Origin of the sequence: Pseudomonas sp. AA-38, assembly GCF_029457475.1 — a bacterium.
GTDB lineage: Bacteria > Pseudomonadota > Gammaproteobacteria > Pseudomonadales > Pseudomonadaceae > Aquipseudomonas.
Genome location: NZ_CP120359.1, coordinates 4,840,616 through 4,954,657, shown reverse-complemented (window position 1 = coordinate 4,954,657; position 114,042 = coordinate 4,840,616). Strand labels below are relative to the sequence as shown.

The window sequence follows — 114,042 nt, the reverse complement described above, 5'->3', positions numbered from 1 at the left end:
CGATGCGGTGCAGGCCGCCAAGTCCCGTGGCATTGACGTGCTGATCGCCGACACCGCCGGGCGCCTGCACACCAAGGACAACCTGATGGAAGAGCTGAAGAAGGTGCGTCGGGTGATCGGCAAGCTGGACGACACGGCGCCGCACGAGGTGCTGCTGGTGCTCGACGCCGGCACCGGGCAGAACGCCATCAACCAGGCCAAGCAGTTCAACCAGACGGTGAACCTCAGCGGCCTGGCGTTGACCAAGCTCGATGGCACCGCCAAGGGCGGCGTCATCTTCGCCCTGGCCAAGCAGTTCGGCTTGCCGATTCGCTACATCGGCGTGGGCGAGGGCATCGATGACCTGCGCCCGTTCCAGGCGCAGGCCTTCGTTCAGGCACTCTTCGAGGAGCGCGAGCGGGCATGATCCGATTCGAGCAGGTCGCCAAGCGTTACCCCAATGGCCATGTCGGGCTGCACGAACTGACCTTCCGCGTTCGCCCCGGCGAGTTCCTCTTCGTCACCGGCCACTCCGGCGCTGGCAAGAGCACCCTGTTGCGCCTGCTGCTGGCGATGGAGCGGCCCACCAGCGGCAAGTTGCTGCTGGCCGGGCAGGATCTGTCCACCATCACCAACGCGCAGATTCCCTTCCTGCGCCGGCAGATCGGCGTGGTGTTCCAGAATCACCAGTTGCTGTTCGATCGCACGGTCTATGACAACGTTGCCCTGCCGCTGCAGATTCTCGGCCTGTCCAAGCCTGAAATCGCCAAGCGGGTCGGCGCCGCGCTGGAGCGGGTCAGCCTCAGCGACAAGGCCGAGCAGGCACCCGGTGACCTGTCCACCGGCCAGCAACAGCGCGTCGGCATCGCCCGCGCCATCGTCCATCGCCCGGCTCTGCTGCTGGCGGACGAGCCCACCGGCAACCTCGACCCGCGCCTGGCTGCCGAGATCATGGGCGTGTTCGAGGACATCAACCAACTGGGCACCACGGTGCTGATCGCCAGCCACGACCTGGCGCTGATCGCGCGCATGCGCCAGCGCATGCTCACCCTGCAACGCGGTCGCCTGATCGGTGACGGGGAGGCGGCCTGATGAGCGCGTCGAAGATGCCCAAGCCGCAGCCGGCCGAACGGGTCGGCGCCGCGCCGCGCAACAAGGTGGTGGATGGCCCGGCGGACGAGCCGGATTTTCGTACCCTGCTCAACGCCTGGCTGGAAAGCCACCGCGCCAGCCTGGTGGACAGCCTGCGCCGCCTGGCGCGCCAGCCCATCGGCAGCTTCTTCACCTGCTGGGTGATGGCCGTGGCGCTGAGCCTGCCCATGGGCCTGTCGCTGCTGCTGGACAACGTCGAGAAACTCGGCGGCTCCTGGCAGCGCGCCGCGCAGATTTCCCTGTTCCTCGACATGTCCGCCAGCGAGCGCGAAGGCCAGGCGCTGCGCGAGCAGATTGCGGCGATGGACGATGTTGCCGAGGCGGAATGGATCAGTCGCGAACAGGCGTTGGAAGAGTTCCAGCAGCTCTCCGGCCTGGGCCAGGCGCTCAAGGAGCTGCCGGAAAACCCGCTGCCCGGCGTGGTGCTGGTGACGCCCAAGGAAGTGGACAAGGCCAAGCTCGAAGCCCTGCGCCAGCGTCTGGCGGAACTGCCCAAGGTGGAGCAGGCACAGCTCGATCTGGTCTGGGTCGAGCGCCTGACCGCCATCCTCAAGCTGGGTGATCGCTTCGTCTTCGGCCTCAGCGTGCTGCTGGTGCTGGCCCTGCTGCTGGTGATCGGCAACACCATCCGCCTGCACATCGAGAACCGCCGCGCCGAAATCGAGGTGATCAAGCTGGTGGGCGGCACCGATGGCTACGTGCGCCGACCCTTCCTCTACATGGGCGCGCTGTATGGCCTCGGTGCCGGACTGTTCGCCTGGCTGCTGCTGGCCTTCGGGCTGGATTGGCTGAACGATGCTGTAGTACGTTTGTCTGGTCTTTACGGTAGCGATTTCGCCCTGGGTGGCGTACCTTCTTCCGACGGTTTTTCCCTGCTGCTCGGCGCCGTGCTGTTGGGCTATATTGGCGCCTGGCTGGCGGTCGCTCGACACCTGAACGAGCTGGCGCCGCGTTGAGGCGCCTGCCGGCAAGGCTGAACGCAAGCTGACAAGTCATTGTTTTGGTTGATATTGACTATCTGAACAGGAACTTATCCACAGGCTCTGCATCAGATAGCGCAGTGCTACACTGCACGAGTTCGTGAATCGGAGGATTCCAATGTCCACTTCCTTGCAACCTGTTCATGCTCTGGTTCCAGGCGCCAACCTGGAGGCTTACGTGCATGCGGTCAACAGCATTCCGCTGCTGACGCCCGAGCAGGAGCGTGAGTTGGCCGAGAGTCTCTATTACAAGCAGGATCTCGAGGCCGCCCGGCAGATGGTGCTGGCCCACCTGCGTTTCGTGGTGCACATCGCCCGCAGCTACTCCGGTTATGGTCTGGCCCAGGCCGACCTGATCCAGGAGGGCAACGTCGGCCTGATGAAGGCGGTCAAGCGTTTCAACCCGGAAATGGGCGTACGCCTGGTGTCCTTTGCCGTGCACTGGATCCGCGCGGAAATCCACGAGTTCATCCTGAAGAACTGGCGCATCGTCAAAGTGGCCACCACCAAGGCCCAGCGCAAGCTGTTCTTCAACCTGCGCAGCCAGAAGAAGCGTCTGGCCTGGCTGAACAACGACGAGGTCGAGGCCGTGGCCGAGAGCCTGGGCGTCGAGCCGCACGAAGTACGCGAGATGGAAAGCCGCCTGACCGGCCAGGACATGGCCTTCGACCCGGCCAACGATGCCGACGACGACAGCGCCTTCCAGTCGCCCGCGCAGTATCTGGAAGACCACCGCTACGACCCGGCCCGTCAGCTCGAGGACGCCGACTGGAGCGACAGTTCCAGCAGCAACCTGCACGAGGCGCTGGAAAGCCTGGACGAGCGCAGCCGCGACATTCTTTACCAGCGCTGGCTGGCGGAAGAGAAGGCGACGTTGCACGACCTGGCCGCCAAATACAACGTATCGGCCGAGCGTATCCGACAGCTCGAGAAGAACGCCATGAACAAGCTCAAGGGCTGTATCGCCGCCTGAGCCCGCTTTACCCGAAAAGCCGCACCCAGGTGCGGCTTTTTTCTGTCTAGAGAAATAGCGTGAACAAGCCACCCCTGAAAGCGCAGCACTGGCTCCTGTTCATCGTCGTAGCCGTGGCGTTCTTCGCCTGGGGTGCCTGGTTGATGCGCAGTGGCGAGGTGCACCCGCTGGCCAGTCTGCAACAATGGCGCGATGCCCTGCTGCAACCTCTGGCGGATGACGAGCTAGCGTTACGCGACGTGCAAGCGCTGGCGCCTGGTGAGCTGTGGCTGCAGCCGCGCCTGGATGGCGCGCGCCTGCTCTATCGCGCCCAGCTTCAAGACGAGGAGGGCGACTGGTCGCTGCAGGCCGAGGTGGCCTTGAGTGGCAAGCAGCGTGACAGCCTGATGGCCGCGCAGGGGCTGCAAGCCGGCGATGCCGAGGTTGAACTGAGTGAAGCACTGCTCGGGCAGATGGCGGATTTTGCCATTGCCGAGGTCAATCTCGGCGCACCGCCCTCTCTGCCCAGCGAACGCCTGGCAGCCAGCCTGGGGCAGCCGCGCCTGACCCTGGAACTGGCCGAGGGGCAGGCCTGGGTCTATCCGCAGTGGGGGCTGACCGTGCATCTGCGAGGCGATGATGTCGCGCTGTTGCATGCCGTGCCTAAACGGGTATTCGCTCCACGCCCATAGGTCGCTGTGTGGTTTTTTGGTGCGCACAGCGCACCCTACATCGGTGGCGATCCGTAGGGTGCGCCGCGCGCACCGACTAAAGCGCTTCACCGGCGGGCGCTATAGCCATTGCGGCCACCAACTCGGCCTGACCGGCTCGAGCTGATCGAGGTAGTGGCTACCGCCCAGTTGTCGCATCTGCTGGCGAATCCAGGCCGCACGACGGGCGATATAGCCATCCGGGCGACCGGCGCTCCAGCGCAGCGGGTTGGGCAGCACTGCCGCCAGTTGGCTGGCCTGCTGACGATTGAGATAGGGCGCGCCGACACCGAAGTGGTGGCGCGCGGCAGCCTCAGCGCCGAAGATGCCGTCGCCCCACTCGACGCTGTTGAGGTAGACCTCGAGGATGCGCTCCTTCGACCAAAGCAGCTCGATCAGCGCGGTGAACCAGGCTTCCAGGCCCTTGCGCAGCCAACTGCGGCCAGACCAGAGGAACAGATTCTTCGCCACCTGCTGGCTGAGGGTGCTGGCGCCACGCAGCGAGCCGCCGCTCTGATTGTGCACTAATGCCGCCTGGATGGCGCCAAGGTCGAAGCCCCAGTGTTCGGCGAACTTCTGGTCTTCGCCGGCGATCACCGCCATCTTCAGATCGTCCGGCAGCTCCTTCCAGGGGCGCCACTGGCGTTTCAGCTCCAGGCTCTGGCCGTTGCCCCAGGCTTCGAGCTTGCGCTCGACCATCAGCGCCGTGCCGGGCGGCGGCACCCAGCGCAGCACGAGCACCAGCAATGCGCTGGCGAGCATCAGCCAGAGCAGCAGTTTGAGTAGGCGGCGGGTCAGGGAACGAAGCATGGCGGCTATTAAACCAGATGGTTAGCCCAGCCGTGGACGCTACACGCGAATTTCTTCATGGCCTGAGGCGCGTATCAGGGTGCGGTGTGACAACGCAGCTTACTTTTTCTGACGCGGCAAGGGGTTACACTGCACGGCATAGCCGTTCATTTCATTCATGGGAGGTTGCATGGCTCGTCTCTGGCTGCTGTTGTCCGCCTTCGCCGGCTTTACCGGCGTCGCCCTCGGGGCCTTTGCCGCCCATGGCCTGAAGAATCGGCTGAGCTCCGATTACCTGGCGGTCTTCCAGACCGGCACCCATTACCAACTGATCCACGCCCTGGCGCTGTTCGGCGTCGGCCTGTTGGCATTGCATGCCCCTGGACGCCTGGTCAACCTGGCCGGCGGCGCCTTCGCCTTCGGGATCTTGCTGTTTTCCGGCAGTCTCTACCTGTTGACGCTCAGCGGCATCGGCAAGCTGGGCATCATCACCCCCTTCGGTGGCGTGGCCTTTCTCGTCGGCTGGCTATGCCTGGGGCTGGCTGCCTGGAGGCTGGTGTGAGCGGGCCTCGTGCCCGGTGACCGTTGACGTCTTTTGACCTTGGTCGTGGCCCGCTCTCGGGCTAGAATGCCGCCCCTCTCCACAGTTGTGAGCCAGCCGCCATGCATATTCGCTTGAATGGTGAAGCCTTCGAGCTGCCCGACAACCAGAGCGTCGCCGACCTGCTGGAGCGTCTCGATCTGGTCGGGCGTCGGGTGGCGGTGGAGCTCAATCTGGACATCGTTCCACGCAGCCAGCATGCCAGCACCCTGCTCGCCGAAGGCGATCAGGTGGAAGTGGTGCATGCCATCGGCGGCGGTTGACCTCACGAGGAGTTTTCCATGAGCCCAGTTCGCAACGACAAGCCCTTTACCCTGGCTGGCCGTACCTATCAGTCGCGCCTGCTGGTGGGCACCGGCAAGTACAAGGATATGGACGAAACCCGTGATGCCATCGCCGCCTCCGGCGCTGAGATCGTCACAGTGGCCGTGCGCCGTACCAATATTGGCCAGAACCCTGGCGAGCCGAACCTGCTCGACGTGATCAGCCCCCAGCAGTACACCATCCTGCCCAACACCGCCGGCTGCTACGACGCGGTCGAGGCCGTGCGCACCTGCCGCCTGGCCCGTGAGCTGCTCGACGGTCACAAGCTGGTCAAGCTGGAAGTGCTGGCCGACCAGAAGACCCTGTTCCCCAACGTCATCGAGACCATCAAGGCCGCCGAGATTCTGGTCAAGGACGGTTTCGACGTGATGGTGTACACCAGCGACGACCCGATCATCGCCCGCCAACTGGCCGAGATCGGCTGCATCGCGGTGATGCCGCTGGCCGGCCTGATCGGCTCGGGCCTGGGCATCTGCAACCCCTACAACCTGCGCATCATCCTCGAAGAGGCCAAGGTGCCGGTGCTGGTGGATGCCGGCGTGGGCACCGCCTCCGATGCCACCATCGCCATGGAGCTGGGCTGCGAAGCGGTGCTGCTCAACAGCGCCATCGCCCATGCCCAGGACCCGATCCTGATGGCCCGTGCCATGAAGCATGCAGTGGAGGCCGGTCGCCTGGCCTACCTGGCCGGGCGGATGCCGAAGAAACTTTATGCCAGTGCCTCCTCCCCCTTGGATGGCCTGATCAAGTAAGAATGACGATTTGCTACGGGCCGCTTCGCCGGCCCGTCATGTCGCAAAGCACTCTACAAGAGCCCAGCATGACCGATACCCAACAGCCCGAACTGACCGAAGACGGTCGCCAGCGCCGTACCATCAAGAGCTTCGTGATGCGTGCCGGGCGCATGACCGAGGGCCAGCAGCGCGGCCTCGACAAAGGCTGGCCGCTGTTCGGCCTGGAACTGGAAGAGGGCCTGCGTGACTTCGATCAGGTGTTCGGCCGTAGCGCGCCGCGCACCTTCGAGATCGGCTTCGGCATGGGCCATTCCACCCTGGAGATGGCCGCCGCCGCGCCGGAGCAGGACTTCATCGGCGTCGAGGTGCACAAGCCCGGCGTGGGCGCGTTGCTCAACGGTGTGATGGCGCAGAACCTGAGCAACGTGCGCGTCTATAGCTGCGATGCTCTGGAGGTGCTGCGCGACTGCGTGGCCGATGCCAGCCTCGATCGCGTGCTGCTGTTCTTCCCCGATCCCTGGCACAAGGCGCGTCACCACAAGCGCCGTATCGTCCAGCCGGCCTTCGCCGAGCTGGTGCGCAGCAAGCTGAAGATCGGTGGCGTGCTGCACATGGCCACCGACTGGGAAAACTACGCCGAGCACATGCTCGAGGTGATGAACGCCGCACCGGGCTACCGCAACCTGGCCGCCGACGGCACCTATGTGCCGCGCCCCGAGGAGCGCCCGGTGACCAAGTTCGAGCGTCGTGGCGAGCGCCTTGGTCACGGTGTCTGGGATCTCAAGTTCCAGCGCCAGGCATGACGACTGCCCGTCTCCATCAGTAGCAGAACCGGCAGGATGCACCATCAGATCGGGCCCACCCGACAGCCAGGACGGCTCCTCACCGCACACAACAATAAAGCCCACCCCCAAGGGTGGTCATACGACAGCCGCGCGATCATTTTCGGCGCAGCGAGGAGAGCATTGTGTTGAGATCGGTTTCCATTGTGTTGCTGAGCGCCTTGGCGCTACAGGCTCAGGCCAAGGTCGATGCGGCGCAGGCCGAGCGTCTGGGCCGCGACCTGACGCCGCTGGGTGGGGAAATGGCCGGCAACGCGGTCGGCAGCATCCCGGCCTGGAGCGGCGGTGTGAGTGCGCCTCCGGCCGGTTATCAGGTGGGTATGCACCACCCGGATCCCTTCGCCAGTGACAAACCTCTGTACCGGGTCGACAGCCAGAACCTGGCGCAATACGAGGCTTTGCTGCCGCCTGGCATGCACAGCCTGCTGCAGCAGAACCCCGGTTTCTACCTGCGGGTGTTCCCCACTCGGCGCAGCGCGGCCGCACCGCAGCGCATCTACGACGCCACCCGCTTCAATGCGCTGAATGCCGAGCTGATTTCCGGCGGCAATGGCGTGCAGGGCGTGGCCTCCGGGATTCCCTTCCCTCTGCCGCAGAATGGCCAGGAGGCGATCTGGAACCACATCATGCGTTACCGTGGCGAGCAGATCAGCATGATTACCAACCAGGCGGCCGTGCTGGCCAACGGCAGCTACAATCTGCTCAAACTGGAGCGCAACGTCTACTTCCTCTATGGGCGCGAGGGCGTCACCCCCAAGGATCTGGACAACACCCTGTTCTATTACAAGTACCGGGTAGCGGCGCCGGCCAAGCTGGCCGGCTCGGCCCTGGTGGTACAAGAAACCCTCGATCAGGTTCTGGCCATCCGCAAGGCCTGGCGCTTCAACCGTGGCGAACGCCGTGTCAGGCGCTTGCCGATGCTGGCCTATGACAGCCTGCAACCGGACACCAATGGCATGGCCACTGCCGACCAGGTGGATGCCTACAACGGCGCGCCGGATCGCTACGAATGGCAACTGCTGGGCAAGCGCGAAATGCTCATGCCCTACAACAGCTATGCGGTGCACCAGCAGGGCATTGCCTATGGCGACATCCTGCAGAGCAAGCACGTCAATCCCGAGCTGCTGCGTTACGAGCTGCACCGTGTCTGGGTGGTCGAGGCGACGTTGCGCAAGGGGTTCAGCCATCCTTACGGCAAGCGTCGTTTCTACCTGGACGAGGATAGCTGGCAGATCCTCGCTGTCGATCTGTACGACAGCAGCGGCGCGCTGATCGGCCTGCAGGAGGCGCATCCGATCAGCTATTACGAGGTGCCGATGTTCGGCTCGACGCTGGAAACCCTCTACGACCTCAAGGGCGGTCGCTACTTCGTCGATGGCCTGGACAACAACGAGCCGATGTACGACTTCAACGCCAAGCTGACGCCACGCGACTTCACCCCACAGGCGCTGCGTCGCGCAGGCAACTGAGTCGGCATCATGGGCCTGGCCAGCGCATCGTCAGTTGCGCCTGGCCGGTGTGCGGGTCAGGCCCTTCATCGAGCACTCGGAAGCCGCCTGCCTGGTAGAAATTCACGGCTCGGGCATTGGCCCGGTAGACGTCGAGCTCCAGGGTTGTGCGGCATTGCTTGGCGGCGTCGAGCAGGGCTCGACCCAGGCCGCGCCCCTGCGCGGCGGGGCTGATGAACAGCGCTGCCAGGCGTTGCTCGTGCAATGAGAGAAAGCCGAGAATCTGCCCCTCGACATCCAGTACCAGGGTTTCGGCATTGGGCAGGTAGTGCTCGCGCATGGCCGGCAACTGCTCCCGCCAGAAGGCTGGCGGAACGAAGTCGTGGGCCTGGATCGAGGCAGCCAGCCAGAGGTCGAGAACGGCGTCACTGTCGTTTGGCTGGAAAGTGCGAATCATGATGAAGTCCAGTTCGGGGGAGGGAAGTCCATGGCGGTCAGGTTACATATCTTCGGCGCATCCGGCGCTGGTACCACCACCCTGGCGCGCACGCTGGCCGAGCACTGCGGCTGGCTGCACCTGGACACCGACGCTTTCTACTGGTTGCCCAGCGAGCCGCCTTATCTGCACAAGCGTCCACCCGAGGAGCGTGTTGCCTTGATCCGTGAGCAGGCTGCGCAGGCTTGCTCCTGGGTGCTCAGTGGTTCGCTGTGCAGTTGGGGCGAGGCCTTGATCCCTTCGTTCAGCCATGCACTGTTCCTGCGCCTGGATGATGCCGAACGCATGCAGCGCCTGCAGCAGCGCGAGGTACAGCGCTACGGCGAGCGCATTCAGCCAGGGGGCGATATGCATGAACAGAGCCTGGCCTTTCTCCATTGGGCGGCGGGCTATGAACAGGGCGATCTGCAGACCCGCAGCCTGCGCATGCATGAGGCCTGGATCGCCCAGCGCTTGAGCTGCCCGCTGTTGCGCCTGGACTCGACTCACGAGACGCCGGAACAACTTGCCGCTCGCGTGCTGGACTGGTTGCAGACCTGACCCATGGCAGGCTAGTTGCGGTCAGCCAGAATGCCGATCACTGCGAAGATCAGGATCAGCACCGGCGCCAGGGTGTAGTTGTTGAATTGCGCCAGGCCCTTGGCCAGCCAGGGTGTGAGAAAGATCATGGCCAGGCCATAGCCCACCGCGCAGAACACCACGAACAGCAGGGTGCGCAACACGAAGTTGAGGTTGCCGATGGTGCGTTGCACCCAGGCGTTGATGGCCGGGCCGAACAGCACCAGCAGGGTGGCCATGATGGCCAGAGAGATGTCGCCGAGGTGGCTGCGGCTCCAGCGCGAAAGCGTGACGATCAGATCCAGTAGCAGATCCATGCGGGCTCCTTGAGTGCGGTATGAGCGATGACCGTGCGAATCGAGCGCGGTAGCCTACCGGATTCCTTTCTCTCCGTGGGTGAACTAGGCCAGGAACAACTGCAGCAGGTCGTTTAGAAACAACTGCCCCTTGTCCGTCGCCACCAGCCGCGCGCTGTCGGCTTGCAGCAGCCCCAGGCGTTCGGCCTCGCGGCGTGCCATCTCGAGCTGGGCGAGCGGCAGGCCGGTGCGCTGGGTGAACAGCTCGATCGGCACGCCATCGCTCAGGCGCAGCACATTCATCAGGAACTCGAAGGGCAGCTCGTCGGCCTCGAGCAGGCGCTCGCCAGCCTGGAAGGCCTTGGCCGGGTCGAGGTAGTCCTTGGGCAGGCGCGTCTTCCAGGTGCGCTGGATGCGTCCGTCCGCTGCACTCAGCTTGGCGTGGGCACCGGCGCCGATGCCGAGAAAGTCGCCGAAGGTCCAGTAATTGAGATTGTGACGGGCCTGCTTGCCGGGGCGGGCATAGGCCGACACTTCGTACTGCGCGTAGCCTTCGGCGGCCAGCAGGGCCTGGCCGGCTTCCTGGATGTCCCACAGCAGATCGTCCTCGGGCAGCACGGGCGGCTGGCTCCAGAACACCGTGTTCGGCTCCATGGTCAACTGATACCAGGACAGGTGTGTCGGGCCCTGGCTGATGGCGGTGCGCAGGTCGAACAGGGCGTCCTCGAGGCTCTGCTCGGGCAGGCCGTGCATCAGGTCGAGGTTGAAGTTGTCGAAGCCGGCGGCGCGGGCCATGTCGGCAGCGCGAATGGCTTCTTCACCGTCGTGGATGCGCCCCAGCGCCTTGAGCTTGGTCTGCTGGAAACTCTGCACGCCGATGGACAGGCGATTAATGCCCAGACTGCGATAGCCCTTGAACTTGGCCTGCTCGAAGGTGCCGGGGTTGGCTTCCAGGGTGATCTCGATATCCGCCACGAAGGCGATGCGCCGCTCGATGCTCTCCAACAGGCGCCCCAGCGCACGGTCGGAGAACAGGCTTGGCGTGCCGCCGCCGAAGAAGATCGAACTCAGCGGCCGGCCGTGGACGTGCTGCAGGTCGCTATCGAGATCGGCCAGCAGCGCGTCGACGTATTCCTCTTCCGGCAGCGTCGGCCCTGCGGCATGGGAGTTGAAGTCGCAATAGGGACACTTGCGCACGCACCAGGGGATATGGATGTAGGCCGCCAGAGGCGGCAGCTCGAAGCCGCACGCCGCAAGCTGCAAGCCGCTTTCACTTGAAACTTGAGGCTTGTCGCTTGCAGCTTTCATAGCCCCAAGCGCTGCTTGAGCAGGGCCATGGCGCGGGCGCGGTGGCTGAGGCGGTTCTTCTGCTCGGCGGGCAGTTCGGCGCTGGAGCAGCCGGTTTCCGGCACCCAGAACAGTGGGTCGTAGCCGAAACCGTGCTCGCCACGCGCCTCGTGCAGGATGCTGCCGTGCCACAGGCCTTCGCAGAGGATCGGCAGCGGGTCGTCGGCATGCCGCACCAGGGCCAGGGCGCAGACGAACTGGGCACCGCGCTCGGCATCCGCTACGTCTTTCAGTGCGGCGAGCAGCTTGGCGTTGTTCGCCGCGTCGCCCTGGCCATCGGCATATCGCGCCGAGTAGATGCCCGGCGCACCGCCGAGGGCGTCCACCGCCAGGCCGGAGTCGTCGGCCAGCGCTGGCAGGCCGGAGATACGCGCGGCGTTGCGCGCCTTGAGGATGGCGTTCTCGACGAAGGACAGGCCGGTTTCTTCCGGTTCGACCTGGCTGAACTCGCCGATCGAGCGCACGCGCACGGCATCGCCGAGCATGGCCTGCAGTTCCTTGAGTTTGCCGGCGTTGTGGCTGGCCAGTACCAGTTCGGTGAAGGGCATCATTCGTCCGGGAACATCTCTTGATTGAAGGTGATGCGGTGTGACTCGTCACCCTGGCGTACGTTCAGGGTGAAGCTCAGCACTTCGCGGGTCTTGAATGGAAACTGCGCCAGGTAATAGATGGCGTCACCCTTGGTGACCTGGCGGAAGCTCAAGGCGGTGCTCTTGCCCAGCAGATCCTTCATCTCACCGGCGACCACGGCAGTGCTGGGTTTGCCGGCCTTGAGCACGGCCACGTTGACCACGCCCTGGGTCTTGCTGCGCACCAGGCCGGCGGCGCTGGCGATCTCTGGCTGCAGGAAGCTGGAGTTGAACACGCTGTAGTGCACGTCCAGATCGCCGAAGCTTTGCTTGCGCTCGGCGGCGGCCGGCAGGGCCAGGCACAGGGCGATGAGGAAGGGAATGATGCGACGCATGATGGGCTCCTCGTTGTCAGACCGCGACGGGGTGGCCGGCCAGGCCTGCCGCACTGATGCGGTAGATGCCGATCTCGCCCAGCAGGTTGGGCCAGATGCGGCTGGCAATGCCGTGGCGGTGGTCGCGATCCACCGCCAGGCGTTCTTCCACGCGGGCACCTTGAGCATGGCACAGGCGCTCGAAGTCCTCGAAGGTGCAGAAATGGATGTTCGGCGTGTTGTACCAGGTGTAGGGCAAAAAGTCCGACACCGGCATGCGACCTTTTGTCGTCAGGTACCAGCGGCAGCGCCAGTGGCCGAAGTTGGGGAAGGTGATGATGCAGGTCTTGCCGACGCGCAGCATCTCGGCCAGCACTTTGTCCGGGTAGTGCAGCGCCTGCAGCGACTGGGTCATGACCACCACGTCGAAGCTGTCACTGGCGAAGTTGCCCAGGCCCAGGTCGAGGTTCTGCTCGATGACGTTGACGCCGCGCTCGATGCACAGGGCGATCTTGTCCGGGTCGATCTCCAGGCCGTAGCCGGAGACCTGTTTATTGTCGCGTAGCCAGGCCAGCAGCTCGCCGTCGCCACAACCCAGGTCGAGCACACGGCTGCCCGGGGCGATCCACTCCTGAATGATGTCCAGATCCGCTCGCATGCTCATACCTCGATCCGTTTCATATAGCTGCCGAAGGCCTGCAGGTAGCGCGGGATCGGCATGAGGAAGGCATCGTGGCCTTGCGGCGCGTCGATCTCCAGGTAGCAGACGTTCTTCTTCGCCGCCGTCAGCGCATCGACGATCTCCCGCGAGCGGGCGGGGGAGAAGCGCCAGTCGGTGGTAAAGGACATCAGGCAGAAATCCGCCTTGGCCACGGCCAGGGTCTTGGCCAGGTCACCGTCGTGGGTAGCGGCCGGGTCGAAGTAGTCCAGCGCCTTGGTCATCAGCAGGTAGGTGTTGGCGTCGAAGCGCCCGGAGAACTCCTCGCCCTGGTAGCGCAGGTAGCTTTCCACCTGGAACTCGACGCTGTGGAAGTCGTAGTTGAGCTTCTCGCTCTTCAGGCCACGGCCGAATTTCTCGCCCATGGCGTCATCGGACAGGTAGGTAATGTGCCCGACCATGCGCGCCAGCATCAGGCCGCGCTTGGGGATCACGCCCTGCTCGATGAAGTGCCCGCCGTGGAATTCCGGATCGGTGAGGATGGCCTGGCGCGCCACCTCGTTGAAGGCGATGTTCTGCGCCGACAGCTTGGGTGCCGAGGCGATGGCCAGGCAGTGACGCACGCGCTCCGGGTAGCTGATGGTCCATTGCAGGGCCTGCATACCGCCGAGGCTGCCGCCGATTACTGCGGCCCACTGGGCGATGCCGAGCTGATCGGCCAGGCGCGCCTGGCTGTGCACCCAGTCCTCCACCGTCATCACCGGGAAATCCGCTCCATACGGCTTGCCGGTAGCCGGGTTGGCACTGCCGGGGCCGGTGGAACCATTGCAGCCACCCAGGTTGTTGAGGCTGACGACGAAGAATTTGTTGGTGTCGATGGGCTTGCCGGGGCCGATGCAGCTATCCCACCAGCCGGGTTTGCGATCATCCGGGCTGTGGTAGCCGGCGGCGTGGTGATGGCCAGACAGGGCGTGGCAGATCAGCACGGCATTGGAGCGCTTGGCGTTGAGCTCGCCATAGGTCTCGACGACCAGTTCGTACTCGGCCAGGCTGCGCCCGCAGGCCAGTGCCAGCGGCTCGGTGAACTTGAATACCTGGGGGCTGACCAGGCCGACGGAATCTTCGGGAAAGGCAGTGGGCATGGGAGCGTGGCTAACGAATCGGGGGAGGGCGCCAGTCTAAAGAGCACCGCCCCCAGCGGCAAGTTCGCAGACCATGCCGCCCGAATGCTGCTCACGCCGGCTATCGCGGCACGGCGCCTATTACGTGAACGAGGTCATGCTATCGCCCCGCCAGCATTGAACCTTCATCCAGTGTCCGGCACTCTCCGACCTTGCCCAACTCATGGATGGAGAACACAGCATGCTGGATGCCAACCAGGCGCATATCACCCTGACCATTCCCGCCGTCGACAGCGACCTGCAAGTGCTGTCCTTCATTGGCCGGGAGATGCTCAACAAGCCCTACCGCTTCGAGATCGACCTGGTCAGCCCGCGTGCCGACCTCGACCTCCATGCCCTGATCAACCAGCCCGCCTACCTGGCCTTCGGCCCCAGCGGCAAGGGCGTGCACGGCATCATCTATGGCGTCGAGCAGGGCGACTCCGGCAAGCGCCTGACCCGCTACCACATCGACCTGCGCCCCACCCTGGCCTACCTCGGCCACAGCTTCGACCAGCGCATCTTCCAGCACATGACCGCGCCGCAGATCATCGCCGCCGTGCTCGAAGAACACGGCCTGCTCGAAGGCACCGACTACCGCATGCAGTTCGGCCCCTACGTCTACCCCGAGCGCATCTACTGCACCCAGTACGACGAAAACGACCTGTATTTCATCCAGCGTTTGTGCGAAGAGGAAGGCATCAGCTTCCATTTCCAGCACAGCGAAGACGGCCACGTCCTGGTCTTCGGCGACGACGCCACCGTCTTCCCCCGGCTCGACCCGCTCAACTACCAGCAGGACAGCGGCCTGGCCGCCAGCCACGAAGTGGTGCGCGCCTTCGGCGTGCGCCTGGAAACTCGCACCACCCAGGTTACCTGGCGCGACTACGACTTCGAGCAGCCCAAGCTGCAGATGGAAGCCGGCTACAGCAGCGAATTCTTTCCCGCCCTGGAAATGTACGACTACCCCGGGCGCTTCACCGACCGCACGCGCGGCAAGCACCTGGCCAAGCGCAGCCTGGAACGCCTGCGCAGCGACTACGAGCTGGCCGAAGGCAAGAGCGACGCCTACCTGTGCTGCGGCCACTTCCTTGCCCTGACCGGCCATCCGCGCCAGCCGTGGAACGACCTCTGGCTGCTCACCGAAGTGATCCACGAAGGCAAGCAACCGCAGGTGCTGGAAGAGTCGGTGCTTGACCTCCCCTCTCCCATTTATGGGAGAGGGGCCGGGGGAGAGGGTAAAAACGCTGACGGCTTCCAGCAGGGCTACCGCAACCGCTTCACCGCCACCCCCTGGGATATCCCCTTCCGCCCCGGCTTGGAACACCCCAAACCCAAGGTACTGGGTAGCCAGACCGCCGTGGTCACCGGCCCGGCTGGCGAAGAGATTCATTGCGACCAATATGGCCGAGTGAAGGTGCAGTTCTTCTGGGATCGCGACGGCCAGGGCAACGACAAGACCAGTTGCTGGCTGCGTGTGGCCTCCAACTGGGCCGGCAAGGCCTACGGCGGCGTGGCCATCCCTCGCGTCGGCATGGAAGTGCTGGTCACCTTCCTCGAAGGCGACCCTGACCAGCCGCTGGTCACGGGTTGCCTGTACCACGCCGAACACGTCGTGCCCTACGACCTGCCGGCGAACAAGACCAGAAGCGTATTCAAGACCCTGAGCAGCCCCGGTGGCGGGGGCTACAACGAATTTCGCATCGAAGACCGCAAGGGCGCCGAACAGATCTATATCCACGCCCAGCGCGACTGGGACGAAAACATCGAACACGACCAGAAGATCCGCGTCGGCAACGAGCGCCACGATACGGTGGAAGCCAACAGTTACACCGAACTCAAGGCCGAAGAACACCGCACCACCGACCTCGACCGCAAGGTGGAAGTGCGCGCCAACGACCACCTGACCGTCGCTACTACCCAGCACAACAAGATCGGTACCGGCCTGTTTATCGAGGCTGGCAACGAGCTGCACTATAACGCTGGTAGCAAGGTCGTCATCGACGCTGGTATGGAGCTGACTGCCGCAGGCGGCGGCAGCTTCGTCAAGCTCGACCCCAGCGGCGTAACCATCAGCGGCGCGACCATCAAGATGAACACCGGTGGGGCGCCGGGCAGTGGTTCGGGCGCCAAGCCGATACTGCCAGGGCTGGTGAAACCGGCAGATGCCGACAAAGCCGGCGACCTGCTGATCCAGGCCCAGAAACAAGCGCTGCAACGCGCCGCCAGCCAGGCCCAACCCTTCTGCGCCATCTGTCAGCAAATGGAGCAGAAAGCATGAGCGAACAATCCCGGCAATACCTGCTGCTCGACGGCGCACAGATCGACGACCTGCTGGCTCAGCTCTATCGACTGGAGGACGACCCAAGCCCCCATCGGCTCTATATGGGCACGCTATACGAGGCCTTGGCCGATACCGGCCCGATACTGATCGAGCTTGCGTCAACCAGCAGGCTGGAAGCCCACTTCAGCGAGCACTGGCAGGCCACGGCGGGTGTGAGGCTGCAAAGTGATGCCAGTACACAGGAACTGGTCGAGCACCTGCGCAGCCTGGTGCATGCCAGCGTACAGGGCGTGACGGTGCTACTGCGCTACTACGACCCAAGGGTGATGCGCCATTGGCTGGCCGAATTGCCCCACGAAGAGCGCGACCACCTGCTGGGGCCTATTCAGCGCATACGCCTGGCACCTCGAAATCTGGGCGACGAGCTAATCGAGCTGCAGCGGCAAACAGCATCGGCTGCCGCTCGTTATGACGATACGCCCTGGCTGAACCTGAGCGACGATACGGTCGAACGCCTGAACCAGGCCCGCCTGGAAGCCTTCGACGAACAGGTGCTGGCTCATGTCGACCGCTATTTCCCCGATTGCCTGGCAGGCCAGGATGCTACCGCCCGCCAGGCCTGGTCACAGAACTGCCGGCTGAGTGCCAACGCCCACGGCTACGGTAGCGCCGATCAAGTGGTGCAGTGGGCCAACCTCTGCGCCGTGCTGGGCCTGGACTTCCCGCAAGCACCTGCACACCAGGCCTACCGGCAGATACTCGACACACCACAGTTGCGCCCCGAACAGCGGCTGGAACGCCTGGCCCTGGAACTGCAACGGCAACTGCTGACCGACAAGGAAGTCACCGCATGACCACCCCGAACCAAAATCAGGCTCTCAACTTGGCAGCGGCCAACCAGGCCGCCAAGCAGAATTTTCCTGCGGAAGACCTGGGCAGCTCGGTAAGCGCCTGCCCGGCCAGGCAAGCGGAAGTCTTCGTGGTGCCGGTGCGTTATGCCTTGAGTGAGGAAAAGGCCGAGCACCCCTCGGTGCAGCCGATTCGCCAGACCTTCAGCCACCCGATGGCGTTGCGCCGCTTGCGGCCCGGTTACTTGTATTTGTGGCAGGCTGAGGGCCCCTTGCAACGCTTCGCCGTAGCCGAAGATGGTCGCCTGTTGGAGCAAGCGCTTGAGGATGGTCACAGCGAAGTTGCGCAAGGCGCATTGACGGGCCTAAAACTGAACAAGGCACGGGGCGCCTGGATGATGCATGCCGAGCGGCCCTTGTCGGCACAGCATTGTGACGCGTTGAAAAGCCCGAGCTCTCGCCGCCGGCATATGCGTCAGCTCGATCTGCCAGGCGTCGCCCGCGAACTGACGGCAGAGCACTGCCCGCCGTTAAGCGAGGCCAAGCAACTGATCGCCGAGTTGCTGCCGGAAAGTTACGACAAGGCCCTGGCCGCCGAGCATGTCGAAAACGGCGAACAGCAGCAACAAAGGCTCGATCAGGTCTACTCCACCATCGGTACTTTCGACACGGCGGAGCAAAATGCGGCGGCAGCCGACGCCTGGTTACGGCTCAAAGCCGAGCAGGACAAATGCAGTGCCGCGGCCGAGAGGCATCCCGATGCTGCCGATCACAAGCCGGGTGAGTGGAGCATAGTGGCCTGGGATGCCTTTGCCTGCGAGGCGTGGCTCGATCTGGCGCGCAGTCAGGCCGGCGCATTGCACGCCGTACTGGCATGCCTGGATGACGACCTGGGCGCCCTGCGCGATCTCAACAATGAGCAGGGGTTGATCAACATTCGTCATGAGCAATGGAACCAGCAGAACGCCCACAAGGGCATGATTGCCGGTTTCATCAACAGCCTGATTAACGAAGATGGTGAGGAACTGAGCAACCTCATCAACTACCGCTACAGGTCCGGCGAAGAGCTACAACTGACACCCGAAGAGAGTGACCAGTTGCTCAACGCGCACAACGATCTCAAGCCGTTGCTCGACGAGGAGACCCGCATCAATCGCGAGCGCGGTCGGCAATACAGCCACGCCCAAGCCGATGAATTGCTGCGCCAGGTGCACTACGAAGAGCAACAGGTGCTGCTGCCGACCCGCCGCTTCATACCGCCGCACCTGCACAATGAAATCCGCTCAGTGGTGATGGGCTACACCGCCGATAAAGCGCGCAATATGACCGATAGCAGAAGCGGCGCACAGGTGGCCGAGCGGGTACGCCTGGACGCCATGCAAAGCTGGATGAACGACGAAGCCGCGCCGCACCACCGCTGGCTGGCCGAACGGCGCGACAGTCTGCTGCAAGACAGCGAAACCTTCCTGGCTGTGCACGGCGATAGTCTCTGGTACGCGAACTACGACGACGCCGAGCATTGTGATTGGCTAAGCCACCTCAGCCTGGCGAGCCTGAGCGAGCTGTGCAGCAGCGGGCCGGGCATACAGGTGGCCGTCAACCTGCTGCGCTCGCCCTCGCTGGAGCGCCCCTTCAGCCTGCTGAGCAATGGCTTCAGCCCTGAATTGCTGGACTTGTCCGAACGCTCGGACGAGATCACGGCGGCGCTGACCAGCCAGAACCAGGCCGCCATCGGGCAACTGCTTGGCTCCCTGGTCAGCCAGGGCAAGCTTGCCTGGCTCAGTGAACTGGGCGGCGCCGATGGCCACGACTGGAGTCGGGCCATGTCCCGCCTGGCGGCTGCATTCGGCTCTCTGGAACTGGAGCACCTGAACGGCACGGCCAGCACGCCGAACCTGATCGCGCGCTTCCCCTTGCCATTGCAAGGCCTGCTGCTGGTCATGCGCTGGAGTTCCGGTGTGGTGATCAAAAGCGGCCAGCTCGGTTTCAGCCTCAGTGGCGCCGTGGGCCAACGCCTGTGGGACTGGAGCCTGGAGGCGGGGCGACAACTGCAAAGAGGCCTGGCACCGAACGTTGCCGCCATTCGCAACCTCAACACCCTGGGCGGCGTGCTGCCGCTGACCGCCCTGCTGCTGCATATGAACAACCTGGCGCAGCTTGAACAACGCGACCAGGGGCGGGAGTTGGATGCTGTTCGTGATTGGGAGCACACAGCGGAAAATTTAAAAGTCGGAGCTGCGCTATCAGCCGTGATTGGAGCAAGTTGGGAGGCTACCGGCCAGAAAGCCGTTAGCGTGACATTGTTCAATCAAGCCTTACAGGCTCCTATTGTTACTCTGTTTGCGTTCACTACAGGCGCACTGGCTGCTGTTGCAGCATTCGCTGACCTCGCCAAACTCACGGCTGAAATGAATAAAGAGGATGCTTACTGGAGCGGCGATCACTGGGCGCGTCTGGGGCACGACGGTGCCGTGCTGGGCCTGATGGCAACCCAGACCGGCCTCGGCGGTTATGCCACCTATATGGCTCTGAGCAATCGCTGGACCATTGGCGAAGCGATCAAATGGTTCAGCCTGCGCATCGTGCCAGTGAACTGGCTGATCCTGATTGTCGAAGGCCTGTACCTGGTCTGGAACTACTTCAAGGACAGCGAGCTGCAGCAGTTCCTCGCACAATGCTGCTGGGGCAATGCACGCCGCTGGGACGACAGCCCCGAACAGGCCAGCGCCGAGCTGCAAACCCTGATCGATCTGCTGTTCAAACCTCGGCTGCAAGCCACAGGGCTGTTGACCAGCCGCCACTCGGGCGGCAGCGACCACAGTATCGTCATCGGCAGCAAGACTGACAGTCTGCAACTCTACCTGCCCGGCGCCGACCCAGATCACACCCAGCTACACCTGCGTCTGGCAGCCATCAGCGCCGCTGGCACGCCCACCGACTGCACCCGCCAATGGCTGGCCACTGTGCAAAGCCAGTGGCTGCCCATCCACCAGGGCATGGGCCTGTGCCTGAGCGGCAAGCTGCCGGCCGCCCAGCCGGAGGGCGGCCACTGGCAGTTGCAGGTGATCTACCACAGCCCCCTTGCCATGCTGGTTGGCACTCTCAACCCCCGTCGCTTGGTAGTCGGTGGCAATCAGGGCATGCGCTATATCATCCGTGGCACCAGCATTACCGAGCATGGCAGCAACGACGGCCCGCTGGCCAGCGACCACCTTCCCGCCGTTGAGGTCGAACGGACAGTCTTGACCCCCGAGGATCAGTGATGAACGCACAGGCCGGCGATATCGAACGCGGCTTTCTCGGCCATCAGCAGCATCTGGCCCCTTTGCCCATCCCAACCGGGCAACCTCCCCAGGATTTGATGAATATCATCTGGCGCAAGAATCCGGTCTATTTGGATATCGGTAGCTTTGCTATGGGGGGGGGGTTTATGACCCTTCATTTAGGAACTCTCCTATTCGTTTCAGTTGGTATCTGGTTCGCTTCAAAAGGGCAAATTTGGGTAACACTCGCATTTGTTGCCTTTTTCTCGGCCCTGATGGGCACACTCTGGTATCTGTTTATCAAGCAATGGCGCAAACCACTGACGCCCCCACTGCGCTTCAATCGTCAGCGCCGCGAGGTCTGCGTGACCGAGCCGGATGGCAACTACTGGTTCGTACCCTGGGAGCGTGTGCATGCCGTCTCCCCCAGCGCCCTAAGCCTCAATACCGGCGGTGCCAGCAAGCAGGGTGCATTGATCCTCTGGCTGCCCCTCGAAGGTCAGGAGCATGAGGCCTATGCGGAGAACAAACCGGGTTGGGTGATGATGCTCAATACCGGGGGCGGTACTGGCTCCATGGCGCAATGGGAATGTATTCGCAGCTTTATGGAAATCGGCCCGGAGGCGGTGCCTGATACCACCCGTGAAGACGCATATGAGAAAGTTCAGCGCGGCGGCTACCTGGGGGCATGGATCGAGGCATTCAAGCAGTTGTTCCGCGAGCTGAAGCAAGGCCGGTTCGGCGCCGCCTGCATGACCTTCCTCGGCCTGACCATTTTCGGTTTGCCCTGGATCGCGGTACTGATGATCCGAAAACTCGCCAATATCCCTGACCTGACCGCCCCCGAAGCCGTGGAATGGTCAAAACCTCTGCCACCCGAACAGTGGGCCAAGCGCTCCCCGGAACTGGAGCGTGCTATTGCTGAGCGGGAGGCTGAGCTGGCCGCGTCATCGGCAACATGACTGGCAAACGCCCCCCTATCGACTGTACCCACCTGTGGCCACCCATCCATCAGGGCATGGGCCTACGCCTGAGCGGCAAGCTGCCGGCCCAGCCGGAGGGCGGCCACTGGCAGTTGCAGGTGATCTACCACAGCCCCCTGGCCATGCTGGTTGGCACCCTCAACCCCCGCCGGTTGGTAGTCGGTGGCAATCAGGGCATACGCTATATCATCCGTGGCACCAGCATTACCGAGCATGGCAGCAGCGACGGCCCACTGCTCAGCGACCGCCTCCCCGCCGTTGAGGTAGAACGGACAGTATTAACCCCCGAGGATCAGCAATGAACGCACAGGCCGGCGATATCGAACGCGGCTTTCTCCGCCAGCAGGAGCATCTAGCCCCTTTGCCGATACCAACCGGGCAGGCCCCTCGAGACCTGATGAATATCATCTGGCGCAAAAACTCGGTTTATCTGGATATCGGTAGTTTTGCCATGGGGGGGGTGGATGACGCTGCATGCAATGTCGTTAATATTCGTTTCGGTCACTCTGTGGACTACTTGGATAGGCGACTATTGGCTGAGTCTGGCATTTCTAGCTTTTTCTTCTGTTCTGATGGGTACGCTTTGGTATCTATTTTTCAAGCAATGGCACAAACCACTGACACCACCCCTGCGCTTCAACCGACAGCGCCGCGAGGTCTGCGTGACCGAACCTGACGGCAACTACTGGTTCGTACCCTGGGAACGTGTGCATGCTGTATCCCCCAGTGCCCTAAGCCTCAATACCGGCGGCGCCAGCAAGCAAGGTGCATTGATCCTCTGGTTGCCCCTCGAAGGGCAGGAGCATGAGGCCTATTCGGAGAACAAACCGGGCTGGGTGATGATGCTCAATACCGGGGGTGGCATGGGTTCCATGGCGCAATGGGAATGTATTCGCAGCTTTATGGAAATCGGCCCGGAGGCGGTGCCTGACGGTTCTGCCATTCGTAACGAAGGCATGAACGTCTGGGAAAGTTACCTGCATGACATTCGCCAGGCGGCAAAGAGCCGGGGCTGGTTACTTGCCATCCTGTGGGAAGGCTTTTTTGGACTGCTGTTCAACACCATCTTGTTAGAACATCTACAGAGAAAGAAGCTTGCCCAACTCCCCGACCTGACCGCCCCGGAAGCGGTGGAATGGTCAAAACCCCTTCCACCCGAACAATGGGCCCAGCGCTCACCGGAACTGGAGCGCGCCATTGCTGAGCGGGAGGCTGAGCTGGCGCGCATCACTTCTCCTGAGTAGCAAGGGGGGAGTGATCTAGAACGAGGCACCAACAGCAATACCTCTGGCCCCAAAACTCCTACAACCGCGCCGCCACCGGCAAGCTGACCACCTTGCCCTGGCGCTGCACCGGTGCCGGGCGGCGTAGGGTGCGGAGCATGTCGGCGGCCTGGGCCAGTTGTTGTTGCAGTTCTTCCTGGTATTGCGCCAGTTGCTCGCTGCGTTTTCGGGTTTGCTGGGTTTCCTGGGCCAGGGCCTTGAGGCGCAGCATGTGGCTTTCCAGCATCTGCTTGTGTTCCAGGGTGTGCTGCATCAGCGGCATCAGGGCGTCGGCTGCCCATTGTTCGGCGTCGTGGCGCAGGCGCTGGTGTAGGCCGATGGCCTCCTGCGCCAGAGTGGCGAAGAAGCGGCGGGTGAGGCTGCGCTGTTCGGTGAGCAGGGTTTTCAGGTGCAGGCGGAACTGGTCACCCTTGGCCTGTAGCTGACGCAGTTCGCGCCAGTAGCGCTTGATCTGCAACTGCGGGGCGTCGACGCCGTGCAGTGGGCTTGCTTCGTTGTGCCGCTGGTAGATGGCGGCGACCATCTTGTTGGCCAGGTCGGCTTCGTGCTGCAGGTTGTGCAGATCCTGCTCCACGGCCTGGAAGAACCTGACGATGGCCTGGTTGATGCCCAGGGTAGTCCAGCTACCGCTGAGGTTGCGACGAACCTTTTCCAGGTGCTCCTGCAGGCGTTCGGCGCGTACCGCATGGCGCAGCAACTGGCCCTGGCGTTGCAGCAGGCGCTGGTTGGTCTTCAGCCCCAGCAGGCGTTTGTGGTGCAGGTTGTGATCGTCCTTGGTCTTGGCGGTCAGTTCCAGCAGTAGCTGGCCGTTGTCCTGCTGGTGGTTGCCGAGCAGGGCCAGTTGTTCGTTGACCTTTTCCAGGCGCAGGCCGAGTACGTGCTGGCTGTTGTTGAGCAGTGCTAGTACCTGACGCACCACCTGTTCTTCGATCAGGCGCTCCTTCTGCGCGACGATGCGTTCGCACAGCAGGTTCTCCAGTTCGCTCATCTGGCTGCGCGCCAGCAGCGCTTCATCTTGGCGCACCTTGGCCAGCAGCGCCTGCTTGGCCGACAACGGCAGCACGTCGGCCTGGTCGAGGCCGAGTTGTTTGGCCGTGGCGCTCTGCATCTGGGCGATGGCGTTGTGCACGAAGGCTTCGCCGGCCAGGTCGTCCCACAGCACGTCGATCTTGTTCAGCACGGCGAACAGGCTGGTAGGCGTGTCTTCATCGAGCTGGCGGATGTGCTGCTGCCAGATCTGCATGTCGCTGGCGGTGACGCCGGTATCGGCGGCCAGCAGGAAGATAATGGCCTGGGCATTGGGCAGCATCGACAGGGTCAGTTCCGGCTCGCTGCCCAGGGCGTTGAGGCCAGGCGTGTCGAGGATGCGCAGGCCCTGGCGCAGCAGCGGGTGGTCGAAGTTGACCAAGGCGTGGCGCCAGGCCGGCACCAGTACATGACCGCGCTTGTCGGCACTTTCCAGCATGTCCGGGTGGAAGCCGAGCTGGATCGCCTGTTCCACGGGCATGACCTTGGTCTTGGCCACCTGGCTGAAGGCCTGGGCCATGTTGTCCGGGTCGCTGCTGTCCAGCGGGATGCTCACCCAATGGCGGGGAATGCGTTTGAACTGGGCCACGCTGGCAGAGGTGCTGCGCGTCTCGATGGGCAGCAGGTGAATGTAGGAGCGTTCCGAGCGCGGGTCGAAGAACAGCTCGGTGGGGCACATGGTGGTGCGCCCGGCCTGGGACGGCAGCATGCGCTGGCCATATTCGGAGAAGAACAGGCTGTTGATCAGTTCGGTCTTGCCGCGCGAGAACTCGCCGACGAAGGCCAGGGTGATGTGGTCGGTACGCAGCAGCTTGAGGGCGCGCTCGAGTTTGCTGGTGACGGCGTCGGAGCTGAGGCGGTTGTGTTCGAGCCAGCCACGATAGCGGGTGATCTCGCGGATCAGCTCGCGCTTCCAGCCAACGTAGGCATCCACCTGCTGACTGAGACGTTCCATGCTCATCCTGGCTCTCCTCTTGGGCGATACGTACAGCAGCAGTTCGGTTAAGGGCGTTCGATAGCTGCAGCGCTTGGTACTGGCCTGGCACGGGGCATTTGGCCGCCAGGTAGCATGGCGTGTGCGGATAGCCTGCATTATGCGAGGTAGGAGGTGAGCGTCAATCGCCGCTGCGACAGTCCCGCCTTATGGTCGGCTGGGGTGGCCGAGCGGTCGTCAGGGGCGCTGCAGGCCAGGCAGGGAGGGCAGGCAGCGGGGCGCATGGATGCGCAGGCGTTTCTGTCGGTTGAGCTCGCCGCTTTCCAGGCTCACCTGGCTCTTGGCGACGCCGAAGGCCTTGGCCAGAAAGGCCTGCAGGTGGGCGTTGGCCTTGCCGTCCACGGGCGGGGTGGTGAGGCGGATCTTCAGCCGCTCACCATGCAGCCCGGCGAACTCGTCCTTGCTCGCCTTGGGCTGCAGGTGGCAGTCGAGGATCAGATCCTCGCCGTCCCAGCGGTAGAAACTCATCCTCAGAGGAAGGGGCTGAGCATGGGCGGCAGGCCGGTATAGGCCGCCAGGCCGCCGATGATGAAGCGATCCGCCAGGTTGATGGCGATGAAGGCGAAGATCGGCGAAATGTCCAGGCCGCCCAGGTTAGGCAGCAGGCGACGGAAGGGTGCCAGCAGCGGTTCGCAGATCTGGTTGACCAGTTGTGCGCCGGGGTTGTAGCTGCCGGGCGCGACCCAGGAGAGGATCACGCTGATGATCAGGGCGAAGAAGAACACCTTGAGGAACAGCGAGGTCACGCCGATCATCGACCACACCAGCAGTTGCAGGATGAAGCCGCCGACGTTGTAGCCCATCAGGGTCAGGGTGACCATCATCAGCAGCAACTGCACCACGATGGCCAGAACCAGCGAGGCCAGATCCAGCCCGGCGACTCCCGGGATGATGCGGCGTAGCGGCGTCAGCAGCGGCTGCGTGGCCTTGACGATGAACTGGCTGAGCGGGTTGTAGAAGTCGGCGCGCACCAGTTGCAGGATGAAGCGCAGCAGCACGATCAGCAGGTACAGGCTGCCGAGGGTCTGGATGATGTAGATGAGGGCTTCGATGAGTCCGGACATGCTGTCTCCTTATTAAGGGCACTTGATACTTCGGCGTGGTCGTCGTCGACAGACCCTAGCCCAGTTGCTCGGCCAGTTCGGCCGAGCGGTTGGCGGCGGCATCGAGTGCCTGTTGTACCAGCGCCTCGAAGCCGCCGGCCTGGAAGGTTTTGATCGCCGCCTCGGTGGTTCCGTTCGGCGAGGTGACGCGGCGGCGCAGCTCGCCGGCGTCCACGTCGCTTTCACTAGCCATACGTGCAGCGCCCAGGGCGGTGTGGATGCTCAGGCGCGCGGCGGTTTCATGTGGCAGGCCGAGTCGTTCGCCGGCTGCGGTCATGGCTTCGATCAGCAGGAAGAAGTAGGCCGGGCCGCTGCCGGAGACGGCGGTGACGGCATCGAGCTGGCTTTCCTCGTCCAGCCACAGGGCCAGGCCGACGGCGCTCAGCACCTGTTCGGCCTGCGCCTTCTGCTCGGTGCTGACGCGCGGGTTGGCGAACAGGCCGGATACGCCTTGGCGCAGCAGCGCCGGTGTGTTGGGCATGCAGCGCACCACTGGGCGCTCGCCCAGCCATTTCTCCAGGCTGGCGCAACTGATGCCGGCGGCGATGGAGACTATTACCTGGTTCGGTGCGAGGTGTGCGGCCAGATCCAGGCAGACCGCCTTCATGATCTGCGGCTTGACTGCCAGCACGATCAGGTCGGCGCCTTTGATGGCTTCGGCGTTGTCGGCGAAGGTGGCGATGCCCTGTTCCTGCTGCAGTCGTGCGCGTTGTTCGCTGCCAGGCTCGCTGGCGCGGATGGCGCTGGCCGCCACGCCCTGGGCGCGCAGGCCGCCAATCAGGCTGGCGGCCATGTTGCCGGCGCCGACGAAGGCGATGATCGGGTTGCTCATTGCGGGAATTCCTTCATTCAGTGAGTGGGCTGGCCGTAGTCGCGGGCGCCGAACAGGGCGGTGCCGATGCGTACCCAGGTGGCGCCTTCGGCAATGGCGGCTTCCAGGTCATGGCTCATGCCCATGGACAGGGTGTCGAGGTTCAGCGCGAGGTCGTCACGCAACTGGCGCAGACGGGCGAAGGCAGCGTGCTGCGCGGCGACATCATCGGTGGGTTCGGGTATCGCCATCAGCCCGCGCAGGCGCAGGTTGGGCAGGGCGGCCACGGCTTGGGCCAGTTCCGCCAGCTCTGCAGGGCTGCAGCCGGATTTGCTCTGCTCACCGCTGACATTGACCTGCAGGCAGACATTCAGCGCGGGCAGGTGCGCAGGGCGTTGGTCGGACAGGCGTTGGGCGATTTTCAGGCGATCCACCGAATGTACCCAGTCGAAATGCTCGGCGATGGGCCGGGTCTTGTTCGACTGAATGGGGCCGATGAAGTGCCAGATCAAGGGCAGATCACTCAAGGTGGCCTGTTTTTCCAGTGCTTCCTGCAGGTAGTTCTCGCCGAAGTCGCGGATACCGGCGGCATGCGCCTCGCGAATGGCCTCGGCGGGTTTGGTCTTGCTCACCGCGAGCAGGCCGATCCCTGCAAAATCGCGCTGCGATGCTTGCGCCGCCTCACGGATGCGCGCTCCGACCTTTGCAATATTCTCTGCTATCGTGGACATTACTTGCGGCCCGGCCGTTAAGCGTTCGCGGCATTCTACCTGCTTGCCTGCAATTGGGGAGTCCCATGGATATTACCGAGCTGCTTGCCTTCAGCGCCAAACAAGGCGCGTCGGATTTGCACCTCTCGGCCGGTTTGCCGCCGATGATCCGCGTCGATGGCGACGTGCGCCGCATCAACCTGCCACCGCTGGACCACAAGCAGGTGCACGCGCTGATCTACGACATCATGAACGACAAGCAGCGCAAGGATTACGAGGAATTCCTCGAGACCGACTTCTCCTTCGAGGTGCCGGGTGTCGCGCGCTTCCGGGTCAACGCCTTCAATCAGAACCGTGGTGCCGGTGCGGTGTTCCGTACCATTCCGTCCAAGGTGCTGACCATGGACGACCTGGGCATGGGTGAGGTGTTCCGCAAGATCACCGACGTGCCGCGCGGCCTGGTGCTGGTCACCGGCCCAACGGGTTCGGGCAAGTCGACCACCCTGGCGGCGATGCTCGACTACCTCAACAGCAACAAGTACCACCATATCCTCACCATCGAAGACCCCATCGAATTCGTCCACGAGTCGAAGAAGTGCCTGGTCAACCAGCGCGAGGTGCATCGCGATACCCATGGCTTCTCCGAAGCGCTGCGCTCGGCGCTGCGGGAAGACCCGGACATCATCCTGGTGGGTGAGATGCGTGACCTGGAAACCATCCGCCTGGCGCTGACCGCGGCGGAAACCGGCCACCTGGTATTCGGCACCCTGCACACCACCTCCGCGGCCAAGACCATCGACCGCGTGGTCGACGTGTTCCCCGCCGAGGAGAAATCCATGGTGCGCTCGATGCTCTCCGAATCGCTGCAGGCGGTGATCTCGCAGACCCTGCTGAAGAAGATCGGTGGTGGTCGCGTGGCGGCCCACGAAATCATGATCGGTACGCCGGCCATCCGTAACCTGATCCGTGAGGACAAGGTGGCGCAGATGTATTCGGCGATCCAGACCGGCGGCGCGTTGGGTATGCAGACCCTCGATGCCTGCCTCAAGACCCTGGTGGCCAAGGGCCTGGTCAGCCGCGACAGCGCGCGGGAAAAGGCCAAGAGCCCGGAAAACTTCTAGGAACTGGTGTAGGAGCGAGCATCGCGAGCGAAGCTTTTGGCGTTAGCCTGTTCGCGAGCAGAACTCGCTCCTACGATTCGGCCGTCACCTGCCGGCGGTATTGCACACGAAGCTACGAGAGCGACGATGGAATTCGAGAAGCTGCTGCGTCTGATGGTGGAAAAGGGTGGTTCGGATCTGTTCATCACCACCGGTGTGCCGCCTTCGATGAAGGTCAATGGCAAGATCATGCCCGTGACCAAGAACCCCATGACCCCGGAGCAGGCTCGCGAAACCGTGCTGGGGGTGATGAACGATGCCCAGCGCCGCGATTTCGCCGAGCACCACGAGTGCAACTTCGCCATCAGCGCGCGCGGCATCGGCCGCTTCCGCGTCAGTGCCTTCTACCAGCGCAACCTGGTGGGCATGGTGCTGCGCCGCATCGAAACCAACATTCCCACCCTCGATGAGCTGAAGCTGCCGGAAATCCTCAAGAAACTGTCGCTGACCAAGCGTGGCCTGGTGCTGTTCGTCGGCGCCACCGGCACGGGTAAATCCACCTCGCTGGCGGCGATGATCGGCTACCGTAACCGCAACAGCAGTGGCCACATCATTTCCATCGAGGATCCGATCGAGTACATCCACCAGCATCAGAGCTGCATCGTCACCCAGCGTGAGGTGGGCATCGACACCGACTCCTTCGAGGTGGCGCTGAAGAACACCCTGCGCCAGGCGCCGGACGTCATCATGATCGGCGAGGTGCGTACCCGCGAAACCATGGATCACGCCGTGGCCTTCGCCGAGACCGGCCACCTGTGCCTGGCCACCCTGCATGCCAACAACGCCAACCAGGCGCTGGATCGCATCATCAACTTCTTCCCGCCGGATCGACACAACCAGGTGTGGATGGATCTGTCGCTCAACCTCAAGGCCATCGTCGCCCAGCAACTGGTGCCGACCCCGGACGGCAAGGGCCGTCGCGCGGTGATCGAGGTGCTGATCAACACGCCGCTGGCCGCCGACCTGATTCGCAAGGGCGAGATTCACGAACTCAAGAGCCTGATGAAGCGCTCCACCGAGCAGGGCATGCAGACCTTCGATCAGGCGCTGTACAACCTCTACACCCAGGGCGAGATCACCTACGAGGACGCGCTGCTTTATGCCGACTCGGCCAACGACCTGCGCCTGATGATCAAGCTGGGCTCGGAAACCGATGGCGACCACCTGACGAGCATGGCGCAGGGCCTGTCGCTGGAGATCAGCGAGGAAGACCCAGGGCGTCGTTTTCGCTGATGGTGGTTTCTCCAAGGCATTGCTGATCGCCCCAATCGACCCCGCGTAGGCTGGGTGTGGAGCTTCCCGGGTTTCGCTGCGCTCAACCCAGGCTACGGGCTACGGATTGATCGCCAGCAAGCTGGCTCCTACGTAAAGCGGTCATCCGTTGCGTCGGGTGATACGTTTGCCCTTGCTGCCAGCAAGCACCATGGCCTGGCCGTCGCGCTGCGCGCCGGCGCGTGCCTCGCTCATCAACTGCGGGATCAGCGGCCCTTCCGGCAGATGCTTCCAGAATCTCAGCGGCAGATGCTGCTGCATCACCGTGCGATTGAGTCGTGCCGGGTTGAAGGTGCTGCCGTAGTAGGCGCGCCATAGCGCCTGGCCGTCGTCCTCGGGCTGCTGCGCCCACACCCGCCACTGCGCGGGGCAGCGTCGTTCGTGCTGCAGGTGCTGGCCATCCCAGAGCACGCCATCGCGCGGGGTGGCGATCAACCAACTGTGCTTGCCCAGGCGTTCGGCGAAGTGGCCGCTGGCCGAGGCGAGAATGTCGTGCGCCGGCTCGAACCAGGCGACGAAGTCTGGCGCGTCTTCGGCCTTGCACGGCTGGAAGCGGACGAAGGCGTGCAGGTGGTGCGCTTCGCGACGCACGGCCTTGAGCCTGCGTTGCAGTTCGCTGCCGTCGGGGTCGCCGGCCAGGATGGCGCTGCGCTCGCCCTGCACGAAGCGCCACAGCACCCGGTACAGCAAGCTCCAGCGCTCGTCGCCACGGTATTGCGCAGCGCTGTCCAATAGCTCCAGCAGCTCGGGAGAAACGCGCAGGCGGCCGCTGGGCTCCGGTGCCTGCTCGGCCGCTTCATCGAACAGGCCGGGCGCGCTTTCTTCGTCCAGCCATTGCACCTGATGCGGGGCCAGACCCTGTAGCAAGGCGCGGCGTGCGGCCTGGCGCCAGGTGGCGAAGGTGCCGTCGAAGCGCAGGCTGTGCATCACCACAATGCCATCTGTGCCGGGGTGTCGCGCAATTGCTGGCGCAGCACCATGGATTCATGTTCGGCGCGCGGTGGCCGGTAGTCCTGGGTGACGATGAAGGGCTTGGCCTTTTCCAGCACGCAGCGCAGGCGGGTCAGATCCTCGTAGCGGATGCGCCTTTCGCGTCGCAGGGCGCCCAGGCGCCGCGCGCTGAGCACGCCGATGCCAGGCACGCGAGCGATCAAGGACTCATCGGCGCGGTTCAGGTCCACCGGAAACTGCTCGCGATTGGCCAGCGCCCAGGCCAGCTTGGGATCGATATCCAGCGCCAGGTTGCCGGGGCCGGCGAGCAGTTCCGTGGCGCTGAAGCCATAGCCGCGCATGAGGAAGTCGGCCTGGTACAGGCGATGTTCGCGCAGCAATGGCGGCGCCTCGAAGGGCACGGTTTTCGGGCTTTGCGGGATGGGGCTGAAGGCCGAGTAGTAGACGCGGCGCAGGCGATAGTCGCTGTAAAGCGTTTGCGCGTTGTGCAGGATGGTGCTGTCGTCGGTGGCGTCGGCGCCGACGATCATCTGCGTGCTCTGCCCGGCCGGTGCGAAACGCGGCGCACGGCGCTCTTCCTTGGCCTCGCGCTCACCCAGGTGAATGTGCTGCATGGCCTGGTGAATGCTACCAACGTTCTTCTCCGGCGCCAGGCGCAGCAGGCTGGTCTCGGTGGGCAGTTCGATATTGACGCTGAGGCGGTCGGCATACAGGCCGGCCTCGGCGATCAGCTCCGGCGCGGCGTCGGGGATGGTCTTGAGGTGAATGTAGCCACGGAACTGGTGCTCCCGGCGCAGCAGCTTGGCGACACGGATCAACTGCTCCATGGTGTAGTCGGCGGAGCGGATGATGCCGGAGCTGAGGAACAGGCCGCTGACGCAGTTGCGTTTGTAGAAGTCCAGGGTCAGGGTCACCACTTCCTCGGGGGAGAAGCGCGCCCGAGGCACATCGCTGGAGCGACGGTTGATGCAGTACTGGCAGTCGTACAGGCAGAAGTTGGTCAGCAGGATCTTCAGCAGCGCCACGCAACGCCCGTCCGGTGTGTAGCTGTGGCAGATGCCCATGCCATTGGTCGAGCCGATTCCTGCCTTGCCCTTGGAGCTGCGTTTCGGTGCGCCGCTGCTGGCGCAAGAGGCGTCGTATTTGGCGGCGTCGGCGAGGATGGTGAGCTTTTCGATCAGTTGCATGCGGAGAATATCGATACTGTTTTTATATACAGTATCTGGGTGCCGCAATGCTATCAAGCCATTCGTGCTGTCATTCCGTGAGGCCGGCGGAGGAAACCTTTTCAACAACCGTGGCGTCATAATGCTATGTCGCACAAGGGGGGCGCCATGCAACGACAGGACACGCACAGCAAGCTGATCGGCTACCTGCTGTGGATATTCGGTTTTCTCGGTTCGCACCGCTTCTACTACGGCAAACCGGTGACCGGCACCATCTGGTTCTTCACCCTGGGCCTGCTGTTCATCGGCTGGATCATCGATCTGTTTCTGATTCCGGCGATGGATCGCGAGGCCGACCTGCGTTTCACCGCCGGTGAGATCGACTACAACGTGGCCTGGATACTGCTGACCTTCCTCGGCGTGTTCGGCGTGCACCGCATGTACCAGGGCAAATGGATCACCGGAATCATCTATCTGCTGACCGGCGGCCTGTTTCTGGTTGGCGTGCTCTATGACTTCTGGACGCTCAATACGCAAATTTCCATCAAGAACGCTCAGCGCGGCTGATCGGCAGGGAACTGCGTTCTGGCGTCTCGCTCAAACGCTGCAGAGCGAGGCATCTGCCTCGCAGGAATTCCCTACAGGGATGTGCCACTTGCAGTAAACGAGGCACCCATGAATTCCGAAGAACGAACCCTGATCGATGGCCTGTTCTCGCGTTTGCACGACGCCGAGCGGCAGAGCGCTGCCCGCGATGCCGAGGCCGATGCGCATATCGCCGAGCATGTCGCGCGCCAGCCGGCGGCACCTTATTACATGGCGCAGACCATCCTGATTCAGGAGGCGGCACTCAAGCGCCAGGATCAGCGGGTCAAGGAGCTGGAAGCGCAACTGGCCGAGATGCAGCAACAACGCCCCAGCAGCGGCGGCTTTCTTTCCGGTTTGTTCGGTGGTGGTGCGCGTGATGCTCAGCCGCAGCCGAGCTCGCGCCCGGACGGCTGGGGGCAAACGCGCTTTTCCCAGGGCGCTGCCGCCAGCGACCCGCGACCGGCGCAACCGGCTGCACTGCCGGGGCAGGGTGGTGGTTTCATGCGCGGTGCCTTGCAGACGGCGGCCGGTGTGGCCGGTGGTGTGATGATGGCCGATATGCTCAGCGGCCTGTTCCATCACGGCAGCCCGACGGAGATCGTCGAGGTGGTCGAGCCTCCGCTGCAGCAGGATCCCGGCAATTTCGATGCGGGTTCGCCAGGCGACAGCTATGCCGATGACAGCTACTTCGACGGTGGTGATTTCTTCGACGGTGGTGACGACAGCTTTTTCAGCTAAACGACGCGGATGACGGCATCGCACAGGCTGCCGTCATCCGCCTGGAGGCTTCAGTCGTCGCTGTCGTCGTCATCCCCGCCGTCGACCTTCATGCCCAGTTCCTTGATCTTGCGCGTCAGCGTGTTGCGGCCCCAGCCCAGCAACAGGGCGGCATCGCGGCGACGGCCAGCGGTGTGCTTGAGGGCGGTCTCGATCATGATGCGCTCAAAGGCCGGCACGGCGCTGTCGAGCAGGTTGGATTGGCCGCGTGCCAGGGCCTGATCGGCCCACAGGCGCAACGCCTGCTCCCAGTTGGTTACCGGGGCGGCGTCCTGCGGTTGGGTCAGCAGCTCGGGCGGCAGGTCGTCGACATGCACCTCGCGCCCCGACGCCATGACGGTGATCCAGCGGCAGGTGTTCTCCAGCTGGCGCACGTTGCCCGGCCAGGGCAGGTGCTTGAGGTAATCCTCGGTTTCGCTCTTGAGCAGCTTGGGCTCGACTGCCAGCTCCTGCGCCGCACGGGCGAGGAAGTGGTTGGCCAGGGTGGGGATGTCTTCGCGGCGGTCGGCCAGGCGTGGAATATGGATGCGGATGACGTTGAGGCGGTGGAACAGGTCTTCGCGAAACTTGCCGGCCTGCACCAGGGTTTCCAGGTTCTGGTGGGTGGCGGCGATGATGCGTACGTCCACCTTCACCGGGGTGTGGCCACCGACCCGGTAGAACTCGCCATCGGCAAGCACGCGCAGCAGGCGCGTCTGGGTATCGGCCGGCATGTCGCCGATCTCGTCGAGGAACAGGGTGCCACCGTCGGCTTGCTCGAAGCGTCCACGGCGCTGGTTGGCTGCGCCGGTAAAGGCGCCTTTTTCGTGGCCGAACAGCTCGGACTCCATCAGATCCTTGGGGATCGCCGCCATGTTCAAGGCGATGAACGGAGCCGCCGCGCGCGGGCTATGGCGATGCAGAGCATGGGCCACCAGCTCCTTGCCGGTGCCGGATTCACCGTTGATCAGCACGGTGATATTGGAGTGGGACAGGCGGCCAATGGCACGGAACACCTCCTGCATCGCCGGCGCTTCGCCGATGATTTCTGGGGTACGTGCCTGGGCGGCCGGAGCGGCCAGGCTCTGTTGCTCCTGGGCGTGCTGGAAGGCGCGCTTGACCAGGGAGACCGCCTCGTCAACGTCGAACGGCTTGGGCAGGTACTCGAAGGCACCGCCCTGATAGCTGGCCACGGCGCTGTCCAGATCCGAGTGCGCGGTCATGATGATCACCGGCAGGCGCGGATACAGCTCGCGGATGCGGGCCAGCAGGTCGAGGCCGCTGGCGCCCGGCATGCGGATGTCGGAGATGATCACGTCCGGCTGCTGGCGGGTCAGGCGGGCGAGGACGCCGTCGGCACTGTCGAAGCTCTGGATGCTCATGCCTTCCTGCTGCAGGGCCTTTTCCAGTACCCAGCGGATGGAACGATCGTCGTCGACAATCCAGACGGTTTCGTTGCGGCTCATGGCGTGGTCGCTCCTTGTTCCAGTGGCAGGAAGATCGAGAACACGGTGTGGCCTGGGTGGCTCTCGCATTCGATCAGGCCCTGATGCTGACTGATGATGTTCTGGGTAATGGCCAGGCCCAGGCCGGTGCCGTCGGCACGACCGCTGACCATGGGGTAGAAGATGGTTTCCTGCAGTTCCGGCGGAATGCCGGGGCCGTTGTCCATGATCTCCACCTTGACCACCAGACGGTGGCGGGTATGGCCGATGGTGAACTGGCGCAGGGTGCGGGTGCGCAGGCTGATGCGGCCCAGGCCCATGTCGTGCTTCTGCCCGGCGATGGCCTGCATGGCGTTGCGCACGATATTGAGCACGGCCTGGATCATCTGCTCGCGGTCGATCAACAGGTCGGGGATGCTCGGGTCGTAATCACGCACCAGAATGACGCTGCCCTGTGCCTCGGCTTCGATCAGGTTGGCCACCCGTTCCAGCACTTCATGCACGTTGGTCATCGCCAGCGACGGCAGCTTGTTCGAGCCGAGCATGCGGTCGACCAGGTTACGCAGGCGGTCGGCCTCTTCGATGATGACGTTGGTGTAGTCCTTGAGCTCTTCGTTGGGCAGCTCGCGCGACAACAGTTGCGCAGCGCCACGGATGCCGCCGAGCGGATTCTTGATCTCGTGGGCCAGGCCGCGCACCAGCAGCTTGGTGGTTTCCTGCTTGGATAGCTGGGCTTCTTCCTTGGTGATGCGCAGCAGGCGGTCGCGCGGGTGCACCTCCAGCAGCAACAAGGTTTCACCCTTGCTGAACAGCGGCGTCACCGCGTAGTCCACGGTCAGCGTCTGCCCGGTCACCGAGGTCAGCACCGCTTCGCGTTTGTTGAACGGGTGCGCCTGTTCCACCGCCTGGCGCAGGGACGACAACGCCTCGGGCGATTCGGTGAATAGCTCGCTGATGAACTGGCCATGGCTGCGCTGGCCGCTGACGGCCAGGAGCATTTCCGCCGCCGGGTTCATGTACTCAAGGCATAACTGGCTGTTGAGTAGCAGGGTGGCAGTGGTCAGGTTGTCGAGTAGCAGGCGGTGCAGCGCGTCATTGATGGTCATAGGCAGTGCTTTCCGGCAATGGGCAGGAAAATGCAAGAAGCAAACCAAGGCCCCGAAAAGACGCATTTTTTCTGCGTCATCTCGGGATCAGGGCGGACTGCAAGGCGATCAGGCGGGACGTTTCGACCCAAAACAGGGAGAGAATAAAGTTTGGTGCGATTTAATGCACCAAACTGGTGCTCGTTGGGGCTGTTGCCACTTCGACGCCCTGCGCGAAACGGCAGCAGGCCCTAGAGAAAGGGCAGGATACTGGGCTTTTCCGGGGGCTTGTCTTTCAGCGGGCACTCCGGGCGCACGCCATAGTCGTCCTTCTTGCACGGTCTGATCTTGCGCTTCTGCGCCAGCGACATGCGGTGCATGTGGAAGGGCTGCGCTGGGGTGCGTTCGACGATCAGGCCAGCAGAATCGATGATCTCGCCCACCAATTGGTGCGTGCCACGGTCGATGTGCTGCAGGGAAAACACCGGGCTGCGGCTGGGCTCGCCCTGGACCACGCCGTCGAGCAACAGGCGGTAGCTATGGCCGGGCAGCAGGCCGGGCTCGCTGGTCAGGGTGACGATCATGTCGCCCGCAGCATGGTGGATCGAGGCATCCGGCTCGGGCAGCAGGATGCGCAGGAGCTGGTAGTGCACTACCGGCTTGGTCACGGCTGGTGGGGCAACGCGGACGCTGGATTGGGGCGTATTCATCTGGGTGCTGTTGGAGGGCGCGATATATACACGCTCGGCACTGCTGCTGCGAGGCTTGTCGGTGAATACGCGATTACCTTCGGCATCGATATAGGTGTAGACCTGCGCTTGAGCGCCCTGGGCCAGCAATAGCAGGCCCAGCAGGAGTGTTCGCATCATCATCCGTTGCTTGCAGGTTTGGCGGGTTTGGGGGCTGGCTTAGGGGGCGGCGGAGCGGCTGGTTGCCTGGCCGGGCTGTTGAGGCTGATGCGTTGCACGGTGAAGGTCTCAGTCGCGCTTTGCTGGATCACCCGATCGCCGTCCAGCACCGCCACGGCCAGGCTGTGCTCGCCGCGGTCGATATTGGTCAATTGCAGGCTCGTCACATTGCTTGCCTGGCCGTAGGGTTGTCCGTCGAGGATCAGACGCAGGCGGTGACCTGGCTGCAGGCGCGGCTGAATGTTCACGCCGACGACGAAGGAGCCGTTGTTGGCGCGCATGGCTTCGTCGTCGGGAATGCCGGTGAGCCGCAGCACTTTGTAGGGCGCCTCTGCCTTCTCTTCGCCAGAGGATGTGGGTGGGGGAAGCTTGGGCGTCTGCATATCCACCGTATTGGTCGGCGGCAGCTCGACGCTCTCGGCAGCGGTGCCGTCCGGTGGTTGGTTGGTGTACACCGTATTGCCGTTGGCGTCGGTGTATTTGTAGATCTGCGCGCTGGCCGGCAGAGCCAGGGCAAGCAGCAGGCAGGCGAGTAATGGGCGCATGGGCCTATCCTTGCTCGGATGATGGGCTAAGCCTTGCACTGCTATGGGTTCCTGGCAAGCGCGGGGCGCTTTGGCTGTGACCTTTGCCTGCAAAAGCAGGGTGCTTTTATCAGAACGGTTCTTTGCGTTCTCGGGGGAGTGCTTGGTTGATACAGGACTGGCAAGTTTGTGTGTTGTCTCGTATTGGCTCTTTGGGTGTTTTGGACGCCGCTTTGGGTGTTTTCAGAGATTCCGGGTTTCGCCCCCTCGGGCGACTCACTTTTCTTTGAAATGCGCAAAGAAAAGTAAGCAAAAGAAACGCACCCCCGCCATCCGGGTCTCGCTTCGCGAGACTCCCCTCACTCCGGCACCGCTCCGGGGTCGGCGTACATGGGCCATCCCTGGCCCATTACGCCTCTCGCGGCATCCATGCCGCTCGCCCCCTGCGCAATGCCTACGTTCGGCCTCCTGAAGGGGGAGTTAGCGCGCCTGAACGTATATTGGCTCCGGGCATACCCGGCGTGTTCTGGTAGCTGTGGAGCCGCGATTTGGCTGTCGAATTAAACCGATAGTTTCATTCGCATGGATAGCTTGCCGGCTTTCAGCCGGCATCTTGGTCAGCCCTAAGGCTGGCCCATGTTCAAGCACTCCACGCTAATTCTGGGTTACCTCGGGTTCAGGCGCGTGCAGAGCCCGCCCAGGAGGGCGAACGGAATCGTCGTGGAAGAGGTTGAGCGACATGGATGTCGCGAGAGCCGCGATGGGCCAGGGATGGCCCTTCGCGGCGGGCCTCTGGAACGGCGATGGAGTGAGCGAACCCTCGCGCAGCGAGGGCCGTATGACCGGGCGGAGGGTTTTGGTTACTTTTGCCCCGCAAAAGTGACTCGCCCGGGAGGGCGAAACCAGAAACATCAGCAAAAACGCGGCAATCCGGAACAAGCACCCGAACAAGCACTAACTTGCCAGTCCGGTATCAAAGACTAATCTCCCCCGAGCTTCCGCGAAAAACCATAAAAAAGCCCCGCCAGGCAGGGCCGGGCGGGGCTTTCGAGGGCGCCGCACGAGGCGGCGCAAGCTGGCTTAGACGCTGTAGTACAGGTCGTATTCCAGCGGGTGCACGAAGGTGCGCACCTTGATTTCTTCTTCGCTCTTCAGCTCGATGTAGGCATCGATGAAGTCGTCGGAGAACACGCCGCCCTTGGTCAGGAACGCGCGGCCCTTGTCCAGCTCTTCCAGGGCTTCTTTCAGGCTGCCGCACACTTGCGGAATCAGCTTGCCTTCTTCCGGCGGCAGGTCGTACAGGTTCTTGTCGGCTGCATCGCCCGGGTGGATCTTGTTCTGGATACCGTCGATACCGGCCATCAGCAGAGCAGCGAAGGCCAGGTACGGGTTGGCAGCCGGGTCCGGGAAGCGCGCTTCGATGCGGCGGGCTTTCGGGCTGGCAACGTACGGGATACGGATCGAAGCGGAGCGGTTGCGAGCCGAGTAGGCCAGCATCACCGGTGCTTCAAAGCCCGGAACCAGACGCTTGTAGGAGTTGGTCGACGGGTTGGTGAAGCCGTTCAGGGCCTTGCCGTGCTTGATGATGCCGCCGATGAAGTACAGAGCGGTCTCGGACAGACCGGCGTAGCCTTCGCCAGCGAAGGTGTTCTTGCCGTCTTTGGAGATCGACATGTGCACGTGCATGCCCGAACCGTTGTCGCCGTACAGGGGCTTGGGCATGAAGGTGGCGGTCTTGCCGTAGGCGTCGGCGACGTTGTGCACGCAATACTTCAGGGTTTGAACTTCGTCAGCCTTGGCGACCAGGGTGTTGAACTTCACGCCGATTTCGTTCTGACCGGCAGTGGCCACTTCGTGGTGGTGCACTTCGACGACCAGGCCCATCTCTTCCATGGCGTTGCACATGGCGGTACGGATTTCATGGTCGTGGTCGCACGGCGGAACCGGGAAGTAACCGCCTTTGACGGCCGGACGGTGGCCCTTGTTACCGCCTTCGACGTCCTGATCGGTCATCCAGGAGCCTTGCTCGGAGTAGATCTTGAACATCGAGCCGGAGATGTCGGACTTGAACTTCACTTCGTCGAAGATGAAGAACTCGGGCTCCGGGCCGACGAATACGGTGTCACCGATGCCGGTGGTTTTCAGGAATTCTTCGGCGCGCTTGGCGATGGAGCGCGGGTCGCGGTCGTAGCCTTGCATGGTGCTCGGCTCGATGATGTCGCAGACCAGGATCAGGGTCGGCTCTTCGGTGAACGGATCCAGTACGGCGGTTTCGTCGACCGGCATCAGGATCATGTCGGAGGCTTCGATGCCTTTCCAGCCATGGATGGACGAGCCATCGAACATCTTGCCGTGCTCGAAGAAGTCTTCGTCCAGGGCGTCACGGGCCGGCATGGTCACGTGATGCTGCTTGCCCTTGGTATCGGTGAAGCGCAGGTCTACCCACTTCACGTCGTGTTCTTTGATCAGTTGAACAGCCTTAGACATGTTGTCCTCCAGATGGAAAGGCTCGTATCGATGAGCCCCGATATGTACGGTGAAGCCCGGCGGGATAGTCCTCCAGGGCGACCTGCCTCACAAGGGAGCAAATTGCATGCCAGTGCCCTTTATTGGGCAGAGGCCGCGAAACTCAGGCGCCGTGCCGCTTGCGCGGTATTTATGCCGGTGGTTTTGCACCATTTAAGGGCTGCAAATTCCTTATATGTGCAATTTTGGTGCATCGTCTGCATGGCGCAGTATTTTTGGTCAAAGCTTGAACAATTTCCGCTATAATCCGCGCCCCTGTTTTTCCGCTGCCTGTTCGGGCGCTTATTTCATGAAGCTGATCGTCAAAGTTTTCCCGGAAATCACCATCAAGAGTCGCCCGGTGCGCAAGCAGTTCATCCGCCAGTTGGGGAAGAACATCCGCGCCGTGCTGCGCGATCTTGACCCCGCCCTGCGGGTGACGGGTGTATGGGACAACCTGGAGGTGGAAACCGACCTGGACGATCCCAAGCTGCTCGCCGAGATGACCGAGCGCCTGCGTAACACCCCTGGTATCGGCCTGTTCCTCGAGGTCAACGAATACCCGCTGGGCGATCTCGATGACATCACCGAACACTGCAAGCGCCATTATGCCGAGCAACTACCGGGCAAGATCTTCGCCGTGCGCTGCAAGCGTGGCGGCAAGCACGCCTTCAGCTCCATCGACGTCGAACGCCATGTCGGTTCGCGCCTGCGCCGCGAGTGCGAGGCGGCCGGTATCGATCTGAAGAAGCCGCAAGTCGAAGTGCGCATGGAGATTCGCGATCAACGCCTCTTCGTGGTGCACAACCGCCACGAAGGCCTGGGTGGCTACCCGCTCGGCTCGCTGGAGCAGACCCTGGTGCTGATGAGCGGCGGTTTCGACTCCACCGTGGCGGCCTACCAGATGATGCGTCGCGGCCTGGTCAGCCACTTCTGCTTCTTCAATCTCGGTGGGCGTGCCCACGAATTGGGCGTGATGGAAGTGGCGCACCATATCTGGCAGAAGTTCGGCCGCTCGCAGCGCGTGCTGTTCATCAGCGTGCCGTTCGAGGAAGTGGTCGGCGAGATTCTCGGCAAGGTCGACAACAGCCAGATGGGCGTGATCCTCAAGCGCATGATGCTGCGTGCCGCGACCCGTATTGCCGAGAAGCTGCAGATCGAGGCGCTGGTCACTGGCGAGGCGATCAGTCAGGTGTCGAGTCAGACGCTGACCAACCTGGCGGTGATCGATTCGGCCACCGACATGCTGGTGATGCGCCCGCTGATCGCCAGCCACAAGCAGGACATCATCGACACCGCCACGCAGATCGGCACCGCCGAGTTCGCCAAGAACATGCCTGAGTACTGCGGCGTGATCTCGGTCAACCCGACCACCAAAGCCCGTGGCTATCGCGTGGAGAAGGAGGAGGCGCAGTTCGACATGGCCATCCTCGACCGCGCCCTGGAGCGTGCTACCCAGTTGCCCATCGACCGCGTCATCGACGAGCTGGGCAAGGACGTGCAGGTGGAGGAAGTGCGTGAGGCACTGGCCGGGCAGATCGTCATCGATATTCGCCACCCCGATGCCGCCGAGGACGAGCCGCTGGAAGTGCCGGGCATCGAAGTGCAGGCGCTGCCGTTCTACGCGCTGAACAACAAATTCAAGGAACTGGATGAGAACCGCCAGTACCTGCTGTATTGCGACAAGGGCGTCATGAGCCGCCTGCATGCCCACCACCTGCTGAGCGAGGGGCATGCCAACGTGCGCGTTTACCGGCCCTTCGGTCAGCCGCAAGCCGCAAGCCGCAAGCTACAAGACGGGCGCGTGCAGTCATGATGAAGGGACATATCAGACGCAGCGCGCGGCGCCGCAGGCATCCTCCCGACTGCGGCACCTGAATCCGTCATGTTTTTAGGCTTTTCTTTGGCTTTTACCTTGCAGCTTGTCGCTTGCGGCTTGCCGCTCTCTTTCTAGGAAAAAATTGTGATCGAAAAACTGCGCAACATCGCCATCATCGCCCACGTCGACCATGGCAAGACCACCCTCGTCGACAAACTGCTGCGTCTGTCCGGCACCCTCGACCGCAAAGAAGCGGAAAACGAGCGCGTGATGGACTCCAACGACCAGGAGAAAGAGCGCGGCATCACCATTCTGGCCAAGAACACCGCGCTGAAGTGGAACGACTACAACATCAACATCGTCGACACCCCCGGACACGCCGACTTCGGCGGCGAGGTGGAGCGCGTGATGAGCATGGTCGACTCCGTGCTGCTGGTGGTCGACGCCCAGGACGGCCCGATGCCGCAAACCCGTTTCGTGACCCAGAAGGCGTTCAAGGCCGGCCTGCGTCCGATCGTGGTGGTGAACAAGATCGACCGTCCGGGCGCGCGCCCTGACTGGGTCATCGACCAGATCTTCGACCTGTTCGACAACCTCGGCGCCACCGACGAGCAGCTGGACTTCCCGATCGTCTACGCCTCGGCCCTGAACGGCATCGCCGGCCTGGACCACGAGAAGATGGACGACAACATGGACGCCCTGTTCCAGGCCATCGTCGACCACGTACCGGCCCCGGTCGTCGACGTCGACGGCCCGTTCCAGATGCAGATTTCCCAGCTGGACTACAACAGCTTCCTCGGCGTGATCGGCATCGGCCGTATCGCCCGTGGCACCATCAAGGCCAACAGCCCGGTGACCGCCATCGGCGCCGACGGCAAGCGCCGTAACGGCCGTATCCTCAAGATCATGGGCCACTCCGGCCTGCAGCGCGTGGAAGTGCAGGAAGCCACTGCCGGTGACATCGTCTGCGTATCGGGCATGGACGAGCTGTACATTTCCGACACCCTGTGCGACCAGAACAACGTCGAGGCTCTGCCGCCGCTGACCGTCGACCAGCCGACCGTGAGCATGACCTTCCAGGTCAACGACTCGCCGTTCGCCGGCAAGGAAGGCAAGTTCGTTACCAGCCGCAACATCAAGGATCGCCTGGAGAAGGAACTGCTGCACAACGTCGCCCTGCGCGTCGAGCCGGGCGAGACCCCGGAGAAATTCAAGGTCTCCGGCCGTGGCGAACTGCACCTGTCGGTGCTGATCGAAACCATGCGCCGTGAAGGCTTCGAGCTGGCCGTGGGTCGTCCGGAAGTGGTGATCATCGAGAACGAGGCCGGCGAGAAGCAGGAGCCGTACGAGAACGTCACTATCGACATCGAAGAACAGCACCAGGGTTCGGTGATGGAGCAGATGGGCCTGCGCAAGGGCGATCTGACCAATATGGTGCCCGATGGCAAGGGTCGTATCCGCCTGGAGTACACCATCCCGGCGCGCGGCCTGATCGGCTTCCGTAACAACTTCCTGACCCTGACCTCGGGCAGCGGCATCCTGACCTCGACCTTCAGCCACTACGGTGCGATCAAGGCCGGTGAGGTGACCAACCGTCAGAACGGCGTACTGGTCTCCATGGCCACCGGCACCGCGCTGACCTATTCGCTGGAAACCCTGCAGGCGCGCGGCAAGCTGTTCCTCGAGCCGGGCCAGGAGATCTACGAAGGCCAACTGTGCGGTATCAACAGCCGTGACAACGACCTGGTGATCAACCCCACCAAGGGCAAGAAGCTCGACAACATGCGCGCTTCCGGCAAGGACGAAGTCATCGCTCTGGTGCCGCCGATCAAGTTCACCCTCGAGCAGGCGCTGGAGTTCATCGCCGACGACGAACTGGTGGAAGTGACGCCGAAGTCGATCCGCCTGCGCAAGAAGTACCTGAACGAGAACGACCGCAAGCGCTTCGAGCGCGCCAAGGTCTAAGGGCAGCCGCAAGCTTCAGGCTGCAAGCGGCAAGTGAAGAGCAAGGCCCCGTCAGAGTGATCTGACGGGGCTTTTTTCTTGGCGTACAAGATGCGGGCTTTCTGGCATGCTGGTATCTGCCCTTGGATGGGTGCCTCACTCATTGTCGCCAGGCTCCGGGCCTGTAAGGACATGCTGTGGTTATCTGCCATGTTCGCTGCGCCATCATCGCCCCTGCGTCGTGCATGAGCACGTGTCGGCAATGCCCTGCGCGCTCGCTGCAGGAGTCTGATTTCGTGCCTGGGAGGCTTGCTGCACTGCTCGTCATGTCCAGGCCTGGGCCCGTGTCGAGGCGGTGGTGTGCCAATGCGTAAGGCCGAACGCCTGTTCCAGGTGGTCAACCTGATCCGTGTGCACCAGCCGATAACGGCGCAGGCGCTGGCCCAGCGGCTGCAGGTCTCAGTGCGCAGCATCTATCGCTATATCGATGACCTCTCGCTTGGTGGCATTCCGATCTACGGCGAACCGGGGCTCGGCTATGCCATGCAGGCGCACTTCGAGATGCCGCCACTGGCGCTGGGTGAAGAAGAACTCGAGGTGCTGACGGCCGCGCTGGATCTGCTCGCTGCCTCTCTGGGCGGCAAGAGCCGAGCCCTGGCGCAGGCGCTGCTGGCCAAGATCGAAGCGGCGGCTCCGGCCAGTGCCCGTGCTCAGCCGGCCAAGCGTCTGTTCGCCCTGCAGGCCCCTGTGCCTGAGCAGAACTGGGAGGCGTTGCATGCGGCGATCAAGCTGGACGCGGCGGTAAGAATTCGCTACCTGAGCCTGGCGGGCGAGAGCAGCACGCGCACGATCTATCCCCTGGGACTGTTCTATTGGGGGGGCAAGTGGACGGTGGGTAGCTGGTGCTGTACCAGGGCCGACTATCGCGATTTCCGTCTTGATCGGATCCTCGAGGTGCAGGCACCGCAACAGACTCCGCCGTGCCAGGCCGGCATCGGCCTGGGTGACTACATGCGTCGGCAGGCCGATGCCTGGGCGGCGCGTCAGGCCACTGACAGTACGCTGTCAGCAGGGCAGGAGCATGCTGCGACTCCCTGAAACCCACAAGGAGTCCCCACATGAGTGCGCACGTACTCGAAGTTGCCATCTTTACCCTGAAGCCCGGCTTCGCTGGCCAGATCGCTCGGTTGCGCGACGAGCTGCGCCAGGTCTTGGCCGAATTCCCTGGGCTGCTCGAATACCAGGGCTACGCCCCGCTGGGTGAGGGCAGTTACGCCGATATCGCCAAGTGGGATAGCCATGCCAGTGCTCTGGCTGTTGCGCAGGCCTTCGCTTCGGGCGATGCGCGCTTTGCACCCTATGCCGAGGCTATCGACACGCTGCAGTTCATGGGCCATTTCGCCTCGGTTTGAGGCGGGTAAAAGAAACCCCGGCCTTTCGTGCCGGGGTTTTCGGGTTCAATCCTGCTGTGGTCTACAGGCCAGCAGCCCCTAGGCTTTTCATATATAGCGTCGTGTTTGTGAAGTTGTCCGCAGGATCTTTATTCACGATTGATGATGGCGACTTGGTATCATTGGGGCTGGCGCCGATTGCTTCGGTTCTGTGTCTGTATTACGGCGTCCAGGGAGGTGTAAACCAATGAATGGTCTGGCAGTGCTGATTCTGGCTGCGGAGAGCGGTGTAAAACAGACGCGTTGGGCGGAGCCGACCGCCCCCAAGCAGTTGATCCAAGTGCGTGGTGAAACCCTTCTCGCACGCACGTTGCGCCTGCTCGCAGAGCGCGGCGTGAAGGCGCCCTGGTTGCTGACTGCCAGCGAGGCGTTGGCGAGTTATCCAGTGCCGAGCTGGTGCCCGCTGTGGCGAGAAACCAAGGCTCACAGCCTGCTCGCAGCTGAAGCCGTGGTGGGAGCCGGGGATCTGCTGGTGCTCTACAGCGACGTGTATTACTCCGAGGCGGCCATCGACACCATCCTGGCGTGCTCAGAAACTCGCTTCTACGGGCGCGACGGGCGTAGTGCCTACACCTTCAAGGACTATGGCGAGCTGTTCGCGGTGCGTATCGCCGAAGCTGACCGTGGTTGTGCGCGCGCTGCGCTGGAGCGTGCCATCAGGTTCTACCAGGACACGGGAAACCAGAGCTTCTGGTCGTTCTATCGCTTGATGGCGGGATTGCCATTGGCTGATCGCAAGGCCATCGAGCGTCGGCTCTTCGTGGATATTCACGATGAAACGGATGATGTCGACTTCGCCGAAGAGGTTCCGTTGTTGCTGGCCGCTATCGACAAGCCCCTGATCTGGCGGGTAAGGCACCTGATGCGCAGGTTGAGCCTGGCCAACAAGAAGCGTCGCGAGCGGGCACGCCATGTGGCGGGACGAAGCTTGGAGGCCGTTTGAGGGCAGAGATTTTCGGGGTGATCCTGTGGCGCATGGGCGCCTATGGATATCTTTCGCTAGCGCATACAACAGGCTCATCGCGGAATCATGGGGAAGTCGGGCTTGATACCGGATTGGCAAGTTTGTGTTGGCTTGTTGATTGTTCTTGTGTCTGTTCCGAATTGCCGCGTTTTTGTTGATGTTTCTGGTTTCGCCCTCCCGGGCGAGTCACTTTTGACGGGCAAAAGTAACCAAAACCCTCCGCCCGGTCATCCGGCCCTGGCTGCGCCAGGGTTCGCTCACTCCATCGCCGCTCCAGAGGCCCGCCGCGAAGGGCCGTCCCTGGCCCATCGCGGCTCTCGCGACATCCATGTCGCTCAACCTCTTCCACGACGATTGCGTTCGCCCTCCTGGGCGGGCTCTGCACGCGCCTGAACCCGAGGTAACCCAGAATTAGCGTGGAGTGCTTGAACATGGGTCAGCCTCAGGGCTGACCAGAATGCCGGCTGGAAGCCGGCAAGCTATCCAGACGAATGAAACTGCGCGAATGAAAGTTTTGGTTTAACCCGGCGGCCACGTCATGGCTCCACTGCTACCAGAGCACGCCGGGCATGCCCGAAACCGATGTACGTTCAGGCGCGCTAACTCCCCCTTCAGAAGGCCGAACGTAGGCGCTGCGCAGGGGGCGAGTGGCATGGATGCCACGAGAGGCGTAATGGGCCAGGGATGGCCCATGTACGCCGACCCCGGAGCGGTGCCGGAGTGAGGGGAGTCGAGCGCAGCGAGACCCGGATGGCGGGGGGGCGTTTCTTTTGCTTACTTTTCTTTGCGCATTTCAAAGAAAAGTGAGTCGCCCGAGGGGGCGAAACAAGAAGTTTCCGAACACACCGAAGCGGCGTCCAGAACGCCAACGCAAGCCAACAAGGGCACACAAACTTGCCAGTCCGGTGTCAATCAGGCATTCCCCTGAACATGCGATGCCCATAAAAAAGCCCCGGTGTCCGTAAGAACACCGGGGCTTTTCTACGTCAGCCTCACTGCGGTCTACAGGCCAGCAGCCCGTAGGCCGTCAACCCGATCAACAGCAGCAGGCTGAGGGTCATCACTCACCTGCCACCTGACGCAGGTTCTGCGCCGGGGTGTCGTCGAGGTTGTTGAGCATGCGCTCGCTGTACCAGTCGAGGAAGTTGATCACGCCGAACTCGTAGGTCTTGGAGTACGGGCCGGGCTGGTAGGCGGTGGAGTTGATGCCGCGCTGGTTTTCCTCGCCCAGACGACGATCCTGGTCGTTGGTGGCATCCCAGACTTCGCGCAGGCGAGCCACGTCGTAGTCGACGCCTTCCACCGCGTCCTTGTGCACCAGCCACTTGGTGATCACGATCGACTCCTGGGCACTGACCGGCCACACGGTGAAGTTGATCATGTGATCGCCCATGCAGTGGTTCCACGAGTGCGGCAGGTGCAGGATGCGCATCGAACCCAGGTCCGGGTCGGTGATGCGACCCATCAGCTTCTTGCAGCCTTGCTTGCCATCCAGGGTCATGGACACGGTGCCCTTGAGCAGTGGCATGCGCACGATGCGGTTACGCAGGCCGAAGCTGGCATGGGCGTAGGGGATGTTGTCCTTCTCCCAGCGGGTGGTGCACTCGGCGACCTGATCCTTGAACGCCTGGCTGGCGCGCGGATCGGTGACGTCGTCCCATTCCAGCAGGGTGTTGAGCAGTTCCGGGTGCGAACCGTTGCAGTGGTAGCACTCGCGGTTGTTCTCGATCACCAGCTTCCAGTTGGCTTGCTCGCGCATGGTGCTCTGCACCGCGACCTTGGTGTTCTCCATGTCGTACGGCTCCATGTAGTGAGCCAGGGTCGCGAGGAATTCGTCGATGGCCGGCGGGTTTGCCGCCAGGCTGATGAAGATGAAGCCACCAGCGGTCTTGCAGTGAACCGGCTTGAGGTTGTAGTCCGACATCTTGAAGTCGGCGCCCATCTCGGTGCCAGCGAACAGCAGACGGCCGTCCAGCTCGTAGGTCCACTGGTGGTAGGGGCAGACCAGCTTGGCGACCTTGCCCTTGTCCGACACGCACAGGCGCGAACCGCGATGGCGGCAGACGTTGTGGAAGGCATGGATCTGGCCTTCGGCACCGCGGATGACCAGAATCGGGTTGTCGCCGATCTGCACGGTGAGGAAGTTGCCCTTGGCCGGAATCTCGCTGACCATGCCGGCGATCAGCCACTCCTTGTGGAAGATCTCCTGCATGTCGACCTGGAACAGGCGCTCATCGTTGTAGAAAGGCTGCGGCAGCGAGAAGGTGTGATCGCGCTCGTGCAGCATCTCCGCGGTGGCCTTGCGGACGGGCTCTAGTGGGTCGCCCAGGCTCAGGTTTTGGGTGCAGTCCATGAATGGCTCCTCAATTGGTCGACGCGTCGCGCCGGCCGGTAAAAGTGGCTGTTACGGTAAATGCCGCAAGGTGTTCGTCAATCGCTGCTGCCTGCGATGGGCGTGCATGCTTGGTGAGGCGGAGTGTGGAGCCGGGCAAAGGGGAAACCTTGTCCATGGGCGACATGGCCGGATGCGTTTCCGACGCGCCAGGCCCCGTGTCATGGGGCAGGTCGCGATAAGTATGTGGATGTCGTTGGTAGATAAATGACGACTCTCTGCCTTTCGCACAATCCGCCGCATATAGGCCGATATCCGGCCACGTGGAGAGCTGTTCATGACCACTACCAACGCCTTCCTCAACCCGGTTACCACGCAGACCTGGACCAATGGCCGCCACCTGGTGCGCTGCGTCAAGGTCATCCAGGAAACCTGGGATGTCCGTACGTTCTGCTTCATGGCCGATCAACCGGTGCTGTTCTTCTTCAAGCCGGGGCAGTTCGTCACCCTGGAGCTGGAGATCGACGGCCAGCCGATCATGCGTTCGTACACCATTTCCAGCTCGCCTTCGGTGCCCTATAGCTTCTCCATCACCATCAAGCGCGTGCCGGGCGGCAAGGTATCGAACTGGTTGCACGACAACCTCAAGGAAGGTGACGAGGTGCCGGTGCATGGCCCTGTGGGGCTGTTCAACGCCATCGATTTCCCTTCCGACAAGGTGCTCTACCTCTCCGGTGGTGTCGGCATTACGCCGGTCATGTCCATGGCGCGCTGGTTCTACGACACCAATGCCAACGTCGACATGGTCTTCGTGCACAGCGCGCGTTCGCCCAAGGACATCATCTACCAGCGTGAGCTGGAGCACATGGCGGCGCGCATCAGCAACTTCAGCGTGCATGTGATCTGCGAGAAGCACGGCCTGGGTGAGGCCTGGGCAGGCTATCGTGGTTACCTGAACAAGCCGATGCTGGAACTGATCGCGCCGGACTTCCTCGAGCGCGAGATCTTCTGCTGTGGCCCAACGCCCTACATGAGCGCGGTCAAGCGTCTGCTCGAGGCGTCCGGCTACGACATGAGCCGCTACCACGAGGAGGCCTTCGGCCCCACGCCGCCGGAGATCAGTGCCGAGGTCAAGGAACTGGCCGCCGAAGCGGCCGATGCCCCGGAAGTGCCGGTGGGCGAGCTCAATCAGGTGGAATTCATCAGCACCGGCAAGAGCATTCGGGTCGCGCCTGGCGAGACCGTCCATGCTGCCGCTGCCAAGCTCGGTCTGCACATTCCCAAAGCCTGCGGCATGGGCATCTGCGGTACCTGCAAGGTGATGAAGACCGCCGGCGAGGTGGACATGGAGCACAACGGCGGCATCACCGACGAAGATGTGGCCGAGGGTTACATCCTGTCTTGCTGCAGCGTGCCCAAGGGCGACGTGGCGATCGATTACTGATCGCCACGTCGGCTCTGGGGCTGGTGCGCGCAGCGCACCCTACGGGTCTGTAGCCCGGATGAAATCCGGGACGGTCGATCCGTTTCCCCGGATTGCATCCGGCTACCTGGCTGCACAATCAGAGGCTCCGCTTGCGGGGCCTCTGGCGTTTTCAGGCGCTCATCACTTCACGGATATCGGCAGCGAGCTGGCGCACGCGGGCTTCGTCGCTATCCCAGCTACACATGAAACGCGCGCCACCGGCGCCGATGAAGGTGTAGAAACGCCAGCCGCGGGCGCTGAGGGCGGCGATGGCCGGCTCCGAGAGCTGCAGGAACACGCCGTTGGCCTCCACCGGGAACATCAGGCTGACGCCGGGGATGTCTGCGACCAGCGAAGCGAGCAACTGAGCGCAGCGGTTGGCGTGCTGGGCATAACGCAGCCAGGCACCGTCCTGCAGGATGCCGACCCAGGGCGCCGATAGATAGCGCATTTTCGAGGCAAGCTGGCCGGCCTGCTTGCAGCGGTAGTCGAAGTCCTCGGCCAGCGCCTTGTCGAAGAAGACGATGGCCTCGCCTACCGCCATGCCGTTCTTGGTGCCGCCGAAGCACAGCACGTCGACCCCCGCTTTCCAGGTCAGCTCGGCCGGGCTGCAGCCGAGGAAGGCGCAGGCGTTGGAGAAGCGCGCGCCGTCCATGTGCAGGTGCAGGCCCAGTTCCTTGCAGGTCTGGCTGATGGCGCGGACTTCCTCCGGGCGGTACACGGTGCCGACTTCGGTGGCCTGGGTGAGGGTGACCACGCGCGGTTTCGGGTAGTGGATATCCTGGCGCTTGAGGGCGATCTCGCGGATCGCCTGGGGTGTCAGCTTGCCGTTCTCGGTGCTGGCCAGCAGCAGCTTGGAGCCGTTAGAGAAAAACTCCGGTGCGCCGCATTCGTCGGTTTCGACGTGGGCGGTCTCCGCGCAGATCACGCTGTGGTAGCTCTGGCACAGCGAGGCCAGGGCCAGGGAGTTGGCGGCGGTGCCGTTGAAGGCGAAGAACACTTCGCAGTCGGTGTCGAGCAGGCGCCGGAAATGATCGGCGGCGCGCGCCGTCCATTCGTCGTCACCGTAGGCGCGTTGGTGGCCCTGGTTGGCCTCGGCCATGGCGGCCCAGGCTTCGGGACAGATGCCGGAATAGTTGTCGCTGGCAAATTGCTGGGCATTGTCGGGCATTGGCGCGTTCCTTCTGAAAAGCAGCCGGCAAGGGTGCCGGCAAATCCTCACTATACTGCCCGCGCAGCGCTGGCGGCGTCCGTTGCAGCGACGTGTTGTTGCGCTGATGCGATGCGCCCTGCATGGTGGGGGCGTGCACAGCCGTTCGGCTCCGGGATGGAACTAGAGGCTTTGCATGGGGTTCACACCTTACAGAGAGCGGCATTCGGTCCGCTTTCCGTCATCCAGAGAAGGAGTTTTCCATGCCTTATCGTCATCTGCTTGCCGCCGCTCTACCCCTGGTTCTGGCGCTGCCCGTCAGTGCTGCCGAGTGGTCGGACAAGGCCAAGAACGACTTCGTGCAGCAGTGCATCAACGGCGCCCCGGCTGGCTACGAAGAGCCGCAACTGCGGGCCTATTGCGACTGTGCGGCGACCAAGGTCAGCGAGGAGTTCAGCGAAGAGGAGCTGGAGGCCATGAGCCGCCAGTCGCCACCGGATCAGGCCATGCAGCAGCGCCTGGTGAAGGCCTCCAGCAGTTGCAGTGGCGAACTCAAGCCCTGATCGCCTGCTGAGCAAATGCTGTGCGTTTGCGCCGGAGCCCCGTGGGCTCCGGCCTGGCGTCAAGTGTCCACAGGCAGCGCACAGAGAAGTCCAGGGTATTTGTGCACAACAGATCTCTATCTGATTGATCTTGTTCGATTTTTGATCGTCCGGCGGCAGGCCTTGGTTTTCCTGGCCTGAAGCACTCCTCGAACAAGCTGCGCACAGCTTCATCCACAGCTTCTGTGCATATCCCCAGGCATCGTTCCTTGCTGGCATCCGCAACGGGTGGATAAGCCGGCACGCTGCGGTGGGTGTATGGACAACGAACAGCGGCAGAAGCTCCAGTCTCCACGGGGGCTGCGATGATCTGACTACAGCTTTTCCACAGGGTGATCCACGTTTTCTGTGCATCATTGGTAGTCGCTAACTGTTTGATATCGATCAGGAAACGAACGATTGGCCGGAGCCTGCGTGAGGCCTGGCGATGAGCGCCGAGTGCACGGCTTATCCACAGCTTGATCCACCTGTGGGGTGGATAAGGCCGGGGCGGCGTTTAACACCTTGGCGTCGATTCTGAGCAACAGGTCAACTTGGCTGGCCGTGACAATCGCAGCATTACGTCCTGCTGCGCGTCGCCGCCAAGGAGTCCTGTCATGGTCATCTGCGTTTTCTACCCGAGCAAATTCGCAGTCTCACCCTCGCCTCTGTCGCGAGCCGATGTACCTGCTCCCGGCCTTGTGCAAGGCGTTGCGGCATGAGCGCAGCGCAGAAGGTGGCGGATGCCGCCGTGGCGTCCATCGGTTTCCTGCTGGATGAAGGCTTCTGTCTGATGGCGTTGGCTGCTGCTCTGGAACCGCTGCGTATGGCCAATCAGTTGGCTGGGTGCACGCTCTACCGCTGGCAGACGCTCAGTCTGGATGGGCGAGCACGGCGTGCCAACAATGGCATGTGGGTCACCCCGGATCGCGCCCTGGGCGCAGCGGATAAGCTGTATGGCTTGATCCTCTGTCGTGGCGATGACGAGGCGCAGGCGCACAGGCCCGAGCTGGAGTGCCAGTTGTGCGACCTGGCACGAGCCGGCGTGTTTCTCGGTGCGCCCGGCCTGGAGCCGATGCTGCAAATGATCGGCGGCCGCCATGGCCGAATGCTGATCAGGGCGATCAGTGACGGGCTGGCATTCGAGCCGTTGCCGCCCCCGGGTCAGATGCTGCACTGAGCGCCGCCACAGAGGTGCAGGGGCGAATTCATGGTGGCGCCATGATCGCGCATGAATGGGCCTGCAGTGGCAAAGCGGATCCGGCCAACTTCGGGTCGCAGGCGTACAAAAAAGTCTGGGGTGCTTCTGCTGCAATCCATTGCAACGGCTCATCAGTCCGATGGGCCGCGTCACCAGCAAAGGGATCGATGCCATGCAGATGCCGCAAACGCTTCGGATTGAAAACGGTGAAAAGGTCAGATCGACCTTCTCTGCCAAGGAGTACGCCAATCGTCACGCCAGGCTGCGCGCGCACCTGGCGAGCGAGAACATTGATGCGGCGATCTTTACCTCGTATCACAACATCAATTACTACAGTGACTTCCTCTACTGCGCCTTTGGCCGTTGCTATGCGCTGGTGGTGACCCAGGACGCCATCGTCAGCATCAGCGCCAAGATCGACGGCGGCAGGCCGTGGCGGCGCGCCGTCGCTACCGACAATATCGTCTACAGCGACTGGCAGCGTGACAACGACCTCGTCGCCATCGAGCAGGCACTGCCGAAGGCCGGCCGCATCGGCGTCGAGTTTGATCACCTGACCCTGCAGCACCGTGAACGGCTGGCAGCCCGCTATCCGAATGCCGAACTGGTGGATGTCGCCGCGCCTTGCATGCGCTTGCGCATGATCAAGTCTGCGGAGGAGCATGCGCTGATCCGCCATGGTGCTCGTATTGCCGATATCGGCGGTGCGGCGGCGCTGGAAGCGCTGCGCGATCAGGTGCCGGAGTACGAAGTGGCCCTGCATGCCACCCAGGCCATGGTGCGCGCCATCGCCGCCACCTTCGAGGAGGTGGAACTGATGGACACCTGGGCTTGGTTCCAGTCCGGCATCAACACCGACGGTGCGCACAACCCCTTGACCACGCGCAAGGTCAACGCAGGCGACATCCTCAGCCTCAACTGTTTCCCCATGATCGCCGGCTACTACACGGCTCTGGAACGCACTCTGTTCCTCGATCACTGCAGTGACGCGCATCTGCGACTCTGGCAGGCCAACGTCGAAGTGCATGAGGCCGGGCTCGCCCTGATCAGACCAGGCGTGCGCTGTTGCGATATCGCCCATGCGCTCAACGAGATCTACCTCAGTCATGATCTGCTGCAGTACCGCACCTTCGGCTACGGCCACTCCTTCGGTGTCCTCAACCATTACTACGGGCGTGAGACGGGGCTGGAGCTGCGCGAGGATGTCGAGACCCTGCTGGAGCCGGGCATGGTGCTGTCCATGGAGCCGATGATCATGCTGCCGGAAGGCCTGCCAGGCGCCGGCGGCTATCGCGAGCACGACATCCTCATCGTCACCGAGAGCGGCGCCGAAAATATCACCCGTTTCCCCTATGGCCCGGAGCACAACATCATCGCTCGATAGCGAGCTGCCGTGCCGCTGCTATGGCAATGGCGCTAAGAGCGCGCCGGCACGGCCATGCCGCTGTGCTGGCGTTCGCGGCGTGGCGACAGGCCGAACTGGCGGCTGTAGCTCTTGGAAAAATGCGCCGCTGACGAGAAGCCGCAGGTCAGGGCGATCTCACCCACCGGGGCTTCACTGCATAGCAACAGCTCGCGCGCCCGCTGCAGGCGCAGCTCCAGGTAGTACTGGCTGGGCGTGCGCGCCAGGTACTTGTGAAACAGCCGCTCCAGTTGGCGCACCGACACCTCGTTGAGGCGTGCCAGCTCTTCCAGCTCCAGGGGCTCTTCCAGGTTCGCTTCCATGATCGCCACGATCTGGCTCAGCTTGGGTTGGGTGTTACCGATTTTCTGGCGCAAGGGGATGCGCTGCGGGTCGCGGGCGTTGCGTACCCGCTCGCACAGCAGCAGTTCGGCGGCGCGGCTGGCGATCTCGGCGCCATCGGGTTCGCGGCTGATCAGTTGCAAGGTCATGTCCAGCGCCGCGGTGCCGCCCGAACAGGTATAGCGATCGCGATCCAGTTCGTAGAGTTGGTGGGAGACGATGATGCGTGGAAACCGTGCTTTGATCTGTTCGATATTCTCCCAATGCAGGGTGCAGCGATAGCCTTCGAGCAGGCCGGCGCTGGCCAGCAGGTGGCTGCCGGTGCAGATGCCGCCCAGGGGCACGCCCTGTTCGGCCAGGCGACGCAGCCAGGCGAGCAGGGCACGGTCGTATTTCTCCGGGATCGGGTTGGCGCCGACGATGAACAGGGCGTCCAGAGCTGGCGCCTGTTCGGGGCTGCTGTCGGTCATCACGCGCACGCCGTTGCTGGCCGCCACCGGCTGGTTGTCGCTGGAGATCAGTACGCTGCGATACAGCGGCCTTCCAGCGGCCAGGCCAGCGATGCGCAGAGGCTCGATGGCCGAGGCGAAGCCGATGGTGGTGAAGTTGGGGATAAGCAGGAAACCGAAGGTCTTCAACTTGTCGCAATCAGGTAATTGCAGGCGCTGAGGCTCAGCATGCTTCATGGGTGGCTCCTGTCCGTTGCTTGCCAGTGCGGGCGTCGGGATGGCGCTACGCACCCGCCAGGCGGGGCAGGCTCGATCTTACCCTCATTCGCCGGCTGTCCGGCGCCGTGACGGGTGTCGCAACCTGTCTCTACACGACATACCAGGCGAAGCGCCGCCAGGCAGCGCCATTACCGCTCATCGCGTGATTCGGGGCAGGTCAGTTTGAGCATTTTGAAGTCGTAATTAGGCAAATGACCCCCCAGGCTATTTCGCACAATCGCCTCCAACAGACGCCTTGTCGGTGGCTCCGTGAGCCGCTGCGACGGGAGCCTCACCAACACAGATGCGACCCTGACGGGTTGCCGGGAGACCGAGATGTTCAGCAAGCAGGACAAGATCCAGGGTTATGACGATGAATTGCTCGCCGCCATCGACCAGGAAGAGCGTCGCCAGGAAGAGCACATCGAGCTGATCGCCTCGGAAAACTATTGCAGCCAGCGCGTGATGGAAGCGCAGGGCAGCGGCCTGACCAACAAGTACGCCGAAGGCTACCCGGGCAAGCGCTACTACGGTGGCTGCGAGTACGTCGACAAGGTCGAGCAACTGGCCATCGATCGCGCCAAGCAACTGTTCGGTGCCGATTACGCCAACGTCCAACCGCACTCCGGCTCCTCGGCCAACAGCGCCGTCTACCTGGCACTGCTCAACGCCGGTGACACCATCCTCGGCATGAGCCTGGCCCATGGCGGCCACCTGACTCACGGCGCCAAGGTGTCGTCCTCGGGCAAGCTGTACAACGCCGTGCAGTATGGTCTGGACACCGCCACCGGCCTGATCGATTACGACGAAGTCGAGCGTCTGGCCGTCGAGCACAAGCCGAAGATCATCGTTGCCGGCTTCTCCGCCTACTCCAAAACCCTGGACTTCCCGCGCTTCCGCGCCATCGCCGACAAGGTCGGTGCCTACCTGTTCGTCGACATGGCCCACGTCGCTGGCCTGGTTGCTGCCGGTCTGTACCCGAACCCGATTCCGTTCGCTGACGTGGTCACCACCACCACCCACAAGACCCTGCGCGGTCCGCGTGGCGGCCTGATCCTGGCCAAGGCCAACGAGGAGATCGAGAAGAAGCTCAACTCCGCCGTGTTCCCAGGCGCCCAGGGCGGCCCGCTGATGCACGTGATCGCCGCCAAGGCGGTGTGCTTCAAGGAAGCCATGGAGCCTGAGTTCAAGGCTTACCAGCAGCAGGTCATCGACAACGCTCAGGCCATGGCCAAGGTATTCGTCGAGCGCGGCTACGAAGTGGTGTCCGGCGGTACCGACAACCACCTGTTCCTGCTCAGCCTGATCAAGCAGGGCCTGACCGGCAAGGATGCGGACGCTGCCCTGGGCCGCGCCGGCATCACTGTGAACAAGAACGCCGTACCGAACGACCCGCAGTCGCCGTTCGTCACCTCGGGTATCCGCATCGGTACCCCGGCCGTGACCACCCGTGGCTTCAAGGTCGCCCAGTGCCAGAGCCTGGCCGGCTGGATCTGCGACATCCTCGACCACCTTGGCGATGCCGATGTCGAGGCGCAGGTGGCCAAGCTGGTCGCCGGGCTGTGCGCGGACTACCCGGTCTATCGCTAAGCCAACCTTCTCTCTCAGCCCCTCTCGCGCAGTCGCGAGAGGGCAGTAGAACCCTGGAGCATGCCCATGCAACGTTATTCCGGCTTCGGCCTGTTCAAGCACTCGTTCAGCCATCATGAGAACTGGCAGCGCATGTGGCGCAATCCGACGCCCAAGCCGGTTTATGACGTGGTCATCGTCGGCGGTGGCGGTCACGGCCTGGCCACGGCCTACTACCTGGCCAAGGAATTCGGCGTGAAGAACGTCGCCGTGGTGGAGAAGGGCTGGCTTGGCGGTGGCAACACCGCGCGTAACACCACCATCGTCCGTTCCAACTACCTGTGGGACGAGTCCGCGCACCTGTACGAGCACGCGATGAAGCTGTGGGAAGGTCTGTCGCAAGACCTCAACTACAACGTCATGTTCTCCCAGCGTGGCGTGTTCAACCTCGGCCACACCCTGCAGGACATGCGTGACATCGAGCGCCGCGTCAGCGCCAACCGCCTCAACGGTATCGACGGTGAGGTAGTGGACGCCAAGCAGGTGGCGGAGATGATCCCCTACCTGGATTGCTCGAAGAACACCCGTTACCCGATTCTCGGTGCCTCGCTGCAGCGCCGTGGCGGCGTGGCCCGCCACGATGCCGTGGCCTGGGGCTTCGCCCGTGCCGCCGACGCCCTGGGCGTCGACCTGATCCAGCAGACCGAAGTGATCGGCTTCCGCAAGGAAAACGGTGCGGTGATCGGCGTCGAGACCACCAAGGGCTTCATCGGCGCCAAGCGCGTCGGCCTGGTCGCTGCCGGTAACTCCGGGCACCTGGCCAAGCTGGCTGGCTTCCGCCTGCCGCTGGAATCGCACCCGCTGCAAGCCCTGGTCTCCGAGCCGATCAAGCCGATCATCGACACCGTGATCATGTCCAACGCCGTACACGGCTACATCAGCCAGTCGGACAAGGGCGACCTGGTCATCGGCGCCGGTATCGACGGCTACAACGGCTACGGCCAACGTGGTTCCTACCCGACCATCGAACACACCCTGCAGGCCATCGTCGAGATGTTCCCGGTGCTGTCGCGCGTGCGCATGAACCGCCAGTGGGGCGGCATCGTCGACACCACGCCGGACGCCTGCCCGATCATCGCCAAGACGCCAGTGAAGAACCTGTTCATCAACTGCGGTTGGGGTACCGGTGGCTTCAAGGCCACGCCGGGTTCGGGCAACGTGTTCGCTGCCAGCCTGGCCAAGGGCGAGATGCATCCGCTGGCCAAGCCCTTCTCCATCGAGCGCTTCCACAACGGTGCGCTGATCGATGAGCACGGCGCGGCCGGTGTGGCGCATTAAAGGTCGCGCGTAGCGCGAAGGCTGATGCCCCTCTCCCATTTATGGGAGAGGGTGCCCGAAGGGCGGGAGAGGGGGCCAGGTTCGGCATTCCCGTTCCCGATAACAGAGTTCGGGAGTGCTGGTGCGCTGAGCACCCTCTCCCCCGGCCCCTCTCCCGCAAGCGGGAGAGGGGAGTAAAGCGGAGGCTCCACCATGTTGCATATCTTCTGCCCTCACTGCGGCGAATTGCGTTCCGAAGAAGAGTTTCACGTCAGCGGCCAGGCGCACATCGCGCGCCCGCTGGATCCGAACGCCTGCACCGACGAGGAGTGGGGCGAGTACCTGTTCTTCCGCGATAACCCGCGCGGCATCCACCACGAGTTGTGGATTCACGCGGCGGGCTGCCGTCAGTACTTCAACGTCACTCGCCACACGGTGAGTTACGAGATTCTCGAAACCTACAAGATCGGCGAGAGCCCCAGCGTGACTGAAGCCACTGTCGCTGCGAAGAAGGCCGCCGACCAAGGAGTAACGGCATGAGCCAGGTCAATCGTCTTTCCCAGGGTGGCCGTATCGACCGCAGCCAGCCCCTGACCTTCAGTTTCAACGGCCAGACCTACCAGGGTTACGCCGGCGATACCCTGGCCGCTGCGCTGCTGGCCAACGGTGTCGACGTGATCGGCCGTAGCTTCAAGTACTCGCGTCCGCGCGGCATCGTCGCCGCCGGTGCCGAAGAGCCCAATGCCGTGCTGCAGATCGGCTCCACCGAAGCGGCGCAGATCCCCAACGTGCGTGCCACCCAGCAGGCGCTGTACCAGGGCCTGACGGCTGCCAGCACCAACGGCTGGCCGAGCGTCAACACCGACCTGATGGGTATTCTCGGCAAGGTTGGCGGCGGCATGATGCCGCCCGGTTTCTACTACAAGACCTTCATGTACCCGCAGAACCTGTGGCTGACCTACGAAAAGTACATTCGTAAGGCCGCTGGTCTCGGTCGTTCGCCGAAGGAAAACGATCCGGACATCTACGACTACATGAACCGGCACTGCGACGTGCTGGTGGTCGGTGCCGGCCCTGCCGGTCTGGCCGCAGCGCTGGCTGCCGGTCGCAGTGGCGCACGGGTGATCCTCGCCGACGAACAGGAAGAATTCGGTGGCAGCCTGCTGTCCACCCGCGAGATGCTCGATGACAAGCCGGCCGCCGACTGGGCTGCCAAGGCCATCGCCGAGCTGCAAAAGATGCCGGAAGTGACCCTGCTGCCGCGCGCCACGGTCAACGGTTACCACGACCACAACTTCCTCACCATCCACCAGCGCCTCACCGACCACCTCGGTGAAGTCGCCCCGATGGGCCAGCCGCGTCAGCGCATGCACCGTGTGCGTGCCGGCCGTGTGGTGCTGGCCACCGGCGCTCATGAGCGGCCGCTGGTGTACGCCAACAACGACGTGCCCGGCAACATGCTGGCCGACGCCGTGTCGACCTACGTGCGCCGCTACGGCGTGGCGCCCGGCCAGAAGCTGGTGCTGTCGACCAACAACGATTACGCCTACCGCGTGGTGCTCGACTGGCTCGATGCCGGTCGCCAGGTGGTCGCCGTGGCCGACGCGCGCAGCAACCCGCGCGGTAGCTGGGTCGAAGAAGCGCGCCGACGTGGTGTGCGTATCCTCACCGGCAGTGCCGTGGTCGAAGCGCGTGGTAGCAAGCGTGTGAGCGGTGCGCGCATCTGCGCCATCGACACCGTCAAGCACAAGGTCACCAGCCCGGGTGAAGTGGTCGACTGCGACCTGATCGCCAGCTCCGGCGGCTACAGCCCGGTGGTGCACCTGGCCTCGCACCTGGGCGGTCGTCCGGTCTGGCGCGAAGACATCCTCGCCTTCGTGCCGGGTGAAGGCTTCCAGAAGCGTCATTGCGCCGGTGCGGTCAACGGTGTGTTCGGTCTGGGCGACGCCCTGGCCGATGGTTTCGAGGCCGGCGCCAAGGCGGCTGCCGAAGTGGGCTTCAACGCCGTGACCGGCACCCTGCCGAAGGCTGAGAAGCGCATCGAGGAAGCTACCGTTGCGCTGTTCCAGGTGCCGCACGACAAGGGCACCTCGCGTGCGCCCAAGCAGTTCGTCGACCAGCAGAACGACGTCACCGCTGCCGGTATCGAACTGGCCACCCGCGAAGGCTTCGAGTCGGTCGAGCACGTCAAGCGCTACACTGCGCTGGGCTTCGGTACCGATCAGGGTAAGCTGGGCAACATCAACGGTCTGGCCATCGCGGCTCGTTCCATCGGCATCAGCATTGCCGAGATGGGCACCACCATGTTCCGCCCGAACTACACCCCGGTGACTTTCGGCGCCATCGCCGGCCGTCACTGCGGCGAGCTGTTCGAGCCCAAGCGCTACACCGCCATGCAGAAATGGCACCTGGAGAACGGTGCCGAGTTCGAGGATGTCGGCCAGTGGAAGCGTCCCTGGTACTTCCCGAAAAACGGCGAAGACATGCACGCCGCTGTGGCCCGCGAGTGCCTGGCCGTGCGCAACGCGGTGGGCATCCTCGATGCCTCGACCCTGGGCAAGATCGACATTCAGGGCCCGGATGCGCGCGAGTTCCTCAACCGCGTCTACACCAACGCCTGGACCAAGCTGGACGTGGGCAAGGCCCGCTACGGCCTGATGTGCAAGGAAGATGGCATGGTCTTCGACGACGGTGTGACCGCCTGCCTGGCCGACAACCATTTCGTCATGACCACCACCACCGGCGGCGCCGCACGGGTGATGGAATGGCTGGAGATCTACCACCAGACCGAGTGGCCGGAGCTGAAGGTGTATTTCACCTCGGTCACCGACCATTGGGCCACCATGACCCTGTCCGGCCCCAACAGCCGCAAGCTGCTGGCCGAAGTCACCGACATCGACCTGGACAAGGACGCCTTCCCCTTCATGAGCTGGAAGGAAGGCAAGGTGGGTGGCGTACCGGCTCGGGTGTTCCGTATCTCCTTCACCGGTGAGCTGTCCTACGAAGTCAACGTGCAGGCCAACTATGCCCTGGGCGTGTGGGAGCAGATCATCGCCGCCGGCGAGAAGTACGGCCTGACGCCTTACGGCACCGAGACCATGCACGTGCTGCGCGCCGAGAAGGGCTTCATCATCGTCGGGCAGGACACCGATGGTTCGGTCACCCCGGACGACCTCGGCATGGGCTGGTGCGTGGGCCGTACCAAGCCGTTCTCCTGGATCGGCTGGCGTGGCATGAACCGCGAGGATTGCCTGAAGGAGAACCGCAAGCAACTGGTCGGCCTCAAGCCGCTGGATCCGAACAAGGTGCTGCCGGAAGGTGCGCAACTGGTGTTCGATCCCAAGCAGTCGATTCCGATGACCATGGTTGGCCACGTCACCTCCAGCTACATGAGCGCCGCGATGGGTCATTCCTTCGCCATGGCCTTGGTGCGCGGTGGTCTCAAGCGCATCGGCGAGCGCGTCTTCGCGCCGCTGGTTGATGGCAGCGTGATCGAAGCCGAAATCGTCAGCCCCGTGTTCTATGACCCGAAAGGGGATCGCCAGAATGTCTGACGTCGAGTTGCAAGCCGCAAGCGTCAAGCCGCAAGAATCCGAGGGTGCCCAGGCGCACCAGGCAGGTGAGAAATGAGCGCAGTGAACGTGTACCAACAACGCCCCGCCAACATCGAGGGGCAGTCCTCCCTGCACCATGCCGGTCTGCACGAGCTGGCCGGTAAGGGCCGCAAGGGCGCCGGCGTCACGCTGCGCGAGAAGAAGCTGCTGGGTCATCTGATCCTGCGTGGCGACGCCGATGACACCAACTTCGCCGGTGGCGTGCACAAGGCCCTGGGCCTGGAGCTGCCGGGGGCGCTGACCCTGGTGGCCAACGGCGACACCTCGCTGCAGTGGCTGGGCCCGGACGAGTGGCTGCTGATCGTGCCCGGTGGCAGCGAATTCGAGGTGGAAGGCAAGCTGCGTGAGGCCCTGGCCGGTCAGCATATTTCGGTGGTCAACGTCAGCGGCGGTCAGACCCTGCTGGAGCTATCCGGGCCCAAGGTGCGCGAACTGCTGATGAAGTCCACAAGCTATGACGTGCATCCGAAGAACTTCCCGGTGGGCAAGGCGGTTGGCACGGTGTTCGCCAAGTCGCAACTGGTGATTCGTCACACCGGCGAAGACACCTGGGAACTGCTGATCCGCCGCAGCTTCTCCGACTACTTCTGGCTCTGGCTGCAGGATGCCAGCGCCGAGTATGGGTTGGCGGTCGAGGCCTGAGGCTGACACGAACGGCTCCCTCTCCCCTTTGGGGAGAGGGTTGGGGAGAGGGGGCGGGCGGATCGCGTTGTACCGTCGGCCCTCTCCCCGGCCCCTCTCCCGCAGGCGGGAGAGGGGTGAAAATCATCGGAGTCTATTATGAGCCGCACCCCCGACACCTGGATCCTCACCGCCCACTGCCCGAGCGTGCTCGGCACCGTGGACGCGGTGACGCGCTTTCTGTTCGAGCAGCGCTGCTACGTTACCGAGCACCGCAGTTTCGATGATCGCCTGTCTTCGCGCTTCTTCATTCGTGTCGAGTTCCGCCAGCCGGATGGTTTCGACGAGGCGGCGTTCCGCGCCGGCCTGGACGAGCGCCTGGCACCCTTCGGCATGCAGGTGGAGCTGACGCCGCCGGGGTATCGCGCCAAGGTGGTGCTGATGGTGTCCAAGGCCGATCACTGCCTGAACGATCTGCTCTACCGGCAGCGCATCGGCCAGTTGTCCATGGAGGTGGTGGCGGTGGTGTCCAACCACCCGGATCTGGAGCCGCTGGCGCGCTGGCATGGCATTCCCTATCACCATTTCCCGCTCGACCCGACCGACAAGCCGGCGCAGGAGCGTCGCGTGCTGCGGGTGATCGAGGACTGCGGCGCCGAGCTGGTGGTGCTCGCCCGTTACATGCAGGTGCTGTCGCCCGAGCTGTGCCGCAAGCTGGATGGCTGGGCGATCAACATTCACCACTCGCTGTTGCCCGGTTTCAAGGGCGCCAAGCCTTATCACCAGGCCTACCAGAAGGGCGTCAAGCTGGTCGGCGCCACCGCTCACTACGTCAACGACCACCTCGACGAAGGGCCGATCATCGCCCAGGGCGTGGAAGCGGTGGATCACGCGCACTACCCTGAAGATCTGATCGCCAAGGGGCGCGACATTGAATGCCTGACCCTGGCGCGCGCGGTGGGTTACCACATCGACCGCCGCGTGTTCCTCAACGCCAACCGCACGGTGGTGCTCAACGCCTGAGGGCAATCGTAGGGTGCGCTGCGCGCACCGGGAGGCAACGCAAAGACATTGGTGCGCATAGCGCACCCTACGGGAACCCGCCCTGCCAGGTTTCAACGGCGGTTTCCGGCAACAGACGAAAGAAGCTCCAGTGCAAGGCCGCGCGGCTGTCAGCCGCGTCTTGTGTCCACAAAAAGAAAGGAGAGTTAGATATGTCTGGTAATCGTGGTGTGGTTTACCTCGGCGCGGGCAAGGTCGAAGTGCAGAAGATCGACTACCCGAAAATGCAGGATCCGCGCGGCAAGAAGATCGAGCACGGCGTCATCCTGAAAGTCGTTTCCACCAACATCTGCGGCTCCGACCAGCACATGGTGCGCGGTCGTACCACCGCTCAGGTCGGCCTGGTGCTGGGCCATGAGATCACCGGTGAGGTGGTCGAGAAGGGGCGTGACGTCGAGCGTCTGCAGATCGGTGATCTGGTTTCCGTTCCCTTCAACGTCGCTTGCGGCCGTTGCCGTTCCTGCAAGGAACAGCACACTGGCGTGTGCCTGACCGTCAACCCGGCGCGTGCCGGCGGTGCCTACGGCTATGTCGACATGGGCGACTGGACCGGCGGCCAGGCCGAATACGTGCTGGTGCCTTACGCCGACTTCAACCTGCTCAAACTGCCGGATCGCGACAAGGCCATGGAGAAAATCCGTGACCTGACCTGCCTGTCCGACATCCTGCCCACCGGCTACCACGGCGCCGTTACCGCTGGCGTCGGCCCGGGCAGCACCGTTTACGTTGCTGGTGCCGGCCCGGTCGGTCTGGCTGCCGCTGCCTCGGCTCGCCTGCTTGGCGCGGCCGTGGTCATCGTTGGTGACCTCAACCCGGCGCGTCTGGCTCACGCCAAGGCTCAGGGCTTCGAGATCGCCGATCTGTCGCTGGACACCCCGCTGCACGAGCAGGTCGCCGCATTGCTGGGCGAGCCGGAAGTGGACTGCGCCATTGACTGCGTGGGCTTCGAGGCCCGTGGTCATGGTCACGAAGGCGCCAAGCACGAGGCTCCGGCCACCGTGCTCAACTCGCTGATGCAGATCACCCGTGTCGCCGGCAAGATCGGTATTCCCGGCCTGTACGTCACCGAGGATCCGGGCGCGGTGGATGCCGCTGCCAAGATCGGCAGCCTGAGCATTCGCTTCGGCCTCGGCTGGGCCAAGTCGCACAGCTTCCACACCGGCCAGACTCCGGTGATGAAGTACAACCGCCAACTGATGCAAGCCATCATGTGGGATCGCCTGAATATCGCGGAAATCGTTGGTGTAGAGGTCATCAGCCTGGACGACGCACCGCGCGGTTACGGCGAGTTCGACGCTGGCGTGCCGAAGAAATTCGTCATCGACCCGCACAAGACCTTCAGCGCGGCGTGATGCCCGTGGCCCGGAAGCGTTCCGGGCCTGTTCCTGACTTGTTCACGGCCAGGCGCATTGGTCCGCGCCTTCTTTCGGGAGCCTACGGGCTCCCTTTTCTTTGGTGCGATCACTCTTGTGCGGCGCGGATCTGCGCGATGCGCGCATCCTTCTCCTGCCAGAGCTGGGTCACCCAGTCCTGCATGTACTGGCGAAATACCGGGTCGTTCTGGTAATCGCCTTGCCACAGCTCGGGGGCCAGGTTGCGGGTCTGGATGTCGACCACCACCTTGTCCACCTGGCCACTGAGCAATGCCCAGAAGCCCGGCGCCTTGCCCTCGGGGTAGACCAGGGTGACGTCGAGCACGGCGTCGATCTGCTCACCCAGGGTGGCGAGCACGAAGGCCACGCCACCCGCCTTGGGCTTGAGCAGGTAACGGTAGGGCGACTGCTGCTGGGCCTGCTTGGCCGGAGTGAAGCGGGTACCCTCCAGGTAGTTGACCACGGTGACCGGCAGGCGCTTGAACTTCTCGCAGGCGGCCCGGGTGATCTCCAGATCCTTGCCCTGCATGTGCGGGTTCTTTTCCAGAAAGGCCTTGGAATAGCGCTTCATGAAGGGGTAGTCGAGCGCCCAGAAGGCCAGGCCGAGGAAGGGCACCCAGATCAGTTCCTGCTTGAGGAAGAACTTGAAGTAGGGTGTCTTGCGGTTGAAGGCCTGCACCAGGGCGGGAATGTCGACCCACGACTGGTGGTTGCTGATCACCAGGTAGGAGCCATCGCGGCGCAGCTCGGCATTGCCGCGGATATCCCAGCGGGTGGGGGTGAGCAGGGCGAAGATGCGCTTGCAGTTCTCGGCCCAGAACTCGGCCACCCACATCACCCCACGGGAACAGGCATCGCGGGCGCTCTGCCCGGGCAGGGCGAACTTGGCGAGGGCGATCAGCAACAGCGGGCCGATCAGAACGAGGGTGTTGACGAGCAGCAGCAAGATGGTGGCAATGCCAGTCAGCAGTGGGCGCATATCGACTCCTTGGCGGGCACGAGCGGACATCATAAGCACATGCGCAGCGGGCCTCAAAAATACGGCTAATGGGCGATGGCGATGTGCCATTTGTTGCTTGATGCTGGTCAATGGAAAATACCCTGGATTGTCCGACACTGAATGAAGTGTCTTGCCAGGACAACCCCGTCAACCAGCTCTGGATGATCCCGATGTTGAAGCGCATTGCGGTGGCTGATCTACGCCTCGGTATGTATATCCAGGAGTTCTGCGGATCCTGGATGGATCACCCTTTCTGGAAATCCAAGTTCCTCCTCGACTCCGAGAAAGACCTTGCCCGTATTCGTGACAGCGCCATCAGCGAACTGTGGATCGATGTCGGCAAGGGCAGCGACGTTGCCCCTGGGGTGAAGGCTGCCAGCAGGGCCGAGGCCGAATGCGAAGCCCAGGCCCGGCTGCTGGCCGCCATCGAGCCGCCCAAGGTCAAGCCCGTGTCGCTGGATCAGGAGCTGGAGCAAGCGGTGAAGCTGTGCGCGCGCTCCAAGCAGGCGGTGATGGACATGTTCAATGACGCACGCATGGGCCAGGCGCTGCAATTCGAGCAGGCCGAAACCCTGGTGGAGGACATCTCCCAGTCGGTGATGCGCCACCCCAACGCGTTCATCAGCCTGGCCAGGCTCAAGCACGTCAACGAGTACACCTACATGCACTCGGTGGCGGTCTGCGCCTTGATGATCGCCCTGGGCCTGCAGCTCGGCCTGCCGACGGCGGCAGTGCGTGAAGCCGGCCTGGCCGGGTTGCTGCACGATATCGGCAAGATGGCCATGCCGCCCGAACTGCTGGACAAGCCCGGCAAGCTCAGTGACGAAGAGTTCGCCATTATCCGCCGTCATCCAGAAGAGGGCGGCAGCATCCTCATCAAATGCAAGCAGGTCAGTGCGTTGGTGCTGGACGTGTGCCTGCATCACCACGAGAAGGTCGACGGCAGCGGTTACCCCCACCGCCTGCAGAGCGAGCAGATCAGCCTGCTGGCGAAAATGGGCGCGGTGTGTGACGTGTACGATGCCATCACCTCCAATCGGCCGTACAAGCCCGGCTGGGATCCTGCCGAGTCGATCCGCAAGATGGCTGAATGGAAGGGGCACTTCGACGAGGTGGTCTTCCAGGCCTTCGTCAAGACCGTCGGCATCTACCCGGTTGGTGCTCTGGTGCGGCTGCAGAGTGGGCGGTTGGCCGTGGTCATGGAGCAGAATCCCAAGGCGCTGCTGGCACCCAAGGTCAAGGTGTTCTTCTCGGCCAAGTCGCGCCTGCCGTTGGCGCAGACCGTGGTCGACCTGAGCAAGATCGGCGATCAGGACCGCATCGTCGGCCGTGAGTCAGCGGAGGAATGGGGCTTCGAGCGTCTCGACGAGCTGTGGGCGGGGATGGAGCTAAATGGGCGCGGGCGTTAGCAGGCTGTTGAAAAACTACCTCGGCTTTGGCTTCCTGCGTCGCTCTACCTCCTGCATCCCTGCAGTCGTGCGTTGCCATTGCTGCGTTAAAAACAGTCTCGTGCGCGAGTCCGATCAAAATGCTCATTTACAACTCGTAAACCCGAGTGCGGGCCCAGTGCTTTTTTCGCCTGTTTTTGCGGGGCCGCCATCGGTATTGCACTGGCTGCCTCGGCTCGGGCTTCCTGCTTCGCTCTACCTCCTGCATCCATGCAGTCGTCGCCTACGTTTCAACGGCCTGCTAGCAGCATGTTGTAACGCTTCGTACAGGAACATTGCTCAGGCTTGCTCGGTCGGAGTTTCGGTCAATCACCACGAGAGGGCCGAACCTTGAAATACCTTGCGCTTCTGCTGGCCAGCGCCATCAGCCTGCCGGCGCTGGCCGACGAACAACCGGATCTGTACGGTCGCTACGAATTGATCAAGCTGCCTGCCCTGGGCAAGACGCTGAAAGCCAAGATGGACACTGGCGCCATGACGGCATCGCTGTCGGCCAAGGACATCGAATCCTTCAAACGTGACGGCGAGGACTGGGTGCGCTTCCGTCTGGCCGTCGATGGCGCCGATGACACCCTCTACGAACACCCCCTGATCCGCGTTGCCGAGATCAAGAACCGCGCCGAAGAGGGCGATGATGACGCTCAAGAGGCCACCTATTCGCAACGCCCGGTGATCGAAATGCCGATCTGCCTGGGCGAGGAAAAGCGCACCATCGAGGTCAACCTCACTGACCGCAGCACCTTCAGCTATCCGCTGCTGATTGGTGCCAGCGCCATGCGCGACATGGGGGCGGCGGTCAATCCCGCCGAGCGTTACACCCGCGAGCGTCCGCAATGCTGAGTTAATTGTCGCATTCAGAAACAATGCTGATGCTCATTGGCCAGTACACTCGCCGCGAGTGCACCGCCACCATCCTGCTTCCGTAGTCGATGCGTCGCGGGCCTGCTTTTTGCTAAATGCAATCGTCTGCCAGGCCTTCCGGCCCATGATTACAGGGGTGCAAAGATGTCGGGATTGCTCGGGCCGGGTGTCTGGCTGCTGCAGCGTTTCAGTTTTGCTCAGAAATTCCAACTGCTCTTCCTGCTCTTCGTGTTACCGCTTGGTTACGCCCTGTGGGCCGTTACCGGGGGCTACATGGCCGGCATCGACTCGATCGACAAGGAGCTCGAAGGCGCGCGGGCGCTCGAGCGCATGGCCGGGTTGCAGCAGGAGCTGATCGCCCAGCGCACCTTGCTGGCACGTTGGAAGGGCAACGAGCAGGGCGCTGCCGAATCGCTGAAACAACGTGAAGCGCGACTCGACGAAGCCCTGCAAGGGGCGGGCGAGCCCCTGCAGAGTGCGCTGATCAGCGCTGAGGCGCGCCAGCATTTCCAGGCCTTGCAGGGGGAGCGCGAAGGCCTGCGTGCCGACGCTTTGGGCAGGATGGCACTGCCCGATGCCCTGCAGCGTTATCAGAAGGCCCTGCAATATCTGATCGCCCTGCGCGAGCAGGTGGCCACCGACAGCACCCTGATCCTCGATCCTTACCTCGACACCTACCTGATGATGGAGCAGATCACCTACGTGATGCCGCGCCTGCTCGATCAGCTCGGCACCTTTGCCGCACAGGGGCATGGGGCGGTGGTGGCGCAGCATTTCACCCTGCAGAGCCGGGTGTTGATGCGCGATCTGCGGCGCGGCCTGGAGGAACAGCGCGTGCAACTGATCAAGGCGCAGACCACCCTGGCCCGTGAGGCGCCACAAGCCATGCGGCAGTTGAGTGGGCCGTTCGAGGCGTCGCTCAAGGGCTTCGACGATTTCCTCGCGCAGATCGACCGCGATATGTTCGACAACAGCCCGATGACGCTCACGCCGGAGCAGTTCATCCAGCGCGTGGCGAGTCTGGAAAGTCTGTTGCAAGACCTGCAACAGGCGCTCTACCAACAGTTCGCTACCAGCCTTGGGGATTACCGCGACCGTGCACTGGGCGCGATGATCGAAGTGATCAGTGCCTTCAGTGTGCTCACCTTGCTCGCCCTCTACGTGCTGTTGTGCCTGAATGCCTCGATTCGCCAGGGTACCCGCAGCATCATCGAGGCAGCGCGCGGCTTGCGTGACGGCGACTTGCGCGTGAGCATGCAGGTCGCGGGGCGCGATGATCTGGCCGCCATCGCCCAGGCGCTGAACACGGCGGTCGAGCAATTGCGCGAGTCCTTGCAGGGGGTCAACCGTGAGAGTCATCAGCTCGATGGCACCGTGCAGCGGCTCAGCGGCCAGGCCCATGAAGCGCTGGGCGCGGTGGAGCAGCAACAGACGCAGATGAGCCAGATCGCCACCGCCGCCACGCAGATGGCCGCCACCGCGCAGAGCGTGGCGCAGAGCTGCGAGCAGGCCGCCGTAGAGGCTCGGCAGACTCGCGAAGTGGCGCTCAGCGGCAACCAGCGCAGCGAGCGCACCAGCGCCAGCATGCGTCAGCTCAGCACGCGCCTGCGCAGCAGTGCCGAGGCCTTGCAGCAACTGCGCGAGCAGACCCAGCAGATCAACCGCGTGGTGGACGTGATCCAGGGCATCGCCGACCAGACCAACCTGCTCGCGCTCAATGCCGCCATCGAGGCCGCACGTGCCGGCGATGCGGGCCGAGGCTTCGCCGTGGTAGCCGACGAAGTACGCTCGCTGTCGCAACGCACTCAGGATTCGACCCAGGAAATCGTGCAGACCGTCGACGGCTTGCAACGCGTGGTCGCTCAGGCGGTGAGCCTGATGGAGGAGGCCAGCAGCCAGGCCGATGGCGACATCGGCAACGTGTTGGCCATGGGCGAGGAGCTGCAGCGCATCGTCGCCTCGGTGCAGGGCGTCAGCGACCGTCTGGCGCAGATCGCCACCGCCGCCGAGCAGCAAGCGGCCACCGCCGATGAGGTCAGTGGCAATATCCAGCAAGTGGATCAAGCCTCCGGGCAATTGCTCGATGGCGCCCAGACCGTCAGCCAGGCTGCCGAGCAGTTGCGCCGTGGCAGCGACGAATTGACGCGCAACACCGGGCGCTTTCGCCTCGATTGATGCCGCAGCCAGCCTGGCTGTGGCGGGGCAACTCTGCTAAAAACACAGCACACAACAAGGAGCCCCAGCATGAAAACCGTCGCCGAAGTCCTCAGAACCAAGCCCACCGGCCTTCTTTACAGCATCGACGCCGACGACTCCCTGCTCGACGGCCTGCGCATCATGGCGGAAAAGAGCATTGGCGCCCTGGTGGTAATGTCCGCTGGCCGCCTGGTGGGCATCGTCAGCGAGCGTGACTACGTGCGCAAGGTGGCCCTTGCCGAACGCTCCATGCTGAACGCCAAGGTCAGCGAAATCATGACCCGCGACGTGATCAGCGTCGGCCCGCGCGACAGCCTGCAACACTGCATGGAGCTGATGACCGAACGCCGCCTGCGCCACCTGCCGGTGCTGGCCGAAGGCGAACTCATCGGCCTGCTGTCCATCGGTGACCTGGTGAAAGAAACCATCGCCGAACAGGCCGACCTGATCCGCCAGCTCGAACAGTACATCCGCGGCGAGCACTGAGTAGCTGCCCGGGCGCACGATCGGTAGGAGCGGATTTATCCGCGGTAGGGGCTGGCGCCGAGGCGTCGATCACGGCAAACCATCGACGTAGCCCGGATGCAATCCGGGGCCTATGCGCGGGCGCCCTCACGCCCGAACCTTGACGCCCGCAACCGCCCCCGGCAGGCTCCTGCCGTCACCCCCAGGTGCAGGACGCCCGATGCCGCAGATACTCATAGTCGAAGACGAAGCCGCGATTGCCGATACGCTGGTCTATGCCCTGCAGGCCGAAGGCTTCCTCACCCATTGGTCGAGCCTGGGCGGCGAAGCGCTGAGCCTGCTGGAAAACGGCGCCTTCGACCTGGCCATTCTCGACGTCGGTCTGCCGGATATCAGCGGCTTCGAGCTGTGCAAGCGTCTGCGCCGTTTCTCCGAAGTACCGGTGATCTTTCTCACTGCGCGCAGTGAAGAGATCGACCGTGTGGTGGGGCTGGAAATCGGCGCCGACGACTACGTGGTCAAACCCTTCAGCCCGCGCGAGGTGGCGGCACGGGTCAAGGTCATCCTCAAGCGCATCGCCCCGCGTGAGACGCCGCAAGCCACTGCGCCGAGCGCCTTCCAGATCGACGACGCGGCCTTTCGCATCCACTACCACGGCCAGGCGCTGAGCCTGACCCGCCACGAATTTCGCCTGCTGCGCACCTTGCTCGGCCAGCCGCGCCGGGTCTATTCCCGCGAGCAGTTGCTCGATGCCCTTGGTGTGGCCAGCGAAGCCGGCTACGAGCGCAATATCGACAGCCATATCAAGAGCCTGCGCGCCAAGCTGCGCGCCATCGCCCCGAGCGAAGAGCCGATCCAGACCCATCGCGGCCTGGGCTACAGCTTCGAGCCAGAAACCTAGAGAGGCTCTTACCATGCCGCTGGGCGTACGCATCTTCCTCGTCTACTTCCTCTTCGTCGGCCTGGCCGGCTGGTTCGTGCTCAGCACGGTGATGGACGAGATCCGCCCCGGCGTGCGCCAGAGCACCGAGGAAACTCTGGTCGACACCGCCAACCTGCTGGCCGAGATCCTGCGCGATCAGGTCAAGGACGGCACGCTGGGCCAGGGCCGCCTCACCGAGGCGCTGGAAGCCTACGGCCGGCGCCAGCCGCAGGCGACCATCTGGGGCCTGACCAAGGCCGAGGTCAACCACCGCATCTACGTCACCGACGACAAGGGCATCGTCCTGCTCGACTCCACCGGCCTGGCGGTTGGCCAGGACTACTCGCGCTGGAATGACGTGCTGCTGACCCTGCGTGGCCAGTACGGCGCGCGCTCGACCCGGGAAGACCCGAACGACCCGGATTCCTCGGTGATGTACGTGGCGGCGCCGATCAAGGACGGCGAGCGCATCATCGGCGTGGTCTCGGTGGCCAAACCCAACCGCACCCTGCTGCCCTATATCGAACGCTCGCAGAACCGCCTGAGCTGGCTCGGCGCCGGGCTGATCGCCCTTGGCCTGCTGATCGGCGCAGCGCTGTCCTGGTGGCTGAGTGCCGCTCTGGGCAAGCTCACCCGCTACGCCCAGGCGGTCAGCGAGGGCCAACGCGCCGAGGCGCCGAAAGTGCGCGGCGGCGAACTCGCGCAACTGGCCCAGGCGGTCGAGCGCATGCGCACCGAGCTGGAGGGCAAGGCTTACGTCGAGCGCTACGTGCACACCCTGACTCATGAACTGAAAAGCCCACTGGCCGCCATTCGTGGCGCCGCCGAACTGCTCGACGGCGACATGCCGGTCGAGCAGCACCAGCGCTTCGTGGCCAATATCCAGCAGGAAAGCGCGCGTCTGCAGAACCTCATCGAACGCCTGCTGCACCTGGCCCAGGTGGAACAACGCCAGGGCCTGGAAGAGCGCGTGACGGTGCCGCTGGCGCCACTGCTGGACGAACTGCTGCAAGCCCAACAGGCACGTATCACCGCCGCCAACCTGCAGATCGAACAGGCATTACCGCCTGGCCTCAACCTGCGCGGCGAACGCTTCCTGCTGCGCCAGGCCCTGGCCAACCTGCTGGACAACGCCCTGGACTTCACTCCACGCGGCGGACGCATCCGCATCGCCGCCGAACGCCAGAGCGAGCGCATCGAGTTGCGCCTGTTCAACCAGGGCGAAGCCATCCCCGGCTACGCGCTGGGTCGGCTGACCGAACGCTTCTACTCCCTGCCGCGCCCCAACGGTGGCCGCAAGAGCACCGGCCTGGGGCTGAACTTCGTGCAGGAAGTGGCCGAGCTGCATGGCGGCGAACTGCATATCGGCAATGTCGAAGGCGGTGTGGAAGTGCAGCTAACACTCCCCACGTAGGGTGCGCTGCGCGCACCGGCTACCCTGTGGGGCTCTGGCATCCTGCATCCATGCAGTCGTAGCTGCGACGGGGGCTAGACCAGGCATGGTGGACAAGCTTCGCGTTGTCCACCCTACGGCACCATTTCCCCCGTAGAGTGAATGACGCTTTTTCATCCACCGTTGAGAGTGGTGGTCGAGTCTACTTGCTGGCGTTACGTGCGTACCGCTCATATCTCCTGCTTCTGCCAGGTGCTATCGGTGCGCATAGCGCACCCTACACCCATACCCCGTAGACCACGCCGTAGGGTGCGCTATGCGCACCACCGTCACGGCGATCTTGATTTATCTATTAATTCGATTCTTATGTTTGTTATTTTGCGATTTTAAATCAAATTTTTATGGGTAACATGGGCCCCGTAGTCACCTTCCAGCCTTGATCCGGAGCCGAACCATGAAAAAGCAAATCCTCGCCAGCCTCGTTATCGCCACCCTGTCCGCCAGCGCATTCGCCCTGCCGCAGATTGCCGTTCAATCCACTGCTGTCCCTGTGGTAGCCGAAGATGGCTCTGACCGTGTCGGCCCGAACCGAGTAGCCGAAGACGGTGCAGACCGTGTAGGTGCCAACCGTGTAGCTGCAGATGGTGCTGATCGCGTCGGAGCCAATCGCGTAGCCGCAGACGGCGCAGACCGCGTCGGTGTCAACCGCACCGTCTGACCGCCCCGCGACACCTGCTTCGACTGAAGGCGCCCGTTTGGGCGCCTTCGTCGTTTTGGTGAGGGGAGCAACACGTAGGAGGGGTAGAGCAACGCGAAACCCATCATCGGCGGGTTCCCGGGTTTCGCAGTGCTCAACCCAGCCATGGTGGACAAGCTTCGCGTTGTCCACCCTAGGGCACGATTTCCCCCGTAGGGTGGATGACGCTTTTTCATCCACCGTTGGGAGTGGTTATCCGGGTTCGCGCGGGGCCCCGCCTTATGACCGCTGGCAGGCATTCACGGCCGGGCGGCGGGCAGCCCAGGGCTGGGCATCCTCCAGTTGCCGGGCAAGGCTCAGCAGCGTTCGCTCGTCGCCGAAGCGGCCGGCGAAGTGAGAGCCCAGCGGCAGCCCTTCACTTGTCCAGTACAGGGGCACCGACATCGCAGGCTGGCCCGTGGCGTTGAAGATGGCCGTATAGGGTGAATAACCATGGGACAGCTCGATGAAGTCCTGAAGGGAATGGCTGTCGTCTTCGAGTGTCAGCTCACCCAGGCGGGGCGGTGCCCTGTTCAGGGTCGGGGTCAGGATGAGGTCGTAATCCTGGAGGAACGCCGCCATGGTGCGACCGAGGGCGTGCATGTATTCGACCGCCGCGATATAGCGCGTTGCCGACAGTTGGCCGCGCTCGCGCAGGATCACGCGCGTGCGCGGCTCCAGCTCCTCGGGCGCCACCGGAGCACCGCGCAGCTTGCCCAGCATGTCCAGGAAGCTGCGGGTATGGGAGCCGATGATGTCGAAGGTCGCGTCGAGAAATTCGAGCAGGTGCACCGGCAGCGTCGTGCTGGTCACGCTATGCCCGAGCGACTCCAGCAGCGCAGCCGTCCGCTGTACGGCCTGCAAGGCGTCAGGCTGGGTTTGCCAGGGCGCCAGCTCGGCCACCAGGGCAATCTTCAGCGGCTTGGGTGAGTGCTCCAAGGCCTGGGAGAAGGAGGTCGACGGCATCGGCGCGGCATAGGGCGCACCGAGATCCATGCCGGCGGTGGCATCGAGCAGCGCTGCGCTGTCGCCCACCGAGAGCGTGATGGCATGGGCCGTACTCAGGCCGGCCCAGCCTTCACCCACCATCGGCCCTGATGGCAGCAGGCCGCGTGATGGCTTGAAGCCGAACACCCCGCAGCACGAGGCGGGAACGCGCAAGGAGCCACCGCCGTCGTTACCGTGGGCAAAGGGGATGGCGCGTGCCGCGACCAGAGCGGCCGCGCCGCCGCTGGAGCCGCCAGCGCTGTGTTCTACATTCCAGGGGTTGCGTGTCGCCCCGAAGCGTTGAGACTCCGTGGTGTAGGAAACGCCGAACTCGGGTGCGGTGGTGGTGCCAATCAGTTGGCAGCCTGCTGCCCTGAGCCGGGCAACGACTTCGCAGTCACTGTCTGCGCGAAACTCGCCCAGGGCTCTGGAACCGTTGGTCATCCGGGCGCCGGCCATCGGGGAGAACATGTCCTTTACCAGGGTCGGCACGCCGGCCAGCGGGCCTTGGAATGGCTGGCCATTGGTGGTGCGTTCACGGGCCTGGTCATACAGGCGCTCGGCTACCGCTGCCAGGTGTGGCTCCACCTGTTCGACACGGCTGATGGCGGCTTCGAGCAGCTCGCCGGGGTGCACTTCACCCTTTTTGACCAGTGCAGCCAGACCGCGACCATCGAGCGTATCGAACAGGTTTTGAATGTCTTTCATGAAACTTCCCTCGGTTGAAGAGCAGACTCGGCACTTAAAAACTGATACCCGTGCGCAAGGCCAGGGTGTAACCCTCGGTGCGGTTGTGAGAATCGAATTCCTTGTAGGCGTGTAACCAGATCGGCGGTAAACCGGAGTCTGGTTTGAAGTAACTCAGGGCCGGGCCAATGGCGAAAGTCCTGGCGCGGTTGCCATTGGTCAGCCCCGGCGCGTCATCGTCGGTTAATTGCCGGTAGTGGTAGCCACCGATGCCAAGTGTCCAATTGCCAAGGTGTTGGCCGACGGCAAATTCATGGCGGTATTCGATGCCGCTGCGGTAATCCGTAGCCGAGTTGCGGGCATTGATGTCCAGTTGGAAACTGGATGAAAGTTCAAGGCCGCTCGACGTGATGTAGGTGAAGTTCAACACTGGCGAGAGCGTCCAGTGATTGGTGCCAGGGCTCACCAGGCGATCCTTGTCATAATCCCCAGTGGGCATTTGCACCACCAGTTGTGTGTTGATGCCCAGATTGGGTCTGGGCCGCCACTCCAGTATCAGCGGCGCCACTTGCAGATCCGCCGGGCGAAAGACCTCGGCACTGTCACTGAATACGCGCTGCCCACCTATATTGACGCCCAGGTCGGCGTCCATCTTGAAAAACACCGGCACGATGGCGAAGCCGTAACGGGCACCCAGCCACTCTTGCTGTGTCATGCGGATATACGCCAGGCCAATGGCCGTGACATCGATAGCGAAATCATTCGGGCTGTCATTGCCGTCGTCATCCTTCAAGGCATGCGCGCGATAATGGCTGACGCGCATGCCAAGGGTGCCGTTGGGCGTCGAGGGCGGCATGAAGCCTGCGCCGAAGTCGAGCACGCCCGCAGCCGTCGTCGGGGCACCATTCTCGGTGGCGTATAACGCAGGGGATAACAGGGCAAGGCTCAAACCTATTATCGAAGGCGCGGCAAACCATCGTCTGTATGACATCGTATATTCCTTGTTCTTATTGTTGGGCGCGTACGAGCCTGTGCACGGGCAATGACCCATGTCGAGGCGGATAGTTATGAAGGGTGCGCGGGCGCGTTATTAACAGTGTTTGTCGATGGGGATAAGTTGGGCGATCTGTGCTTTGCGACTGATACCCAGTTTGTCGTAGACCTTGCGTAAATGATGGCGAACGGTACAAGGCGAAACACCAACGCTACGGGCAACTTCCTTGTAGGTCTGTCCGGCGGCGAAGCCTTTCGCGACCTCCAGTTCGCGCGTGCTGAGCCGCTCTATGCTGCTGCGGCGGCGCGCCCTCAGCAGCACGAGGTCACCTATCGGCTGTGGCTCGATATGGATGCAATGGCCGACGTAGGCCCGTTGCGGGATGTATGGCGCAGGCAGGCGGTTACCTTGCTGATCAGGCCATTCTGCCGCCAGCATCGACACGAAGTTCGGCTCCATCGACATCAACACGCCGTAGCGGTCGCACACGGCCAGGGCCGTTTCGTCATACGCGCCGCCACTGTCACGCAGGGTTGCCAGCGTGCGCAGATAACTTTCCTGTTCGGCGGCGATCAGGTGGGGCATGAGCAGCTCGAGAAGATGCTGCTCGGTCGCCGTGAAAGGCGGGCGGTCGGGTGAGCGAAACAGGGTCAGATGCACGCCCAGTTGCGTCTGCGCCTCGGTGATGGCGATAGCCAGTGCATGAGCGAGATCGTATTGGCGGCCCAGTTGCGCCAGGCCGGGATGGGCGTCAGGGGCCGTGCAGTGGATGACCTGGCAAGTGCCTTGGCGCTGGTGCATCTCACCGAGGCTGGCATCGTTCTTCTTGAGCAGCTCCCAGTCACTGGCATAGCGGGTGGGCAGCCCGAGCAGGAAGGAACTGTGCTCGACTGGCAGGTTCTCCCGCCAGGCCGCTCGGCCCCACCAGGCCTTGTCGAAGGCGATCAGCGAGCCCAGCAGTTGCAGTGCCTGCTGATGGAAGGTCGAGATCGAAGCGCCGCGAACCTTGGTGTGCAGCTCCAGGATGGCCAGGCTGAATGCCGTGAATACCTGGCTGGAGAGCCCGTCCACAGGCGCAGTAGCGGTTGCCATGCTATCCCCCTTGTTATTTTTCTGGGTAGAAAGCGCGCAGGCTTCAAATTGCGCGGAAGTCAGGGGTCGAGTCTACGCAATTCTCGCGTGCCGGCTATCGTTCAAATGGACGATAGGTACTCAGGCTTCGTTGCCGGCAAGTGTCGCCGCCCATCATCCGTTTCGCAGTGCTCGACCCAGTCAGGGTGGACAAGCTTCGCGTTGTCCACCCTACGCCAGGATTTCCGGCGTGGCTGGATGATGCTTTTTTCATCCACCGTTGGCAGAGGTTGTCCGGACTATTTGCTGACCGAACGCTTCTACTCCCTGCCGCGCCCCAATGGCGGCCACAAAAGCACCGGCCTGGGCCTGAATTTCGTGCAGGAAAAGGCGGCGTGGAAGTGCGGCTGACACTCCCCACGTAGGGTGCGCTGTGCGCACCGGTGCCTCGTGAGAGAGGCCTCAGCTACGAGGGGCGCCGGGCTCGCGTAGGATGGGTAGAGCAACGCGAAACCCATCGTCTGTGGATTCCTGGGTTGCGCGGTGCTCTACCCAGGCTACTTGCTGCGACGAGGGCGGAATTTATATGGAGGAATCCGACGGGTCATAGCTGAGTAAGCTAGTTAGTGCTTTTTTAAATTCTCTAGGGCGGGCCTTTATTAGATACTGGGCTCCGATGGTATTGCATCTGCTTAAAATTTCTTCATTGTCATGTACAGAGTAAACAATTACTTGTCGGCCTCTCATGCCAATTGTGCGAGCGTGCTCTGCCGCAAAAAGACCTCTATATTGAGAGTGAAGGCTTCCTTTCGCATTTATTTTGTTTAAAGTTTCAGGGGTGGCGGGAACGTTCAAATCAAAAATTGCTGCTCGGTATGACGAGCGATTTAGTGCATCTATGGCATGGTCAACATTCGGCACGATTTCAACTCTGTAGCCTTGCGCCTCAATGTACTCGGTTAGCCAGTCTAATACGTGAGGCTCGTCATCCATTATGAGTACTGTTTCTTCTGTCTTGCTCACGTTAAGATCTCTCCGAAATAAAACCGCCAGGAATCCTGATTTCAAATTTTGCTGTCTTTCTAATTGCGGCGTATGATGCGGAAATTTTGCCTTTGAATAATTTTTCAATGATAAGCTTGCATATGTGCAGTCCTAGTCCTGAACCAGATGACGTTGCCGTTTCTGCGTTTTTTCCGCGAACTCCAAGCGCAAAAATATCTTCTTCCGCATCAAAAGGAGTGCTTGCTCCTTCCATTTCAATGATAAGGTCTCCTGTCTTCTTTTGTATCCAGTGTCGAATTTCTATGGTAGCGCCATTGGTGCCGTATTTTACGAAATTATCAAAAATATTCATGAATACTTGGCGCATTAAATCTGGGTCGCCTTTTACGGAGTTTTGCGTTTGGCGCTCTTTTACCTCAAAGGTAAGTCCTTTGCTTTTTCCTTGTTCTTGGAAAAACATGGCGGCCTCAATTAGGTTTTGAGGTATGACGGTTGTTTTTATGAGGCTTCTCTTCTCTGAGCTGATTTCTCCGCCGTACTCGGCAAAAAAAGCTAGATTTCTTATTAGTGATACTGTGTATTCTAGCTGCGCTCTTGCGCTTCTTAGTCGTTGGTCTCTGCGTTCTGGAGAGATTGTTCCATCAATTATGTTGTCGAGGGTGCCAATTACTCCGCCTATCGGGTTAATTGCTTGGTGCGTGATGTTGGCTATTAAGTGCATGGTTGCATCTGTTTTTACGTTATTCATGCTGGCGCACTCTGATAGTTAGCTTATGGTTTGACTGTGTTATTTCAAGGTTGGATAGTAGTGCGATTTGCTGCAGGTCGCTGAAGACATTTTCTGGGAATTCCTTGCTTATCAAAAAGTGTATGTTGGGTTTGTCGTAGAGCGTTTTTATTTGTTCGGTCTTTAGGAAGTCTTTGATATATGTTGCTATTGCTCTGGTCGCATATCTATCTGCGCCGCTTGACTCTAACGTTTCCGAATTTTCAAGCCAGTCAAATCCGTCGTGTGAGCTCCTGAATGATGCAGTTAAGAACTGTCCTTTTGATTCAAACTCAGAGACTCGAGCGGAGATTAATTCAGCGAGGGCATATAGAACTTCATGCTTGCTGGAGTTGGGCGTATTGAAGACTTCTGCAGAGTGCGCGGAAATTGAATATTTGAGCAGTAGATTTATAGAGGGTAGTAGCGCGCTCCCTAGTTCCTTTCGTGGGTCGGCGGCTAATCCGAATTTGATAGAGATTAATGGGAATGACTTTAGCTTGTTGGTGATGTCAAAACCATTCCAGAAGCGAATCGTGAGATGTTTGTTTCTAGTGTTCCATTTATTTACTTCGTCTATGGCCTGTGGGGAAAGGGATGAGGAGACTGCAAATAACAGTACATCTGCGCCGTTAGGGAAAGTCTGAAGAAGACCTCCCGTTTCTGGTGAAATAGGCCAATCCCGTTGCCCGAGTTTCTCAATGAAGCAAATGACTTTCGCCGACGCCGAATACGCCGGTAAACGTAAGCAGACCCGCAAGGAGCTGTTCCTGATCGAGATGGATCAGGTTGTGCCCTGGAAGGGGTTGGTGGCACTGATCGAGCCGCATTATCCCAAAGGTGAAGGCGGTCGGCCGGCCTACCCGTTGATGGCTATGCTGCGGGTACACCTGATGCAGAACTGGTTCGGCTACAGCGATCCTGCAATGGAAGAGGCCCTGTATGAAACGACCATTCTGCGCCAATTCGCAGGCTTGAGCCTGGAGCGTATCCCGGACGAAACGACCATCCTCAATTTCCGTCGACTGCTGGAGAAGCATGACCTGGCTGTCGGCATTCTCGGTGTCATCAATGGCTACCTGGGCGACCGTGGCCTGTCCTTGCGTCAAGGCACCATCGTCGATGCCACGCTGATTCATGCACCCAGTTCGACCAAGAACAAGGAAGGCAAACGCGATCCCGACATGCACCAGACCAAGAAAGGCAACCAGTACTACTTCGGTGCCAAGGCACATATCGGGGTCGATGTGGAGTCGGGGTTGGTGCACCACGTCCATGTCACAGCCGCCAATGTTGCGGACGTCACCCAGGTGGACAAGCTGCTGCATGGCGAAGAGAACATGGTGGCGGCTGACGCCGGTTATACGGGCGTCGAGAAGCGCGAGGAGCATGAGGGGCGCCAGGTCATCTGGCAGATCGCGGCTCGGCGCAGCACGTACGAAAAGCACGGCAAGAAAAGTGCACTGTACAAGGCATACCGCAGCCTCGAGAAAGCCAAAGCGCAGACCCGCTCGAAGGTTGAGCACCCGTTCCGGGTGATCAAACGCCAGTTTGGTTACACCAAGGTGCGGTTTCGTGGCTTGGCGAAGAACACCGTCCAGATGGTGACGTTATTCGCTCTGTCGAACCTGTGGATGGCACGCCGATATTTGTTGGTGGGTGCAGGAGAGGTGCGTCTGTAATGTGGAAAATGGCCTCCGCAGGTTGATTGCGGAGGTCAGAAACGGAGAAACAAGCGGGTTATCTGAGCATTTTCGATCAGATGGACTCTTTCAAAATCGGCAGTGGCCGAAGTCGGCCAGAAATAGCGGCCTATTTCAGACCTTCCTTAGATTCAGCAAAGCTTATTTTTTCCCATACCATTGGCCATCCCACTGCGGATGCATATTGCTTGCATTCTATATACCATGCTTGGGTGTTTGTATAGCCGGAGAGATCTTGCATGTGCCATTCGCCTTGTATGTCGCGCCCTCCATCTCTTCCTGGTGTCCTCCATATAGTGTTTTTTAGTCCGAGCGACTGAAGTAGGTCGAAAATTAAATTTTCAAAATCTGTAGGGCTAAGATTGCTAATAGGAATAGTCATTGCTGGTTGTTTTCTGCAGCATGAATTTGGATGGGTAATTAATTATGTATAGCCCGTAATTGGCTATTGGGGATAACTTTCCTTGTCAATTTTTTGCTTCCTTCTCTCTAGTAGGCTACTGCCTGATTGTGGGGCGCTTCACAGTTTATACACCATGTCGGATAACCGCTGGCAAGTCGTATTCAGTCGTGGCGTGCTGACGCTCCTGATCCGTCTCCGTATGGCTTCGCTCCACCCAGGCAACGGCTCTCATGCGGCAATGATCGCTGATAAGTCCGCTCCTACAGGTCGGGTTGCGGTTCGGGGGTGGGTGTCTTGTGCGGCAAACGCAGTAGCTCCACCTGCCACCAGGTTGGCAGCAGGCGGCGGACTTCGGGGCGGGCGAAGCGGTCGTCGATCAGGTAGAGCACGCCCTGATCCTCTGGCGTGCGGATGACCCGGCCAGCGGCCTGCACCACTTTCTGCAAACCGGGGTAGAGGTAGGTGTAGTCGTAGCCATTGCCGAACAGGGTGTCCATGCGTTGGCGGATTTCTTCGTTGATGGGGTTGAGCTGGGCCAGGCCGAGGGTGGCGACGAAGGCGCCGATCAGGCGTTCGCCGGGTAGATCCACTCCCTCGCCAAACACGCCGCCGAGCACGGCGAAGCCGATGCCGCGCCCGCCGATCTGGAAGCGCTCGATAAAGCCCTGGCGCGCCGCTTCGTCCATCTGCCGTGACTGCGTCCATACCGGAATCTGCGGGTGGTCGCGGCGCAGCTCCTGCAGCACCTGTTCCAGATACTGGTAGCTGCTGAAGAAGGCCAGGTAGTTGCCGGGACGTTCGGCGTATTGGCGTGCCATCAACTGGCAGATCGGCGCCAGCGAGGCTTCGCGGTGCTGGTAGCGGGTGGAGAGGTTGCGCACCACCTGCACGTGCAGTTGTTCGGCGCTGAAGGGGGAGGCAACGTCCAGGCACTGGGTCTCTTCCGGCAGGCCGAGCAGGTCGAGGTAGTAGTGACTGGGGCTGAGGGTGGCGGAGAACAGCGTGGCGCTGTGGGCGTCCTCGAAGCGCGGGCCAAGGAAGGGCGCCGGGAGGATGTTGCGGATGCACAGGGTCGAGTAGCTGCGCCCGTTGCCGGCCTCGACGCGGCTGATGTCGAACAGCGAGTGCGGGCCGAAGCTTTCCGCCAGGCGGCAGAACAGCATGGCGTCCAGATAGAAGCTGAGCAGCTCGCCGGCATTGCCTTCGGGCTGGTCGGTGAGCAGGTCGGTGATGGCGCTAACGGCTTTGCCCAGGGCGGCCAGCAGCAAGTCCGGCGCCAGCGGGTAGACCTGGTAGGGCACCTCTTGTTCGCGGTGCAGTTGATCCCAGTGGCGGTCGACCCGCTCCAGCACGCTCTTCAGGCGCTTCGGCGCGTCGCGGCACATGGCCTTGAAGCGCGCCTGATCCAGCTCGGCGCTGTACATGCCGCGTCCGCGCTCCACCAGATTGTGCGCCTCGTCCACCAGCAGGCAGACGCGCCATTGGTTGATCAGGGTGAGGCTGTGCAGCAGGGCGCCGAGGTCGAAGTAGTAGTTGTAGTCGCACACCACCACGTCGCTCCAGCGGCACAGCTCCTGGCTCAGGTAGTAGGGGCATACGCCGTGGGCGATGGCGATATTGCGCACCGCCTGCTGATCCAGCCAGCGTTCCTTGAGTGCCGCGCTACGCGCCGCCGGCAGGCGATCGTAGAAGCCCTTGGCCAACGGGCAGGAGTCGCCATGGCAGGCTTTGCTCGGGTGTTCGCAGGCCTTGTCGCGGGCGACGTGTTCCAGCACGCGCAGCGGTGTATCCGGCTCGCGCAGGCGTTGCAGGGCATCCAGTGCCAGGCGCCGGCCCGGCGTCTTGGCGCTCAAGAAGAACAGGCGGTCGAGTTGCTGGCCGGGCATGGCCTTGAGCTGTGGGAACAGGGTGCCAAGAGTCTTGCCAATGCCGGTGGTGGCCTGCGCCAGCAGGTAGTGGCCGTCGCGGGCGGCGCGGTACACGGCCTCGGCCAGTTGCCGTTGGCCATGGCGAAATTCGCCGTAGGGGAAGCTCAAGCTCTCCAGCGCCTGGTTGCGTGCCTGCTGGTGCGCCTGTTCCTGCCGCGCCCAGTCGATATAGCGGCGGCAATGCAGGGCGAAGAACTCACCCAGCGAGGCTGCGCTATGGCGTTCGCGGAATACCGTTTCCTGCTGGGTGATGACGTTGAAGTACACCACTGCCAGATCCAGTTCCTCCAACCCCAGCTCCTGGCACAGCAGCCAGCCGTACACCTTGACCTGCGCCCAGTGCAGCAGGCGGTGGTTGGCGGGGATGCGCGAGATGTCGCCGCGATGGGTCTTGATCTCTTCCAGCAGGCGAAACTCGGGGTCGAAGCCATCGGCGCGGCCGCTGACCGTAAGCTCCTCGAACTGGCCGATCAGCGGCAGTTCGGAAACGTAATCCGGGCCGCGCCGGGCCACCACCGTGGCGTGCCCGGCCATGCCCTCCTGCGCGGTGGGCGAGGGGGTGAAGCGCAGGTCGAGGTCACCTTCCTTGGCGGTGAACTCGCACAGCTCGCGCACGGCGACGCGCAGGTTCAATCGCTCCACTCCACGTAGCAGACGCTGACCGGCATGTCGTGCTCGGCGCAGAAGGCCAACCAGCGTTTCTGGTTGTCCTGCAGGCGGTCGCCGGGGCCTTTCACTTCGATCATCCGGTAGCGACCTTCGCTGGGCCAGAACTGGATCAGGTCGGGCATGCCGGCGCGGTTCTCGCGGATGTCCGCGAGCAGGCGGCGGAACCAGGCACTCAGGTGCGCGGGCGGCAGGCAGATCAGGGCCTGTTCCAGGCGCTCGGCATCGAGCAGTTCCCAGAACACGAAGGGCGATTGGGTGCCGAATTTCTCGGCGTGGGTGCGGCGCATGGCGTCGATGTAGCTGCCATCGTCCAGGCGTGCCAGGCAGGCGGCGAACAGCTCGCTGCGCCGGGCATGGAAGTCGGCGCGGTGCAGATCCACCGGGCCGATGTGGAAGGGGTGGAAGAAGGCGCCGGGCAGCGGGGCGAAGATCGCCTCCCAGCAGAGCAGGCCGAACAACCCACAGATCAGTGTGTTTTCCACGTAATGCACCGGCGCATCCGGTTCGGCCAGGTGCATGGCCACGGCCAGCTCGACGCTGGCGGCGCGCGGCAGGCGCAGGTCGAGGCGATCCTCGATCAGCTTCGCCGCCTTGGTCGTTGGGGCCAGACCGAGGCGTTTGCGCAGGCGCGTGCGTGCGCGTTCGGCCAGTTGCGTTTCTTCGGCATTGTGCGGCGCCGCGATCACCTGTTCGGCGAGGGTCAGCGCTTCTGCATCCTGGCCCAGGCGTTCCAGCACGCGGATCTGCCGTTGTCGCGAGCCCACTGCGCGGGTGTCGCGGTACAGCGCCAGCGCCGAGTCCAGCTCGCCTGCACGCTCCAGATGCTGCGCCAGTTGCAGCAGCAGGCGCTGGTGACGCTCACCGATATGCGTGCTGTCGCTGCTGAAATCACCGAGCTGCTGCAGCACCTCGGTAACCGCCATGCCGGCCTCGAAGGCCTCGCGACAGGCGCGCAGGTGCAGGTAGTCGTCCACGTCCTGGCGGTGGCGAAAGCCGCGCGAGCCCGGCGTGATCGGCACTTGCTCGTAGCGGAATATCCCCAGGTCGGCCAGCACGAACTCCGACCAGTCCTGTGCCAGGTTGCCGAAGAACATCAGGCGCAAGCGGTCGCACAGCGGGCCTATGGCCAGGCTCAGCAGGCACTCGTGCAGATGCGGGCACCAGTCAGCCAGGCTGCGGGGTTCGCTGTGCAGCTCGCGCAGGTGGTCGAGCGCTTCGCTCTTTTTCAGGTTGCTGCGCGGCAGGTCGTTGGCGAAATGCGTGGCCAGCTCGTCCTTGAGCAGCAGGGCGCCCAGCTCGTCGAAGCTCAGCGCGGCACAGTCGATCAGCCAGCCCAGTTCCAGCAATGGCGCTGCCGCAGTCGGGATATCGCCGATCTCGGCATAGCGCAGCTTGCTCACGCGAAAGTGCACGCCCTTGCGCATCACCAGGCGCACCAGCAGCGCCTGGGCGGGCAGGGGGAGCTGGGGGAAATCCGCGAGGAAGGCGCGCTCGGCGTCGTCCATCAGGTCGCGGTGATGGGCGTCGAGCCAGGCGAGGGCCTTGCGGAAGTTGGCCAGGTAATAGAGTTCGGGGGCGTCGAGGGCGAGCATGGGGCGGAATGTTACTGGTTTTTTATACAGATTCCAGCGCCGCTGGGCGGCTGCAATGCAAGCGGGGCGTGTGCCAGAACCTCGTCATCAACGGCTATCTGCCTGAGCGAAAAGCGCTTTTTCAGTTATCGATGGCGTCGATTTTCACTATCCCGTTCTGTCCCTTTTGCCGTTTCGAGGCGTGCAGGAACATGAGCCCCGTAGCCAGTTAGCCACCCCTCTCAAGGAGAACCACCATGAAAAAGCAAATCCTCGCCAGCCTCTTCGTTGCCAGCCTGTCCGCCAGTGCTTTCGCCCTGCCACAGATCACCGTCGAGCAGTCCAGCGCTCCCGTCGTGGCCGAAGATGGTGCTGATCGCGTCGGCCCGAACCGCGTAGCCGCCGATGGCGCTGACCGTGTAGGTGTCAATCGTGTCGCCGAAGGCGGTGCCGAACGTACCCTGGAGCGCTTTCGCGTAGCCGAAGACGGTGCTGATCGCGTTGGCCCGAACCGCGTAGCCGCCGATGGCGCTGACCGTGTAGGTGTCAATCGTGTCGCCGAAGGCGGTGCCGAACGTACCCTGGAGCGCTTTCGCGTAGCCGAAGACGGTGCCGGTCGCGTTGGCCCGAACCGTGTTGCTGCCGATGGCGCTGACCGTGTAGGCGTCAACCGTGTTGCCGCAGACGGCGCCGATCGCGTGGGTGCCAGCCGCATCAGCTGATTCGATCATCCATCACGCGGGAGCCGTCTGATGCCGCATTGCAGTTAGAAAGGGCGCTGTGAATCAGCGCCCTTTTTCGTTCACGCACTTTCCACACAATCTCCACGCTGGCCCCATACGCCGCCCACCGTCGCTGCCCAGACTCTGCCGTACCTTAAATCGCTACGGAGAGCCGTGCCATGAGCCGTACCCTGGGTTTCAAACTGGGCGCCATCGCCCTGCTGATGCTGTTGTTGCTGATCCCTTTGCTGATGATCGATGGCCTGGTGGACGAACGCCAGGGCCTGCGCCATCAGGTGCTGCAGGACATCGCCCGCAGTTCCAGCTACCGCCAGCAGATCACCGGGCCGATCCTGGTGCTGCCTTACGTCAAGACCACCCATATCTGGAAGACCCGCGAGCAGACCGGCGAGCGCTATGCGCAGGAGCGCCAGCAACATGGCCAACTCTACTTCCTGCCGGAGCGCTTCGAGCTCGACGGCCAGGTCAGCACAGAGCTGCGCGCCCGTGGCATCTACGAGGCGCGTCTGTATCACAGTGATAGCCAGATCCGTGGTCAATTCCGCCTGCCAGCGCGGTTCGGCCTGGGCGATGACCTGGGCTTCTACAGCTTCGGGACGCCCTTCCTGGCGGTGGGTATCAGCGATATCCGTGGCATCAGCAACGACCTCAAACTGCGCCTCAATGGCCAGACCCTGAGTTTCGCCCCAGGCACCCATGACAGCCGCTTCGGCGATGGCGTGCACGCGCCGCTGCCGGCGCTGGACAACCAGGGTGGGCAGGTGCTGGACTTTGCCTTCGATCTCAAGCTGCAGGGCACCGAGCAGCTCAATGTGGTGCCGGTGGGGCGCGACAGCCATGTCAGCCTGAAGTCCGACTGGCCGCACCCGAGCTTCGTCGGCGAATACCTGCCGAGCCGTCGCGAGATCACCGCCCAGGGCTTTTCCGCCGAATGGCAGACCAGCTTCTTCGCCACCAACCTCGAGGAGACGCTGCGTGGCTGTGAAGGCCAGAGCCTGTGCCAAGGCCTGTTCCAACGCAGCTTCGGGGTGAGTTTCGTCGACCCGGTGGATCAGTACCTGAAGACCGACCGCGCGATCAAATACGCGCTGCTGTTCATCGCCCTGACCTTCGCCACCTTCTTTCTCTTCGAGGTGCTCAAGCGCCTGGCCGTACACCCGGTGCAATACGCCCTGGTCGGCCTGTCACTGGCGCTGTTCTACCTGCTGCTGTTGTCGCTCTCCGAGCACCTGCCGTTCGCCCTGGCCTATGGCTTGTCGGCGGGGGCCTGCGTCGGCCTGATCGGTTTCTACGTCAGCTTCGTGCTGCAGAGCTGGCAGCGTGGTCTCGGTTTCGCCGCGCTGCTGGCGGCACTGTACGGGATGCTCTTCGGCCTGCTCAGCGCCGAGGACTACGCCCTGCTGATGGGCTCGCTGCTGGTGTTCGGTGTGCTCGGCAGCGTGATGGTGCTGACCCGCAGGCTGGACTGGTATGGCGTTGGCCGCAGCGCTTGATGAGCAAGGGCGCGGCAAGGGCCGCGCCCCATTTCCGGAGGTGATCCCATGCGACTTCTCATGCAGTTTTCCGCGTGCCTGGGCCTTGGCCTGGTGGTGGCGATGATGATCCTGATTGGCCTGATGTTCTTCGGCTGGTTCAGCCTGATCGATGGTCTGCTGCTGACCGGCAAACCGCTGGCCAGTCTGAGCCTGACGGTGTTGCCGGAAGGTTTCTGGAACGGCCTGACCGGCCTGCACGATGCTGCCAACAACAGCACGTTGCATTCCTTCCTGGCGCTGTGCGCCGCGCTGGGCCAGGTCGGCCTGCTGCTGGCGCTGGGCTTCATGCGCCTGTGGTATCGGCCATGAGCGGGCATATCGGCTTGCGTGAGGAGGCGCGTGCCGGGCACCTGCTGGCGCGGCGTATCACCCGGTTGTTTCGCGATGCCCGTCATGGGCAGTGGTCGGTTGGCGGCGTAGACTCGCGGCACATTGAACGGGAGTGCTTCAAGGATGAACAAGAGACTACTCATTGCCCTTGGCGGTTTGCTGCTGGCGAGCCTGGCGCAGGCCGATGACTGTCGGCAGCAACTGCCGACCTGGATCGAAACGGCCCATCCGGGTCATGGGGCTGGTCAGGCGCTGGAGGACGAGCGCGGGCACTACCGGGTGGATGCCGAACGGAGCATCTGCAAGGTATGGCCGGCGCGCCCGCACCTCACGCTGGTGGCGATGCCGTTGATTCGCGCAGAGCATGATGGCTATGGGGAGACGGATCTGGAAGTGCTGGTGCTGGATAACGCCAAGCAGCGCTTCGTGGCGCGTCTGGTCGAGCCTGATAAGTTGGATTGGGATGCGGTTTACGTTGAGGACATGGCGTTCGACACTGCGCCTTATCGGCTGCGTAAGGAGGATATCGCTTTCGGCGTGCGGATATCGCGGAGTGGCAGTTCCCGGCCCAACCCTTTCTATGAAACCCTGCTCAACCTTTACCAGTTGGACGCTCAGCAATTGCGGCCATTGTTGAGGGAGTTACCGGTTAGAAAGGCCTGGGGCGAGTGGGATACCAACTGCGCCGGAGAGTTCGCGGAGACCAGAGGCTTGGTCGTTATCACCGAACGTATAGGTAACAAGGGCTATCGCGACATGCGGTTGAAGAACACCCGTACCGAGCGACGTATGGCCAAGATCGATGACGACTGCCAGGTCGTTGAGGAAAACACCCGTCGTTATGAACTCCCCATCGAATATGGCGAGGAGCACTACCTCTTGCCAATCGAGCTGGTCTCCGACCCGCTCTAAGGTTCATGGCCCGGATGTAATCCGGGGACAGCGCGACAGGCTTTCCCCGGATTGCATCCGGGCTACGAGGTGGCAAGCCAGGTGAACCCTGTTCACCTGGCGTTCGTGATTACAGGCTGACCGAAATCCCCGCCTGCAGCGTGCGCGGTTCGCCCGGGTAGGCCCAGACGTTCCAGGCGCGCTCTTCGTAGTGCTTGTCGAACAGGTTGTTCAGGTTGAGGTTGATGCGCACGTTCTCGGTCAGCGGGTAGTAGGCCAGCAGGTCGACCACGCTGTAGCCGTCCATGTCGAAGGTGTTGTTGCTGGTCTGACCCTGACGCTCGCTGACGTACTTGAGGCCAACACCCAGGCCCAGGCCGGCCAGGCTGCCGCTGTCGAACTCGTAGGTGTCGAGCAGGTTGAAGCTGTGCCGCGGCACGTTGCCCAGGCGTGAGCCCACCGGCATGGTGGCGCTGGTGCTTTCGGTGACCTCGGCGTCGACGTAGGCATAGCCGCCGATCACGCGCCACTGCGGGGTGATGTTGCCGGCCAGGTTGATATCGAAACCACGGCTGCGCACTTCGCCAGCCGCGATGCTGCGGGTGCTGTCCAGCGGGTCGCTGGTCAGCACGTTCTCCTTGACGATATGGAACAGGGCAGCGGTGAGGCTGAAGTCGCGGTCGAACATGTCGTACTTGATGCCGACCTCATGAGCGATGCCTTTTTCCGGGTCGAAGGCATTGCCGGAGCGATCCGCGCCACGGTTGGGCTTGAACGAGCGCGAGGTGTTGGCGAATACCGCCAGCTCGTCGGTGAGGTCATAGATCAGGCCGAAGCGCGGTGTCACGGCGTTATGTGCCTGATCCCAGTCGCCGTTGGGGTTGAGCTTGTCCACGTAACTTTGCTCGAAGCGCTCGATGCGTGCACCCACCTGGGCCTTGAGACGTTCGGTGAGGGCGATCTGATCCTGCAGGTAGAAGGCGTAGGACTTCAGCGTCTCGGCGTCATGCGTGGTGGTGCGGGTCAGCGGCGGCAGCGGCTGGCCATGCACCGGGTTGTACAGGTCGATGGGGTAAGCGCCAAGGCCGTCCGAGCGACGGATCAGCGAGTTGTAGTTGAACTTGTCGTACTCCACGCCCACCAGCAGGGTATGGGCGAAGCCGGCAAGGTCGAAGTTGCCTTCGGCGTTGGCCTGGACGTTGACGTCGTTCCAGTTCAGCCAGCGCTCGTTGTAGTTGCGCCCGACGGTGCTGCTGCCTGCTACCAAGCCGGTATAGGCGTTGCTGTTGTTCTCCACGGCGCCGCCGTAGATCTCGCCATCGAGGTACTGCACACCGCCGCGCAGCGTCCAGCTATCGTTGAGCAGGTGCTCGATGCGCAGTTGCGTGGTGGCGTTCTCGTTGGTCAGCTTGCCGGCTGCTTTTTCGCCGAGGAAGCGATCACGCGGCAGCTTGCCGTCCTGATTGGAGTAGCGGGTGACGCCACGGTCGAGCGGGTGGCGGTTGTGCAGGTAGTCGCCTTCGAGGGTGATGGCGGTGTCATCGCTGAGCTGCCAGCGCAGCACCGGGGCGACGCTGTAGCGCTCGCTCTCGACGTCGTCGCGGAAGCTGTCGGCGCCTTCGGCTGCCAGGTTCAGGCGATAGGTGAAGGCGGCCTGCTCGTCCAGCGCGCCGGTGGTGTCCAGCGTGCCGCGACGCAGGCCCTGGGTGTTGACCTGGCTGCCCAGCACGGTACGGCGCTCGGCCTGCGGCTGCTTGGTGACGATATTGAAGGTACCGCCGGGGTCGCTACGACCATAGAGCATGGCCGCCGGGCCACGCAGCACTTCGATGCGCTCGATGGTATTGGCGTCGGGCATGTTGGGGTAGCCGCGGTTGACGGCGAAACCGTTGCGGTAGAACTCCTGGCTGTTGAAGCCGCGGATGAGGAATTCGGTCAGGCCCTGGCCGCCAAAGTTGTTGCCACGCTCCACTCCGCCAGCGTAGTCGAGGGCATCTTCCAGGCGTACCGCACCGATGTCTTCGGCCACCTGCGCCGGAACCACGCTGATCGACTGAGGGATATCGTGGATCGGCGTGTCGGTACGGGTCGCGCTGGCCGAACGGGTGGCGCGGTAGCCAGCCACAGGGCCATCGGCACGCTCGCCAGCGGCATTGATCTGCAGTTCTTCCAGCGCCAGTGGTGCATCGCTACCCGCTGTAGCGGCGAAACTGGAGTGACAGGTAATGGCGGGGAGAGCAAGGAGCGGAACGACCAGGCGACGCATTTGCAGATCCTTGGACAAGGTGGGTGGATTTTGGGCGGCATAGTAGTGTTATGAAGAACTATTATCAATTGTAATCAGGATAATCGACGTCAGGCTGCTACCTGGCGCTGTGTCGTCATGGCGAGGGAGGCTGTGCTGGGGGAGGGAGCGGCTAATACCAATGTCTATCTATTGGCTTTTGCTCAGCTACTGCTAGCTTGAAGGTGTATCAGAATAACAATAACCGGAGGCATCCATGACTACTGATAAAGCAAATGCAGCGGCGTACTGGAAGGCGAATGTACGCTTGATCACCCTGAGCCTGATCGTCTGGGCTCTGGCCTCGTATGGATTCGCCATGATCCTGCGACCCATGCTCGCGGGCATCATGGTTGGCGGAGCCGATCTCGGCTTCTGGTTCGCTCAGCAGGGCTCCATCCTCGTCTTCATCGGGCTCATTTTTCACTACGCGTGGCGAATGAACAAACTCGATAAAGAATTCGGCGTCGAGGAGTAAGCGCTCATGAGCCAATTCGCCATCAACCTGTTGTTCGTCGGGGCGTCCTTTGCGCTCTATATCGGTATCGCCATCTGGGCCCGCGCCGGCTCCACCAAGGAATTCTACGTCGCGGGCGGTGGGGTACACCCGGTCACCAACGGCATGGCCACCGCCGCCGACTGGATGTCCGCCGCGTCCTTCATCTCCATGGCCGGCCTGATTGCCGCTGGCGGTTATGCCAACTCCACCTTCCTCATGGGCTGGACTGGTGGCTACGTGCTGCTGGCCATGCTGCTGGCGCCGTACCTGCGCAAGTTCGGCAAGTTCACCGTACCGGATTTCATCGGCGATCGCTTCTACAGCCGGGGCGCGCGCCTGACGGCGGTGATCTGCCTGGTGATCATCTCCGTCACCTACGTGATCGGGCAGATGGCCGGTGCCGGTGTGGCCTTCTCGCGCTTCCTCGAGGTGAGCAACTCCACGGGTATCTGGATCGCTGCGGCGGTGGTGTTCGCCTACGCCGTGTTCGGCGGCATGAAGGGCATCACCTATACCCAGGTGGCGCAGTACGTGGTGCTGATCATCGCCTACACCATCCCGGCCATCTTCATCTCCCTGCAACTGACCGGCAACCCGATCCCGCCGCTGGGTCTGTTCGGTGATCATGTCGAGTCCGGCGTGCCGCTGCTGCAGAAACTCGATGAGGTGGTGCGTGAGCTGGGCTTCGCGGCCTATACCGCCGATGTCGACAACAAGCTGAATATGGTGCTGTTCACCCTGTCGCTGATGATCGGTACCGCCGGTCTGCCACACGTGATCATCCGCTTCTTCACCGTACCGCGCGTGGCCGATGCTCGCTGGTCCGCCGGCTGGACGCTGATCTTCATCGCCCTGCTGTACCTTACTGCGCCGGCCGTGGCCTCCATGGCACGTCTGAACCTGGTCACCACCATCTATCCGCAAGGCGCTTCTGCCCCGGCGCTGGCGTACGAAGAGCGTCCGGAGTGGGTGAAGACCTGGGAGCAGACCGGCCTGATCCAGTGGCAAGACAAGAACGGCGATGGCCGCATCCAGATGTACAACGATGCCGCCCCGGCCTTCACCGCGACTGCTCAGGAACGCGGCTGGAACGGCAACGAGCTGACCGTCAACAACGACATCCTGGTGCTGGCCAACCCGGAGATCGCCAACCTGCCTGGTTGGGTGGTCGGCCTGATCGCCGCAGGTGCCATCGCGGCGGCGCTGTCCACTGCGGCGGGGCTGTTGTTGGCGATTTCCTCGGCGATCAGTCATGACCTGATCAAGACCTTGATCAATCCGAAGATCAGCGAGAAGAACGAGATGATCGCGGCGCGGTTGTCCATGGCGGCGGCGATCCTGCTGGCCACCTACCTGGGGCTCAACCCGCCTGGCTTCGCCGCGCAGGTGGTGGCGCTGGCCTTCGGGATAGCCGCAGCAACCCTGTTCCCGGTGCTGATGATGGGGATTTTCTCCAAGCGCATGAACGACAAGGGCGCCATCTGCGGCATGGTGGTTGGCCTGGTGGTGACGCTGCTGTACATCTTCACCTACCTGGGCTGGTTCTTCATCCCGGGCACCAACAGCCTGCCGAACACCCCGGATCAGTGGTTCATGGGCATCTCCCCGGCTTCTTTCGGCTCCGTCGGTGCGCTGATCAACTTCGCCGTGGCTTACGCCGTGTCTCGGGTAACCGCCGCACCGCCGCAGCACATCCAGGATCTGGTGGAAAGCGTGCGTACCCCCAAAGGTGCTGGCGTGGCTCTGAGCCACTGAGCATAATCCCGGCCTGACGCCACCAGCAGGGTGGCCAGGGCTTCAGCAGGCGGGCCTCCAGTGGAGGCCCGTCTTCTTTCAGGAACAGTCTTATGTTGTGGACTTTGCTCGCCATCGTGGTAGCGGGGCTCGGCGCTGCCGGTGTGGCTCTGCTGTTGCGCAAACTCACCGGCAACCGATTGCCGAGATGGATCGTTCCGCTGTTCGGCGGCCTCGGCATGTTGGGCTACCAGATCGTCTACGAGTATTCCTGGTTCGAGCACCAGCTTGAGCGCCAGCCGCCCGAATCGGTGGTGGTGGCCAGCGAGGCCGGCCATGTGTTCTGGCGCCCGTGGAGCTACTTCATGCCGATCACCACGGCCTTTACCGTGCTCGATAGCAAGAGCGTGGTGCGCCGCCAGGTAGGTGACGCGCAGGTGGCCGAATTCATGCTCTACCGCTTCGAGAAGCAGCACATCGACCATGTCTCGCACCAGGCCCATCTGCTCAACTGCCAGACGGGTGAACTGCTGCCGCTGGATGCCCAGCAGCAACCTGTACTGGCGCAGCTCAAGCGTATCGGCAAGGACGAGGTGCTCTATCGCCAGGTTTGTCGCTAGAGTTCTCTTGCGCTGACGTGGCGGCATCGGTGCGCACGGCGCACCCTACGGGGGCCTTTCACGCCGGATCTTGCGTAGGGTGCGCTGTGCGCACCACCACGGCGTTCACTCGGGCGCTTTTCCGCGCATCGATAGACCCAGATCAATGCCGGCGTCGTGCCGCTCTCTAGAATCGCCAGCCCCCCAGATTCCCGAGCTTGCGGTCATGCCCCGTTTTCCCGAACTGCTGTCGCCGGCCGGCAGCCTCAAGAACATGCGTTATGCCTTCGCCTACGGCGCCGATGCGGTGTATGCCGGTCAGCCGCGCTACAGCCTGCGGGTGCGCAACAACGAGTTCGATCACGCCAACCTGGCCATCGGCATTGCCGAAGCGCACGCTCAGGGCAAGCAGTTCTACGTGGTGGTCAACATCGCCCCGCACAACGCCAAGCTGAAGACCTTCCTCAAGGATCTCGAGCCAGTGGTGGCGATGGCGCCGAACGCATTGATCATGTCCGATCCCGGCCTGATCATGCTGGTGCGAGAGCACTTTCCGCACATGGCCATCCACCTGTCGGTGCAGGCCAACGCGGTGAACTGGGCCAGTGTCGAGTTCTGGCGGCGCCAGGGGCTGAGCCGGGTGATCCTCTCCCGCGAGCTGGCGCTGGAAGAGATCGAGGAGATTCGCCAGGCAGTGCCCGGCATCGAGCTGGAGGTGTTCGTCCATGGGGCGTTGTGCATGGCCTATTCCGGACGTTGCCTGCTGTCGGGCTACATCAACCGCCGCGACCCCAACCAGGGCACCTGCACCAACGCCTGTCGCTGGCAGTACCAGGCCAGCCCGGCTGCCGAGAACGAAAGCGGCGATATCGTCCAGCTCGTCGAGCCGACCCTGGGCCAGGGTGCGCCCACCGGCCAGGCCTTCCTGCTGGAGGAGGCGAGCCGCCCCGGCGAGCAGATGGCCGCCTTCGAGGACGAGCACGGCACCTACATCATGAACTCCAAGGATCTGCGCGCGGTGCAGCACGTGCCGCGCCTGGTGGCCATGGGCGTGCACTCGCTGAAGATCGAAGGGCGCACCAAGAGCCACTTCTACTGCGCGCGCACCGCCCAGGCCTACCGCCGCGCCATCGACGACGCCGTGGCCGGGCGCCCCTTCGACAGAAGCCTGATGCATGACCTCGAGTCCCTGGCCAACCGTGGTTACACCGAGGGCTTCCTGCGCCGCCACGTGCACGACGAATACCAGAACTACCAGCGCGGCAACTCCCTCGCCGAGCGCCAGCAGTTCGTCGGTGAGCTGACCGGTGAGCGCCGTGGCGAGCTGGCCGAAGTGCTGGTGAAGAACCGCTTCGAGGTGGGCGACGGCATCGAGCTGATGACCCCACAAGGCAATCTGCGCTTCTCGCTCGAATACCTGGAGAACCGTTCCGGCGAGCGCATCGCGGTAGCGCCCGGTGACGGGCATCGGGTGTACCTGCCGGTTGCAGCGGGTGTCGACCTCGGCCATGGGTTGCTGCTGCGCGATCTCTAACCCCCGACCTTGGTCGTAGAGCGCGGCAGGGGAGGGGCGGAAACGCTGGATGGCGCGTGTTAGAGGCGCTGATGTACTACTAAGGTCGTCTGTCGTGCGCCAGGGGCGGATCTAGAGTAGAGCCACCAGCCCCCTCTCGTGAGGATAAGAACAAGATGCACGACGATAGCTACGCGCGGATTCAGGCGAATCCGCATTTCAAGAACCTGGTGGCCAAGCGTGACCGTTTCGCCTGGACGCTGTCGGCGATCATGCTGGGCCTTTATGTGGCCTTCATCCTGTTGATCGCCTTCGATCCGCAACTGCTCGGCACGCGCATCAGCGAAGGCTCGCCCACCACCTGGGGCATCCCGCTGGGTGTGGGCCTGATCCTGTCGGCCTTCGTGCTCACCGGTGTTTACGTCTACCGTGCCAACGGCGAGTTCGACGCGCTGAACAAGGTCATCCTGGATGAGGTGCAGAAATGATCGCCCGTCTTCTCGGCATCTTCGCCCTGCTGCTTATCAGTCCTGCCCTGTGGGCCGCTGGCGCCCTGGAGGGTGAGGTTCAGCGTCAGCCCCTGAACGTTTCAGCCATCACCATGTTCGTCGCCTTCGTCGGCGCCACCCTGTACATCACCTACTGGGCCTCCAAGCGCAGCCAGTCGGCCTCGGATTTCTACACCGCCGGCGGCAGCATCACCGGCTTCCAGAACGGCCTGGCGATTGCCGGCGACTACATGTCGGCGGCGTCCTTCCTGGGCATTTCCGCGCTGGTGTTCAGCAGCGGCTATGACGGCCTGATCTACTCGATCGGCTTCCTGGTCGGCTGGCCGGTGATCCTGTTCCTGATCGCCGAGCGCCTGCGCAACCTCGGCAAGTACACCTTCGCCGACGTCGCTTCCTACCGCCTCAAACAGAAGGAAATCCGCACCCTGTCGGCCAGTGGTTCGCTGGTGGTGGTGGCCTTCTACCTGATCGCGCAGATGGTTGGTGCCGGCAAGCTGATCGAACTGCTGTTCGGCCTCAACTACCACGTGGCCGTCGTGCTGGTGGGCATCCTGATGGTCTGCTACGTGCTGTTCGGCGGCATGCTGGCCACCACCTGGGTGCAGATCATCAAGGCCGTGCTGCTGCTGTCCGGTGCCTCGTTCATGGCGCTGATGGTGATGAAGCACGTCAACTTCGACTTCGCCACGCTGTTCAGCGAAGCGATCAAGGTGCACCCCAAGGGCGAGGCGATCATGAGCCCGGGCGGCCTGGTGAAGGATCCGATCTCGGCCATCTCCCTGGGCCTGGCGCTGATGTTCGGTACCGCTGGCCTGCCGCATATCCTGATGCGCTTCTTCACCGTCGGTGACGCCAAGGAAGCGCGCAAGTCGGTGTTCTTCGCCACCGGTTTCATCGGCTACTTCTACATCCTGACCTTCATCATCGGCTTCGGCGCGATCCTGCTGGTCAGCACCAACCCGGCTTTCAAGGATGCCAGCGGCGCACTGCTGGGCGGCAACAACATGGCCGCGGTGCACCTGGCCAACGCCGTGGGCGGCAGCATCTTCCTCGGCTTCATCTCGGCCGTGGCCTTCGCCACCATCCTCGCGGTGGTCGCCGGCCTGACCCTGGCTGGCGCCTCGGCGGTGTCCCACGACCTGTACGCCAGCGTGATCAAGAAGGGCAAGGCCAACGAGCGTGACGAGCTGCGCGTGTCGAAGATCACCACCGTGGCCCTGGGTGTGCTGGCCATCGGCCTGGGCATCCTGTTCGAGAAGCAGAACATCGCCTTCATGGTGGGCCTGGCCTTCTCCATCGCCGCCAGTTGCAACTTCCCGGTGCTGTTCCTTTCCATGTACTGGAAGAACCTGACCACCCGTGGCGCCATGATCGGCGGCTGGCTGGGCCTGGTCACCGCAGTGACGCTGATGATCCTTGGCCCGACCGTGTGGGTGCAGGTGCTGGGCTTCGAGAAGGCCATCTTCCCCTACGAGTACCCGGCGCTGTTCTCCATGGCCGTGGCCTTCATCGGGGTCTGGTTCTTCTCCATCACCGACAGCTCGGCAGCGGCTGGCGAGGAGCGCGCCCGCTTCCTGCCGCAGTTCGTCCGCTCGCAGACCGGCCTGGGTGCCAGCGGTGCCGTATCGCACTGACGACCCGGTCAGGTGTCAGCAAAAGGGCAATCCTTGGATTGCCCTTTTTCATGCTGGCCTCTCGGCAGCGATGCACGCGCTCCCCAGATGACCAGACAGCCACGGCCTTTGCGGACTAGAATTCGGCGCTCGTCGTTCGTTGCAAGGATTCGTGATGACCACCGTCAACCCGCAGCGCGGGTATCTGCTGGGCCTGACCGCCTACATCATCTGGGGGCTGTTCCCTCTCTACTTCAAGGCCCTGCAGGCCGTTCCGGCATTGGAGATCATCGTTCACCGCGCACTCTGGTCTGCGTTGTTCGGTGCGCTGTTGCTGGCCGTATGGAAGCATCCGGGCTGGTGGCGCGAACTGCGTGAGCATCCCAGGCGCCTGCTGGTGCTGGCCGGGTGCGGCCTGCTGATCGCCAGCAACTGGCTGATCTACGTCTGGGCGGTGAACAACGACCGCATGCTCGAAGCCAGCCTGGGCTACTACATCAACCCGCTGGTCAACGTGCTGCTTGGCTTGCTCATCCTCGGCGAGCGTCTGCGTCGTCTGCAGTGGTTGGCTGTGGGGTTGGCGGCGCTGGGCGTGCTGCAGCAGGTATGGCAGGTGGGCAGCCTGCCCTGGGTGTCGCTGGCGCTGGCGCTGACCTTCGGCTTCTACGGGCTGATTCGCAAGCAGGCGCCGGTGGCGGCCTTGCCTGGATTGGTGGTGGAAACCTGGCTGCTGCTGCCGGTGGCTCTGATCTGGCTGGCCCTGCACCCGGCGGCGATGAGTGGCCAGGCCGGCTTCTGGAGCAGCGGCGAGGTGCTGCTGCTGGCCCTGGCGGGGCCCATCACCCTGATCCCGTTGGTGTGCTTCAACGCCGCTGCGCGGCACCTGCCGTACACCACTCTGGGCTTTCTGCAGTACATCGCCCCGACTCTGGTGATGTTGCAGGCGGTGCTGCTGTTCGGCGAGCGCCTCGATCCGGCCAGGCTGATGGCGTTCGCCTGCATCTGGGCGGGGTTGGTGGTCTATAGCCTGGATATCTGGATTAATTCGCGCCGGCGTGTGGTGGTGTGAATTGCTGGGGGGCTTGGTGGTTTTAGACCGGATTGGCAATACGGTTGTCGTTTTTATGGGGGGCTTGTTCCGAATTGCCGCATTTTTGCTGATGTTTTTGGTTTCGCCCTCCCGGGCGAGTCACTTTTGTAGGGCAAAAGTAACCAAAACCCTCCGCCCGGTCATCCGGCCCTGGCTGCGCCAGGGTTCGTTACTCGCTTCGCTCGCCCTTCGGGCCAGCCTTCGGCTGTTACTCCGCTTCGCTACGTTTCACTCCATCGTCGCTCCAGAGGCCCGCCGCGGTGGGCCATCGCGGCTTTCGCGGCATCCATGCCGCTCAACCTCTTCCACGACGATTCCGTTCGCCCTCCTGGGCGGGCTCTGCACGCGCCTGAACCTCCGGTAACTCTTTGGGACTCTGTCTGCTTGAATATAAGGTCAGCCTAGGGGCTGACCGAAGAGCAACCGCACGAATGAAAGTTTTGGTTTAACTCGACGACCCATATGCGATTTCACAGGCACTAGAACACGCTGAGCAACCTATGGAATGCCCACTCGTTCAGGGCCCGAGGGGGCGAAACCCGGAGTCTCTGAAAACACCGAGGCGGCGTCCAAAACACTCAACGAGCCAACACACAAACTCACCAGTCCGGTGCCAACCAATAAGATGCGAAACCCCCGGCTCGCCTGCCCGGTAGGCGAGCCAGCATGATCAGAACAGGAAATACCGCTGCGCCATCGGCAGCACCTCGGCCGGTTCGCACCAGAGCAACTGGCCATCGGCTTTGACCTGATAGTTCTGCGCATCCACCTCGATATTCGGCAGGTAGCCGTTATGGATCAGGTCGGTCTTCTGCACCTCGCGGCAACCCTTGACCACGCCGATCTTCTTCTGCAGACCGAGCTGCTCGGGCACGCCGGCATCGAACGCCGCCTGGCTGATGAAGGTGATGCTGGTGGCATGGCGGCTGCCGGCGTAGCTGGCGAACATCGGCCGGTAATGCACTGGCTGCGGCGTGGGGATCGAGGCGTTGGCATCGCCCATCAGGCTGGCGGCGATGGCCCCGCCCTTGAGGATCAGCGTCGGCTTCACGCCGAAGAAGGCCGGGCGCCAGAGCACCAGGTCGGCCCACTTGCCCACTTCGATCGAACCCACTTCATGGCTGATGCCATGGGTGATGGCGGGGTTGATGCTGTATTTGGCGATATAGCGCTTGACTCGGAAGTTGTCGTTGCCGGGGGCGTCCTCGGGCAGGGCACCGCGCTGTTTCTTCATCTTGTCGGCGGTCTGCCAGGTGCGGGTGATCACCTCACCGACACGGCCCATGGCCTGGCTGTCGGAGCTGATCATGGAGAAGGCGCCGAGGTCGTGGAGGATATCCTCTGCGGCGATGGTCTCGCGGCGGATACGGCTTTCGGCGAAGGCCACGTCCTCGGCGATGCTCGGGTCGAGGTGGTGGCAGACCATGAGCATGTCTAGGTGCTCGTCGATGGTGTTGCGGGTGAAAGGCCGGGTCGGGTTGGTGGAGCTGGGCAGCACATTCGGGAACCCACACGCCTTGATGATATCCGGGGCATGGCCGCCGCCGGCCCCCTCGGTATGGTAGGTGTGGATGGTGCGGCCCTTGAAGGCGCCGAGGGTGGTTTCGACGAAGCCGGACTCGTTCAGGGTGTCGGTGTGGATCGCCACCTGCACGTCGTACTGGTCGGCGACCGACAGGCAGTTGTCGATGGCCGCCGGGGTGGTGCCCCAGTCCTCGTGCAGCTTGAGGCCGATGGCGCCAGCTTTCACCTGTTCGATCAGGGGCTCGGGCAGCGAGGCGTTGCCCTTGCCGGTGAAGCCCAGGTTCATCGGGAAGGCATCGGCGGCCTGGAGCATGCGCGCCATGTGCCAGGGCCCGGAGGTGCAGGTGGTGGCGTTGGTGCCGGTGGCTGGCCCGGTGCCGCCGCCGATCATGGTGGTCACCCCGCTCATCAGCGCCTCTTCGATCTGCTGCGGGCAGATGAAGTGGATATGGGTGTCGATGCCGCCGGCGGTGAGGATCATGCCCTCGCCGGCGATCACCTCGGTGCTGGCGCCAATCGCAATCGTGACATCAGGCTGGATATCCGGGTTGCCGGCCTTGCCGATGGCTTTGATGCGCCCGTCCTTGAGGCCGACATCGGCCTTGACGATGCCCCAGTGGTCGATGATCAGCGCATTGGTGATCAGGGTATCGACCACCTCGGCGGCGCAGAGTTGACCCTGGCCCATGCCGTCGCGGATCACCTTGCCGCCGCCGAATTTCACTTCTTCGCCATAGGTGGTGAAGTCCTTCTCCACTTCGATCCACAGGTCGGTATCGGCCAGGCGCACCTTGTCGCCGACGGTGGGGCCGAACATGTCGGCGTAGGCTTGGCGGGAAATCTTCATTCCTCGATCCTCGGAAATCGGGCTGCAAGCTACAAGCTGCAAGCCGCAAGTAAAAACGAAAGCCGAGCTGCTCTTGCTTGCAGCTTGAGGCTTGTAGCTTGTGGCTGCGCTTAAAGCGCCCCCATGACCCGGCCGGCGAAGCCGAATACGCGGCGCGCGCCGGCCAGGTCGACCAGTTCCACTTCACGGCTCTGCCCGGGCTCGAAGCGCACGGCAGTGCCAGCGGGGATGTTCAGGCGCATGCCGCGCGCGGCGGCGCGGTCGAACAGCAGGGCGTCGTTGGTCTCGAAGAAGTGGTAGTGCGAGCCGACCTGGATCGGCCGGTCGCCGCTGTTGGCCACGGAGAGGGTCAGGGTGCGGCGACCGGCATTGAGTTCTATCTCGCCGTCGGCAATCTGGTATTCGCCAGGAATCATGGTTCAGGCCTCGCAAGCGTCTTGTAGTAGATGGCATTGGCCCGATAGATACCGTCCGGGCCGCAGGCGTAGTCGGGTAGGCCACCGATGCACTGGTAGCCAAGGTGGCGATAGAGCTGTTCCGCGTCGCTGCCAGCTTCGGTGTCGAGGTAGAGCAGGCCGCGCTTGCGGCTCGCGGCTTCCTGCTCGACGGCTTGCATCAACAGGCGGGCGATACCGCGCCGGCGTGCTTCGCTCAGCACCAGCAGCTTCTGGATTTCCGCACGGTTCAGGCCATTGGGCTTCTGGCACAAGCAGAGTTGCACGCTGCCCAATACCTCACCGCGTTCGTGTGCGATCCAGAGCAGCAGTGAACCCTCCAGTAGCGCCGCCTCTACCTGAGCGAAATAGGCATGGGCGCCCTGGGCGTCGAGGTCGGCGAGAAAACCTACCGAGGCGCCGTGATCGACTGCATCGAGCAGCAGGGCGATCAGGCCCTGTCGGTAGGTGGCCAAGCCGGAGCTGTCGAGGCGTTGCAGCATCACGTCCACGAGGTCACTCCCTGGCGTCGAGGATCAATTGCATAAAGGTCAGATCCAGCCAGCGACCGAACTTGCGGCCGACCTGTGGCATCTGCCCGCTGGTGACGAACCCGAGGCGCTGGTGCAGGCGGATCGAGGCGGTGTTCTCCGACTCGATGGCCCCCACCATCACATGCAGTTCTGCCGATCTGGCTCGTTCGATCAGCGCCTGCATCAGCACTGGCCCCAGGCCCTGGCCGCGCTGATCGGCACGCACGTAGACCGAATGTTCCACGGTGTGCTTGTAGCCGTCGTGCGGGCGCCAGGCGCCATAGCTGGCATAGCCGAGCACCTCGCCAGCGGCATCACGCGCCACCAGCACGGGAAAGCCCGCTGCCGTGCGCTCGGCCAGCCAGGCGCGGCGGTTGGCCAGATTCACCAGGGTCTCGTTCCAGATCGCCGTGGTGAACTCCACCGCGTCGTTGTAGATGGCCAGGATGCCGGGTAGATCGGCTTCGCAGGCGTCGGCTATGGCGTGGTTCATGGCTTAGGCGATCGGTTGGTGGACGGTCACCAGCTTGGTGCCGTCGGGGAAGGTGGCCTCGATCTGGATTTCCGGGATCATCTCCGGCACGCCCTCCATCACCTGCTCACGGCTCAGCAGGGTGGTGCCGAAGTGCATCAGCTCGGCCACGGTCTGGCCGTCACGGGCGCCTTCGAGCAGGGCGGCGGAGATATAGGCCATGGCCTCCGGGTAGTTCAGCTTCACCCCGCGCGCCAGGCGGCGTTCGGCCACCAGGCCGGCGGTAAAGATAAGCAGTTTGTCTTTTTCTCTTGGCGATAAATCCATGACGGCTCCAGTGGTGCGGCGGGCAAGGGAATGCCTTGTCCGCGGTGTCGTTTCGGCCGCCGGGTGGAACGGGTTGTACCCGTTGCACGCATGCGGGGGTAATGCGTAGAAGCCGGCTTGCCGGCGATTAGGCCTTGTGCTGATCGCCGGCAAGCCGGCTCCTACATGTTCGTTGTGCTCATGTGCTCCAGATTCGTGGCGGCACCGCTTCGCGCCCCAGCAGCGCCGGGCGCAGCAGGCTCCAGAGTTCGATCAGCCAGGCACGCGCCTTGAGCGCTTCGCTGGCCAGGCAACGGGCGACCAGCAGGCCCGAGAGCTGGCTGAGATCGCCGCGCACGCCGTCGATCTTCAGCTCGCGGCAGCGTTCCTGCAGGTCGCTGTCCACCTCACCGCTGACCAGCAGGGTGGCGAACACCGGCTGGCCGTCGAGGCCGATGGGCGAATCCAGCAGGCCGTCGCCGCCGCTCACGCGCTGGCGTTCGTGCCACAGCAGCTTGCCGTCGCGGCGGATATCCAGCGCGGCCTGGAAGTGGCCCTGGTTGAAACGCTCATCGGCAGCCGGGCGGCCCAGGGCGATGATGTCCCAGTACAGCAGGCGCGCGTCGCCGTGCAGCTCGATCTGCGTATGCAGTTCGGCCTGGGCGCCGGCATAGACGATGGTTTCCTGCGGCAGCCATTCCAGGGTGGCGCCAGCGTCGACGCGCAGGCGCAGATCCTGATGCGCGACACCGGCAGCGCGGTACCACTTGGCAGCGCCAGGGCTGGTGAGCTGTACCCAGGTGCCTTCGCCGGCATGGGCCGAGATGTCCAGGCGGTCACCCCCGGCGATACCGCCAGGCGGGTGGACAATGATGTGCTGGCAGACCTGTGGCCCTTCTGCGTACAGGTGTTTCTGCACTCTAAGAGGGCCAAGATGGCGCCTGTGCACTGGAGTGGTGCGCTCGCCGTGGCGTGCGTAGGCCAGTTCCAGCTCGGCGGGCCAGCTCGGCGTGAACAGGGCGGCAGGCAGATTCATGAGAGGGCAGGGTTCCACAGGGTCATTGAGGGAGTGGGCAAGCAAGAGGCGTGCCCCGAACCAAATCGGTGCGCGGGTGATGCACTGCCTGCAGGTACGCCTTGCAGAAGGTGCAACTCATTGATCCTGTTGGTTTTTTGTTCAGTGAGCGAAAAGCCCCGGCGCCCTAGGGCATGCGCCGGGGCTCCCCAGTTTATCCACAGCTTGATCCACGCAAGTGGTGGATAGCCGGGCGTCATCGGCCCTGGCCGTGTTCCTCCTGGCGCAGGTTCAACTCCACCATCAGGTCATCGGCCAGGGTTTCCAGGTGCGCCTGCAACTGCTCCAGTGGCAAGGTTTCGGGCACCGCCAGCAGGGCCTCGGCGGTGAACAGTAGCTCGCCGCTCATCGGTGCGGGCGCCACTTCGGTGAGCAGGCTTTCCAGGTTGACCCCCTGTTCGGCCAGCACGCGGGTGATGTCGCGCACGATGCCGGGGCGGTCGTTGCCCACCAGCTCCAGGCGGATCGAACTGAAACGCCTGCCGGTTTCGCTGGCGCTGGCCGCCAGTTGCACGCGGATGCCTTGCGCGCTCATGGCTTCCAGATCGCGGATCAGGCCGCCGTGCGCCTCGGCCGGCAACTCCACCCGCACGATCCCGGCGAACTGCCCGGCCATGCGTGCCATGCGGCTTTCCAGCCAGTTGCCGCCGTGTGCAGCGACGCAGCCGGACAGGCGTTCGACCAGGCCCGGTTTATCTTCGGCAATCACTGTCAGTACCAGATGATCCATGTACAGCCTCTCTAATTCACAGGGTTCCAGTAGGCTGGCCGTCAAGCGCCAGCCAGTAGGTAAAGAACTGCTCGTCCCGAATGTAACCCAGGCGCTCGTACAGGCGCTGCCCGGCGAGGTTGGTCTTCGCCGTTTCCAGTTGCAGGCCGCAGGCGCCGTGCGCCTCGGCATGGGCGCGGGCAGCGTTCATCAGCGCCTCGCCGACGCCGCAACGGCGCGCGTGCTCCGCGACGTACAGGTCGCTGAGCAGCCAGGCCGGCCGTAGCGCCAGGGACGAGTGGAAGGGGTAGAGCTGGACGAAACCTTGCGCCTGGGCATTCTCGTCACGGGCAATGAACAGTTGCGCATCGCCCCGGGCCAGCCGGGCGCCGAGGAAGGCACTGATATCCGCAGCACTGCGTGGTACCTCATAGAAGCGCAGGTAGGCCGCGAACAGGGGAACGAGGTCACTCAGGTCGGTCTGGGTCGCGGCGGTGATGGGCATGGCATCCTCCAACGGGGTCGTTGCAGTATAGGCGGGCGCAAGGGGGACGCAGCAAGGCTATTGTTCGCAAGGTAAATGTTAAGTTGTATACAAAAATACGGTTTATGTGCTGCAATGCTGCGACCTGCTGGGTTCAGGATAATGTCTGTGACTGGAATTGGAACTTTGGTCGCGGGCTGACGCCCGTCCGGTGCATTTTCCCGAAATCTTGATGTAGTATGCCGCGCCAAGGACTACAAGACGGCCAGGCCGTCTCCGATGCGGCTATCGTAAAGCTCTAGAGAATGAGGCAAGTGATGACTGAACGCGTTCAAGTCGGTGGCCTGCAGGTCGCCAAAGCCCTGTACGACTTCGTGAACAACGAAGCCATTCCTGGTACCGGCATCGCTGCCGACAAGTTCTGGAGCGGTGCCGCCGCCGTGATCGGTGACCTGGCGCCGAAGAACCGCGCTCTGCTGGCCAAACGCGACGAGCTGCAGGCGCAGATCGACGCCTGGCACCAGGCGCGCAAGGGCCAGGCCCACGACGCGGCTGCCTACAAGGCCTTCCTGCAGGAAATCGGCTACCTGCTGCCGGAGCCGGCCGACTTCCAGGCCACTACCACCAATGTCGATGAAGAGATCGCCCAGTTGGCTGGCCCGCAACTGGTGGTGCCGGTGATGAATGCGCGCTTCGCCCTGAACGCCTCCAACGCCCGCTGGGGCTCGCTGTACGACGCCCTGTACGGCACCGACGTGATCAGCGAGGAAGGTGGCGCCGAGAAGGGCAAGGGCTACAACAAGGTGCGTGGTGACAAGGTCATCGCCTTCGCCCGCGCCTTCCTCGATGAGGCCGCGCCGCTGGCGGCCGGCTCCCATGCCGATTCCACCGGCTATCGCATCGAAGGCGGCAAGCTCATCGTCGCCCTCAAGGGCGGCAGCAACAGCGGCCTGCGTGACGACGCGCAACTGGTCGGCTTCCAGGGCGAGGCCAGCGCGCCGATCGCCGTGCTACTCAAGCACAACGGCCTGCACTTCGAGATCCAGATCGACCCGAACAGCCCTATCGGCAGCACCGACGCCGCCGGCGTCAAGGACGTGCTGATGGAGGCCGCGCTGACCACCATCATGGACTGCGAAGACTCCGTGGCCGCCGTCGATGCCGACGACAAGGTGGTGGTCTACCGCAACTGGCTGGGCCTGATGAAAGGCGACCTGGCCGAGGAAGTGTCCAAGGGCGGCACCACCTTCACCCGCACCATGAACCCGGATCGCGTCTACACCCGCCCGGACGGTTCCGAGCTGACCCTGCACGGCCGCTCCCTGCTGTTCGTGCGTAACGTCGGCCACCTGATGACCAACCCGGCCATCCTCGACGCCGAGGGCAACGAGATTCCTGAAGGCATTCAGGACGCGCTGTTCACCAGCCTGATTGCGGTGCACAACCTCAATGGCAACACCACCCGCAAGAACACCCGTACCGGCAGCGTCTACATCGTCAAACCGAAGATGCACGGCCCGGAAGAAGTGGCCTTCGCCAGCGAGATCTTCGCCCGCGTCGAAGACGTGCTGGGCCTGCCGCGCAATACCCTGAAGGTCGGCATCATGGACGAGGAGCGCCGCACCACGGTCAACCTCAAGGCCTGCATCAAGGCCGCCGCCGAGCGCGTGGTATTCATCAACACCGGCTTCCTCGACCGCACCGGTGACGAGATCCACACCTCCATGGAAGCCGGCGCCGTGGTGCGCAAGGCGGCTATGAAGAGTGAAACCTGGATCGGTGCCTACGAGAACAACAACGTCGACGTCGGCCTGGCCACCGGCCTGCAGGGCCGTGCGCAGATCGGCAAGGGCATGTGGGCCATGCCCGACCTGATGGCCGCCATGCTCGAGCAGAAGATCGCCCACCCGCTGTCCGGTGCCAACACCGCCTGGGTACCGTCGCCGACTGCTGCCACCCTGCACGCGCTGCACTACCACAAGGTCGACGTGTTCGCCCGCCAGGCCGAACTGGCCAAGCGCACCCCGGCCTCGGTGGATGACATCCTGACCATCCCCCTGGCCAAGGACACCAACTGGAGCCAGGACGAGATCCGCAACGAGCTGGACAACAACGCTCAGGGCATCCTCGGTTACGTGGTGCGCTGGATCGACCAGGGTGTCGGCTGCTCCAAGGTGCCGGACATCAACGATGTCGGCCTGATGGAAGACCGCGCCACCCTGCGTATTTCCAGTCAGTTGCTGGCCAACTGGCTGCGCCACGGCATCGTCACCGAGGCGCAGGTGGTGGAAAGCCTCAAGCGCATGGCACCGGTGGTCGACCGGCAGAACGCAGGTGATCCGCTGTACCGCCCGATGGCCCCGGACTTCGACAACAACGTCGCCTTCCAGGCCGCGCTGGAGCTGGTGCTCGAAGGCACCAAGCAGCCCAACGGTTACACCGAGCCGGTGCTGCACCGCCGTCGTCGTGAGTTCAAGGCCAAGAACGGGCTGTAAGCCGTCAACGAAAAACCGCCTCGATGAGGCGGTTTTTTTATGGGCGGTGGATCATTGCGAGTGGTGGTGCCGGCGTTGGTATGGTTCGGCGGACTGTTCGCTGGCGCTACGGGCGGGCGGCGTTCCGATCAGTCCTACGCCTGATTTTTTGATACCGAACCGGCAATACTGTGTTGGTGTTTTAGGTGTTTGTTCCGAATTGCCGCGTTTTTGTTGATGTCTTGGGTTTCGCCTTCCCAGGCGAGTCACTTTTGACGGGCAAAAGTAACCAAAACCCTCCGCCCGATCATCCGAGCTAGGCGCCCCCGCCCTGCTGCGCCAGGGTTCGCTCACTCCATCGCCGTTCCAGAGGCCCGCCGCGGTGGGCCATCCCTGGCCCATCGCGGCTCTCGGCTTTGGCATCCTGTGTCGCTCTACCTCCTGCATCCATGCAGTCGTCGCGGCATCCATGCCGCTCAACCTCTTCCACGGCGATTCCGTTCGCCCTCCTGGGCGGGCTCTGCACGCGCCTGAACGTGTGGTAACTCAGATGTAGCTGGAGTGCTCTGGCAAGAGCTACAGCGAGCCGCTGTGGCCATCGAGTCAAACCGATAGTTTCAGGCGCGCGAAAGTCCCCCTTCAGGAGGCCGAACGTAGGCATTGCGCAGGGGGCGAGCGGCATGGATGCCGCGAGAGGCGTAATGGGCCATGGATGGCCCATGTACGCCGACCCCGGAGCGGTGCCGGAGTGAGGGGAGTCGAGCGCAGCGAGACCCGGATGGCGGGGGTGCGTTTCTTTTGCTTACTTTTCTTTGCGCATTTCAAAGAAAAGTCAGTCGCCGAGGGGCGAAACCCGTAATACCTGAAAACACCGGAGCGGCGGCAAGTACACCAAGGCAAGCCAAAACACAAACTCGCCAATCTAGTATCAGAGAGACTCCGCAGAACCTCCCTGATACCCAAAACCAACCCTCACCGGTTGCCCGGCACCTGCTTCGGGTGAGCCCCCGTGGTGTTGTTGATCAGGCTATCGGTAGCCGTCTGCTCGAACGCCGAGAGCTTGTGTTCCAGCTCACTGCGCAGTTGCGGATCATCGACCACCTTGCCACCAGCCTCACGCCCCAGCCAGTAACGATACAGTTGCGCGTCGCGATCACGCGGCTTGATCAGGATGTGCTCACCACTGACCAGTGCCACGGTCGGGTCACTACCTGAAGGCTTGATCACCGCCACGCCAGCATCTCCTTCAGGAAGGCTCAGCAGGTCACGTCCCCAGCATTGCTGCTGCGTCGGCTCGCCAAGGCGGCCCATGATGGTGGGCACCACGTCGATCTGGCTGCCGACGACATCACGGCTGCTGCCAAAGGTTTCCTGCACGCCAGGGCCGATCATCAGCAGCGGGACGCTGAAACGTGACAGATCCATCTCGGTGATCTGCTCGTCGTTGCCAAAACCGTGATCGCCCAGGATCACGAACAGGGTGTCCTTGAAGTACGGCTCCTGGCGCGCCTTGGCGAAGAACTGGCCGAGCGCCCAGTCGGCATAGCGCATGGCGGTCAGGTGCTCGTCCAGCGAGCCGTGGCCGGTGACGCGCTCGACCGGCAGGTTCTCCGGCAGGGCGTAAGGCGTGTGGTTGGACAAGGTCTGCAGCAGCGCATAGAACGGTTTGCCCTTCTTGTCGAGACTCGCCAGCTCGGTGGTCGCGCGGTCGAACATGTCCTGGTCGGACACGCCCCAGGTGGGGTCGATGAACACCGGGTCGACGAAGTCCTCACGGCCGACGAAGTTGCGCATGCCCTGGTTGCCGAAGAAACCCGACTGGTTGTCCCAGGAGAAGCTGCCGTTGTAGACGTAGACGTCGTCATAGCCACGCACGCTGAGCTGCTGCGGCAGCCCGGAGAACTGGTGGCCACCTTCGGGCATGCGCATCAGGTACTCGAACCCAGGCAGGTTGGGGAAGCAGGCCATGGTGGCGAACATGCCCTGGTGGGTATGGGTGCCGTTGGAGAAGAAATGCTGGAACAGCAAGCCCTCCTTGGCCAGGGCGTCGAAGTTTGGCGTGATGCCGTCGGCATTGCCCATTGCACCGATATAGCGGCCGGCCATGCTCTCCATGAGGATCACCACCACGTTGCGCACCTGCGGCAGGCGCCCGGCGGCAGGTGGCGTGGTGATACGGCGGATCGCCGCCTGGTCGGCATCGATCAGGCGGTCGTTCGGCGTCAGCAGCAACTTGCGCGTCGTCTGCAGCGCCTCGGCTTCAGGCAGCGTCGCCTTCCAGCGGTTGTCGCCCTGATCGAAGAAGAAGTAGCTGGCGGCGCTCACCAGGGTCAGCGTGCCGTTGAGGCCGAGGTGGTTGGCGAACATCGATTCGGTGGTATAGGCATCGCCCCAGCGCAGCGGCGGACCGGAACGCAGGGTGCCACGCGCGGTCGCCACGCAGACCAGCAGAAGCACCAAGAACACTGCAATACGCGTCGACCAGCGCGACGCGAGCGACTCAGCCGAGGCGCGAGTTGCCTGCTCGATGCGCCGAAACAACCAGGCCAGCAGCACAGTGGCCAGTGCCCAGCCCAGCAGCAGGCGCAGCACCGGAAAGCCGTGCCAGATCATGCTCGACACCGTGCCGAGGTCTTCCTGCATGTACTGGAACACCAGGCTATTCAGGCGCTGGTGGAATTCGCGATAGAAGTTCAGCTCCGCCACCGCCAGCAGCAGGCACAGACTGGTGGCGACGGTCAGCCAGGCAACGTGCAGGCGACGCGCGGCCATGGCCCGCAGGCTGAACAGCGACAGGGTCAGCGGAATGCACAGGTAGACGATCAGGCGCAGGTCGAAGCGAGCGCCATTGAAGAAGGCCTCGCCGAAGCTGGCCAGCGGCGTCTGCCCGATCATCGCGTGGTTGTAGGCCAGCAGGCCGGCACGGGCCAGGGCGAAGAGCAGCAGCATGCACAGCGCGCTGCCGAGTATGAATGCCAGGTGACTGCCAATACTGACCTGCACCGTCGGGTGGGCGGTGGATGCGGGTGACTGCATGAAATGGCCTTGGTCTGAGATATGAGATCTGCGTCCGGCGCGCTGCGCAGGAGCGAGGCGCCAGAGTCGCAGTGTGATGCAATGCACGTCAAAATTTCGTCAAAATAATTCAACTCCATCGCTTTGATGAGCGCTGCGACTTAGGTGCAATGGGCATTTGGCCGAACAACGGGCACAATGCAGGCAAACAAGATCATGAGACCGCGCCATGAGCAAAGCGGACACGCTCGCCCAGGCGGGCAGAACGGCGGTGCTGCAGAACATCCATGGCACCATGGAGTTCCTGCAGAAATTTCCCCCCTTCAACCAGATGGACACCGCCCACCTGGCGTATCTGGTCGAGCATTGCCAGCTACGCTTCTATGCCGAGGGCGATTCGATCATCAAGCCCAGCGATGGCCCGGTCGAGCACTTCTACATCGTCAAGCAGGGGCGGGTGCATGGCGAGCGCCCGCACTCGGCGCGGCGCGGCACCGAGACCACCTTCGAGATCACCGCCGGCGAGTGCTTTCCGCTGGCCGCGCTGATCGGCGAGCGGGCCACCCGTACCGAGCACCTGGCCGCCGAAGACACCTTCTGCCTGCTGCTGGCCAAGCACGCCTTCGTCAAGCTGTTCGCCATTTCCAACCCGCTGCGCGACTTCGCCCTGCGCGGCGTCAGCAGCCTGCTCGATCAGGTCAACCAGCAGGTGCAGTTGCGCGCCGTGGAAACCCTCGGCGCGCAATACTCGCTGGACACCCGCCTGGGCGAACTGGCCATGCGCCAACCCATTGGCTGCGCCCCGGACACCTCGCTGCGCGACGCCGTGCGGTTGATGCACGAGCAGCATGTCGGCAGCATCGTGGTGCTCGACCCGCAGCGTCGCCCGCAAGGCATCTTCACCCTGCGCGACCTGCGTCGGGTGGTGGCCGATGGCGTCGACCTGGCACAGCCGATCAGCGCGCTGATGACCACCGAGCCTTTCCATCTGCCGCCCGATGCCAGCGCCTTCGATGCCGCCATCGCCATGACCGAACGGCATATCGCCCACGTCTGCCTGGTGGAGAACGGGCAACTCTGCGGGGTGATCTCCGAGCGTGATCTGTTCAGTCTGCAGCGGGTCGATCTGGTACATCTGGCGCGTACCATCCGCCATGCCGGCAGGCTGGAAACCCTGGCCGGACTGCGCAGCGATATCCGCCTGCTGGTCGATCGCATGCTCGCCCACGGCGCCAGCTCGACGCAGATCACCCATATCGTCACCCTGCTCAACGACCACACCGTATGCCGGGTGATCGAGCTGACCCTCGAGGAATTGGGCGACCCCGGCGTGCCCTTCACCTGGCTGTGCTTCGGCAGCGAAGGTCGCCGCGAACAGACCCTGCATACCGACCAGGACAACGGCATTCTCTTCGAGGCCGCCGATGCTGCCGAAGCTGCCACCATCCGTGGGCGCCTGCTGCCGCTGGCTGCCGAGATCAACCAGCGTCTGGCGCAGTGCGGTTTCACCCTGTGCAAGGGCAACATCATGGCCGGCAATCCCGAGCTGTGCCTGTCGCGCCAGGAATGGTCGCGGCGCTTCGCCCGCTTCGTCAGCGAGGCCACGCCGGAAAACCTTTTGCGGTCGTCGATCTACTTCGACCTGCGCAGCGTCTGGGGGCCGGCCGAGGGCTGCGAGCAACTGCGCAGCGAGCTGCTCGAGCGGGTCGCCGGCAACAGTCTGTTCCAGCGCATGCTGGCCGAGAACGCCTTGCGCCAGCGCCCGCCGGTGGGGCGCTTCCGCGACTTCGTGGTGGCCCGCTCGGGGGCCGACAAGGACACCCTCGACCTCAAGGTGCAGGGCCTGACACCCTTCGTCGACGGTGCGCGCTTGCTGGCGCTGGCCAATGGCATCGGCGCCGTCGGTACGCTGGAGCGTCTGCGCGTGCTGGTCAGCCGCGGGGTGATCGATGCGCAAGATGGCGCGGCCTTCGAGGAGGCCTATCATTTCATCCAGCAGACGCGCATGCAGCAGCATCAGTTGCAGGCGCGCGACGAGCTGCCTTACTCCAATCGTCTCGATCCCGACAGCCTCAACCTGCTGGATCGGCGCATCCTGCGCGAGTCCTTTCGCCAGGCGCAGCGCCTGCAGAGCAGCCTGAGCATGAGGTATCAGCTATGAGCAGGTTCACCTGGTTCAGTGGCCGTGGCCCGGCCCTGACCCAGCAGCAACTGGAGCGTCGCCAGGCCCTGGCGCTACCGGCGCCGCTGGACGAGCGCCCGCTGCACCAGCAGCGCTTCGTCGTCCTCGATCTGGAAACCACCGGTCTGAACCTGCGCCGCGACCTGGTGCTGGCCATCGGCGCGGTGGTGATCGACAACGGCGCCATCGACTTCGCCGAGCAATTCGAGTGCACCCTGTGCCGGCCGAACCACCAGGCCAGCGTCAGTACCCTGATCCATGGTATCGCTCCCAGCGAGGTGGCACGTGGCGTCGATCCGGCGCAGGCGCTGCTGGAGTTCATGGAGTTCGTCGGCGACAGCCCGCTGCTGGCATTTCACGCCGGGTTCGATCAGCGCATGCTGGCCCGGGCCCTCAAGCAGAGCCTGGACTATCGCCTGCAGCATCATTTCTTCGACGTGGCCGAGATCGCCCCGCTACTGTGCCCCGACAGCGCGTCGCAGCTACGCGGCCTGGACGCCTGGGTCGATGCCTTCGGCTTGCAGGTGCAGCAGCGTCACCATGCCAGCGCCGATGCACTGGTCACCGCCGAACTGGCGCTGATGCTGTTCAGCAAGGCACGGCGCCAGGGCATCGACAGCCTCGTCGAGCTGGAGCGTCAGCTTGTCAGCCGGCGGCGCCGACAGCACGCCATGTCGCTCTAGAACAGGCGCAGCGGCTCCTCATCCAGCGCTGCCAACTGCTCGCGCAAGGCGAGGATCTGGTCGCCCCAGTAACGTTCGCCCGCGAACCAGGGGAAGGCCAGGGGGAAGGCCGGGTCGTCCCAGCGCTTGGCGATCCAGGCGCTATGATGCATCAGGCGCAGCGCGCGCAGGCCTTCGATCAGCGGCAGCTCGCGGGCGGCGAAATCGTGGAACTCCTGATAACCGTCCACCAGTTCGGCGAGCTGACCGAGGCGTTCATGGCGCTCGCCTGCCAGCATCATCCACAAGTCCTGTACCGCCGGGCCCATGCGGCAGTCGTCGAGGTCGACCATGTGAAAGGCGTCGTCGCGGTGCAGCAGGTTGCCGGGGTGGCAGTCACCGTGCAGGCGAATGGGCTGGTAACGCACGCTGGCGAAGAGCTGGTCGAGGCGCGCCAGCAGGTCGCGGGCCACCGAGGAATAGGCTGGCAGCAGGCTCTTGGGCACGAAACTGCCCTCGAGCAGCGAGGCCAGGGCGGCGTGACCGAAGTTGTCCACACCCAGGGTTTCGCGATGGATGAAGGGGCGGCTGGCACCAATGGCATGCATGCGCCCGAGCAGTTGGCCGAGGCG

At 63.0% G+C, this 114,042-nt stretch carries 103 protein-coding genes (2 of these 103 only partly in view); 61 read left to right on the top strand and 42 right to left on the bottom strand.

The features are described from left to right. The 5 genes from ftsY to PVE35_RS22715 form a co-directional block, all read left to right on the top strand. Window positions 1-406: the end of a signal recognition particle-docking protein FtsY gene (ftsY, locus tag PVE35_RS22735; RefSeq protein ID WP_277373065.1), read on the top strand. It extends 896 nt beyond the left edge of the window; 406 of the gene's 1,302 nt are visible here — the last part of the coding sequence; the start codon falls outside the window, past its left edge; the stop codon is at window positions 404-406. Next, complete coding sequence (gene ftsE / locus PVE35_RS22730) at window positions 403-1,071, top strand: cell division ATP-binding protein FtsE (RefSeq protein WP_268179342.1); 669 nt, start codon at window positions 403-405, stop codon at window positions 1,069-1,071. The genes ftsY and ftsE overlap by 4 nt, the downstream gene beginning before the upstream one ends. After that, entirely contained in the window at window positions 1,071-2,087 is a 1,017-nt protein-coding gene (gene ftsX / locus PVE35_RS22725) for a permease-like cell division protein FtsX (protein ID WP_277373064.1), read from the top strand. The genes ftsE and ftsX overlap by 1 nt, the downstream gene beginning before the upstream one ends. Window positions 2,088-2,229: 142 nt before the next feature. Continuing rightward, on the top strand, window positions 2,230-3,084 hold the full coding sequence (gene rpoH / locus PVE35_RS22720; protein ID WP_268179340.1) for an RNA polymerase sigma factor RpoH: 855 nt from the start codon (window positions 2,230-2,232) through the stop codon (window positions 3,082-3,084). Window positions 3,085-3,143: 59 nt separating this feature from the next. Continuing rightward, entirely contained in the window at window positions 3,144-3,755 is a 612-nt protein-coding gene (locus PVE35_RS22715; protein ID WP_268179339.1) for a hypothetical protein, read from the top strand. Between the two features lie 99 nt (window positions 3,756-3,854). Here the strand turns inward: PVE35_RS22715 and mtgA are convergent, their stop codons facing one another. Then, a complete protein-coding gene (gene mtgA, locus PVE35_RS22710) occupies window positions 3,855-4,583 on the bottom strand; it encodes a monofunctional biosynthetic peptidoglycan transglycosylase (protein WP_268179338.1) in 729 nt (242 codons plus the stop codon). Between the two features lie 169 nt (window positions 4,584-4,752). Here mtgA and PVE35_RS22705 point away from each other — a divergent pair, with 169 nt between their 5' ends. The 5 genes from PVE35_RS22705 (at window position 4,753) to PVE35_RS22685 (ending at window position 8,532) form a co-directional block, all read left to right on the top strand. Then, on the top strand, window positions 4,753-5,124 hold the full coding sequence (locus PVE35_RS22705; protein ID WP_277373063.1) for a DUF423 domain-containing protein: 372 nt from the start codon (window positions 4,753-4,755) through the stop codon (window positions 5,122-5,124). 101 nt (window positions 5,125-5,225) lie between these two features. Beyond that, window positions 5,226-5,426 (top strand): sulfur carrier protein ThiS, encoded by a 201-nt coding sequence (gene thiS / locus PVE35_RS22700; RefSeq protein ID WP_268179336.1) that lies wholly within the window; start codon window positions 5,226-5,228, stop codon window positions 5,424-5,426. Between the two features lie 18 nt (window positions 5,427-5,444). Beyond that, complete coding sequence (locus tag PVE35_RS22695; RefSeq protein ID WP_277373062.1) at window positions 5,445-6,239, top strand: thiazole synthase; 795 nt, start codon at window positions 5,445-5,447, stop codon at window positions 6,237-6,239. A 68-nt stretch (window positions 6,240-6,307) separates the two neighbouring features. Then, on the top strand, window positions 6,308-7,024 hold the full coding sequence (gene trmB, locus PVE35_RS22690) for a tRNA (guanosine(46)-N7)-methyltransferase TrmB (protein WP_268179334.1): 717 nt from the start codon (window positions 6,308-6,310) through the stop codon (window positions 7,022-7,024). 164 nt (window positions 7,025-7,188) lie between these two features. After that, window positions 7,189-8,532 (top strand): DUF1329 domain-containing protein, encoded by a 1,344-nt coding sequence (locus PVE35_RS22685; protein ID WP_277373061.1) that lies wholly within the window; start codon window positions 7,189-7,191, stop codon window positions 8,530-8,532. 7 nt (window positions 8,533-8,539) lie between these two features. On the opposite strand, the gene PVE35_RS22680 is transcribed toward PVE35_RS22685, so the two are convergent. Further along, window positions 8,540-8,968, bottom strand: a complete 429-nt coding sequence (locus PVE35_RS22680; RefSeq protein WP_268179332.1) for an N-acetyltransferase — start codon at window positions 8,966-8,968, stop codon at window positions 8,540-8,542. Window positions 8,969-8,998: 30 nt separating this feature from the next. Between PVE35_RS22680 and PVE35_RS22675 the strand changes: the two genes are divergently transcribed. Then, window positions 8,999-9,547, top strand: a complete 549-nt coding sequence (locus PVE35_RS22675; RefSeq protein WP_277373060.1) for an AAA family ATPase — start codon at window positions 8,999-9,001, stop codon at window positions 9,545-9,547. An 11-nt stretch (window positions 9,548-9,558) separates the two neighbouring features. Here PVE35_RS22675 and PVE35_RS22670 read toward each other — a convergent pair whose 3' ends face one another. The 6 genes from PVE35_RS22670 to PVE35_RS22645 form a co-directional block, all read right to left on the bottom strand. Next, on the bottom strand, window positions 9,559-9,882 hold the full coding sequence (locus PVE35_RS22670; protein WP_268179330.1) for a DUF3392 domain-containing protein: 324 nt from the start codon (window positions 9,880-9,882) through the stop codon (window positions 9,559-9,561). 84 nt (window positions 9,883-9,966) lie between these two features. Beyond that, a complete protein-coding gene (gene hemW, locus PVE35_RS22665) occupies window positions 9,967-11,169 on the bottom strand; it encodes a radical SAM family heme chaperone HemW (protein WP_277373059.1) in 1,203 nt (400 codons plus the stop codon). Beyond that, the gene (gene rdgB, locus PVE35_RS22660; protein WP_268179328.1) at window positions 11,166-11,759 is read right to left on the bottom strand and encodes an RdgB/HAM1 family non-canonical purine NTP pyrophosphatase; all 594 of its coding nucleotides are present in this window, start codon (window positions 11,757-11,759) and stop codon (window positions 11,166-11,168) included. The genes hemW and rdgB overlap by 4 nt, the downstream gene beginning before the upstream one ends. After that, entirely contained in the window at window positions 11,756-12,172 is a 417-nt protein-coding gene (locus PVE35_RS22655) for a DUF4426 domain-containing protein (protein ID WP_277373058.1), read from the bottom strand. The genes rdgB and PVE35_RS22655 overlap by 4 nt, the downstream gene beginning before the upstream one ends. Window positions 12,173-12,188: 16 nt before the next feature. After that, entirely contained in the window at window positions 12,189-12,809 is a 621-nt protein-coding gene (metW, locus tag PVE35_RS22650) for a methionine biosynthesis protein MetW (protein WP_268184396.1), read from the bottom strand. Window positions 12,810-12,811: 2 nt separating this feature from the next. Then, window positions 12,812-13,951, bottom strand: a complete 1,140-nt coding sequence (locus tag PVE35_RS22645; protein WP_268179326.1) for a homoserine O-acetyltransferase — start codon at window positions 13,949-13,951, stop codon at window positions 12,812-12,814. A gap of 220 nt (window positions 13,952-14,171) precedes the next feature. Between PVE35_RS22645 and PVE35_RS22640 the strand changes: the two genes are divergently transcribed. Genes PVE35_RS22640 through PVE35_RS22610 form a run of 7 tightly spaced genes read left to right on the top strand, consistent with a single transcriptional unit; the run spans window position 14,172 to window position 22,591 of the window. Continuing rightward, the gene (locus PVE35_RS22640) at window positions 14,172-16,250 is read left to right on the top strand and encodes a type VI secretion system tip protein VgrG (protein WP_277373057.1); all 2,079 of its coding nucleotides are present in this window, start codon (window positions 14,172-14,174) and stop codon (window positions 16,248-16,250) included. Further along, window positions 16,247-17,107, top strand: a complete 861-nt coding sequence (locus tag PVE35_RS22635) for a DUF4123 domain-containing protein (protein ID WP_277373056.1) — start codon at window positions 16,247-16,249, stop codon at window positions 17,105-17,107. The genes PVE35_RS22640 and PVE35_RS22635 overlap by 4 nt, the downstream gene beginning before the upstream one ends. Beyond that, the gene (locus tag PVE35_RS22630; RefSeq protein ID WP_277373055.1) at window positions 17,104-20,364 is read left to right on the top strand and encodes a toxin VasX; all 3,261 of its coding nucleotides are present in this window, start codon (window positions 17,104-17,106) and stop codon (window positions 20,362-20,364) included. Before PVE35_RS22635 ends, PVE35_RS22630 begins: the two co-directional genes overlap by 4 nt. Further along, the gene (locus PVE35_RS22625; RefSeq protein ID WP_277373054.1) at window positions 20,364-21,326 is read left to right on the top strand and encodes a hypothetical protein; all 963 of its coding nucleotides are present in this window, start codon (window positions 20,364-20,366) and stop codon (window positions 21,324-21,326) included. Before PVE35_RS22630 ends, PVE35_RS22625 begins: the two co-directional genes overlap by 1 nt. Further along, complete coding sequence (locus PVE35_RS22620; RefSeq protein WP_277373053.1) at window positions 21,323-21,649, top strand: hypothetical protein; 327 nt, start codon at window positions 21,323-21,325, stop codon at window positions 21,647-21,649. Before PVE35_RS22625 ends, PVE35_RS22620 begins: the two co-directional genes overlap by 4 nt. Then, the gene (locus PVE35_RS22615; protein ID WP_277373052.1) at window positions 21,646-22,023 is read left to right on the top strand and encodes a hypothetical protein; all 378 of its coding nucleotides are present in this window, start codon (window positions 21,646-21,648) and stop codon (window positions 22,021-22,023) included. The genes PVE35_RS22620 and PVE35_RS22615 overlap by 4 nt, the downstream gene beginning before the upstream one ends. Continuing rightward, window positions 22,010-22,591 (top strand): hypothetical protein, encoded by a 582-nt coding sequence (locus PVE35_RS22610; RefSeq protein ID WP_277373051.1) that lies wholly within the window; start codon window positions 22,010-22,012, stop codon window positions 22,589-22,591. The genes PVE35_RS22615 and PVE35_RS22610 overlap by 14 nt, the downstream gene beginning before the upstream one ends. Window positions 22,592-22,649: 58 nt before the next feature. Here the strand turns inward: PVE35_RS22610 and PVE35_RS22605 are convergent, their stop codons facing one another. The 5 genes from PVE35_RS22605 to PVE35_RS22585 form a co-directional block, all read right to left on the bottom strand. Beyond that, on the bottom strand, window positions 22,650-24,617 hold the full coding sequence (locus PVE35_RS22605) for a dynamin-like GTPase family protein (protein WP_277373050.1): 1,968 nt from the start codon (window positions 24,615-24,617) through the stop codon (window positions 22,650-22,652). Between the two features lie 210 nt (window positions 24,618-24,827). Further along, on the bottom strand, window positions 24,828-25,118 hold the full coding sequence (locus PVE35_RS22600; protein ID WP_277373049.1) for a DUF167 domain-containing protein: 291 nt from the start codon (window positions 25,116-25,118) through the stop codon (window positions 24,828-24,830). A 2-nt stretch (window positions 25,119-25,120) separates the two neighbouring features. Continuing rightward, on the bottom strand, window positions 25,121-25,714 hold the full coding sequence (locus tag PVE35_RS22595) for a YggT family protein (protein ID WP_277373048.1): 594 nt from the start codon (window positions 25,712-25,714) through the stop codon (window positions 25,121-25,123). A gap of 55 nt (window positions 25,715-25,769) precedes the next feature. Then, window positions 25,770-26,585: a pyrroline-5-carboxylate reductase gene (gene proC / locus PVE35_RS22590; RefSeq protein ID WP_277373047.1), complete on the bottom strand. Its 816-nt coding sequence runs from the start codon at window positions 26,583-26,585 to the stop codon at window positions 25,770-25,772. A gap of 17 nt (window positions 26,586-26,602) precedes the next feature. Beyond that, entirely contained in the window at window positions 26,603-27,295 is a 693-nt protein-coding gene (locus PVE35_RS22585) for a YggS family pyridoxal phosphate-dependent enzyme (protein WP_277373046.1), read from the bottom strand. 65 nt (window positions 27,296-27,360) lie between these two features. Here PVE35_RS22585 and PVE35_RS22580 point away from each other — a divergent pair, with 65 nt between their 5' ends. Both PVE35_RS22580 and PVE35_RS22575 read left to right on the top strand, forming a co-directional pair. Continuing rightward, on the top strand, window positions 27,361-28,395 hold the full coding sequence (locus tag PVE35_RS22580; protein ID WP_277373045.1) for a type IV pilus twitching motility protein PilT: 1,035 nt from the start codon (window positions 27,361-27,363) through the stop codon (window positions 28,393-28,395). A gap of 126 nt (window positions 28,396-28,521) precedes the next feature. After that, window positions 28,522-29,667 (top strand): PilT/PilU family type 4a pilus ATPase, encoded by a 1,146-nt coding sequence (locus PVE35_RS22575; RefSeq protein ID WP_277373044.1) that lies wholly within the window; start codon window positions 28,522-28,524, stop codon window positions 29,665-29,667. Between the two features lie 141 nt (window positions 29,668-29,808). On the opposite strand, the gene PVE35_RS22570 is transcribed toward PVE35_RS22575, so the two are convergent. Both PVE35_RS22570 and PVE35_RS22565 read right to left on the bottom strand, forming a co-directional pair. Then, window positions 29,809-30,633, bottom strand: a complete 825-nt coding sequence (locus PVE35_RS22570; RefSeq protein ID WP_277373043.1) for a TIGR03915 family putative DNA repair protein — start codon at window positions 30,631-30,633, stop codon at window positions 29,809-29,811. After that, window positions 30,633-31,844, bottom strand: coding sequence for a putative DNA modification/repair radical SAM protein (locus PVE35_RS22565; RefSeq protein ID WP_268179313.1), 1,212 nt, complete (start codon window positions 31,842-31,844; stop codon window positions 30,633-30,635). Before PVE35_RS22565 ends, PVE35_RS22570 begins: the two co-directional genes overlap by 1 nt. Window positions 31,845-31,991: 147 nt before the next feature. Between PVE35_RS22565 and PVE35_RS22560 the strand changes: the two genes are divergently transcribed. Next, the gene (locus tag PVE35_RS22560) at window positions 31,992-32,390 is read left to right on the top strand and encodes a TM2 domain-containing protein (RefSeq protein WP_268179312.1); all 399 of its coding nucleotides are present in this window, start codon (window positions 31,992-31,994) and stop codon (window positions 32,388-32,390) included. Window positions 32,391-32,498: 108 nt separating this feature from the next. Next, on the top strand, window positions 32,499-33,149 hold the full coding sequence (locus PVE35_RS22555) for a DUF2076 domain-containing protein (RefSeq protein WP_268179311.1): 651 nt from the start codon (window positions 32,499-32,501) through the stop codon (window positions 33,147-33,149). A 50-nt stretch (window positions 33,150-33,199) separates the two neighbouring features. On the opposite strand, the gene ntrC is transcribed toward PVE35_RS22555, so the two are convergent. From ntrC to glnA, 5 genes are all read right to left on the bottom strand, one after another. Beyond that, complete coding sequence (gene ntrC, locus PVE35_RS22550) at window positions 33,200-34,633, bottom strand: nitrogen regulation protein NR(I) (RefSeq protein WP_268179310.1); 1,434 nt, start codon at window positions 34,631-34,633, stop codon at window positions 33,200-33,202. Further along, window positions 34,630-35,718: a nitrogen regulation protein NR(II) gene (gene glnL / locus PVE35_RS22545; protein ID WP_277373042.1), complete on the bottom strand. Its 1,089-nt coding sequence runs from the start codon at window positions 35,716-35,718 to the stop codon at window positions 34,630-34,632. The genes ntrC and glnL overlap by 4 nt, the downstream gene beginning before the upstream one ends. Window positions 35,719-35,948: 230 nt before the next feature. Next, a complete protein-coding gene (locus tag PVE35_RS22540) occupies window positions 35,949-36,563 on the bottom strand; it encodes a DUF4124 domain-containing protein (RefSeq protein WP_268184394.1) in 615 nt (204 codons plus the stop codon). A gap of 2 nt (window positions 36,564-36,565) precedes the next feature. Next, window positions 36,566-37,150, bottom strand: coding sequence for a DUF4124 domain-containing protein (locus PVE35_RS22535; RefSeq protein WP_277373041.1), 585 nt, complete (start codon window positions 37,148-37,150; stop codon window positions 36,566-36,568). Between the two features lie 1,059 nt (window positions 37,151-38,209). Then, complete coding sequence (glnA, locus tag PVE35_RS22530) at window positions 38,210-39,616, bottom strand: glutamate--ammonia ligase (protein WP_024309829.1); 1,407 nt, start codon at window positions 39,614-39,616, stop codon at window positions 38,210-38,212. 328 nt (window positions 39,617-39,944) lie between these two features. On the opposite strand from glnA, the gene thiI reads away from it, so the two are divergent. The 5 genes from thiI to PVE35_RS22505 all read left to right on the top strand — a co-directional run bounded on the left by thiI (window position 39,945) and on the right by PVE35_RS22505 (window position 45,791). After that, window positions 39,945-41,450, top strand: a complete 1,506-nt coding sequence (gene thiI / locus PVE35_RS22525; RefSeq protein ID WP_277373040.1) for a tRNA uracil 4-sulfurtransferase ThiI — start codon at window positions 39,945-39,947, stop codon at window positions 41,448-41,450. A 147-nt stretch (window positions 41,451-41,597) separates the two neighbouring features. Then, complete coding sequence (gene typA / locus PVE35_RS22520; protein ID WP_268179306.1) at window positions 41,598-43,418, top strand: translational GTPase TypA; 1,821 nt, start codon at window positions 41,598-41,600, stop codon at window positions 43,416-43,418. A 345-nt stretch (window positions 43,419-43,763) separates the two neighbouring features. Then, window positions 43,764-44,495 (top strand): YafY family protein, encoded by a 732-nt coding sequence (locus PVE35_RS22515; RefSeq protein WP_277373039.1) that lies wholly within the window; start codon window positions 43,764-43,766, stop codon window positions 44,493-44,495. A 20-nt stretch (window positions 44,496-44,515) separates the two neighbouring features. After that, window positions 44,516-44,809 (top strand): hypothetical protein, encoded by a 294-nt coding sequence (locus PVE35_RS22510; protein WP_277373038.1) that lies wholly within the window; start codon window positions 44,516-44,518, stop codon window positions 44,807-44,809. 226 nt (window positions 44,810-45,035) lie between these two features. After that, window positions 45,036-45,791 (top strand): NTP transferase domain-containing protein, encoded by a 756-nt coding sequence (locus PVE35_RS22505; protein WP_277373037.1) that lies wholly within the window; start codon window positions 45,036-45,038, stop codon window positions 45,789-45,791. A gap of 1,081 nt (window positions 45,792-46,872) precedes the next feature. Here PVE35_RS22505 and gbcA read toward each other — a convergent pair. Then, a complete protein-coding gene (gbcA, locus tag PVE35_RS22500) occupies window positions 46,873-48,165 on the bottom strand; it encodes a glycine-betaine demethylase subunit GbcA (protein WP_268179303.1) in 1,293 nt (430 codons plus the stop codon). 316 nt (window positions 48,166-48,481) lie between these two features. Here gbcA and gbcB point away from each other — a divergent pair, with 316 nt between their 5' ends. Further along, the gene (gbcB, locus tag PVE35_RS22495; protein WP_268179302.1) at window positions 48,482-49,588 is read left to right on the top strand and encodes a glycine-betaine demethylase subunit GbcB; all 1,107 of its coding nucleotides are present in this window, start codon (window positions 48,482-48,484) and stop codon (window positions 49,586-49,588) included. 151 nt (window positions 49,589-49,739) lie between these two features. On the opposite strand, the gene PVE35_RS22490 is transcribed toward gbcB, so the two are convergent. Next, window positions 49,740-50,780, bottom strand: a complete 1,041-nt coding sequence (locus PVE35_RS22490; RefSeq protein WP_268179301.1) for a low specificity L-threonine aldolase — start codon at window positions 50,778-50,780, stop codon at window positions 49,740-49,742. A gap of 242 nt (window positions 50,781-51,022) precedes the next feature. On the opposite strand from PVE35_RS22490, the gene PVE35_RS22485 reads away from it, so the two are divergent. The 3 genes from PVE35_RS22485 to PVE35_RS22475 all read left to right on the top strand — a co-directional run bounded on the left by PVE35_RS22485 (window position 51,023) and on the right by PVE35_RS22475 (window position 53,925). Next, the gene (locus PVE35_RS22485) at window positions 51,023-51,322 is read left to right on the top strand and encodes a hypothetical protein (protein ID WP_268179300.1); all 300 of its coding nucleotides are present in this window, start codon (window positions 51,023-51,025) and stop codon (window positions 51,320-51,322) included. A gap of 736 nt (window positions 51,323-52,058) precedes the next feature. Beyond that, window positions 52,059-52,520 (top strand): hypothetical protein, encoded by a 462-nt coding sequence (locus PVE35_RS22480; protein ID WP_277373036.1) that lies wholly within the window; start codon window positions 52,059-52,061, stop codon window positions 52,518-52,520. A gap of 193 nt (window positions 52,521-52,713) precedes the next feature. Further along, window positions 52,714-53,925: a M24 family metallopeptidase gene (locus tag PVE35_RS22475; RefSeq protein ID WP_277373035.1), complete on the top strand. Its 1,212-nt coding sequence runs from the start codon at window positions 52,714-52,716 to the stop codon at window positions 53,923-53,925. Window positions 53,926-53,957: 32 nt separating this feature from the next. On the opposite strand, the gene PVE35_RS22470 is transcribed toward PVE35_RS22475, so the two are convergent. Next, window positions 53,958-54,971 carry a GlxA family transcriptional regulator gene (locus PVE35_RS22470; protein WP_277373034.1) on the bottom strand — a complete coding sequence of 338 codons (1,014 nt, stop codon included), beginning with the start codon at window positions 54,969-54,971 and terminating at the stop codon, window positions 53,958-53,960. A 357-nt stretch (window positions 54,972-55,328) separates the two neighbouring features. On the opposite strand from PVE35_RS22470, the gene glyA reads away from it, so the two are divergent. The 7 genes from glyA (at window position 55,329) to fdhA (ending at window position 64,527) form a co-directional block, all read left to right on the top strand. Continuing rightward, complete coding sequence (glyA, locus tag PVE35_RS22465) at window positions 55,329-56,582, top strand: serine hydroxymethyltransferase (protein ID WP_268179296.1); 1,254 nt, start codon at window positions 55,329-55,331, stop codon at window positions 56,580-56,582. Between the two features lie 66 nt (window positions 56,583-56,648). Continuing rightward, a complete protein-coding gene (locus PVE35_RS22460) occupies window positions 56,649-57,899 on the top strand; it encodes a sarcosine oxidase subunit beta family protein (protein ID WP_268179295.1) in 1,251 nt (416 codons plus the stop codon). A gap of 192 nt (window positions 57,900-58,091) precedes the next feature. Beyond that, the gene (locus PVE35_RS22455) at window positions 58,092-58,418 is read left to right on the top strand and encodes a sarcosine oxidase subunit delta (RefSeq protein WP_268179294.1); all 327 of its coding nucleotides are present in this window, start codon (window positions 58,092-58,094) and stop codon (window positions 58,416-58,418) included. Then, entirely contained in the window at window positions 58,415-61,432 is a 3,018-nt protein-coding gene (locus PVE35_RS22450) for a sarcosine oxidase subunit alpha (protein ID WP_277373033.1), read from the top strand. Before PVE35_RS22455 ends, PVE35_RS22450 begins: the two co-directional genes overlap by 4 nt. A gap of 72 nt (window positions 61,433-61,504) precedes the next feature. Next, window positions 61,505-62,134, top strand: a complete 630-nt coding sequence (gene soxG, locus PVE35_RS22445; protein ID WP_268179292.1) for a sarcosine oxidase subunit gamma family protein — start codon at window positions 61,505-61,507, stop codon at window positions 62,132-62,134. A gap of 138 nt (window positions 62,135-62,272) precedes the next feature. Continuing rightward, on the top strand, window positions 62,273-63,136 hold the full coding sequence (purU, locus tag PVE35_RS22440) for a formyltetrahydrofolate deformylase (RefSeq protein ID WP_277373032.1): 864 nt from the start codon (window positions 62,273-62,275) through the stop codon (window positions 63,134-63,136). 191 nt (window positions 63,137-63,327) lie between these two features. Next, complete coding sequence (gene fdhA / locus PVE35_RS22435; protein ID WP_268179290.1) at window positions 63,328-64,527, top strand: formaldehyde dehydrogenase, glutathione-independent; 1,200 nt, start codon at window positions 63,328-63,330, stop codon at window positions 64,525-64,527. 109 nt (window positions 64,528-64,636) lie between these two features. Here fdhA and PVE35_RS22430 read toward each other — a convergent pair whose 3' ends face one another. Next, the gene (locus PVE35_RS22430; protein WP_277373031.1) at window positions 64,637-65,527 is read right to left on the bottom strand and encodes an acyltransferase; all 891 of its coding nucleotides are present in this window, start codon (window positions 65,525-65,527) and stop codon (window positions 64,637-64,639) included. Between the two features lie 191 nt (window positions 65,528-65,718). On the opposite strand from PVE35_RS22430, the gene PVE35_RS22425 reads away from it, so the two are divergent. From PVE35_RS22425 to PVE35_RS22395, 7 genes are all read left to right on the top strand, one after another. Beyond that, the gene (locus PVE35_RS22425; RefSeq protein WP_268179288.1) at window positions 65,719-66,957 is read left to right on the top strand and encodes an HD-GYP domain-containing protein; all 1,239 of its coding nucleotides are present in this window, start codon (window positions 65,719-65,721) and stop codon (window positions 66,955-66,957) included. Between the two features lie 369 nt (window positions 66,958-67,326). Continuing rightward, window positions 67,327-67,836: an ATP-dependent zinc protease gene (locus PVE35_RS22420; protein WP_268179287.1), complete on the top strand. Its 510-nt coding sequence runs from the start codon at window positions 67,327-67,329 to the stop codon at window positions 67,834-67,836. Between the two features lie 165 nt (window positions 67,837-68,001). After that, window positions 68,002-70,032 carry a methyl-accepting chemotaxis protein gene (locus PVE35_RS22415; protein ID WP_277373030.1) on the top strand — a complete coding sequence of 677 codons (2,031 nt, stop codon included), beginning with the start codon at window positions 68,002-68,004 and terminating at the stop codon, window positions 70,030-70,032. A gap of 69 nt (window positions 70,033-70,101) precedes the next feature. Then, entirely contained in the window at window positions 70,102-70,539 is a 438-nt protein-coding gene (locus tag PVE35_RS22410) for a CBS domain-containing protein (RefSeq protein ID WP_268179285.1), read from the top strand. A 199-nt stretch (window positions 70,540-70,738) separates the two neighbouring features. Then, window positions 70,739-71,419, top strand: a complete 681-nt coding sequence (gene creB, locus PVE35_RS22405; RefSeq protein ID WP_277373029.1) for a two-component system response regulator CreB — start codon at window positions 70,739-70,741, stop codon at window positions 71,417-71,419. 13 nt (window positions 71,420-71,432) lie between these two features. Next, window positions 71,433-72,854, top strand: coding sequence for a two-component system sensor histidine kinase CreC (gene creC, locus PVE35_RS22400; protein ID WP_268179283.1), 1,422 nt, complete (start codon window positions 71,433-71,435; stop codon window positions 72,852-72,854). A 433-nt stretch (window positions 72,855-73,287) separates the two neighbouring features. Then, window positions 73,288-73,551, top strand: a complete 264-nt coding sequence (locus PVE35_RS22395) for a hypothetical protein (RefSeq protein WP_277373028.1) — start codon at window positions 73,288-73,290, stop codon at window positions 73,549-73,551. Window positions 73,552-73,809: 258 nt separating this feature from the next. On the opposite strand, the gene PVE35_RS22390 is transcribed toward PVE35_RS22395, so the two are convergent. From PVE35_RS22390 to PVE35_RS22380, 3 genes are all read right to left on the bottom strand, one after another. Further along, window positions 73,810-75,264 carry an amidase gene (locus tag PVE35_RS22390; protein ID WP_268179281.1) on the bottom strand — a complete coding sequence of 485 codons (1,455 nt, stop codon included), beginning with the start codon at window positions 75,262-75,264 and terminating at the stop codon, window positions 73,810-73,812. A 34-nt stretch (window positions 75,265-75,298) separates the two neighbouring features. Then, complete coding sequence (locus PVE35_RS22385) at window positions 75,299-76,234, bottom strand: transporter (protein ID WP_277373027.1); 936 nt, start codon at window positions 76,232-76,234, stop codon at window positions 75,299-75,301. A gap of 99 nt (window positions 76,235-76,333) precedes the next feature. Continuing rightward, on the bottom strand, window positions 76,334-77,329 hold the full coding sequence (locus tag PVE35_RS22380) for a helix-turn-helix transcriptional regulator (protein WP_277373026.1): 996 nt from the start codon (window positions 77,327-77,329) through the stop codon (window positions 76,334-76,336). Between the two features lie 201 nt (window positions 77,330-77,530). Here PVE35_RS22380 and PVE35_RS22375 point away from each other — a divergent pair, with 201 nt between their 5' ends. Next, the gene (locus PVE35_RS22375; RefSeq protein WP_277374943.1) at window positions 77,531-77,719 is read left to right on the top strand and encodes a hypothetical protein; all 189 of its coding nucleotides are present in this window, start codon (window positions 77,531-77,533) and stop codon (window positions 77,717-77,719) included. A 171-nt stretch (window positions 77,720-77,890) separates the two neighbouring features. On the opposite strand, the gene PVE35_RS22370 is transcribed toward PVE35_RS22375, so the two are convergent. Continuing rightward, complete coding sequence (locus PVE35_RS22370) at window positions 77,891-78,331, bottom strand: response regulator (protein ID WP_277373025.1); 441 nt, start codon at window positions 78,329-78,331, stop codon at window positions 77,891-77,893. 1 nt (window position 78,332) lies between these two features. Continuing rightward, on the bottom strand, window positions 78,333-79,061 hold the full coding sequence (locus PVE35_RS22365; protein WP_277373024.1) for an ATP-binding protein: 729 nt from the start codon (window positions 79,059-79,061) through the stop codon (window positions 78,333-78,335). Window positions 79,062-79,780: 719 nt separating this feature from the next. Here PVE35_RS22365 and PVE35_RS22360 point away from each other — a divergent pair. Then, complete coding sequence (locus tag PVE35_RS22360; RefSeq protein WP_277372100.1) at window positions 79,781-80,761, top strand: IS5 family transposase; 981 nt, start codon at window positions 79,781-79,783, stop codon at window positions 80,759-80,761. Window positions 80,762-81,445: 684 nt separating this feature from the next. Here the strand turns inward: PVE35_RS22360 and PVE35_RS22355 are convergent. Then, window positions 81,446-83,746 carry an ATP-dependent DNA helicase gene (locus tag PVE35_RS22355; protein WP_277373023.1) on the bottom strand — a complete coding sequence of 767 codons (2,301 nt, stop codon included), beginning with the start codon at window positions 83,744-83,746 and terminating at the stop codon, window positions 81,446-81,448. After that, window positions 83,743-85,374 (bottom strand): VRR-NUC domain-containing protein, encoded by a 1,632-nt coding sequence (locus PVE35_RS22350; protein ID WP_277373022.1) that lies wholly within the window; start codon window positions 85,372-85,374, stop codon window positions 83,743-83,745. Before PVE35_RS22350 ends, PVE35_RS22355 begins: the two co-directional genes overlap by 4 nt. Window positions 85,375-85,610: 236 nt before the next feature. Here PVE35_RS22350 and PVE35_RS22345 point away from each other — a divergent pair, with 236 nt between their 5' ends. From PVE35_RS22345 to PVE35_RS22330, 4 genes are all read left to right on the top strand, one after another. Further along, complete coding sequence (locus tag PVE35_RS22345; RefSeq protein WP_277373021.1) at window positions 85,611-86,075, top strand: phage infection protein; 465 nt, start codon at window positions 85,611-85,613, stop codon at window positions 86,073-86,075. A gap of 179 nt (window positions 86,076-86,254) precedes the next feature. Then, window positions 86,255-87,589, top strand: a complete 1,335-nt coding sequence (creD, locus tag PVE35_RS22340) for a cell envelope integrity protein CreD (RefSeq protein WP_277373020.1) — start codon at window positions 86,255-86,257, stop codon at window positions 87,587-87,589. Window positions 87,590-87,637: 48 nt separating this feature from the next. Then, complete coding sequence (locus PVE35_RS22335; RefSeq protein WP_277373019.1) at window positions 87,638-87,940, top strand: hypothetical protein; 303 nt, start codon at window positions 87,638-87,640, stop codon at window positions 87,938-87,940. 144 nt (window positions 87,941-88,084) lie between these two features. Continuing rightward, a complete protein-coding gene (locus PVE35_RS22330; protein WP_277373018.1) occupies window positions 88,085-88,873 on the top strand; it encodes a hypothetical protein in 789 nt (262 codons plus the stop codon). A gap of 109 nt (window positions 88,874-88,982) precedes the next feature. On the opposite strand, the gene PVE35_RS22325 is transcribed toward PVE35_RS22330, so the two are convergent. Further along, a complete protein-coding gene (locus tag PVE35_RS22325) occupies window positions 88,983-91,118 on the bottom strand; it encodes a TonB-dependent siderophore receptor (protein ID WP_277373017.1) in 2,136 nt (711 codons plus the stop codon). Between the two features lie 235 nt (window positions 91,119-91,353). Here PVE35_RS22325 and PVE35_RS22320 point away from each other — a divergent pair, with 235 nt between their 5' ends. The 7 genes from PVE35_RS22320 to rarD all read left to right on the top strand — a co-directional run bounded on the left by PVE35_RS22320 (window position 91,354) and on the right by rarD (window position 98,672). Next, entirely contained in the window at window positions 91,354-91,614 is a 261-nt protein-coding gene (locus PVE35_RS22320; protein WP_268179270.1) for a DUF4212 domain-containing protein, read from the top strand. 6 nt (window positions 91,615-91,620) lie between these two features. Beyond that, window positions 91,621-93,390, top strand: coding sequence for a sodium:solute symporter family protein (locus tag PVE35_RS22315; RefSeq protein ID WP_277373016.1), 1,770 nt, complete (start codon window positions 91,621-91,623; stop codon window positions 93,388-93,390). Window positions 93,391-93,482: 92 nt separating this feature from the next. Beyond that, complete coding sequence (locus tag PVE35_RS22310; protein WP_277373015.1) at window positions 93,483-93,989, top strand: hypothetical protein; 507 nt, start codon at window positions 93,483-93,485, stop codon at window positions 93,987-93,989. Window positions 93,990-94,194: 205 nt separating this feature from the next. Next, window positions 94,195-95,502: a tRNA 5-hydroxyuridine modification protein YegQ gene (yegQ, locus tag PVE35_RS22305; RefSeq protein ID WP_277373014.1), complete on the top strand. Its 1,308-nt coding sequence runs from the start codon at window positions 94,195-94,197 to the stop codon at window positions 95,500-95,502. 155 nt (window positions 95,503-95,657) lie between these two features. After that, entirely contained in the window at window positions 95,658-95,969 is a 312-nt protein-coding gene (locus tag PVE35_RS22300) for a DUF485 domain-containing protein (protein ID WP_268179266.1), read from the top strand. After that, window positions 95,966-97,624 (top strand): cation acetate symporter, encoded by a 1,659-nt coding sequence (locus PVE35_RS22295; RefSeq protein ID WP_268179265.1) that lies wholly within the window; start codon window positions 95,966-95,968, stop codon window positions 97,622-97,624. Before PVE35_RS22300 ends, PVE35_RS22295 begins: the two co-directional genes overlap by 4 nt. A 154-nt stretch (window positions 97,625-97,778) precedes the next feature. Further along, window positions 97,779-98,672: an EamA family transporter RarD gene (rarD, locus tag PVE35_RS22290; RefSeq protein WP_277373013.1), complete on the top strand. Its 894-nt coding sequence runs from the start codon at window positions 97,779-97,781 to the stop codon at window positions 98,670-98,672. Window positions 98,673-99,363: 691 nt separating this feature from the next. On the opposite strand, the gene ureC is transcribed toward rarD, so the two are convergent. The 8 genes from ureC to PVE35_RS22250 all read right to left on the bottom strand — a co-directional run bounded on the left by ureC (window position 99,364) and on the right by PVE35_RS22250 (window position 105,098). Further along, entirely contained in the window at window positions 99,364-101,064 is a 1,701-nt protein-coding gene (gene ureC, locus PVE35_RS22285; protein ID WP_277373012.1) for an urease subunit alpha, read from the bottom strand. A gap of 110 nt (window positions 101,065-101,174) precedes the next feature. Further along, entirely contained in the window at window positions 101,175-101,480 is a 306-nt protein-coding gene (locus PVE35_RS22280) for an urease subunit beta (RefSeq protein WP_037005767.1), read from the bottom strand. Beyond that, on the bottom strand, window positions 101,477-102,001 hold the full coding sequence (locus tag PVE35_RS22275) for a GNAT family N-acetyltransferase (RefSeq protein WP_277374928.1): 525 nt from the start codon (window positions 101,999-102,001) through the stop codon (window positions 101,477-101,479). Before PVE35_RS22275 ends, PVE35_RS22280 begins: the two co-directional genes overlap by 4 nt. 13 nt (window positions 102,002-102,014) lie before the next feature. Beyond that, window positions 102,015-102,524 (bottom strand): GNAT family N-acetyltransferase, encoded by a 510-nt coding sequence (locus tag PVE35_RS22270; protein WP_277373011.1) that lies wholly within the window; start codon window positions 102,522-102,524, stop codon window positions 102,015-102,017. A 3-nt stretch (window positions 102,525-102,527) separates the two neighbouring features. Continuing rightward, window positions 102,528-102,830, bottom strand: a complete 303-nt coding sequence (gene ureA / locus PVE35_RS22265) for an urease subunit gamma (protein WP_003246897.1) — start codon at window positions 102,828-102,830, stop codon at window positions 102,528-102,530. Window positions 102,831-103,008: 178 nt separating this feature from the next. Further along, window positions 103,009-103,845, bottom strand: coding sequence for an urease accessory protein UreD (locus tag PVE35_RS22260; RefSeq protein WP_277373010.1), 837 nt, complete (start codon window positions 103,843-103,845; stop codon window positions 103,009-103,011). A gap of 235 nt (window positions 103,846-104,080) precedes the next feature. Further along, window positions 104,081-104,614: an ACT domain-containing protein gene (locus tag PVE35_RS22255; protein WP_277373009.1), complete on the bottom strand. Its 534-nt coding sequence runs from the start codon at window positions 104,612-104,614 to the stop codon at window positions 104,081-104,083. 16 nt (window positions 104,615-104,630) lie between these two features. Continuing rightward, window positions 104,631-105,098 carry a GNAT family N-acetyltransferase gene (locus PVE35_RS22250; protein WP_277373008.1) on the bottom strand — a complete coding sequence of 156 codons (468 nt, stop codon included), beginning with the start codon at window positions 105,096-105,098 and terminating at the stop codon, window positions 104,631-104,633. A gap of 296 nt (window positions 105,099-105,394) precedes the next feature. On the opposite strand from PVE35_RS22250, the gene PVE35_RS22245 reads away from it, so the two are divergent. Then, window positions 105,395-107,572, top strand: a complete 2,178-nt coding sequence (locus PVE35_RS22245) for a malate synthase G (RefSeq protein ID WP_277373007.1) — start codon at window positions 105,395-105,397, stop codon at window positions 107,570-107,572. 951 nt (window positions 107,573-108,523) lie between these two features. Here PVE35_RS22245 and PVE35_RS22240 read toward each other — a convergent pair. Next, on the bottom strand, window positions 108,524-110,587 hold the full coding sequence (locus PVE35_RS22240; RefSeq protein WP_277373006.1) for an LTA synthase family protein: 2,064 nt from the start codon (window positions 110,585-110,587) through the stop codon (window positions 108,524-108,526). A gap of 208 nt (window positions 110,588-110,795) precedes the next feature. Between PVE35_RS22240 and PVE35_RS22235 the strand changes: the two genes are divergently transcribed. Together PVE35_RS22235 and PVE35_RS22230 are read left to right on the top strand one after the other, a co-directional pair. Further along, window positions 110,796-112,727: a putative nucleotidyltransferase substrate binding domain-containing protein gene (locus tag PVE35_RS22235; protein ID WP_268179253.1), complete on the top strand. Its 1,932-nt coding sequence runs from the start codon at window positions 110,796-110,798 to the stop codon at window positions 112,725-112,727. Next, window positions 112,724-113,431, top strand: coding sequence for a 3'-5' exonuclease (locus PVE35_RS22230; protein WP_277373005.1), 708 nt, complete (start codon window positions 112,724-112,726; stop codon window positions 113,429-113,431). Before PVE35_RS22235 ends, PVE35_RS22230 begins: the two co-directional genes overlap by 4 nt. On the opposite strand, the gene PVE35_RS22225 is transcribed toward PVE35_RS22230, so the two are convergent. Beyond that, on the bottom strand, window positions 113,428-114,042 hold the 3' portion of the coding sequence (locus PVE35_RS22225; protein WP_277373004.1) for a serine/threonine protein kinase. The gene runs 360 nt beyond the window's last position; the window shows 615 of its 975 coding nt (coding positions 361-975); the start codon falls outside the window, past its right edge; the stop codon is at window positions 113,428-113,430. The two genes, PVE35_RS22230 and PVE35_RS22225, sit on opposite strands and share 4 nt — an antisense overlap.

Bases quoted from the DNA above. Each gene is read 5' to 3' on its own strand.
- PVE35_RS22230 (WP_277373005.1), top strand. From the start codon at position 112,724: ATGAGCAGGTTCACCTGGTTCAGTGGCCGTGGCCCGGCCCTGACCCAG.
- PVE35_RS22705 (WP_277373063.1), top strand. From the start codon at position 4,753: ATGGCTCGTCTCTGGCTGCTGTTGTCCGCCTTCGCCGGCTTTACCGGC.
- ftsX (WP_277373064.1), top strand. From the start codon at position 1,071: ATGAGCGCGTCGAAGATGCCCAAGCCGCAGCCGGCCGAACGGGTCGGC.
- PVE35_RS22280 (WP_037005767.1), bottom strand. From the start codon at position 101,480: ATGATTCCTGGCGAATACCAGATTGCCGACGGCGAGATAGAACTCAAT.
- PVE35_RS22365 (WP_277373024.1), bottom strand. From the start codon at position 79,061: ATGAATAACGTAAAAACAGATGCAACCATGCACTTAATAGCCAACATC.
- gbcB (WP_268179302.1), top strand. From the start codon at position 48,482: ATGACCACTACCAACGCCTTCCTCAACCCGGTTACCACGCAGACCTGG.
- gbcA (WP_268179303.1), bottom strand. From the start codon at position 48,165: ATGGACTGCACCCAAAACCTGAGCCTGGGCGACCCACTAGAGCCCGTC.
- PVE35_RS22255 (WP_277373009.1), bottom strand. From the start codon at position 104,614: ATGGATCATCTGGTACTGACAGTGATTGCCGAAGATAAACCGGGCCTG.
- PVE35_RS22430 (WP_277373031.1), bottom strand. From the start codon at position 65,527: ATGCGCCCACTGCTGACTGGCATTGCCACCATCTTGCTGCTGCTCGTC.
- glnL (WP_277373042.1), bottom strand. From the start codon at position 35,718: ATGACCATCAATGACGCGCTGCACCGCCTGCTACTCGACAACCTGACC.
- PVE35_RS22390 (WP_268179281.1), bottom strand. From the start codon at position 75,264: ATGAAAGACATTCAAAACCTGTTCGATACGCTCGATGGTCGCGGTCTG.
- PVE35_RS22675 (WP_277373060.1), top strand. From the start codon at position 8,999: ATGGCGGTCAGGTTACATATCTTCGGCGCATCCGGCGCTGGTACCACC.
- PVE35_RS22385 (WP_277373027.1), bottom strand. From the start codon at position 76,234: ATGTCATACAGACGATGGTTTGCCGCGCCTTCGATAATAGGTTTGAGC.
- PVE35_RS22490 (WP_268179301.1), bottom strand. From the start codon at position 50,780: ATGCCCGACAATGCCCAGCAATTTGCCAGCGACAACTATTCCGGCATC.
- PVE35_RS22625 (WP_277373054.1), top strand. From the start codon at position 20,364: ATGAACGCACAGGCCGGCGATATCGAACGCGGCTTTCTCGGCCATCAG.
- PVE35_RS22410 (WP_268179285.1), top strand. From the start codon at position 70,102: ATGAAAACCGTCGCCGAAGTCCTCAGAACCAAGCCCACCGGCCTTCTT.
- PVE35_RS22470 (WP_277373034.1), bottom strand. From the start codon at position 54,971: ATGAAGCATGCTGAGCCTCAGCGCCTGCAATTACCTGATTGCGACAAG.
- PVE35_RS22620 (WP_277373053.1), top strand. From the start codon at position 21,323: ATGACTGGCAAACGCCCCCCTATCGACTGTACCCACCTGTGGCCACCC.
- PVE35_RS22635 (WP_277373056.1), top strand. From the start codon at position 16,247: ATGAGCGAACAATCCCGGCAATACCTGCTGCTCGACGGCGCACAGATC.
- PVE35_RS22505 (WP_277373037.1), top strand. From the start codon at position 45,036: ATGAATGGTCTGGCAGTGCTGATTCTGGCTGCGGAGAGCGGTGTAAAA.
- PVE35_RS22655 (WP_277373058.1), bottom strand. From the start codon at position 12,172: ATGCGTCGCATCATTCCCTTCCTCATCGCCCTGTGCCTGGCCCTGCCG.
- PVE35_RS22275 (WP_277374928.1), bottom strand. From the start codon at position 102,001: ATGCTGCAACGCCTCGACAGCTCCGGCTTGGCCACCTACCGACAGGGC.
- hemW (WP_277373059.1), bottom strand. From the start codon at position 11,169: ATGAAAGCTGCAAGCGACAAGCCTCAAGTTTCAAGTGAAAGCGGCTTG.
- PVE35_RS22235 (WP_268179253.1), top strand. From the start codon at position 110,796: ATGAGCAAAGCGGACACGCTCGCCCAGGCGGGCAGAACGGCGGTGCTG.
- thiS (WP_268179336.1), top strand. From the start codon at position 5,226: ATGCATATTCGCTTGAATGGTGAAGCCTTCGAGCTGCCCGACAACCAG.
- PVE35_RS22240 (WP_277373006.1), bottom strand. From the start codon at position 110,587: ATGCAGTCACCCGCATCCACCGCCCACCCGACGGTGCAGGTCAGTATT.
- PVE35_RS22335 (WP_277373019.1), top strand. From the start codon at position 87,638: ATGCGACTTCTCATGCAGTTTTCCGCGTGCCTGGGCCTTGGCCTGGTG.
- fdhA (WP_268179290.1), top strand. From the start codon at position 63,328: ATGTCTGGTAATCGTGGTGTGGTTTACCTCGGCGCGGGCAAGGTCGAA.
- PVE35_RS22560 (WP_268179312.1), top strand. From the start codon at position 31,992: ATGCAACGACAGGACACGCACAGCAAGCTGATCGGCTACCTGCTGTGG.
- ntrC (WP_268179310.1), bottom strand. From the start codon at position 34,633: ATGAGCCGCAACGAAACCGTCTGGATTGTCGACGACGATCGTTCCATC.
- rarD (WP_277373013.1), top strand. From the start codon at position 97,779: ATGACCACCGTCAACCCGCAGCGCGGGTATCTGCTGGGCCTGACCGCC.
- PVE35_RS22555 (WP_268179311.1), top strand. From the start codon at position 32,499: ATGAATTCCGAAGAACGAACCCTGATCGATGGCCTGTTCTCGCGTTTG.
- PVE35_RS22345 (WP_277373021.1), top strand. From the start codon at position 85,611: ATGAAAAAGCAAATCCTCGCCAGCCTCTTCGTTGCCAGCCTGTCCGCC.
- PVE35_RS22480 (WP_277373036.1), top strand. From the start codon at position 52,059: ATGAGCGCAGCGCAGAAGGTGGCGGATGCCGCCGTGGCGTCCATCGGT.
- PVE35_RS22260 (WP_277373010.1), bottom strand. From the start codon at position 103,845: ATGAATCTGCCTGCCGCCCTGTTCACGCCGAGCTGGCCCGCCGAGCTG.
- creB (WP_277373029.1), top strand. From the start codon at position 70,739: ATGCCGCAGATACTCATAGTCGAAGACGAAGCCGCGATTGCCGATACG.
- PVE35_RS22570 (WP_277373043.1), bottom strand. From the start codon at position 30,633: ATGCACAGCCTGCGCTTCGACGGCACCTTCGCCACCTGGCGCCAGGCC.
- PVE35_RS22300 (WP_268179266.1), top strand. From the start codon at position 95,658: ATGCACGACGATAGCTACGCGCGGATTCAGGCGAATCCGCATTTCAAG.
- PVE35_RS22245 (WP_277373007.1), top strand. From the start codon at position 105,395: ATGACTGAACGCGTTCAAGTCGGTGGCCTGCAGGTCGCCAAAGCCCTG.
- PVE35_RS22680 (WP_268179332.1), bottom strand. From the start codon at position 8,968: ATGATTCGCACTTTCCAGCCAAACGACAGTGACGCCGTTCTCGACCTC.
- PVE35_RS22330 (WP_277373018.1), top strand. From the start codon at position 88,085: ATGAACAAGAGACTACTCATTGCCCTTGGCGGTTTGCTGCTGGCGAGC.
- rdgB (WP_268179328.1), bottom strand. From the start codon at position 11,759: ATGATGCCCTTCACCGAACTGGTACTGGCCAGCCACAACGCCGGCAAA.
- PVE35_RS22640 (WP_277373057.1), top strand. From the start codon at position 14,172: ATGCTGGATGCCAACCAGGCGCATATCACCCTGACCATTCCCGCCGTC.
- metW (WP_268184396.1), bottom strand. From the start codon at position 12,809: ATGCGAGCGGATCTGGACATCATTCAGGAGTGGATCGCCCCGGGCAGC.
- trmB (WP_268179334.1), top strand. From the start codon at position 6,308: ATGACCGATACCCAACAGCCCGAACTGACCGAAGACGGTCGCCAGCGC.
- PVE35_RS22450 (WP_277373033.1), top strand. From the start codon at position 58,415: ATGAGCCAGGTCAATCGTCTTTCCCAGGGTGGCCGTATCGACCGCAGC.
- PVE35_RS22380 (WP_277373026.1), bottom strand. From the start codon at position 77,329: ATGGCAACCGCTACTGCGCCTGTGGACGGGCTCTCCAGCCAGGTATTC.
- PVE35_RS22295 (WP_268179265.1), top strand. From the start codon at position 95,966: ATGATCGCCCGTCTTCTCGGCATCTTCGCCCTGCTGCTTATCAGTCCT.
- PVE35_RS22360 (WP_277372100.1), top strand. From the start codon at position 79,781: ATGAAGCAAATGACTTTCGCCGACGCCGAATACGCCGGTAAACGTAAG.
- PVE35_RS22320 (WP_268179270.1), top strand. From the start codon at position 91,354: ATGACTACTGATAAAGCAAATGCAGCGGCGTACTGGAAGGCGAATGTA.
- PVE35_RS22540 (WP_268184394.1), bottom strand. From the start codon at position 36,563: ATGCGAACACTCCTGCTGGGCCTGCTATTGCTGGCCCAGGGCGCTCAA.
- PVE35_RS22270 (WP_277373011.1), bottom strand. From the start codon at position 102,524: ATGAACCACGCCATAGCCGACGCCTGCGAAGCCGATCTACCCGGCATC.
- rpoH (WP_268179340.1), top strand. From the start codon at position 2,230: ATGTCCACTTCCTTGCAACCTGTTCATGCTCTGGTTCCAGGCGCCAAC.
- glnA (WP_024309829.1), bottom strand. From the start codon at position 39,616: ATGTCTAAGGCTGTTCAACTGATCAAAGAACACGACGTGAAGTGGGTA.
- purU (WP_277373032.1), top strand. From the start codon at position 62,273: ATGAGCCGCACCCCCGACACCTGGATCCTCACCGCCCACTGCCCGAGC.
- PVE35_RS22595 (WP_277373048.1), bottom strand. From the start codon at position 25,714: ATGTCCGGACTCATCGAAGCCCTCATCTACATCATCCAGACCCTCGGC.
- thiI (WP_277373040.1), top strand. From the start codon at position 39,945: ATGAAGCTGATCGTCAAAGTTTTCCCGGAAATCACCATCAAGAGTCGC.
- PVE35_RS22310 (WP_277373015.1), top strand. From the start codon at position 93,483: ATGTTGTGGACTTTGCTCGCCATCGTGGTAGCGGGGCTCGGCGCTGCC.
- yegQ (WP_277373014.1), top strand. From the start codon at position 94,195: ATGCCCCGTTTTCCCGAACTGCTGTCGCCGGCCGGCAGCCTCAAGAAC.
- PVE35_RS22670 (WP_268179330.1), bottom strand. From the start codon at position 9,882: ATGGATCTGCTACTGGATCTGATCGTCACGCTTTCGCGCTGGAGCCGC.
- PVE35_RS22695 (WP_277373062.1), top strand. From the start codon at position 5,445: ATGAGCCCAGTTCGCAACGACAAGCCCTTTACCCTGGCTGGCCGTACC.
- PVE35_RS22475 (WP_277373035.1), top strand. From the start codon at position 52,714: ATGCAGATGCCGCAAACGCTTCGGATTGAAAACGGTGAAAAGGTCAGA.
- PVE35_RS22455 (WP_268179294.1), top strand. From the start codon at position 58,092: ATGTTGCATATCTTCTGCCCTCACTGCGGCGAATTGCGTTCCGAAGAA.
- ftsE (WP_268179342.1), top strand. From the start codon at position 403: ATGATCCGATTCGAGCAGGTCGCCAAGCGTTACCCCAATGGCCATGTC.
- PVE35_RS22485 (WP_268179300.1), top strand. From the start codon at position 51,023: ATGCCTTATCGTCATCTGCTTGCCGCCGCTCTACCCCTGGTTCTGGCG.
- PVE35_RS22580 (WP_277373045.1), top strand. From the start codon at position 27,361: ATGGATATTACCGAGCTGCTTGCCTTCAGCGCCAAACAAGGCGCGTCG.
- PVE35_RS22515 (WP_277373039.1), top strand. From the start codon at position 43,764: ATGCGTAAGGCCGAACGCCTGTTCCAGGTGGTCAACCTGATCCGTGTG.
- PVE35_RS22315 (WP_277373016.1), top strand. From the start codon at position 91,621: ATGAGCCAATTCGCCATCAACCTGTTGTTCGTCGGGGCGTCCTTTGCG.
- PVE35_RS22250 (WP_277373008.1), bottom strand. From the start codon at position 105,098: ATGCCCATCACCGCCGCGACCCAGACCGACCTGAGTGACCTCGTTCCC.
- PVE35_RS22575 (WP_277373044.1), top strand. From the start codon at position 28,522: ATGGAATTCGAGAAGCTGCTGCGTCTGATGGTGGAAAAGGGTGGTTCG.
- proC (WP_277373047.1), bottom strand. From the start codon at position 26,585: ATGAGCAACCCGATCATCGCCTTCGTCGGCGCCGGCAACATGGCCGCC.
- PVE35_RS22630 (WP_277373055.1), top strand. From the start codon at position 17,104: ATGACCACCCCGAACCAAAATCAGGCTCTCAACTTGGCAGCGGCCAAC.
- PVE35_RS22585 (WP_277373046.1), bottom strand. From the start codon at position 27,295: ATGTCCACGATAGCAGAGAATATTGCAAAGGTCGGAGCGCGCATCCGT.
- PVE35_RS22350 (WP_277373022.1), bottom strand. From the start codon at position 85,374: ATGCTCGCCCTCGACGCCCCCGAACTCTATTACCTGGCCAACTTCCGC.
- soxG (WP_268179292.1), top strand. From the start codon at position 61,505: ATGAGCGCAGTGAACGTGTACCAACAACGCCCCGCCAACATCGAGGGG.
- PVE35_RS22395 (WP_277373028.1), top strand. From the start codon at position 73,288: ATGAAAAAGCAAATCCTCGCCAGCCTCGTTATCGCCACCCTGTCCGCC.
- glyA (WP_268179296.1), top strand. From the start codon at position 55,329: ATGTTCAGCAAGCAGGACAAGATCCAGGGTTATGACGATGAATTGCTC.
- PVE35_RS22460 (WP_268179295.1), top strand. From the start codon at position 56,649: ATGCAACGTTATTCCGGCTTCGGCCTGTTCAAGCACTCGTTCAGCCAT.
- PVE35_RS22565 (WP_268179313.1), bottom strand. From the start codon at position 31,844: ATGCAACTGATCGAAAAGCTCACCATCCTCGCCGACGCCGCCAAATAC.
- ureA (WP_003246897.1), bottom strand. From the start codon at position 102,830: ATGGATTTATCGCCAAGAGAAAAAGACAAACTGCTTATCTTTACCGCC.
- mtgA (WP_268179338.1), bottom strand. From the start codon at position 4,583: ATGCTTCGTTCCCTGACCCGCCGCCTACTCAAACTGCTGCTCTGGCTG.
- PVE35_RS22425 (WP_268179288.1), top strand. From the start codon at position 65,719: ATGTTGAAGCGCATTGCGGTGGCTGATCTACGCCTCGGTATGTATATC.
- PVE35_RS22510 (WP_277373038.1), top strand. From the start codon at position 44,516: ATGAGTGCGCACGTACTCGAAGTTGCCATCTTTACCCTGAAGCCCGGC.
- creD (WP_277373020.1), top strand. From the start codon at position 86,255: ATGAGCCGTACCCTGGGTTTCAAACTGGGCGCCATCGCCCTGCTGATG.
- PVE35_RS22605 (WP_277373050.1), bottom strand. From the start codon at position 24,617: ATGAGCATGGAACGTCTCAGTCAGCAGGTGGATGCCTACGTTGGCTGG.
- creC (WP_268179283.1), top strand. From the start codon at position 71,433: ATGCCGCTGGGCGTACGCATCTTCCTCGTCTACTTCCTCTTCGTCGGC.
- PVE35_RS22600 (WP_277373049.1), bottom strand. From the start codon at position 25,118: ATGAGTTTCTACCGCTGGGACGGCGAGGATCTGATCCTCGACTGCCAC.
- PVE35_RS22415 (WP_277373030.1), top strand. From the start codon at position 68,002: ATGTCGGGATTGCTCGGGCCGGGTGTCTGGCTGCTGCAGCGTTTCAGT.
- PVE35_RS22325 (WP_277373017.1), bottom strand. From the start codon at position 91,118: ATGCGTCGCCTGGTCGTTCCGCTCCTTGCTCTCCCCGCCATTACCTGT.
- PVE35_RS22645 (WP_268179326.1), bottom strand. From the start codon at position 13,951: ATGCCCACTGCCTTTCCCGAAGATTCCGTCGGCCTGGTCAGCCCCCAG.
- PVE35_RS22535 (WP_277373041.1), bottom strand. From the start codon at position 37,150: ATGCGCCCATTACTCGCCTGCCTGCTGCTTGCCCTGGCTCTGCCGGCC.
- PVE35_RS22615 (WP_277373052.1), top strand. From the start codon at position 21,646: ATGAACGCACAGGCCGGCGATATCGAACGCGGCTTTCTCCGCCAGCAG.
- ureC (WP_277373012.1), bottom strand. From the start codon at position 101,064: ATGAAGATTTCCCGCCAAGCCTACGCCGACATGTTCGGCCCCACCGTC.